Source organism: Achromobacter sp. FW305-C-13 (assembly GCF_058783475.1).
In genome coordinates, this window is record NZ_JBYSYN010000001.1 from 1,994,924 (window position 1) to 2,108,184 (window position 113,261).

At 64.5% G+C, this 113,261-nt stretch carries 113 protein-coding genes (2 of these 113 running past the window's edge); 40 read left to right on the forward strand and 73 right to left on the reverse strand.

The genetic code is table 11. The annotated features are described in order from the left end of the window. A protein-coding gene (gene ygfZ / locus AC3WMU_RS08940) for a CAF17-like 4Fe-4S cluster assembly/insertion protein YgfZ (RefSeq protein WP_492282199.1) crosses the window boundary here: on the forward strand, positions 1–541 show its 3' portion. Its footprint begins 458 nt before the window's first position; the window shows 541 of its 999 coding nt (coding positions 459–999); its start codon lies beyond the left edge, outside the window; the stop codon is at positions 539–541. Between the two features lie 25 nt (positions 542–566). Here the strand turns inward: ygfZ and AC3WMU_RS08945 are convergent, their stop codons facing one another. The 7 genes from AC3WMU_RS08945 to AC3WMU_RS08975 all read right to left on the reverse strand — a co-directional run bounded on the left by AC3WMU_RS08945 (position 567) and on the right by AC3WMU_RS08975 (position 6,063). Next, positions 567–1,256 carry a VIT1/CCC1 transporter family protein gene (locus AC3WMU_RS08945; RefSeq protein ID WP_006223407.1) on the reverse strand — a complete coding sequence of 230 codons (690 nt, stop codon included), beginning with the start codon at positions 1,254–1,256 and terminating at the stop codon, positions 567–569. A gap of 76 nt (positions 1,257–1,332) precedes the next feature. Further along, positions 1,333–1,770, reverse strand: coding sequence for a PaaI family thioesterase (locus AC3WMU_RS08950; protein WP_006223408.1), 438 nt, complete (start codon positions 1,768–1,770; stop codon positions 1,333–1,335). 1 nt (position 1,771) lies between these two features. Further along, complete coding sequence (mmsB, locus tag AC3WMU_RS08955) at positions 1,772–2,662, reverse strand: 3-hydroxyisobutyrate dehydrogenase (RefSeq protein WP_006223409.1); 891 nt, start codon at positions 2,660–2,662, stop codon at positions 1,772–1,774. Positions 2,663–2,765: 103 nt separating this feature from the next. Further along, positions 2,766–3,941 (reverse strand): enoyl-CoA hydratase/isomerase family protein, encoded by a 1,176-nt coding sequence (locus AC3WMU_RS08960; RefSeq protein ID WP_006223410.1) that lies wholly within the window; start codon positions 3,939–3,941, stop codon positions 2,766–2,768. After that, positions 3,938–5,092, reverse strand: a complete 1,155-nt coding sequence (locus AC3WMU_RS08965; protein ID WP_006223411.1) for an acyl-CoA dehydrogenase family protein — start codon at positions 5,090–5,092, stop codon at positions 3,938–3,940. Before AC3WMU_RS08965 ends, AC3WMU_RS08960 begins: the two co-directional genes overlap by 4 nt. A gap of 199 nt (positions 5,093–5,291) precedes the next feature. After that, positions 5,292–5,639: an RnfH family protein gene (locus AC3WMU_RS08970; RefSeq protein ID WP_492282200.1), complete on the reverse strand. Its 348-nt coding sequence runs from the start codon at positions 5,637–5,639 to the stop codon at positions 5,292–5,294. Next, positions 5,629–6,063: a type II toxin-antitoxin system RatA family toxin gene (locus AC3WMU_RS08975; RefSeq protein ID WP_006223413.1), complete on the reverse strand. Its 435-nt coding sequence runs from the start codon at positions 6,061–6,063 to the stop codon at positions 5,629–5,631. The genes AC3WMU_RS08970 and AC3WMU_RS08975 overlap by 11 nt, the downstream gene beginning before the upstream one ends. Before the next feature lie 165 nt (positions 6,064–6,228). On the opposite strand from AC3WMU_RS08975, the gene smpB reads away from it, so the two are divergent. Continuing rightward, a complete protein-coding gene (gene smpB, locus AC3WMU_RS08980) occupies positions 6,229–6,702 on the forward strand; it encodes an SsrA-binding protein SmpB (protein ID WP_006223414.1) in 474 nt (157 codons plus the stop codon). Positions 6,703–6,704: 2 nt separating this feature from the next. On the opposite strand, the gene AC3WMU_RS08985 is transcribed toward smpB, so the two are convergent. The 3 genes from AC3WMU_RS08985 to AC3WMU_RS08995 form a co-directional block, all read right to left on the reverse strand. Further along, the gene (locus tag AC3WMU_RS08985) at positions 6,705–7,892 is read right to left on the reverse strand and encodes a GGDEF domain-containing protein (RefSeq protein WP_035212603.1); all 1,188 of its coding nucleotides are present in this window, start codon (positions 7,890–7,892) and stop codon (positions 6,705–6,707) included. A 25-nt stretch (positions 7,893–7,917) separates the two neighbouring features. Further along, the gene (locus tag AC3WMU_RS08990) at positions 7,918–8,844 is read right to left on the reverse strand and encodes an SPFH domain-containing protein (protein WP_006223416.1); all 927 of its coding nucleotides are present in this window, start codon (positions 8,842–8,844) and stop codon (positions 7,918–7,920) included. Between the two features lie 90 nt (positions 8,845–8,934). Further along, positions 8,935–9,372 (reverse strand): NfeD family protein, encoded by a 438-nt coding sequence (locus tag AC3WMU_RS08995; protein ID WP_424626015.1) that lies wholly within the window; start codon positions 9,370–9,372, stop codon positions 8,935–8,937. Positions 9,373–9,540: 168 nt separating this feature from the next. Between AC3WMU_RS08995 and AC3WMU_RS09000 the strand changes: the two genes are divergently transcribed. Together AC3WMU_RS09000 and AC3WMU_RS09005 are read left to right on the forward strand one after the other, a co-directional pair. Continuing rightward, entirely contained in the window at positions 9,541–10,278 is a 738-nt protein-coding gene (locus tag AC3WMU_RS09000; RefSeq protein WP_088588317.1) for a glutamine amidotransferase, read from the forward strand. A 97-nt stretch (positions 10,279–10,375) separates the two neighbouring features. After that, a complete protein-coding gene (locus AC3WMU_RS09005; RefSeq protein ID WP_454676738.1) occupies positions 10,376–11,221 on the forward strand; it encodes a bifunctional transcriptional activator/DNA repair enzyme AdaA in 846 nt (281 codons plus the stop codon). A gap of 37 nt (positions 11,222–11,258) precedes the next feature. Here AC3WMU_RS09005 and AC3WMU_RS09010 read toward each other — a convergent pair whose 3' ends face one another. After that, positions 11,259–12,146 (reverse strand): LysR family transcriptional regulator, encoded by an 888-nt coding sequence (locus AC3WMU_RS09010; protein ID WP_424626016.1) that lies wholly within the window; start codon positions 12,144–12,146, stop codon positions 11,259–11,261. A 314-nt stretch (positions 12,147–12,460) separates the two neighbouring features. Between AC3WMU_RS09010 and AC3WMU_RS09015 the strand changes: the two genes are divergently transcribed. Continuing rightward, positions 12,461–13,039 (forward strand): class I SAM-dependent methyltransferase, encoded by a 579-nt coding sequence (locus AC3WMU_RS09015; protein ID WP_454676737.1) that lies wholly within the window; start codon positions 12,461–12,463, stop codon positions 13,037–13,039. Positions 13,040–13,114: 75 nt separating this feature from the next. Here the strand turns inward: AC3WMU_RS09015 and ppsA are convergent, their stop codons facing one another. Beyond that, positions 13,115–15,481 (reverse strand): phosphoenolpyruvate synthase, encoded by a 2,367-nt coding sequence (gene ppsA, locus AC3WMU_RS09020; protein WP_280028539.1) that lies wholly within the window; start codon positions 15,479–15,481, stop codon positions 13,115–13,117. A gap of 180 nt (positions 15,482–15,661) precedes the next feature. Here ppsA and ppsR point away from each other — a divergent pair, with 180 nt between their 5' ends. Further along, a complete protein-coding gene (ppsR, locus tag AC3WMU_RS09025; protein ID WP_006223423.1) occupies positions 15,662–16,489 on the forward strand; it encodes a posphoenolpyruvate synthetase regulatory kinase/phosphorylase PpsR in 828 nt (275 codons plus the stop codon). A gap of 70 nt (positions 16,490–16,559) precedes the next feature. Here ppsR and AC3WMU_RS09030 read toward each other — a convergent pair whose 3' ends face one another. The 17 genes from AC3WMU_RS09030 to rpsB all read right to left on the reverse strand — a co-directional run bounded on the left by AC3WMU_RS09030 (position 16,560) and on the right by rpsB (position 32,714). Further along, positions 16,560–16,952, reverse strand: coding sequence for a hypothetical protein (locus tag AC3WMU_RS09030; protein ID WP_492282201.1), 393 nt, complete (start codon positions 16,950–16,952; stop codon positions 16,560–16,562). Further along, entirely contained in the window at positions 16,949–17,734 is a 786-nt protein-coding gene (locus AC3WMU_RS09035) for a TrmH family RNA methyltransferase (RefSeq protein ID WP_492282202.1), read from the reverse strand. Before AC3WMU_RS09035 ends, AC3WMU_RS09030 begins: the two co-directional genes overlap by 4 nt. Further along, positions 17,731–18,339 carry a ribonuclease HII gene (rnhB, locus tag AC3WMU_RS09040; RefSeq protein WP_006223426.1) on the reverse strand — a complete coding sequence of 203 codons (609 nt, stop codon included), beginning with the start codon at positions 18,337–18,339 and terminating at the stop codon, positions 17,731–17,733. Before rnhB ends, AC3WMU_RS09035 begins: the two co-directional genes overlap by 4 nt. After that, entirely contained in the window at positions 18,326–19,522 is a 1,197-nt protein-coding gene (gene lpxB, locus AC3WMU_RS09045; protein WP_088588324.1) for a lipid-A-disaccharide synthase, read from the reverse strand. The genes rnhB and lpxB overlap by 14 nt, the downstream gene beginning before the upstream one ends. Next, positions 19,519–20,313, reverse strand: a complete 795-nt coding sequence (lpxA, locus tag AC3WMU_RS09050; protein ID WP_006223428.1) for an acyl-ACP--UDP-N-acetylglucosamine O-acyltransferase — start codon at positions 20,311–20,313, stop codon at positions 19,519–19,521. The genes lpxB and lpxA overlap by 4 nt, the downstream gene beginning before the upstream one ends. Then, entirely contained in the window at positions 20,314–20,769 is a 456-nt protein-coding gene (gene fabZ / locus AC3WMU_RS09055) for a 3-hydroxyacyl-ACP dehydratase FabZ (protein ID WP_006223429.1), read from the reverse strand. Between the two features lie 67 nt (positions 20,770–20,836). Next, positions 20,837–21,934 (reverse strand): UDP-3-O-(3-hydroxymyristoyl)glucosamine N-acyltransferase, encoded by a 1,098-nt coding sequence (gene lpxD / locus AC3WMU_RS09060; RefSeq protein ID WP_492282203.1) that lies wholly within the window; start codon positions 21,932–21,934, stop codon positions 20,837–20,839. A 17-nt stretch (positions 21,935–21,951) separates the two neighbouring features. Beyond that, entirely contained in the window at positions 21,952–22,512 is a 561-nt protein-coding gene (locus AC3WMU_RS09065) for an OmpH/Skp family outer membrane protein (protein ID WP_006223431.1), read from the reverse strand. A 109-nt stretch (positions 22,513–22,621) separates the two neighbouring features. Continuing rightward, positions 22,622–24,955 carry an outer membrane protein assembly factor BamA gene (gene bamA / locus AC3WMU_RS09070; protein WP_006223433.1) on the reverse strand — a complete coding sequence of 778 codons (2,334 nt, stop codon included), beginning with the start codon at positions 24,953–24,955 and terminating at the stop codon, positions 22,622–22,624. A 53-nt stretch (positions 24,956–25,008) separates the two neighbouring features. Then, the gene (rseP, locus tag AC3WMU_RS09075) at positions 25,009–26,340 is read right to left on the reverse strand and encodes an RIP metalloprotease RseP (RefSeq protein WP_454676736.1); all 1,332 of its coding nucleotides are present in this window, start codon (positions 26,338–26,340) and stop codon (positions 25,009–25,011) included. 44 nt (positions 26,341–26,384) lie between these two features. Continuing rightward, positions 26,385–27,584 carry a 1-deoxy-D-xylulose-5-phosphate reductoisomerase gene (locus AC3WMU_RS09080; RefSeq protein ID WP_280028545.1) on the reverse strand — a complete coding sequence of 400 codons (1,200 nt, stop codon included), beginning with the start codon at positions 27,582–27,584 and terminating at the stop codon, positions 26,385–26,387. Then, a complete protein-coding gene (locus AC3WMU_RS09085) occupies positions 27,581–28,438 on the reverse strand; it encodes a phosphatidate cytidylyltransferase (RefSeq protein ID WP_006223437.1) in 858 nt (285 codons plus the stop codon). Before AC3WMU_RS09085 ends, AC3WMU_RS09080 begins: the two co-directional genes overlap by 4 nt. A 52-nt stretch (positions 28,439–28,490) precedes the next feature. Beyond that, positions 28,491–29,255 carry a polyprenyl diphosphate synthase gene (gene uppS, locus AC3WMU_RS09090; protein ID WP_006223438.1) on the reverse strand — a complete coding sequence of 255 codons (765 nt, stop codon included), beginning with the start codon at positions 29,253–29,255 and terminating at the stop codon, positions 28,491–28,493. 178 nt (positions 29,256–29,433) lie between these two features. Beyond that, positions 29,434–29,994, reverse strand: a complete 561-nt coding sequence (gene frr, locus AC3WMU_RS09095) for a ribosome recycling factor (RefSeq protein WP_006223439.1) — start codon at positions 29,992–29,994, stop codon at positions 29,434–29,436. A gap of 15 nt (positions 29,995–30,009) precedes the next feature. Beyond that, entirely contained in the window at positions 30,010–30,726 is a 717-nt protein-coding gene (gene pyrH / locus AC3WMU_RS09100) for a UMP kinase (protein WP_006223440.1), read from the reverse strand. A 180-nt stretch (positions 30,727–30,906) separates the two neighbouring features. After that, positions 30,907–31,785 carry a translation elongation factor Ts gene (tsf, locus tag AC3WMU_RS09105; protein ID WP_006223441.1) on the reverse strand — a complete coding sequence of 293 codons (879 nt, stop codon included), beginning with the start codon at positions 31,783–31,785 and terminating at the stop codon, positions 30,907–30,909. A 179-nt stretch (positions 31,786–31,964) separates the two neighbouring features. After that, positions 31,965–32,714: a 30S ribosomal protein S2 gene (rpsB, locus tag AC3WMU_RS09110; protein WP_006223442.1), complete on the reverse strand. Its 750-nt coding sequence runs from the start codon at positions 32,712–32,714 to the stop codon at positions 31,965–31,967. Between the two features lie 816 nt (positions 32,715–33,530). Here rpsB and map point away from each other — a divergent pair. The 5 genes from map (at position 33,531) to AC3WMU_RS09135 (ending at position 38,846) form a co-directional block, all read left to right on the forward strand. Continuing rightward, positions 33,531–34,352 carry a type I methionyl aminopeptidase gene (map, locus tag AC3WMU_RS09115; protein WP_492282204.1) on the forward strand — a complete coding sequence of 274 codons (822 nt, stop codon included), beginning with the start codon at positions 33,531–33,533 and terminating at the stop codon, positions 34,350–34,352. A gap of 19 nt (positions 34,353–34,371) precedes the next feature. After that, positions 34,372–36,978, forward strand: coding sequence for a [protein-PII] uridylyltransferase (locus tag AC3WMU_RS09120; protein ID WP_006223444.1), 2,607 nt, complete (start codon positions 34,372–34,374; stop codon positions 36,976–36,978). A gap of 74 nt (positions 36,979–37,052) precedes the next feature. Then, on the forward strand, positions 37,053–37,766 hold the full coding sequence (locus AC3WMU_RS09125) for a MarC family protein (RefSeq protein WP_006223445.1): 714 nt from the start codon (positions 37,053–37,055) through the stop codon (positions 37,764–37,766). A 57-nt stretch (positions 37,767–37,823) separates the two neighbouring features. Then, positions 37,824–38,309 (forward strand): disulfide bond formation protein B, encoded by a 486-nt coding sequence (locus AC3WMU_RS09130; RefSeq protein ID WP_454676732.1) that lies wholly within the window; start codon positions 37,824–37,826, stop codon positions 38,307–38,309. A gap of 24 nt (positions 38,310–38,333) precedes the next feature. Further along, positions 38,334–38,846: a M48 metallopeptidase family protein gene (locus AC3WMU_RS09135; protein WP_492282205.1), complete on the forward strand. Its 513-nt coding sequence runs from the start codon at positions 38,334–38,336 to the stop codon at positions 38,844–38,846. A 64-nt stretch (positions 38,847–38,910) separates the two neighbouring features. On the opposite strand, the gene purF is transcribed toward AC3WMU_RS09135, so the two are convergent. From purF to folC, 4 genes are all read right to left on the reverse strand, one after another. Continuing rightward, positions 38,911–40,431: an amidophosphoribosyltransferase gene (purF, locus tag AC3WMU_RS09140; RefSeq protein ID WP_006223448.1), complete on the reverse strand. Its 1,521-nt coding sequence runs from the start codon at positions 40,429–40,431 to the stop codon at positions 38,911–38,913. A gap of 30 nt (positions 40,432–40,461) precedes the next feature. Further along, on the reverse strand, positions 40,462–40,950 hold the full coding sequence (locus AC3WMU_RS09145) for a CvpA family protein (protein WP_492282206.1): 489 nt from the start codon (positions 40,948–40,950) through the stop codon (positions 40,462–40,464). Continuing rightward, a complete protein-coding gene (locus AC3WMU_RS09150) occupies positions 40,950–41,768 on the reverse strand; it encodes an SPOR domain-containing protein (protein WP_006223450.1) in 819 nt (272 codons plus the stop codon). Before AC3WMU_RS09150 ends, AC3WMU_RS09145 begins: the two co-directional genes overlap by 1 nt. A gap of 63 nt (positions 41,769–41,831) precedes the next feature. After that, the gene (gene folC, locus AC3WMU_RS09155; RefSeq protein WP_424626023.1) at positions 41,832–43,142 is read right to left on the reverse strand and encodes a bifunctional tetrahydrofolate synthase/dihydrofolate synthase; all 1,311 of its coding nucleotides are present in this window, start codon (positions 43,140–43,142) and stop codon (positions 41,832–41,834) included. Between the two features lie 164 nt (positions 43,143–43,306). Between folC and AC3WMU_RS09160 the strand changes: the two genes are divergently transcribed. From AC3WMU_RS09160 to AC3WMU_RS09175, 4 genes are all read left to right on the forward strand, one after another. Continuing rightward, complete coding sequence (locus AC3WMU_RS09160) at positions 43,307–43,723, forward strand: cupin domain-containing protein (protein ID WP_035212692.1); 417 nt, start codon at positions 43,307–43,309, stop codon at positions 43,721–43,723. A 63-nt stretch (positions 43,724–43,786) separates the two neighbouring features. Continuing rightward, entirely contained in the window at positions 43,787–44,758 is a 972-nt protein-coding gene (locus AC3WMU_RS09165) for a Bug family tripartite tricarboxylate transporter substrate binding protein (protein WP_424626024.1), read from the forward strand. After that, positions 44,755–45,990, forward strand: a complete 1,236-nt coding sequence (locus AC3WMU_RS09170) for a CaiB/BaiF CoA transferase family protein (RefSeq protein ID WP_006223454.1) — start codon at positions 44,755–44,757, stop codon at positions 45,988–45,990. The genes AC3WMU_RS09165 and AC3WMU_RS09170 overlap by 4 nt, the downstream gene beginning before the upstream one ends. Beyond that, the gene (locus AC3WMU_RS09175) at positions 45,990–47,156 is read left to right on the forward strand and encodes an acyl-CoA dehydrogenase family protein (protein ID WP_006223455.1); all 1,167 of its coding nucleotides are present in this window, start codon (positions 45,990–45,992) and stop codon (positions 47,154–47,156) included. The genes AC3WMU_RS09170 and AC3WMU_RS09175 overlap by 1 nt, the downstream gene beginning before the upstream one ends. Positions 47,157–47,192: 36 nt before the next feature. Here AC3WMU_RS09175 and AC3WMU_RS09180 read toward each other — a convergent pair whose 3' ends face one another. Further along, positions 47,193–47,930 (reverse strand): IclR family transcriptional regulator, encoded by a 738-nt coding sequence (locus tag AC3WMU_RS09180; RefSeq protein ID WP_492282207.1) that lies wholly within the window; start codon positions 47,928–47,930, stop codon positions 47,193–47,195. A 142-nt stretch (positions 47,931–48,072) separates the two neighbouring features. Here AC3WMU_RS09180 and AC3WMU_RS09185 point away from each other — a divergent pair, with 142 nt between their 5' ends. The 7 genes from AC3WMU_RS09185 (at position 48,073) to AC3WMU_RS09215 (ending at position 53,276) form a co-directional block, all read left to right on the forward strand. Then, positions 48,073–48,450 (forward strand): flagellar protein FlaG, encoded by a 378-nt coding sequence (locus tag AC3WMU_RS09185; protein WP_035212609.1) that lies wholly within the window; start codon positions 48,073–48,075, stop codon positions 48,448–48,450. 144 nt (positions 48,451–48,594) lie between these two features. Continuing rightward, a complete protein-coding gene (fliD, locus tag AC3WMU_RS09190) occupies positions 48,595–49,971 on the forward strand; it encodes a flagellar filament capping protein FliD (RefSeq protein ID WP_315131114.1) in 1,377 nt (458 codons plus the stop codon). Between the two features lie 18 nt (positions 49,972–49,989). Beyond that, on the forward strand, positions 49,990–50,418 hold the full coding sequence (gene fliS / locus AC3WMU_RS09195) for a flagellar export chaperone FliS (RefSeq protein ID WP_315131117.1): 429 nt from the start codon (positions 49,990–49,992) through the stop codon (positions 50,416–50,418). 49 nt (positions 50,419–50,467) lie between these two features. Next, positions 50,468–50,821, forward strand: a complete 354-nt coding sequence (locus AC3WMU_RS09200; protein WP_315131119.1) for a flagellar protein FliT — start codon at positions 50,468–50,470, stop codon at positions 50,819–50,821. Further along, the gene (gene fliK / locus AC3WMU_RS09205) at positions 50,818–52,131 is read left to right on the forward strand and encodes a flagellar hook-length control protein FliK (protein WP_006223461.1); all 1,314 of its coding nucleotides are present in this window, start codon (positions 50,818–50,820) and stop codon (positions 52,129–52,131) included. Before AC3WMU_RS09200 ends, fliK begins: the two co-directional genes overlap by 4 nt. Then, the gene (locus AC3WMU_RS09210) at positions 52,131–52,448 is read left to right on the forward strand and encodes an EscU/YscU/HrcU family type III secretion system export apparatus switch protein (protein ID WP_492282208.1); all 318 of its coding nucleotides are present in this window, start codon (positions 52,131–52,133) and stop codon (positions 52,446–52,448) included. The genes fliK and AC3WMU_RS09210 overlap by 1 nt, the downstream gene beginning before the upstream one ends. 27 nt (positions 52,449–52,475) lie before the next feature. Then, positions 52,476–53,276 carry a flagellar brake protein gene (locus AC3WMU_RS09215; RefSeq protein WP_006223463.1) on the forward strand — a complete coding sequence of 267 codons (801 nt, stop codon included), beginning with the start codon at positions 52,476–52,478 and terminating at the stop codon, positions 53,274–53,276. A 48-nt stretch (positions 53,277–53,324) separates the two neighbouring features. On the opposite strand, the gene fliE is transcribed toward AC3WMU_RS09215, so the two are convergent. Further along, positions 53,325–53,657 carry a flagellar hook-basal body complex protein FliE gene (gene fliE / locus AC3WMU_RS09220; protein ID WP_006223464.1) on the reverse strand — a complete coding sequence of 111 codons (333 nt, stop codon included), beginning with the start codon at positions 53,655–53,657 and terminating at the stop codon, positions 53,325–53,327. A gap of 331 nt (positions 53,658–53,988) precedes the next feature. Here fliE and fliF point away from each other — a divergent pair, with 331 nt between their 5' ends. From fliF to fliR, 13 genes are all read left to right on the forward strand, one after another. Then, complete coding sequence (fliF, locus tag AC3WMU_RS09225; protein WP_006223465.1) at positions 53,989–55,653, forward strand: flagellar basal-body MS-ring/collar protein FliF; 1,665 nt, start codon at positions 53,989–53,991, stop codon at positions 55,651–55,653. Then, positions 55,643–56,653 (forward strand): flagellar motor switch protein FliG, encoded by a 1,011-nt coding sequence (gene fliG, locus AC3WMU_RS09230; RefSeq protein ID WP_035212612.1) that lies wholly within the window; start codon positions 55,643–55,645, stop codon positions 56,651–56,653. The genes fliF and fliG overlap by 11 nt, the downstream gene beginning before the upstream one ends. Next, a complete protein-coding gene (gene fliH / locus AC3WMU_RS09235; RefSeq protein ID WP_006223467.1) occupies positions 56,646–57,389 on the forward strand; it encodes a flagellar assembly protein FliH in 744 nt (247 codons plus the stop codon). The genes fliG and fliH overlap by 8 nt, the downstream gene beginning before the upstream one ends. A 44-nt stretch (positions 57,390–57,433) precedes the next feature. Continuing rightward, complete coding sequence (gene fliI / locus AC3WMU_RS09240; RefSeq protein ID WP_035212694.1) at positions 57,434–58,900, forward strand: flagellar protein export ATPase FliI; 1,467 nt, start codon at positions 57,434–57,436, stop codon at positions 58,898–58,900. Then, positions 58,893–59,342 carry a flagellar export protein FliJ gene (gene fliJ / locus AC3WMU_RS09245; RefSeq protein ID WP_006223469.1) on the forward strand — a complete coding sequence of 150 codons (450 nt, stop codon included), beginning with the start codon at positions 58,893–58,895 and terminating at the stop codon, positions 59,340–59,342. Before fliI ends, fliJ begins: the two co-directional genes overlap by 8 nt. Before the next feature lie 24 nt (positions 59,343–59,366). Beyond that, a complete protein-coding gene (locus AC3WMU_RS09250) occupies positions 59,367–60,743 on the forward strand; it encodes a flagellar hook-length control protein FliK (protein ID WP_280028558.1) in 1,377 nt (458 codons plus the stop codon). Between the two features lie 170 nt (positions 60,744–60,913). Then, complete coding sequence (gene fliL, locus AC3WMU_RS09255) at positions 60,914–61,534, forward strand: flagellar basal body-associated protein FliL (protein WP_006224613.1); 621 nt, start codon at positions 60,914–60,916, stop codon at positions 61,532–61,534. Between the two features lie 2 nt (positions 61,535–61,536). Next, positions 61,537–62,544: a flagellar motor switch protein FliM gene (gene fliM, locus AC3WMU_RS09260; protein WP_006224612.1), complete on the forward strand. Its 1,008-nt coding sequence runs from the start codon at positions 61,537–61,539 to the stop codon at positions 62,542–62,544. Next, positions 62,537–63,091: a flagellar motor switch protein FliN gene (fliN, locus tag AC3WMU_RS09265; protein WP_006224611.1), complete on the forward strand. Its 555-nt coding sequence runs from the start codon at positions 62,537–62,539 to the stop codon at positions 63,089–63,091. The genes fliM and fliN overlap by 8 nt, the downstream gene beginning before the upstream one ends. A 13-nt stretch (positions 63,092–63,104) precedes the next feature. Continuing rightward, positions 63,105–63,428, forward strand: a complete 324-nt coding sequence (gene fliO / locus AC3WMU_RS09270) for a flagellar biosynthetic protein FliO (RefSeq protein ID WP_006224610.1) — start codon at positions 63,105–63,107, stop codon at positions 63,426–63,428. A 28-nt stretch (positions 63,429–63,456) separates the two neighbouring features. Further along, positions 63,457–64,248, forward strand: coding sequence for a flagellar type III secretion system pore protein FliP (fliP, locus tag AC3WMU_RS09275; protein WP_006224609.1), 792 nt, complete (start codon positions 63,457–63,459; stop codon positions 64,246–64,248). Between the two features lie 19 nt (positions 64,249–64,267). Then, positions 64,268–64,537 (forward strand): flagellar biosynthesis protein FliQ, encoded by a 270-nt coding sequence (gene fliQ / locus AC3WMU_RS09280; protein WP_006219058.1) that lies wholly within the window; start codon positions 64,268–64,270, stop codon positions 64,535–64,537. A gap of 35 nt (positions 64,538–64,572) precedes the next feature. Beyond that, entirely contained in the window at positions 64,573–65,361 is a 789-nt protein-coding gene (fliR, locus tag AC3WMU_RS09285; RefSeq protein WP_006224608.1) for a flagellar biosynthetic protein FliR, read from the forward strand. 92 nt (positions 65,362–65,453) lie between these two features. Here fliR and AC3WMU_RS09290 read toward each other — a convergent pair whose 3' ends face one another. The 16 genes from AC3WMU_RS09290 to flgB form a co-directional block, all read right to left on the reverse strand. Then, positions 65,454–67,049, reverse strand: coding sequence for a methyl-accepting chemotaxis protein (locus AC3WMU_RS09290; RefSeq protein ID WP_006224607.1), 1,596 nt, complete (start codon positions 67,047–67,049; stop codon positions 65,454–65,456). Positions 67,050–67,372: 323 nt separating this feature from the next. Next, positions 67,373–69,103, reverse strand: a complete 1,731-nt coding sequence (locus AC3WMU_RS09295) for a methyl-accepting chemotaxis protein (RefSeq protein ID WP_143219546.1) — start codon at positions 69,101–69,103, stop codon at positions 67,373–67,375. Positions 69,104–69,244: 141 nt separating this feature from the next. After that, complete coding sequence (locus tag AC3WMU_RS09300; RefSeq protein WP_006224605.1) at positions 69,245–69,715, reverse strand: hypothetical protein; 471 nt, start codon at positions 69,713–69,715, stop codon at positions 69,245–69,247. A 29-nt stretch (positions 69,716–69,744) separates the two neighbouring features. Further along, entirely contained in the window at positions 69,745–71,616 is a 1,872-nt protein-coding gene (locus tag AC3WMU_RS09305; RefSeq protein WP_424626026.1) for a methyl-accepting chemotaxis protein, read from the reverse strand. Between the two features lie 108 nt (positions 71,617–71,724). After that, positions 71,725–73,677 carry a methyl-accepting chemotaxis protein gene (locus AC3WMU_RS09310; RefSeq protein WP_492282209.1) on the reverse strand — a complete coding sequence of 651 codons (1,953 nt, stop codon included), beginning with the start codon at positions 73,675–73,677 and terminating at the stop codon, positions 71,725–71,727. A gap of 141 nt (positions 73,678–73,818) precedes the next feature. Further along, a complete protein-coding gene (gene flgL, locus AC3WMU_RS09315) occupies positions 73,819–75,063 on the reverse strand; it encodes a flagellar hook-associated protein FlgL (RefSeq protein ID WP_424626028.1) in 1,245 nt (414 codons plus the stop codon). Between the two features lie 47 nt (positions 75,064–75,110). Then, on the reverse strand, positions 75,111–76,784 hold the full coding sequence (gene flgK / locus AC3WMU_RS09320) for a flagellar hook-associated protein FlgK (protein ID WP_424626029.1): 1,674 nt from the start codon (positions 76,782–76,784) through the stop codon (positions 75,111–75,113). Between the two features lie 73 nt (positions 76,785–76,857). Continuing rightward, a complete protein-coding gene (gene flgJ / locus AC3WMU_RS09325) occupies positions 76,858–77,835 on the reverse strand; it encodes a flagellar assembly peptidoglycan hydrolase FlgJ (RefSeq protein ID WP_280028573.1) in 978 nt (325 codons plus the stop codon). A 2-nt stretch (positions 77,836–77,837) separates the two neighbouring features. Beyond that, positions 77,838–78,974, reverse strand: a complete 1,137-nt coding sequence (locus tag AC3WMU_RS09330) for a flagellar basal body P-ring protein FlgI (protein WP_035213053.1) — start codon at positions 78,972–78,974, stop codon at positions 77,838–77,840. 2 nt (positions 78,975–78,976) lie between these two features. After that, positions 78,977–79,666 carry a flagellar basal body L-ring protein FlgH gene (locus AC3WMU_RS09335; RefSeq protein ID WP_006224598.1) on the reverse strand — a complete coding sequence of 230 codons (690 nt, stop codon included), beginning with the start codon at positions 79,664–79,666 and terminating at the stop codon, positions 78,977–78,979. Beyond that, a complete protein-coding gene (gene flgG, locus AC3WMU_RS09340; protein WP_006224597.1) occupies positions 79,666–80,451 on the reverse strand; it encodes a flagellar basal-body rod protein FlgG in 786 nt (261 codons plus the stop codon). Before flgG ends, AC3WMU_RS09335 begins: the two co-directional genes overlap by 1 nt. A 64-nt stretch (positions 80,452–80,515) precedes the next feature. Continuing rightward, positions 80,516–81,277 (reverse strand): flagellar basal body rod protein FlgF, encoded by a 762-nt coding sequence (locus AC3WMU_RS09345; RefSeq protein WP_006224596.1) that lies wholly within the window; start codon positions 81,275–81,277, stop codon positions 80,516–80,518. A 38-nt stretch (positions 81,278–81,315) separates the two neighbouring features. Beyond that, positions 81,316–82,785: a flagellar hook-basal body complex protein gene (locus AC3WMU_RS09350; protein WP_424626030.1), complete on the reverse strand. Its 1,470-nt coding sequence runs from the start codon at positions 82,783–82,785 to the stop codon at positions 81,316–81,318. A gap of 71 nt (positions 82,786–82,856) precedes the next feature. After that, positions 82,857–83,555 carry a flagellar hook capping FlgD N-terminal domain-containing protein gene (locus AC3WMU_RS09355; RefSeq protein ID WP_006224594.1) on the reverse strand — a complete coding sequence of 233 codons (699 nt, stop codon included), beginning with the start codon at positions 83,553–83,555 and terminating at the stop codon, positions 82,857–82,859. Between the two features lie 20 nt (positions 83,556–83,575). After that, positions 83,576–83,995, reverse strand: coding sequence for a flagellar basal body rod protein FlgC (gene flgC / locus AC3WMU_RS09360; protein ID WP_006224593.1), 420 nt, complete (start codon positions 83,993–83,995; stop codon positions 83,576–83,578). A gap of 22 nt (positions 83,996–84,017) precedes the next feature. Further along, entirely contained in the window at positions 84,018–84,425 is a 408-nt protein-coding gene (gene flgB, locus AC3WMU_RS09365; protein WP_006224592.1) for a flagellar basal body rod protein FlgB, read from the reverse strand. Positions 84,426–84,602: 177 nt separating this feature from the next. Between flgB and flgA the strand changes: the two genes are divergently transcribed. From flgA to AC3WMU_RS09380, 3 genes are all read left to right on the forward strand, one after another. Further along, complete coding sequence (gene flgA, locus AC3WMU_RS09370; protein ID WP_424626031.1) at positions 84,603–85,319, forward strand: flagellar basal body P-ring formation chaperone FlgA; 717 nt, start codon at positions 84,603–84,605, stop codon at positions 85,317–85,319. Positions 85,320–85,446: 127 nt separating this feature from the next. Next, positions 85,447–85,740 carry a flagellar biosynthesis anti-sigma factor FlgM gene (gene flgM, locus AC3WMU_RS09375; protein WP_006224590.1) on the forward strand — a complete coding sequence of 98 codons (294 nt, stop codon included), beginning with the start codon at positions 85,447–85,449 and terminating at the stop codon, positions 85,738–85,740. Positions 85,741–85,778: 38 nt separating this feature from the next. Next, positions 85,779–86,255: a flagella synthesis protein FlgN gene (locus AC3WMU_RS09380; protein WP_006224589.1), complete on the forward strand. Its 477-nt coding sequence runs from the start codon at positions 85,779–85,781 to the stop codon at positions 86,253–86,255. Positions 86,256–86,339: 84 nt separating this feature from the next. Here AC3WMU_RS09380 and flhF read toward each other — a convergent pair whose 3' ends face one another. The 16 genes from flhF to flhD all read right to left on the reverse strand — a co-directional run bounded on the left by flhF (position 86,340) and on the right by flhD (position 105,196). Continuing rightward, positions 86,340–89,108 (reverse strand): flagellar biosynthesis GTPase FlhF, encoded by a 2,769-nt coding sequence (gene flhF / locus AC3WMU_RS09385; RefSeq protein ID WP_492282210.1) that lies wholly within the window; start codon positions 89,106–89,108, stop codon positions 86,340–86,342. Continuing rightward, positions 89,105–91,225, reverse strand: coding sequence for a flagellar biosynthesis protein FlhA (gene flhA / locus AC3WMU_RS09390; RefSeq protein ID WP_006224587.1), 2,121 nt, complete (start codon positions 91,223–91,225; stop codon positions 89,105–89,107). Before flhA ends, flhF begins: the two co-directional genes overlap by 4 nt. Positions 91,226–91,228: 3 nt before the next feature. After that, positions 91,229–92,383 (reverse strand): flagellar biosynthesis protein FlhB, encoded by a 1,155-nt coding sequence (flhB, locus tag AC3WMU_RS09395; protein WP_006224586.1) that lies wholly within the window; start codon positions 92,381–92,383, stop codon positions 91,229–91,231. Positions 92,384–92,568: 185 nt separating this feature from the next. After that, positions 92,569–94,116 carry a methyl-accepting chemotaxis protein gene (locus AC3WMU_RS09400; protein WP_492282211.1) on the reverse strand — a complete coding sequence of 516 codons (1,548 nt, stop codon included), beginning with the start codon at positions 94,114–94,116 and terminating at the stop codon, positions 92,569–92,571. Positions 94,117–94,336: 220 nt separating this feature from the next. Further along, entirely contained in the window at positions 94,337–94,972 is a 636-nt protein-coding gene (cheZ, locus tag AC3WMU_RS09405) for a protein phosphatase CheZ (protein WP_315134895.1), read from the reverse strand. 8 nt (positions 94,973–94,980) lie between these two features. After that, positions 94,981–95,370 (reverse strand): chemotaxis response regulator CheY, encoded by a 390-nt coding sequence (gene cheY / locus AC3WMU_RS09410; RefSeq protein ID WP_006224583.1) that lies wholly within the window; start codon positions 95,368–95,370, stop codon positions 94,981–94,983. A 50-nt stretch (positions 95,371–95,420) separates the two neighbouring features. After that, positions 95,421–96,479 carry a protein-glutamate methylesterase/protein-glutamine glutaminase gene (locus AC3WMU_RS09415; protein ID WP_006224582.1) on the reverse strand — a complete coding sequence of 353 codons (1,059 nt, stop codon included), beginning with the start codon at positions 96,477–96,479 and terminating at the stop codon, positions 95,421–95,423. 20 nt (positions 96,480–96,499) lie between these two features. Beyond that, positions 96,500–97,354: a CheR family methyltransferase gene (locus AC3WMU_RS09420; RefSeq protein WP_035213051.1), complete on the reverse strand. Its 855-nt coding sequence runs from the start codon at positions 97,352–97,354 to the stop codon at positions 96,500–96,502. Positions 97,355–97,362: 8 nt separating this feature from the next. Beyond that, the gene (locus tag AC3WMU_RS09425; RefSeq protein ID WP_006224580.1) at positions 97,363–99,066 is read right to left on the reverse strand and encodes a methyl-accepting chemotaxis protein; all 1,704 of its coding nucleotides are present in this window, start codon (positions 99,064–99,066) and stop codon (positions 97,363–97,365) included. Positions 99,067–99,159: 93 nt separating this feature from the next. Next, entirely contained in the window at positions 99,160–99,660 is a 501-nt protein-coding gene (gene cheW / locus AC3WMU_RS09430; RefSeq protein WP_006224579.1) for a chemotaxis protein CheW, read from the reverse strand. 17 nt (positions 99,661–99,677) lie between these two features. Then, positions 99,678–101,804, reverse strand: a complete 2,127-nt coding sequence (gene cheA, locus AC3WMU_RS09435) for a chemotaxis protein CheA (RefSeq protein WP_492282212.1) — start codon at positions 101,802–101,804, stop codon at positions 99,678–99,680. A gap of 30 nt (positions 101,805–101,834) precedes the next feature. Continuing rightward, a complete protein-coding gene (locus AC3WMU_RS09440; protein ID WP_006227419.1) occupies positions 101,835–102,215 on the reverse strand; it encodes a response regulator in 381 nt (126 codons plus the stop codon). A gap of 2 nt (positions 102,216–102,217) precedes the next feature. Beyond that, positions 102,218–103,207, reverse strand: coding sequence for a flagellar motor protein MotB (motB, locus tag AC3WMU_RS09445; protein ID WP_006227418.1), 990 nt, complete (start codon positions 103,205–103,207; stop codon positions 102,218–102,220). An 11-nt stretch (positions 103,208–103,218) separates the two neighbouring features. Then, the gene (gene motA, locus AC3WMU_RS09450) at positions 103,219–104,094 is read right to left on the reverse strand and encodes a flagellar motor stator protein MotA (RefSeq protein WP_006227417.1); all 876 of its coding nucleotides are present in this window, start codon (positions 104,092–104,094) and stop codon (positions 103,219–103,221) included. 163 nt (positions 104,095–104,257) lie between these two features. Further along, the gene (flhC, locus tag AC3WMU_RS09455) at positions 104,258–104,839 is read right to left on the reverse strand and encodes a flagellar transcriptional regulator FlhC (protein ID WP_315846867.1); all 582 of its coding nucleotides are present in this window, start codon (positions 104,837–104,839) and stop codon (positions 104,258–104,260) included. 33 nt (positions 104,840–104,872) lie between these two features. After that, a complete protein-coding gene (gene flhD / locus AC3WMU_RS09460) occupies positions 104,873–105,196 on the reverse strand; it encodes a flagellar transcriptional regulator FlhD (protein ID WP_006219025.1) in 324 nt (107 codons plus the stop codon). Between the two features lie 428 nt (positions 105,197–105,624). On the opposite strand from flhD, the gene AC3WMU_RS09465 reads away from it, so the two are divergent. After that, entirely contained in the window at positions 105,625–106,380 is a 756-nt protein-coding gene (locus AC3WMU_RS09465; protein ID WP_006227415.1) for an RNA polymerase sigma factor FliA, read from the forward strand. Between the two features lie 310 nt (positions 106,381–106,690). Next, positions 106,691–107,821 carry a FliC/FljB family flagellin gene (locus tag AC3WMU_RS09470; protein ID WP_424626036.1) on the forward strand — a complete coding sequence of 377 codons (1,131 nt, stop codon included), beginning with the start codon at positions 106,691–106,693 and terminating at the stop codon, positions 107,819–107,821. A 247-nt stretch (positions 107,822–108,068) separates the two neighbouring features. Here AC3WMU_RS09470 and AC3WMU_RS09475 read toward each other — a convergent pair whose 3' ends face one another. The 6 genes in view from AC3WMU_RS09475 to rfbG are tightly spaced (at most 50 nt apart) and all read right to left on the reverse strand, a layout consistent with a single transcriptional unit that may run on beyond the window. Continuing rightward, on the reverse strand, positions 108,069–109,613 hold the full coding sequence (locus AC3WMU_RS09475; protein WP_492282213.1) for an alpha/beta fold hydrolase: 1,545 nt from the start codon (positions 109,611–109,613) through the stop codon (positions 108,069–108,071). Positions 109,614–109,634: 21 nt separating this feature from the next. Next, the gene (locus AC3WMU_RS09480) at positions 109,635–110,135 is read right to left on the reverse strand and encodes an acyltransferase (RefSeq protein ID WP_424626038.1); all 501 of its coding nucleotides are present in this window, start codon (positions 110,133–110,135) and stop codon (positions 109,635–109,637) included. Further along, the gene (locus AC3WMU_RS09485) at positions 110,132–111,040 is read right to left on the reverse strand and encodes an NAD-dependent epimerase/dehydratase family protein (protein WP_492282214.1); all 909 of its coding nucleotides are present in this window, start codon (positions 111,038–111,040) and stop codon (positions 110,132–110,134) included. The genes AC3WMU_RS09480 and AC3WMU_RS09485 overlap by 4 nt, the downstream gene beginning before the upstream one ends. Then, positions 111,037–111,606 carry a dTDP-4-dehydrorhamnose 3,5-epimerase family protein gene (locus tag AC3WMU_RS09490; protein ID WP_492282215.1) on the reverse strand — a complete coding sequence of 190 codons (570 nt, stop codon included), beginning with the start codon at positions 111,604–111,606 and terminating at the stop codon, positions 111,037–111,039. Before AC3WMU_RS09490 ends, AC3WMU_RS09485 begins: the two co-directional genes overlap by 4 nt. A gap of 1 nt (position 111,607) precedes the next feature. Further along, complete coding sequence (gene rfbH, locus AC3WMU_RS09495) at positions 111,608–112,924, reverse strand: lipopolysaccharide biosynthesis protein RfbH (protein WP_315134932.1); 1,317 nt, start codon at positions 112,922–112,924, stop codon at positions 111,608–111,610. A gap of 50 nt (positions 112,925–112,974) precedes the next feature. Continuing rightward, positions 112,975–113,261, reverse strand: partial view of a CDP-glucose 4,6-dehydratase gene (gene rfbG, locus AC3WMU_RS09500; protein WP_424626041.1) — the final stretch only. 775 nt of this gene lie beyond the right edge of the window; 287 of the gene's 1,062 nt are visible here — the last part of the coding sequence; the start codon falls outside the window, past its right edge; the stop codon is at positions 112,975–112,977.

Consider the following 113,261-nt stretch of genomic DNA (forward strand, 5'->3'; position numbering starts at 1 on the left):
CTGGATCGCCGCGCCCTCGGCCGACGGCCGCTTGCGCTGGTGGTGGATCGCGTCCGACGAACAATTGAACGAGGCCGCCCCGCTGGCTGCCGTGCTGGGTCTGGCACCCGCCTCGCAATGGCAGGTGGCGGACCTGGCCGCCGGCATCCCCTGGATCGCCACGGCCACGCAGGACGTGTTCATCCCGCAGACCGTCAACCTGGAACTGATCCAGGGCGTCAGCTTCACCAAGGGCTGTTATCCGGGCCAGGAAGTCGTGGCGCGCAGCCACTACCGCGGCACCGTCAAGCGCCGCATGGCTTACGGCACCATTGCTGACGTCAGCCTGCAAGGCGCGGCATTGGCGGGCGTGGACGTGTTCGACGCCACCCAGCCCGGCGAGCCGATCGGTCGCGTCGTGGATGCCGCCAGCGAAGCCGGCGTCGCCTCCGTGCTGTTCGAAACGACGCTTGCCGCCCTGCCCGAAGGTGACCTGCGGCTGGGCGCGGCGGATGGCCCCCGCATCGCCGCGGCGCCGCTACCCTACTCGATCACGCCCTGAGGCCTTCCGCTGCCCGGCGCTGGCCTTACACGGCCACGCCAAACAGCGCCCCGACGGCGGCCGTTGCCGCCATCGCCAATGCCCCCAGCACCGTCACGCGCAGCGCCGCCGGCCCCTTGGGCGCGCCCCCGGCGCCTGCCGCCAGGGCACCAAGCGCCGCCAGGCACACCACCGACGCGCCGATCACCCAGACGATCAATTGCGGCAACGGCGCCGTCACGGCTACCGCCAACGGCAACGCCGCCCCCCCCGCGAACGACGCCGCGGAAGCGACCGCCGCCTGTACCGGACGCGCCCGGTTATGCAAAGAGATACCCAATTCGTCACGCGCATGCGCGTCCAGCGCGTCGTGGCTGGTCAATTGGCGAGCGACTTGCATCGCCAGCTCGCGCGACAGGCCGCGCGCCACATAGATGTCGATCAGTTCGGCCAGTTCTTCCTCCGAATTACGCTTCAGCGACCGCTGCTCCATGCGCAGGTCAGCCGCCTCGGTGTCGGCCTGTGAACGGACGGAGACGTATTCACCCGCTGCCATGGACAGCGCACCCGCAACAAGCCCCGCCAATCCGGACGTCAAGATGGCGCCGTGCGTGGCCTGCGCCGCCGCGACGCCCGTGATCAGGCTGGCCGTCGAGACGATGCCGTCGTTGGCGCCAAGCACGGCGGCGCGCAGCCAGTTGCTGCGGAAGATCCGATGATGTTCTTTTGAAGGCATTACGCGGCACCCATGCGGTGCGTGACAAATGCGGCGCGCGCCCGGCCGGCAAGGCTGGGCGCGCGCCGCGCCGGGTTCACCGCGGCGTCACGCGTACCGCGGTAAGCAAGCCTATCACGCACATCGTGGCCTGCTCGCCGTCGTACGCATGCACTTCGACCTGGCAGATCGACAGGCGCTTGCCCGGCTTCACCACCCGCCCGCTGGCGACAAAGCGGTCGCCCTTGGCAGGCGCCAGGAAGTTCATCTTGAACTCCGAGGTCAGGACGTCCTCGCCGGGCCCGAACAGCGTGAAGGCCGCGTAGCCGCCCGCGCTGTCGGCAATCGTCGTGGAGATCCCCGCATGCAGAAAGCCGTTCTGCTGGCACAAGTCGGCGCGGTAGGGCAGCAGGATGTCCACCCTGCCCGGCTCCACCACGTCCAGCCCGGCGCCCAGCAGCCGCATGATGCTCTGTTGCTCGAAGCTGGCCCTGACCCGTGCGGCCGGGTCGGACGGAGACTGATGGCCGGTCATGTCAGTCCTGCTCGCGCTTGACCAGATTCACGATGCTGGAGAAGTCCAGCTTGCCCGAGCCGCCCGAACTGTGCAGCGAATACAGGTTGCGCGCCAGTTCACCCAACGGGATGGACGCGCGCGCCGACAGCGCCGCCTCGGCCGCCAGGCCCAGGTCCTTCAGCATCAAGTCCACACCGAAGCCGCCCGCGTAGCCCTTGGAGGCCGGCGCATGGTCCATGACGCCCGGCCAGGGGTTGTAGAGCTCGGTGGCCCAGTTGCGGCCTGAACTCTTGGCGATGATGTCGGAGAGCACTTTCGGGTCCAGCCCGTTGGCCACACCCAGCGCCAGCGCTTCCGACGTGCCCGCCATCAGGATGCCCAACAGCATGTTGTTGCAGATCTTGGCCACCTGACCGGCGCCCGCCGGACCCGCGTGGAAGATGTTCTTGCCCATCTTCTCCAGCACGGGGCGCGCACGCTCCAGGGCGGCCTCCTGCCCCCCCACGATGAAGGTCAGAGTGCCCGCGGCCGCGCCGCCCGTGCCGCCCGACACCGGGGCGTCGATCATGGTGATGCCACGCACCTCGGCCGCCTGCGCCACCTTGCGCGCCGAATCCGGCGCGATGGTGCTGCACTCGATGACCAGCGCACTGGAAGAAATCTTGCCCAGCAGGTCTTCGCCCAGGTACAGGCCTTCGACGTGCTTGCTGGCCGGCAGCATCGAAATCACCACCTCGGCGCCCTTGACGGCTTCGGACGCGGACGCGGCGGCGCGCGCGCCGGCGTCGGTCAGCAGCTTGACGGCGGCCGGCACCAGGTCGAACACCGTCAGGCTGTGGCCAGCCTTGACCAGATTCAATGCCATGGGCGCGCCCATGTTGCCCAAACCGATAAACGCGATACTGCTCATGATGTCTTGTCTCCTGTTGCTATTGCTGTAGGTATGGATTCATCGTGACCTGCATGACGGAAATCTTGGGGTGGCCGGCCCGCCACGCGAACCGGCCGGCGCGTCAACGCCCTTCCTGGCCCAGGTCGGCCAGGGGATGCGGCTCGCCGGCGGGCCACGGTTCTTCGAAGAACTTCTGCACCCAGGCATCCGTCGCCACGTCCAGGACGGCGGGATTCCAGTGCGGCTTCTTGTCCTTGTCGACCAGCAAGGCGCGGATGCCTTCGGCGAAATCGCCGTGCGCCGTACAGGCCAGCGCCGCGATGTACTCGGCGCGGAAGACGTCGTCCAGCGAGCGCAGGCGTGTGCGTTGCTGCAATGCGAATGCCAGGCGCACCGAACCCGGCGAGCCCGCCAGCATCGTCGTCGCCGCACGCGCCAGCCACGGATCCGCGTGGTCCTTCAACAGGGCCAGCTCTTCATAGATCTCGTCCAGCCGGTTGCCATTGCACAGGTTGTTGATCAGGAATGAGTGCTGGCGCAGATGCCCCGGGTCCAGCGGGGTCTGCGGTTCCAGCGCGGTCAGCGCGCGGCGCAGCAGGCCGTCGTTCATGGACCGCGGTGCCAGCGACGATTCCGGCGCCCCCGCGGCCTGTCCGGCCCAGGGCTGCTCTTCCAGCGACGCCAGCAGCTTCGGCCAATCCGCATGGTTCAAGCGGAAATCCGCCAGACCGGCGAAAAAGGCGTCGGCGGTGTTCATATGCGCGCCCGTCAGGGCGAGGAACAAGCCGATGCGGCCCGGCATGCGGTTCAGCAGCCAGCTGCCGCCCACGTCCGGAAACAGGCCGATGGATACTTCCGGCATCGCCAGGCGCGAGGTCTCGCTGACCACCCGGTGGCTGGCGCCCATCATCAGGCCGATGCCGCCGCCCATGACGATCCCATGCCCCCAGCACAGCACCGGCTTCGGATACGTATGGATGCGGTAGTCCAGCCGGTATTCGTGCTCGAAGAAGCGGCGCGCATACGCGTTGCTCCAACCGCTCTTGCCCTTGTTTTCGCCCATGCTGCGGTACAGGCCGTGCAGGTCGCCGCCAGCGCAGAACGCTTTCTCGCCCGCGCCTTGCAGAACCACCAGGGCCACGCCCGGATCGCGGGCCCATTCGTCCAGGCGCGCCGCCAGCAAGTCCACCATTTCCAGCGACAGGCCGTTCAGGGTCTGCGGCGCGTTCAGCGTCGCAATCCCGAACCGCATGCCGTTCGCAGCACTTCTTTCTTCGAACAACACCGGTGCATTCATCTTATGTCGGCTCCTTTTTCCAACAATTGGCGGGCAATGATCACGCGCATGATCTCGTTGGTGCCCTCCAGAATCTGATGAACGCGAGTATCGCGCACCAGACGCTCCAAGGGATAGTCCCGCAAGTATCCGTAGCCGCCATGAATCTGTTGCGCGTCCAGGCAAATCTGGAAGCCCATGTCCGTCGCGAAGCGCTTGGCCATGGCGCAGTAGGTCGCCGCGTCCGGCGCGCCCGCGTCCAGCTTGCAGGCGGCCAGGCGCACCATCTGGCGCGCGGCGACCAGGTGCGTAGCCATGTCGGCCAGCTTGAACTGCAGCGCCTGGAACTCGGCCAGCCGGCGATTGAACTGCCGGCGCTCGTCCATATAGCGGCGGGCGGCGTCCAGCGCGCCCTGCGCCGCGCCCACCGAGCACGTGCCGATGTTGATGCGGCCGCCGTCCAGGCCCTTCATGGCGATCTTGAAACCCTCGCCCTCCTGGCCCAGCAGATTGCCGGCCGGCACGCGGACGTTTTCGAACGTGATGGGGCGCGTGGACTGGCTGTTCCAGCCCATCTTCTCTTCCTTGCGGCCGTAGCTGATGCCCGGCGTATCGGCGGGCACCGCGAACGCGCTGATGCCGCCTGCCCCCTCGCCACCGGTGCGCGCCATCACGACCAACAGGTCGGTATCGCCGCCGCCCGAGATGAAGGCCTTGGCGCCGTTCAACACATAGTGGTCGCCGTCGCGCTGGGCGCGGGTGGACAGGGAAGCCGCGTCGGAACCGGCGCCCGGCTCGGTCAGGCAGTACGACGCCAGCTTCTGGCCGCTGGCCAGCAACGGGCCCCAGGCCTCGCGTAACGCGGACTGTCCCCATTTGCCGACCATCCAGGTGGCCATGTTATGGATAGTCAGGAAAGCGGTCGTCGAGGGGTCCACCGCCGCCATTTCCTCGAACACCAGCGTGGCGTCCAGGCGCGGCAGGCCCAGGCCGCCGATCTCTTCACTGGCATAGATGGCGCAGAAGCCCATCTCGCCCGCCCGGGCGAAGGCCTCGCGCGGGAAGATGCCTTCGGCGTCCCAGCGCGCGGCGTGGGGCGCCAGTTCGCCCTCGGCGTAGTCGCGGGCGGCCTGCGCGAACGCGCGCTGCTCGTCGGTCAGTTCCAAGTCCACAGCCTGTCTCCTGTTGTAATCGGTATTGTCTGTTGGCGTTGCTGCCGTCTCGTGAACGTCAGCGTGTCGATTTTGACATGACGTTAACGTAAACGTAAGTGTGAAACCGCCTTTATGTTACGCCGGATGCCGCGGCACGATTTGTCCTATTGATGACAATGTCGGCAGGGCCCCGGGAGCCTGCGCCGCGGCGAACGGCCTACAGCAGCCCGGCCGGACGCACGCGGCCGTTCCTGGCCGTCTTGGACCGGCGGTGTTCCGCGCGGCGGCGACGCGATTCCTTGGGGTCGAAGCTCAGCCCCCGGTAGATCTCCACGCGGTCGCCGTCGGCCAATCGCGCCTGTGGCTCGGTGGCCCGACCGTATATGCCCACGCCGCGCGCCCACGGCTGCACCACCGGGAAAGCCTCGGCAAATCCGCTGGCGGCCAAGGCATCGGCCACCGTCGCGCCCTCAGGCAACTGAACCTCGCGCAGCCAGACATGGCCCGGCAAGGCATAGCAGACGCTGATGCTCAACAGCGCCGCGCTACAGGGTTCATTCCCCATACTTGGCCTGCGCCCGCTTGGTGAAGGAATCAATGAAACTGGTGGCGATGCGGTTGAACACGGGGCCCACCACCATTTCCAGCGCACGGTTGGAGAACGCGTACTCCATGGTGAACAGCACCTTGCAGGCGTCTTCCGCCAGCGGCTGGAATTCCCAATGCCCGACCAGGCTGGAGAATGGGCCGTCGACCAGTTCCAGATCGATCCGGTCGGGATAGACGTGGGTATTGCGCGTGGTGAAGCGCTGCTTCATCCCCGCGAAACTGATCAGGATAGAGGCCTGCATGCCGTGTTCGTCGCGGGTCTGCACCTCGGCGCCGCCACACCACGGCATGAACTCGGGGTACTTTTCCACGTCGGCGACCAGATCGAACATCTGGGCGGCGCTGTAAGGCACCAGGACGGATCGTTGTACTTTGTGCATCGACTATCGCAAATGGCTAGAATGGCAAGATTTTACCGGCACCGCATGACCTGGGCCTAATAACGGGAAAAGCAAGCGCGCGGCACGCCGGACGGCATGTCCACCCTGCCCCGCCCGTCAGCCTCCCCGAAAAGACCCACAAAGCCCCCAGGCAAAAAAGGCGTTATGAGCATTATCGACAATCGCAAAGCCACGCACGACTATTTCATCGAAGACCGCTACGAAGCCGGCCTTGTCCTGCAAGGCTGGGAAGTCAAGGCGATCCGCGATGGCCGCGTGCAGCTCAAGGAAAGCTACGTCATCGTACGCGATGGTGAACTGTACCTGCTGGGCATGCACGTCAGCCCGTTGCCGACGGCGTCCACCCATATCCACCCCGATGCCATGCGCACGCGCAAGCTGCTGCTCAAGGCCGAGGAAATCAGCAAACTCATCGGCAAGGTCGAGCAGCGCGGCTATACACTGGTGCCGCTGAACCTGCACTACAAGAATGGGCGCATCAAGCTGGACTTCGCGCTGGGCCGCGGCAAAAAGCTGTTCGACAAGCGCGACACCGCGCGCGAAAAGGACTGGCAGCGCGAGAAAGAACGCATCATGAAGCACGACACGCGCGCCCCGCGTAAAGACAAGGACGACTGACTTCAGGCGGCGGCCGGCAAGGCAGGATGCTCGGGCTGCCCGCCCGGCCCCACGATGCGGTTGCGTCCGCTCGACTTGGCCGCATAGAGCTTGCGGTCCGCCCGTTCGAAGAACACCTGCAGGTTCTCGCCGGGCATCCATTCGGCCACCCCCGCGCTGAACGTGTATGAAATGGTGCTGCCCCCGTGCGAGCACGGCGTGCGCCGCACGGAATCCAGCAGCCGGGCCGCCACTTCCATGACCGCATCGCTGCGCATGTCGGGAAACAGCACACCGAACTCTTCCCCGCCCACGCGGCCGACGTGATCGCCCGTGCGGAGCGTCGCCCCTGCCAGCAGACCGAAATGACGCAGGACCGCATCGCCCGCCGCGTGGCCATGCGTGTCGTTGATCCCCTTGAAATGATCGATGTCCAGCAGCAGCAAGGTCAACGGCCGGCGCGTGCGCAACGCCTGCGCGCAATAACGCTCCGCCTGCATCCACCAGGCCTTGCGCGACATCAGCCCCGTCAGGAAATCCGTGTTGGCTTCATGCTCGCGGTCCGCCAGCATGCGGTCGTGGATGATCATGATGGTGCCCAGCGTCAAGCAAGGCATCACCAGCACGCCCAGCGTCAGATACGCGATGTTCCAGACACTGGGTTCCATCAAGGCTTGCGGGGGCACCAGGTCCAGGATGTGGGCGCCTGCCCGAATGGCGCAGACTGCGGCGGACACCACCGCCACCGCCCACACGAAGCGGTAGCTGTAGCGCGAGCGGTGCGCCGGCATGTTGCGCTGGACGGTGACGGCCACGGCCAGCAGGAATCCCATCTGCAGCAGCGACATCGCGATGATGCGCGGCCCCACCCGCCAATCCACATAGGTGTAGATCAGCAGCACCATGAGCGTTGCAAGGCATCCAAGCATCATCAGATGCCGCGGCACGCCCAACCCCATCAAGCGACGCACGCCCGAATAATAGGAATACAGCGCCAGCGCGATGGCCGAGTTGGGCACCACGATCGACAGCCACCAAGGCGCCGACGTGTTCTGCAGGCCGAACGTAAAAAACGCCAACAGCGTAAGCAAGTTGGCGCGTATGGCTTCTTTGATCCCCGCCATGCCGCTGCGGGCCAGAGACCCCAGCACACACAAGGAAAGCACTCCCGCCAGCGCTGCTATCAAAAGCAAATTAACGGGAGCGATCATGGCTGGAGCGCCGCAGGGCGCTGTATCAGGTGTTGCGCGTGGACTTCACAATGGTCATGGCGGAAGCGATCATCCCGCCCACGTCCGACATGTTGGCCGGCAGGATCAGCGTATTGCCTTCCTTGGCCACGTTGCCGAACGCTTCGACGTAGCGCTCAGCCACCTTCAGGTTGACGGCTTCCATGCCGCCCGGCTGGCGCACGGCATCGGCGACCTGCGTGATGGCCTTGGCGGTGGCTTCCGCAATCGCCAGCACCGCGGCGGCCTCGCCCTGCGCCTGGTTGATCTGGGCCTGCTTTTCGCCTTCCGAGCGCGCGATGGCGGCTTCGCGCTCGCCGGTAGCGATGTTGATCTGTTCCTGGCGGCGGCCTTCGGATGCCGCGATCAGCGCGCGCTTTTCACGTTCGGCGGTGATCTGCGCCTGCATGGAACGCAGGATCTCGTTGGGCGGCGTCAAATCCTTGATCTCGTAGCGCAGCACCTTCACGCCCCAGTTCAACGCGGCCTCGTCCAGCGACGACACGATGTTGCTATTGATGGAATCGCGCTCTTCGAAGGTGCGGTCCAATTCCATCTTGCCGATGACCGAACGCAAGGTGGTCTGCGCCAGCTGCGTGATCGCCGAAATGTAGTTCGACGAGCCATAGGACGCGCGCATCGGGTCCGTCACCTGGAAATACAGGACGCCGTCGACCTGCAATTGCGTGTTGTCGCGCGTGATGCAGACCTGGCTGGGCACGTCCAGCGGGATTTCCTTGAGCGAGTGCTTGTACGACACGCGTTCGATGAACGGGATGACGAAGCCCGCGCCGGGCGACAGGACGCGGTCGAATTTGCCCAGGCGCTCGACCACCCAGGCGTGCTGCTGGGGCACGATGGCGATCGACTTGATGACGATCAGGATCGCCAGCGCGACGACGACGAGCAGGACGATAGTTGAAGTATCGATCATGATGTAAAGCCTCTCCTGGAGTAAGTGCGAGGGCGCCGCTGCCTGCCGGCAACGGCGCCTGCTGCGGGCTGCGCGTGGCGCAAGCCGGTTCTACTGTGCCGAACCCGGCGTGCCCCGCGGGGTCAGCACCAGAGTCGAACCACGCAGTTCGGTAATGATGTGTTCGCCGGCGCGCGGCGCTTGGCCTCGGGCAAGCTCGGCTTGCCAGTGGGCGCCGCGGTACCAGACGCGTGCCGTGCCTTGTTCAGACCAGGCTTCCACGGTGACCGTCTGCCCGATGTCCAGATTGACGTCGGCGTTGCGGGCCGAATTGACCTCGCGCTTTTTCAGGACACGCGTCTTGCGCAGCAGCAACAGGCCCAGCAGCAGCACAACGCCGCAAGCCACCAGCTGCCACTCCAGGCCCGCGGTCAGCCAGGCGGCGACGCCCCCGGCCGCCAATCCCAAGGCAACCAGCAGCAAATAGAAGGTCCCCGTCGCCAGTTCCCCGATAAGGGCCAGCGCGGCCAGTCCCAGCCAGATCCACATAGTCTTAAGGTCGCCTGAAAGGATGAGTCGTGAGCGGATTGTACGTATTTCCGGGACGCAGCGGGGCGGATGCCGGGCTCACGAATGTTTGCACTGGATTATGATGCGCATTGATGCCCTGATCCCATCCGGATCGCCGGCGTCCGCCCTCTTCATGCACAAGCTTCCATGACCGCTGCAATATCTTCTGCCCTACCCGTCCTGATCCTGCACACTGGCGATCCGGACGACACGCTTAAAAGCCAGTTCGGCGGCTATGCCGAACAATTGGCGAAAGCCGCTGGCCTGGCCGCCGACGCCATCGAAGTCGTGGCCGTGCATGAGGGCCAGCGTCCGCAAGCCCCGGCCCGCTACCGTGCCGCGCTGATCACCGGATCGCCCGCCATGGTCACCGACAAGGAGCCCTGGAGCGAGGAAACCGCTGCCTGGCTGCGCGAGGCCGCCGCCGCCGACCTGCCGATGTTCGGCGTGTGCTACGGCCACCAGTTGCTGGCGCACGCGCTGGGCGGCAAGGTGGGTTACAACCCCGCCGGGCGCGAAGTGGGCACGCAGACGGTCGAATTGTTGCCCCCGGCTTCGGGCGACAAGCTGCTGGCCGGCCTGCCGGCCACCTTTCCCGCGCAGATGCTGCACGCCCAGACCGTCTTGCAGCCGCCTCCCGGCTCGGCCGTGCTGGCGCGTTCCGACCTGGACGAGCACCAGATGATCCGCATCGGCCGCAACGTGTTTTCTACCCAGTTCCACCCGGAATTCGGCCCGGACTTCGTGCGCGCCCACCTGGAGCGCTACGGCCGCCGCTATGCCGCCGAAAACCTGGACATTCCCGACCTGTCGGCCAACGTCCGTGCGACGCCCGTGGCGGGTGGATTGCTGCGCCGGTTCCTGGATGTATACGCGCCTGCCTGAGCTCTGCCCGCGCGCAACATCCGGAGTGTGGCGTCCGCGCGTCTTTGAGACCATGGGGTCACCGCGCATCTGATCGTGCGCACGACAGGAGTTCCGAATGAGCCCAACCGCCGCCCCCTTGAGCAAACAGCACGCCGCCGCCGTCGAGCGCGCCTGCCGCGCCCTGGAGGCCGAGCAGCCGCCCGACCTGTCCACGTTGGCCGAGCAGGCAGGCATGAGCCGCTTTCATTTCCACCGCGTCTTCAAGGCCGCTACGGGCATCACGCCCAAGGCTTACGCCAATGCGTTGCGCGCCAGCCGCGCACGCCAGCAACTCAAGCAAAGCGCCAGCGTCACCGACGCCATGTATGACGCCGGCTTCAATTCCAGCGGCCGGTTCTACGAAGCCGCGCCGGCCATTCTGGGCATGACGCCCACGGCATTCCGCAAGGACGGCGAAGGCGTGGAGATCCGCTTCGCCGTGGCCCAATGTTCGCTCGGTGCGCTGCTGGTGGCGGCCAGCAGCACCGGCATCTGCGAAATCGCCCTGGACGCCGACCCCGAGCAACTGGTGCACAACCTGCAAGACCGCTTCAAGGCCGCGCGGCTGATCGGCGCGGATACGGAGTTCGAAGCGTGGGTGGCTGCCGTGGTGGGCTTTGTGGAAGACCCGTCCCGCGGCCTGGACCTGCCGCTGGACGTGCGCGGCACCGCGTTTCAGCGCCGCGTCTGGGAGGCCCTGCGGGACATTCCGGCCGGCACGACCGCCACCTATACCGACATCGCCGAACGCATCGGCTCGCCGCGCGCCGTGCGCGCCGTGGCCCGCGCCTGCGCCACCAACAACATCGCGCTTGCCATCCCCTGCCATCGCGTGGTGCGCACCGACGGCTCGCTGGCCGGCTACCGCTGGGGCATCGATCGCAAACGCGCCCTGCTGGCCCGGGAAGCCCTGGCGGCATAGCGATAGTTATCGAATTGCCAAACCAGGGTCGCGATAATCAGATCGCGAATTCCGCCAGCACAGCCAGTACCGCGGCCATCGCATCGCCAGGCGTGGGTAAACGTCGGTATGCCACGGCCATCGGACGCATGAGCGCCGGAGATAACGGGCGCACGTTTACACCGGGTGCCTGCCGCATTTCCTCCACCTCTTCCAACGGCAAGATCACGGCACTTTGATTCGCCGTGGCCAAATGCGTCAACGCCCCCGGATGGCTAAGCGTAAAAAAGGGGCGTGGATTGAAACCGGCCTGACCAAACCATGCCGCAATCAGGCCGTGCATCTGCGTCCCGGGTGCAAAGGAGGCCCATCGCCGGGTCGAGAGCCAATCTGGCGTCACCAGGTCCGGAGCGTCCCAGATCGACGGAACCAGCGCCACCACGGGATCGTTGCGCCAAGGCAATTGCACAATCCCGACAGCGGCGGACTGGGGACTGGCAACGATAGCGATGTCCAGTGTGCTCGCTTGCAGCCGCAACATCGCCTCGGCTGACCCCAGCGCTTCAAGCTTCAGCTCGACCCCTGGGTTGCGCCGTCCCAGGGCATCCAGCATCAACGGCAGCAATCGCCCCCCTACCCCGGCCGACACACCGATTTTCACCACGCCGTCCCCGCCCGCCGCACGGCATCGCACCAGATCGATCAGATCGTCGCTGGCAGCCAGCAGGCGGCGCCCCTCTTGCACCAACGCCAAGCCCGCGGACGTCAGCTCCGCCTGTCTGCGCCCACGCACAAAGAGCGCCGCCTGCATGCGCGACTCCAACTCCTTGACGTGCAAGCTGATGGTGGGCGGCGCCAGATGCAACGCCTGCGCGGCGGCCCCGAACGTGCCCAAGTCGGCGATGGCGATCAGGGTCTGGACGTGATCAAGATTCAAGTTACGCATCAGCATTTCTGACTAGTCAGATCATAAACTTCAACTTTACGGATGCTAGCTCATGACAGAACATCTTGTCATGGACAACGCCCCGCTTTTCGTCCGGCGAGTAGCCGCCCCAGATACCGCGCCTGGCTTGACGCCCCGGCACCCGCCTGTCGCCCGCACTCCCCGGCGGCTGCCGACGTGGGCGTCCGCAACGCTGGCCGCACTAAGGCGGGCCGAGAACTGCATCACAGAACGCTTCAGGGTGCCTCCCAACGGCGCCTGATGCCGACCAGCGCCGTCGCACCCTTCCTCCCATTTTCGTAGGTGACCCCCGCATGTTTCCAGACCCTTGGCTTGATCGTTGGTTACCCCTGATCCTTGAGCGCGCCGGCAATGCTCCGGTGCTCGAAGTGGGCTGCGGCCATGGCGACGATACGGTGACGTTGGCCCGAGCAGGGCTTGCAGTCACTGCGTTTGACCTCTCCCCAGCAAATGTTGCCATCGCCGCCGCTCGCGCACCGACGGCTCGAATCGAACAGCGCGACGTGCGCGCACCTTTACCTGAGACCCCCACACCGTTCGGCGCAGTGATCGCGAGCCTGTCACTGCATTACTTCCCTTGGTCCGAAACGACAGACATCGTCGACAGAATCCGCGAATGCCTTCGGCCGGCAGGCCTGCTGCTTTGCCGTCTCAACGCCACCGACGATCATCACTTCGGTGCGGGCAGCGGTACACAGATCGACGAGAACTTCTATGTCGTCAATAACCAACCCAAGCGATTCTTTGACAAGCAAGCGATTGAACGCCTGTTCGCCCAGGGTTGGCTCCAGCTATCACTAGAGCCCCGGACCACGCGTAAGTACTTCAAGCAAAAGGCCCTGTGGGAGGTCGTTCTCGAAAAGGCCGGATAGCGCCAGGCCGAAAATCGAAACACAAAAAAAAACCGCGCCGTTCTCCGGCGCGGTTTTTTTGCTGGCGGCAGCCTATTACTGCTTGGCCAGGCGCTGCCAGGTATCGACAACGGTGTCGGGGTTGAGCGACATCGACAGGATGCCCTCGTCCTTCAGCCATTGCGCGAAGTCCGGGTGGTCGCTGGGGCCTTGGCCGCAGATACCCACGTACTTGTTGGCGGCCAGGCAAGCCTTGATCGCGCGGCGCAGCATGAACTTCACGGCTTCATCGCGTTCGTCGAAGTCGGCAGCCAGCAGTTCCATGCCCGAGTCGCGGTCCAGACCCAGCGTCAGTTGCGTCATGTCGTTGGAACCGATCGAGAAGCCGTCGAAGAATTGCAGGAATTCATCGGCCAGGATGGCGTTGGACGGCACTTCGCACATCATGATCAGCTTCAGGCCATTTTCGCCGCGTGCCAAGCCGTGCTTGGCCAGCAGGTTGACGACCTTTTCCGCCTGGCCCACGGTACGCACGAACGGCACCATGATCTCGACGTTGGTCAGACCCATGTCGTCGCGCACCTTCTTCAGCGCTTCGCATTCCATGCGGAAGCACTCGGCGAAGTCTTCGGCGATGTAGCGCGACGCGCCGCGGAAGCCCAGCATGGGGTTCTCTTCCTCGGGCTCGTAGCGCGAACCGCCGACCAGCTTGCGGTACTCGTTGGACTTGAAGTCCGACATGCGCACGATCACCGGCTTCGGGTAGAAAGCGGCGGCAATCGTCGCCACGCCTTCGGCCATCTTCTCGACGAAGAAGGCGCGCGGGCTGGCATGGCCGCGGGCCGCCGATTCCACGGCCTTCTTCAGTTCGCCGTCCACGTTCGGGTAGTCCAGGACTGCCTTCGGGTGGATGCCGATGTTGTTGTTGATGATGAATTCCAGACGGGCCAGGCCCACGCCGCTGTTCGGGATCTGCGCGAAGTCGAACGCCAGTTGCGGGTTGCCCACGTTCATCATGATCTTCAGATCGATGGCGGGCATATCGCCGCGGCGGACTTCTTCCACTTCGGTTTCGATCAGGCCGTCATAGATGCGGCCTTCGTCGCCTTCCGCGCAAGATACGGTCACGGCCTGGCCTTCCTTCAACAGGTCGGTGGCGTTGCCGCAGCCGACAACCGCCGGAATGCCCAGTTCGCGCGCGATGATCGCCGCGTGGCAGGTACGGCCGCCGCGGTTCGTGACGATGGCCGAGGCGCGCTTCATCACGGGTTCCCAGTTGGGATCCGTCATGTCGGTGACCAGCACGTCGCCCGGCTGGACCTTGTCCATGTCGGAGATGTCGCCCACGACGCGGACCGGGCCGGCACCGATCTTCTGGCCGATTGCGCGGCCGGTGATCAGGACCTGGCCGGTGGCCTTCAGGCGGTAGCGCTGCTGCACGTCGTTGGCGCCCTGCTGCGACTTCACCGTTTCCGGACGCGCTTGCAGGATGTAGATCTTGCCGTCGACGCCGTCGCGGCCCCACTCGATGTCCATCGGGCGCTTGTAGTGCTTTTCGATGATGACGGCGTAGCGGGCCAGTTCATTGACCTCGTCGTCGGTCAGCGAGTAGCGGTTGCGCTCGGACACCGGCACGTCGACGGTGCGCACGGCACGGCCTTCGGGGCGCTCGGGATCGAATTCCATCTTGATCAGCTTGGAACCGATGCGGCGGCCGACGATCGGGTAGTGGCCCTGAGCCAGCGTCGGCTTGAAGACGTAGAACTCGTCGGGGTTGACCGCGCCTTGCACTACGGTTTCGCCCAGGCCGTAGGACGACGTGATGAACACGACATCTTCAAAGCCCGATTCGGTGTCGATGGTGAACATGACGCCGGCGCTGCCCTTGTCGGAACGCACCATGCGCTGGATGCCGGCCGACAAGGCGACGTCGGCGTGGGCATAGCCCTTGTGCACGCGATAGGAGATGGCGCGGTCGTTGTACAACGACGCGAACACGTGGCGGATCTTGTCCAGCACGTCATCGATGCCGACGACGTTCAGATAGGTTTCCTGCTGGCCGGCGAACGAGGCGTCGGGCAGGTCTTCGGCCGTGGCGGACGAGCGCACGGCGAAAGAGCCCTTGCCGTCAGCGTCGAGCTTGGCGAAGGCTTCACGGATCTGGGCTTCGAATTCGGGCGAGAACGGGGCCTCGACCAGCCATTGACGGATTTCCGCGCCGGCGTTGGCCAGTTCGCGGACGTCTTCGGGGTTCAGCGTGGTCAGGCGTTCAGCGATGCGCTTGTCCAGGCCCGAGGCCTTCAGGAAGTCGCGGAAGGCGTCAGCGGTCGTGGCAAAGCCGCCCGGTACGCGGACACCCGCGCCAGACAGCTGGCTGATCATTTCGCCTAGTGATGCGTTCTTGCCTCCTACCGAGTCCACGTCCGTCATGCGGAGCTGCTCGAACAAAACAACGTACGACATTGAAGTCACCTTTTACAATGGAATGAAAGCGAGTTTGGTCAATGCATGAAGAGGCGTGGAAAACCGCCCTTCCACACGCTGACCAAACTGGCCTTGGACCGCCCTTGGGGTGACTTATAGGGGCCTGATTGTACTCGGTGGAGTACCCTCGGCTATCTGACTGGTTGGAATTTTTTACACATGACATCTACCCCGATCGTACGCACGGTATACATCGTTTCCGACAGTACCGGCATCACCGCTGAGACCTTCAGCCAGTCGGTGCTTTCCCAGTTCGAAGAGGTCGATTTCAAGCCGATCCGCCTGCCTTTCGTCGACACCCTGGAGAAAGCCGCCGAGGTCGCCATGCGCATCGACCGCAGCGCCCTGGAAGCCGGTGTTCCTCCCATTGTGTTCAGCACCCTGGTCAACCCCGAGATCCTGGCCCGTGTTCGCCAGGCGAACGGGATTTTCATGGATCTGTTCGGCACCTTCGTCAGCCATATCGAGCAAGCACTGGGCCTGAAGTCCAGTCACTCCATCGGCCGCTCGCACATGCAGGCCAATTCGGAGAAATACCGCAACCGGATCGACGCCATCAACTTCAGCCTGGCGCACGACGACGGACAGTTCGTGAACCAGCTGGATCAGGCCGACGTCATCCTGGTCGGCGTATCCCGCTGCGGCAAGACGCCGACGAGCCTGTACCTGGCCATGCAATACGCGATCAAGGCGGCCAACTTCCCGCTGACCCCCGACGATTTCGAGCGCGGCACCCTGCCCTCGACCATCGCGCCGCACCGCGCCAAGCTGTTTGGCCTGTCCATCCAACCCGAGCGCCTGGCCGAAGTCCGCAACGAACGCCGCCCCAACAGCCGCTACGCTCAGCTGGAGCAATGCCGTTACGAGGTCGCGGAAGCCGAGCGCATGATGCGCCGCGAAGGGATTTCCTGGCTGTCCAGCACCACCAAGTCGATCGAAGAAATCGCGACGACGGTATTGCAGGAAGTGGGCCTGGACCGCGGCTGACGTCCCGCCCACATCCAAACGCTGCACATGAAAAAAGGGCCGCATAAGAAGCGGCCCTTTTTGTATTTGATCATTGGCGCTGCGAGAATGGCAGCACGACCGGCTTGCCAAGCGGCACGAACATGCTGCCGCTGGGCAAATAGAAGCCCAACAGCTTGCCCGAAGACGCCACGAGATAGGCGTCCGACCCGCCGCGTTTGCCGACCCGCAGCGGTTCGCCCAGGGGCCGATAGACGTCGCCCTGCACCAAGGCCCCGACTCGCCGCCACCGAGAGCCCTCGGGCAACGTGTAGGCCTCGCCGTCCGGCACATGCGCCACGACGTCGCGCGACAATTGCGACACGCTCGACGCCTCGCTCGCCACGACCGGCACGAATACGGCGCTCACGGGCGAAGTCGAGGCGCACGCGCCCAGCAACGCCGCCAGGCAAGCAGCCGGAATTAGTGAACCAAACGCTTTCATGCACGTTCTCCCAACACTTGCCGCCGTTGCTCGAACAGGCAGATGGCGGCCGCCGCGCCGACGTTCAAGGACTCCACCGCCACGGCGTCGTGGGGAATCCAGACTTTCAGTTCCGCCACGGCCAGCAACGCCGGCGCGACGCCTTGCCCTTCATGGCCGAACACCCATGCGCATTGCGCGGGCAAGCGCCCGGCATACAGGTTCTGGGCGCCGTCGAGCGCGGTAGCCACCAACGGCACCCGCAGCCGCGGCAGCAAGCCGGCAAGATCGACGTGCTCGTGGATTGCCAGGGAAAAATGCGCGCCTTGGCCGCTACGCACCACCTTGGGCGACCAGGCGGCCGCGGTACCGGTCGCCAGGAACACCCGCTTGACGCCGGCTGCCGCGCAGGTGCGCAACAGCGTGCCGACGTTGCCAGGATCCTGGATACGATCGAACAGCACGCAGTTTTCTTCCACCGCCACCGGCAGCTCCAGCGCCGGTGGCGTTACCAGGAATGCGACGCCCTGCCCGCTTTCCACGCTGGCCACCGATTGCATCAACCGGGCGTCCAGTGCCAGGCAACGGGAATCGGGGACGGCCGCCGCCAGCGCGGCGATATCGGGTTGAGACAGGCGGTCAACATCGAAGACGGCCTGATCGGGCGCGCCATGATGCTGCAGCCACGCCTGGCACAGGTGCACCCCGTCCAGCAGCACGGGCGCGCCGCGCTTGCCCGCGGTGCCCGCCAACTTGGCCAGCGCCTTGACCGCGGGATTGTCGCGGGAACTGATGTGCTTCATGAGACCAGGCCGAAAGCCTTGATGGGAGCGAAACTGCGGCGATGCTCGGCGCAGGGGCCATGCTCGCGCAGCAGTTGCAGATGCAGCGCCGTGCCGTATCCCTTGTGCTGGTCGAACGCGTATTGCGGATACAGCGCGTGCAGGCGCATCAGGTCCGCATCGCGCGCAGTCTTGGCCAGAATGGATGCAGCGGAGATCGCGGGCACCAGGGCGTCGCCCTTGATGACGGTCTGCACCGTGCAGGCCAGCTTGGGCGCCTGGTTGCCGTCTACCAGCGCCAGTTGCGCCGGCATGGACAGGCCCTGGACAGCCCGTTGCATCGCCAGCATGGTGGCGCGCAGGATATTCAGAGAATCGATCTCGCCGACGCTGGCACTGGCGACACACCAGGCCAACGCGCGCTCCTGGATCTGCAATGCCAGCGCTTCGCGCCGGGCGGCTTTCAGCACTTTCGAGTCCGCCAACCCCTCGATCGGCCGATCCGGGTCCAGAATGACTGCGGCCGCATAGACGGCGCCGGCCAACGGACCGCGGCCCGCCTCGTCGACGCCGGCCGTCAGCATCGCCGGCTGTTCGGGGGCCGCAAACAGGTCAGGCTGCTCCACCGGCCACCTCCAGGATCGCCTGCGCGGCCAGGGCTGGCGTGTCGCGCAGCAATTCCTGGTGCATGGCAGTAAAGCGGGCCTCGACGCGCGCAATCAGCGCATCGTCGGTCAGCGACGCCCACGTGGCCTCGGCCAGCTTTTCGGGCGTGGCGTCGTCCTGCAGCAGCTCGGGCACCGCAAAATCGCGCAACAGCACGTTCGGCAGCCCCACCCAAGGCAGGTACGGCCGTTGCTGCCCGGATTTCCACGACATGATCCGGCGCATCCAGGGCGACAGCACGTACGAAATCACCATCGGCCGCTTGTAGAGCGCCGTCTCCAGCGTGGCAGTGCCGCTGGCGACGAGCACCGCGTTGGCGGCTTCCATGACCGACCACGCCACCGGCGCCTTGCGGTCGCCGCCCGCGCCATGCAGATCGTCCGCGGTAATGCAGCGCAGGCCGGGCACCGGGTGCTCGGCCAGGATGGCCTGGAATTCCGCGCGCCGCTGGTCATTGACCATGGGCACGACGCATTGCAGGGCCGGATCCTTTTTCAGCAGGCGTTGCGCGGCCTGCAGGAAACGCGGCGCCAACAGCCGGATCTCAGACGAGCGGCTGCCGGGCAGAATCGCCAGCACCCGGGCGTCCTGATCGATGCCCAGCCGCGCGCGCGCCGCAGCGCGGTCCGGCTCCATGGGGATGGCGCCGGCCAGCGGATGGCCCACATACGTGACCGGAATGCCTTCCTTGCGGTAGATCTCTTCCTCGAACGGGAACAGCACCAGCATGTGCGACACCGATTCGCGGATCTTGTGGATGCGTTCGTAGCGCCAGGCCCAGATGGAGGGTCCGACGAAATGCACCGTAGGGGTACCGGCCAGGCGCAGTTGATGCTCCAGCCGGAGGTTGAAATCGGGCGCGTCAATACCGACAAATACGGCGGGCGGTTCAGCCAGCCAGCGGCGCTTGACGTCGCGATAGGTGCCCAGCAGGCTGGGCAGCCGCTTCAAAGCATCCACGTAGCCGAACACCGTCAGGGCATGCATGGGGTGCCAGGCATCGAATTCGCGGGCTTGCATTTGCGGCCCGCCGATGCCTTCGCAGTGGACGCCGGGATCGCGCGCTTGCAGACCGGCAATGATACGACCGGCCAGCAAGTCGCCCGAAGGCTCGCCGGCCACCATGCCGATCCGCGTGCTCATGGACGAATGATGCCGCGCGATGCGACGTCAAGGAACTCGAGCAGCGTTTGCAGATGCTCGGCCGCCTCGGGGATCTCTTGCTGGCGCTTGCGCAATTCAGCGCGCGCTGCATCCAGCGGCAAACCGCGGCGGAAAATGATCTTGTAGGCTTCGCGCAGGGCCGAAATCATCACCGGGGTAAAGCCCCGGCGCTTCAGGCCTTCGACGTTGATCCCCACCGGACGGCAGGGGTTGCCGGCCGCCAGCACGAAAGGCGGCGAATCCTGCATCAGCGAACTATTGCCGCCCGTCATGGTGTGCGCGCCAATCCGCGAGAACTGGTGCACGCCAGTCAAGCCGCCGATGATGGCCCAGTCGCCCACGTGTACGTGGCCGCCCAGCTGCACCGAATTGGCCAGGATCGTGTGGCTGCCGATATGGCAGTCATGCGCGACGTGCACATAGGCCATGATCCAGTTGTCATTGCCCAGCGTCGTCTCGCCGCCATCCTGCACGGTACCGGTATTCAGTGTGACGAACTCACGTACCGTGTTGCCGTCGCCGATCGTCAGGCGCGTCTTTTCGCCCGCATACTTCTTGTCCTGCGGCATGCCGCCGATGGAGCAGTAGCGGTAAAAGCGGTTGTTGCGCCCGATGGTCGTGACACCGTCGACCATGCAGTACGGGCCGATCTCGGTGCCCGCGCCGATGGTCACATCAGGCCCCACCACTGCGAACGGTCCGATCACGGCAGTCGGGTCGATTTTTGCCGCCGGGTCAACGACAGCGGTAGGATGGATATGTCCTGCCATTTACTCTTCCAGGCTGCGAATCGCGCACATCAGCTTGGCGGACGCCACTTCCTGTCCGTCGACTGTCGCGCGCGCGGCGTATTTACAGATGCTGCGGCTCAGGCGTTCGGCTTCGACTTCGATGCGCAGTTGGTCACCCGGCACCACGGGGCGGCGGAAACGCGCGCCGTCGATGCCGACCAGGTAGTACGCCGTCTTGGAGCCTTCGCACTTCAGGCCGCCGTTCTCGTCCGTGAACGAAAACAAAGCCGAGGCTTGCGCCATGGCTTCCACGATGAGCACGCCCGGCATCACCGGATGGTGAGGAAAGTGACCGTTAAAAAACGGTTCGTTGATCGAGACATTCTTGATGGCGACAATGGATTTGCCAGGCACCATTTCAACGACGCGATCAATCAGCAGCATCGGATAACGATGCGGCAGCCTCTCCATGATCCCCTTGATGTCGAGTTCCATTTTTCTATGCTTTCCTGCGAAATGAAATAATTTTGGCGCGTGCACGCCAGGGCGGCAACCGCGCGCCCTAGTCTTTTTCCAGCGTCCGCACGCGGCGGCGCAGTTGCGCCAACTGTTGTATCACGGCTGCGTTGCGCTGCCATTCGCCATGTTCCGCATACGGGAACACCCCGGTATAGCGGCCAGGCTTCGAAATGCTGGACGTCACCGCAGTGCCACCCGATATGTGGACGTCGTCAGTCAAAACCAGGTGGCCCGACAGCATCGCCGCGCCGCCGATGGTGCAGCGTTCGCCGATGGTGGTCGAACCCGCGATCCCGACGCACGCCGCCACAGCGGTATGCGCGCCGATGCGCACGTTGTGCGCCACCATGATCTGGTTGTCCAGCTTGACGCCGTCCGCCACCAAGGTGTCGTCCAGCGCGCCGCGGTCGATCGTGGTGTTGGCCCCGATTTCAACGTCGGCGCCGACCGTCACTCCGCCCAGCTGGGGAATCTTGCCCCAGGCGCCCTTGCCCAGCGAGGGGTCCGGCGCGAAGCCGAATCCGTCCGCGCCCAGCACGGCGCCACTGTGGATGATCGCCCGCGCGCCCACCTTCACGCCTTCGTACAGCGTGACGTGCGCATGCAGCCGGCTTCCCGGCCCGACAGACGATCCGGCGCCGATGACGCAACCCGGCCCCAATACCGTATCGCGGCCGATGCGCGCACCGGATTCCACGACACAATTGGGGCCGATACGCACGCCTTCCTCGATCACCGCGTCGGGCGCGACGACTGCCGATGGGTGCGTGGCGGCAGGCTCCGCAGGCCGCCGGGCGGCATCGAACCACTGCGCCACACGCGCGTAAAGCAGATAGGGATGTTTGCAGACGACCAGCGCGAACGGCGGCCGGGCAGCCCCTTCGGCTTCCAGGGCCTCGGCGACCTCGGCGGAGACGATGACCGCCCCTGCCTTCGTCGAGCCGAGCTGGCTCTGGTAGCGGGGGTTCGCCAGGAAAGCGATTTCCTGACTGCCTGCCGAAGACAGGGTCCCGATGCCGCAGACCCGCAAGGGGTCCGCGCCGGGGGCCGTGCTGATACGCCAGTCCATGCCCTGGGTATTGGCAGCGCTCAACAGTGCTTCAAGCGTCGGCGCGCGGGCAAGATCCAGTAAAACCGGCATAACTCGACGGGTACTGCTTACTTGCCCAGGCTCTGAATCACCTTGTCGGTGATGTCGATGCGCGGGTTGACCGTCACGGCGTCCTGGATGATCAGGTCGTAGCTTTCTTGCTCGGCGATGCGCTTGATGGCCTCGTTGGCCTTCGTCACGATGCCCGAGAATTCTTCATTGCGGCGGCGATTGAAGTCTTCCTGGAATTCGCGGCGCTTGCGCTGCAGGTCGGTATCCAGGTTCGACAGTTCACGCTGACGCTTGACGCGGTCCGACTCCGACAGGACAGGTGCGTCCTTGTCGAACTTTTCGGCTTGCGAACGCAGGCTGTTGTTCAGGCGCTGGAGTTCGTCGTCGCGCTTCTTGAATTCAGCTTCGATCTTGCTTTGCGCCGTCTTCGCCGGGCCCGACTCACGCAGGATCCGCTCGGTATTGACGAAGCCGATCTTGGTGTTTTGAGCTTGTGCGGGAATCGCAGCAGCCGAACCGAGAATGAGCGCACCCACCAGGGCAATGGAGCCGCCCAGCTTGCCACGGCGCTTGGCACCCGGCGTCTTCGATGATTTAAGTGCGAAATCAGACATCATGAAAATCTCACCTTCCAGTAAGGCAAAGCCAAAGTATGTATTGTGCCACTAAACAGCAAGGGAGCCGGGCCGGTAGGCCCCTCCCTTGTTTTCAAGCGTAACGGCGCGCTTAGAAACCTGTCCCGATCTGGAACTGGAAGCTTTGCTTGTCGTCACCCGCCTTGGAATTGAGCGGACGAGCGTAGGACAGCTGCAGCGGACCCATCGGCGACTGCCACGACAAGCCCACGCCGGCCGAGAAGCGCCAGCCGCAAGGATCTTCGACCTCGGTATTGTTACGTCCGCGGGTGCAGCTCAAACCGCTGCCCGCCGCCACCTGACCCGCGTCGCTGAAGATAAACCAGCGCAGCGTGCGGTCCTTCGAGGCGCCCGGGAACGGCAGGTACAACTGCGCGTTGGCAATCACGCGGCGCGTACCGCCCAGATAATCGCCCGTGAGCGTATCGCGCGGACCCAGCGACGAACCTTCGTAGCCGCGAACGGTGCCGATACCGCCGGCATACACGTTCTTGATGATCGGGTAGTTCTTGCTGCCGTAGCTGCGGCCCCAATCCACCATGCCGTTAAGCGCCAGGGTGTAGGAACCGCCCAGCGGCACAAAGTACTGTTGCTGGCCGGTCAGCATGGTGTATTGCAGGTCGACCGTGGACACGTCCGCCTTCAGGCGCGTATACGAACCCTTGGTCGGCGCCAGCGCGCTGTCACGCGTGTCGTTGGACCACCCCGTGCTGAAGATCACCGAGTTCGTCGAATCACCGTACTGGCCGACGAAGTCCTTGTAGGCCTGCGGCGAATTCGTGAACAGGTCGATCTGGTTGTGTTCGAAGTTCGCGCCCAGGAAGATACGGTCGTATTCCGAAATCGGAATGCCGAAGTTCATGCCCAGGCCGATCGCCTTGACGCGGTAATCACCGTCGTTGTTGTTCCAGGGTTCGGTCACGCGGTAATACGCGGACGTCGTGCGGCTGATGCCGTCCTTGGTCCAGTACGGATCGGTGTGCGACAGCACGATCGCGCGGTTCGTCTTGCTGGTGTTCAACTGCAGCGTCAGGTTGGTGCCGCTGCCGAAGACGTTGTCTTCGCTGATACCGGCCGACAGAATCGCCTTTTCGGACGAGCCGTAGCCCACGCCCAGGTTGATCATGCCGGTGGGCTTTTCCTTCACGTCGACGTTGACGTCGACCTGGTCGGGCGAGCCCGGGACCGGATCGGTCTTGACGTTGACGTCGCTGAAGTAGCCCAGGCGATCGACGCGGTCGCGCGAGGTCTTGATGTCCTTGGCGTCGTACCAGGCCGCTTCCTGCTGGCGCATTTCACGGCGCACGACTTCATCGCGCGTACGGGTGTTGCCGCCGATCTGGATCCGGCGCACATAAACGCGGCGGCTCGGGTCGACGTAGAACGTCAGATCGGCTTCGTGCTTGGCACGGTCCAGCTGCGGGTTCGGGTTGACGTTGGCGAACGCGTAACCCAGCTCGCCCAGGTAGTCGGTGATGGCCTTGGCCGAATCGTTGGCCTTGGCAGCCGAGAACGTTTCATTCGGCTTGGTCTGCACCAGCGCGTTGATTTCCTTGTCCAGGCCCAGCAGATTGCCGGCCAGTTTCACGCTGCGGACCTTGTAGGGTTCGCCTTCGTGAACGGTGATCGTGATGTTGATGTCCTTGCGGTCCGGCGAGATCGTGACCTGCGGCGGCTCGACCGAGAATTCCAGGTAGCCTTGGTCCAGGTAGAACGAGCGCAGGCGTTCCAGATCGCCCTCGAGCTTTTCGCGCGAGTACTTGTCTGTGTCGGTGTACCAGGTCAGCCAGCCCGGCGTCGTCAGCTTGAACTCGTCCAGCAGATCGCTTTCCGAGAAGGCTTTATTGCCGACGAAGCGGATTTGCTGAATGCGCGCCACGGAGCCTTCGAACACGTCGAAGCTCACGCCCACGCGATTACGCGGCAGCGGGGTCACGGTGGAGGTCACTTCGACGCCGTACTTGCCCTTGGACAGGTACTGCTGCTTCAGTTCGTATTCCGCACGTTCAAGCATCGAGCGGTCGAAAATGCGGCCCTCGGCGAATCCCACCTGGCCCAGCGAGGTGGTGATGGCCTTGGAATCGAATTCGCGCATGCCGTTGAAGTTGACGGAGGCGATCGTCGGGCGTTCCTGCACGACCACAACGACCACGTTGTTGTCCGTCTGGATCTGCACGTCGGTGAAGAAACCCGTGCCGTACAGGCGGCGGATCGCTTCGGTCGCTTCTTCTTCCGTGAACTTCTCGCCGACCTTGACGGGCAGATAGCCGAACACCGTGCCGGCGTCAGTCCGTTGAATACCCTCTACGCGGATATCCCGCACGACAAAAGGGTCGAAGGCTTGGGCCATGGCCGGCAGCAGCAATGCGGCGATCAGACCCGGCAGTACACCCTTTTTGTGATGAAACATCCGGCGAAAAGACATCCTTGAGTATCCTCGGTCGTGCAAATGGCGGGGGATTTTATGCTAAATCGCGTTTAAGTGAACAAACGCGTGAAATCGTTGAACAGCGCAAGCCCCATAAGGCCTGCCAATAAACCTATGCCGGCGCGCTGTCCGATATCGATCCACCTCGCTGGCGGCGGGCTACCCCGCACAATTTCGACGAGATAGTACAGCAGATGGCCACCATCCAGCATAGGAATGGGGAGCAAATTTAGTACGCCCAGACTGATACTGATCAACGCGATATAGGCGATATACGCAACAATGCCGATTCTGGCGGTCTGGCCGGCGTAATCCGCGATCGTGACGGGGCCGCTGACGTTGCGCCATGACACGTCGCCCGTCACCATGCGGCCCATCATGCGCAACGAGAACCAGGCGGTGTCCCACGTGCGGACGGCACCGCGCCACACGCTTTCGAAAATGCCGTAGCGCACGGTGACCATCGGAATATCGCCACCGAGCTGCACCCCCAGGCGGCCGATTTCCTGGCCGTTGACCAATTCAGGGCGCGGGGTGACGTTGAGCGAGATATTGGCGCCGTCGCGCACCAGGGTCAGCGACAGCGTCTTGCCGGCGCTTTCCTGGATCTGCTTGACCAATGCGCCGGTGTCCGGCGTGGGCTGGCCGTTGACCGCGATGACGAGGTCGCCCTGGCGCAGGCCTGCCGCCTGCCCTTCCCCACCGTCGTTGACGGCGCGCACGGCAGGCTTGGGCTGGGCCAGACGGATGCCGGCCGCAGCCAACGGATCGCCGCCGGCCGGGTCCATTGCGTTGGCGGGTAGATTCAGTTCACGCTGCTGGACGGCGCCAGCCGGCGTCGTGACCTCGATCTGGGCGCGGCCGCCCGTGGCCATGACATCCATCAGGCGCCAGCGGGCATCCGACCAGGAGCTGACTTCCTGGCCGTCGATTGCCAGGATGCGGTCGCCGGGCAGCAGGCCGGCCCGGGCAGCCGGCGTGTCCACCGCGGGTTGAGCGATGATGGCTTGCGGTTCATCCGTGCCGGCCATGTTCAGGCCGGCATACAGGAAGACCGCAAGGATCAGGTTGAAAATGGGACCCGCGGCGACGATGGCGATACGCTTGCCGACGGACTTGTTGTTGAAGGCGCTGGCCACCTCGGCGGCCGAGGCGCCCGGAGGGGGATCGTCCTGCATCTTGACGTAGCCGCCCAGCGGCAAGGCGGAAACCGCCCACTCCGTGCCGTGGCGATCCGTGCGGCGCAAGATGACCTTGCCGAAGCCCACCGAAAAACGCAGCACTTTCACCCCGCACAGGCGGGCTACCCAGTAATGTCCCAGCTCATGGAAGATGATCAGGGAGCCAAGCGCAACCGCAAAGGCCAGCAGGGTGAAAAGCATCGGGATCGGGATCTAGAAAATCTGAAAGCAAGCGCGGCCGGCCATCAGGCCAGCCCCAGGTTACCTGCGAAGCGGCGCGCGTCGGAATCCAGCGCAAGCACATCGTCAAGACTATTGAGCGTAACAGATGCCTGCCGCGCCTGCCACTCCAGGGAGGCCTCGATCACTCGGGGAATCCAGGTATAGGCAAGCCGTCCGCCCAAAAACGCCTCGACGGCGACCTCGTTGGCGGCATTGAGCGCAACGCAGGCCGCCTGCCCCGCCCGCAATGCGGCGAACGACAGCGCCAGGCACGGGAAGCGGGCCAGATCGGGTTTTTCGAAGTCCAGGCGGCCCAGTCGGGTCAGGTCCAACGGCCCCACGCCGCTATCGAGCCGCTCGGGAAATCCCAGCCCGTAGGCAATGGGCGTGCGCATGTCGGGCTGGCCCATTTGAGCCAGGATGGATCCGTCGCTGTACTCCACCATCGAATGCACGACGCTTTGGGGATGCACTACGACCTCGATGCGGTCGGCCGGCATGGCAAAGAGCCAATGCGCCTCGATCACTTCCAGGCCCTTGTTCAGCATGGTGGCCGAATCGACCGAAATCTTGCGTCCCATGCTCCAGTTGGGATGGGCACACGCCTGGTCCGGGGTCACCTCGTGCAGGTCTTCCAGGTCATGATTCCGGAAGGGGCCGCCCGAGGCCGTGAGCAGCAGTCTCCGAACGCCGGGAGCCGGCGCGTCGGGCGCACCTGCCCGCCCGCCATGCGGCATGCACTGGAAGATGGCGTTATGTTCGCTGTCGATAGGCAGCAATTCTGCGCCGTTGTCGCGTATTGCCTGCATGAAGAGCGAGCCAGCGGCGACCAGCGCCTCTTTGTTGGCCAACAGCACACGCTTACCCGTGCGGGCGGCGGCCAGCGCCGCTGGCAGGCCGGCAGCACCGACGATGGCAGCCATGACCGAATCGCATTGCGGGTCGGCGGCAGTGTCGGCAAGCGCTTGGGCGCCCACGCGAATTTCAGGCATAGCCTGGGATCCAGCCCAAGCAGCCACAAACCGCTTGCGGGCAGCTTCGTCGGGCACCACCACGACGGCGGCGCGGCTGGCCTCAGCCTGCTCTGCCAGGCGTTCCATGCGGCTGTACGCGGACAGCGCGTAAACCGCCAGCCGTTCGGGATGGCGGGCAATCACATCCAGCGTGCTCTCACCGATCGAACCAGTCGACCCCAGCACGACGACGCGTTGAAAAGCCGTCAAAACAACACTCCAGACAAAAGTAGCGCGAACGGCGCGACGGGAAGAATCGCGTCGATACGGTCATAGACCCCGCCATGGCCGGGCAGCAGCGTACTGGAATCCTTGCGGCCGGCCCGGCGCTTGAGCAGCGACTCGAACAGGTCCCCCACAATGGACAGCACGCCAAGGAGCGCGGCGATCGGCAAGGCTAGCCAGAAGCTCCAGCGCTCGACCAAGGCAGCGCCGAACGAACCCGACCACAAGCTGGACAGACCAATCCAGACCACGGCGCCCAGCACACCCGCGATGGCGCCTTCGATGGTCTTGCCCGGACTGACTCGCGGAGCCAGTTTACGCTTGCCGAAGGCGCGACCGGCAAAATAGGCAGCGATGTCCGCAACCCAGACCAGGGCCAGGAGCGATACGACGAAGCCCGCACCGCGCGCCATGAACATCTGCGCCAGCACCGCCCACGCCGCAAATGCCGCCGGCACCGAAAACACCGACCAGCCGAGGCTGGCGGGCGCCGCGTCCGAGCGCCCGCGGACCACCGCGGTCACGCCGCCGAACAGCCACACGGCGGCCACGGCGGGCACCACGTAGTACAGCACCCAGGCAGGATCACTCACACCGGTTCCGTCGCCGGTCAGCCAGGCGGAAGTCAGCGCCAGCATGCCGGCAAACAGCAGCACGGCGACGCCGACAGAGATCAGGGGGGACGGGGGTTGCGGCAACGTCAGGCGCAGCCACTCCCAATTGGCGCACGCGGCAGCCAGGGCGAGCAAGGCGACGAACCACCAGGGATTGGCGCTGATCATCGCGGCGGCCAGAATGGCCAACAGAATGACGGCGGTAACGATACGCTGGCCCAACATATGACGGTCTCCTCGTGTGCTGCTTTGGAAAGACGCGCTGGTCGCCGTCTGCTTATTGCGCGCCGTTTTCGCTGACTTGCGCGCTGGTGCGGCCAAAGCGCCGTTCGCGGGTGCGATACCAGTCAAAAGCCGCCTGCAGCTCCGCGGCGCCGAAATCCGGCCAATAGCGATCCGTGAAGTAGAACTCCGCGTAGGCCATCTGCCAGATCAGGAAATTGGAAATACGCTGCTCACCGCCGGTGCGGATGAACAGGTCGGGCTCGGGCGCCCAGGACATGGACAGGTGCTTGGCCAAGCGCTCTTCGTCCACCAGCTCGGGGCGGGTGGCAAGCGCCGGCTCGGCCGCCAGCATGGCGCGGGTGGCCTGCAGGATGTCCCAGCGGCCACCGTAGTTGGCAGCCACCGTCAGGTGCAGACGGTCATTGTGAGCCGTGCGGGCCTGGGCCGCGACGATGAGCTCCCGCAAGCGAGGCTCGAACGCGCTCAGGTCGCCGATCACATGCAGGCGCACGCCCTGCTCTTCGAGCTTGCCGATCTCCCGCTCCAGCGCCTGCACGAACAGGCGCATCAGCAGCGACACTTCTTCGGCGGGCCGGCGCCAGTTCTCGGAACTGAACGCGAACAAGGTCAGGTAGCGCACGCCGGCGCGGCCGCAGGCCTCGACGACGCGGCGCACCGCCTGCACGCCCTTGGCGTGTCCGGCCGTGCGGGGAAGCAACCGACGCGTCGCCCACCGGCCATTGCCATCCATGATGATGGCGACATGCTCGGGGATGTCGCGAGTATCGGGAACCGCCTGGGTCGAACTGGTTGCCATGGATCGGAAAATGCGCGGTAGACCGGCGAAATCAAAAATGCGGGAGAAAAACCTGCGCCGTCGTTCCATCGCTGCTGCATAACGGTGCTGCGGGGCAATGGAAAGGACGGCGCATAGGCAAGAAATCCTGACGCCGGAGCCAAACGGTCAAGCTGCTTGGCTCCAGGGCGATCCAGAATTATACGGTCATGATTTCCGCTTCTTTCTGGACGACCATCTTGTCGATGTCGGCCACGGCGCGATCGGTCAGCTTTTGGACATCGTCCTGCGAACGACGCTCGTCGTCCTCGGAGATTTCCTTGTCCTTGACCAGTTTCTTCAATGCTTCGTTTGCTTCGCGGCGCAGGTTGCGCACGGCGATCTTGGCATCTTCGCCTTCGCTGCGCACGACCTTGGTCAGGTCGCGGCGGCGCTCTTCCGTCAGGGCCGGCATCGGCACGCGGATGGTGTCGCCCATCGAGATCGGGTTCAGGCCCAGATCCGATTCGCGGATGGCCTTTTCGATCGGGCCAGACATTTGCTTTTCGTAGGGCTGCACGCTCAGGGTGCGGGCGTCCACGAGGTTCACGTTGGCGACCTGCCCGACCGGAACCGGCGAACCGTAATACTCGACCTGCACGTGATCCAGGATGCCGGTATGGGCGCGGCCCGTACGGATCTTGCCCAAGTTGATCTTGAGGGTATCAAGCGACTTGGACATCCTGTCTTCGGCGGATTTGCGAATTTCTGCGGCGCTCATGGAATTTCCTTTTCTTTAAACGTGTACCAACGTGCCTTCGTCTTCGCCGCTGACGACTCGCTTGAGCGCGCCGGACTTATTGATCGAAAACACTTTGATCGGCAGTTTCTGGTCACGGCACAGCGCGAACGCGGTGGCGTCCATGACTTCCAGACGGCGAACGATCGCTTCATCGAAGCTGATGCGCGCATAACGCGTAGCGGTGGGATCCTTGTTGGGATCCGCGCTATAGATGCCGTCCACTTTGGTGGCCTTCAACACGATCTCAGCGCCGATTTCAGCACCGCGCAGGGCGGCGGCCGTATCGGTGGTGAAGAAGGGGTTGCCGGTACCCGCGGCGAAGATGACTACCTTGCCCTCTTCGAGGTAACGCAAGGCCTTCGGGCGGATGTAGGGCTCAACGACCTGATCGATGTTCAGGGCGGATTGTACGCGGGTGTCGATACCCTTGTGCTTGAGCGCGTCTTGCAGCGCCAGCGCGTTCATGATGGTGGCCATCATGCCCATGTAGTCGGCGGTGGCGCGGTCCATGCCCTGCGCACCCGGGGCGACGCCACGGAAAATATTACCTCCGCCGATGACGATGGCCAGTTCGACGCCCGTGGCGGCGACCTCAGCGATCTCATCGGTCATGCGGACGATGGTGGCGCGATTGATGCCAAATGCATCATCGCCCATCAGCGCCTCGCCGGAAAGTTTGAGAAGAACCCGTTTGTATGCTCTGCTGCTCATAGGTGATATCCCGAAGAACAATCCGACGAAAGTGTAAGACAAGAATGGGGGAGACCCCCAACACCGCACCCGCTACTCGGGTTTGCTGCCCCTCGGCGACCTGCGCTTTGGGACGGCCTGCGGCGAAAAAGGCCGGACTAGAATTTAATCTAGTGCCGGCCTTTAAGCACTACCCCGAGGTCAGGCTGCGCCGGCGGCGGCTGCGGCAACCTCAGCGGCGAAGTCGCTGGTCTTCTTCTCGATACCTTCGCCGACAACGAACAGCACGAACTTGCTGATCGAAGCGCCCTTTTCCTTCAGGTGCTGCTCGACCGTGTGCTTGTCGCTCTTGACGAACGGCTGCGACAACAGGGTCACTTCCTTCAGGAACTTGGCAACCGAACCTTCAACCATCTTGGCGACGATTTCGGCGGGCTTGCCCGACTCGGCGGCCTTCTGTTCGGCCACCGAGCGCTCGGCGGCGATGTCGGCCGGGTTCACGCCGTCGGCGTTCAGGGCCTTGGGCTTGGTGGCGGCGATGTGCATCGCCAGGTCCTTGCCCACTTCTTCGGCGCCGGTGTATTCCACCAGCACACCGATCTTGCCGCCGTGCACGTAGCTGGCCAGCGAGTTCGGGGTCTGGATGCGCTCGAAGCGGCGGATCGAGATGTTCTCGCCGATCTTGCCGATCAGGGCGGTGCGGGTCGTTTCAACCGTGCTGTCGCCAAACGGCAGTGCCGACAGAGCGGCCACGTCGGCCGGGTTCTGCGTGGCGACCAATTCAGCCAGCTTGTTCACGAAGCCAACGAAGTCGTCGTTCTTGGCGACGAAGTCGGTTTCGCAGTTGATTTCGATCACGGCGCCTTGCTTGGCGTCGGCGGAGATGAACAGACCGATCAGGCCCTCGGCGGTGACGCGGGCAGCAGCCTTGCTGGCCTTGTTGCCCAGCTTGACGCGCAGGATTTCCTCGGCGCGAACCAGGTCGCCTTCGGCTTCCGTCAGGGCCTTCTTGCACTCCATCATGGGCGCGTCGGTCTTCTCGCGCAGTTCCTTGACCAGGGCAGCGGTAATTTCAGCCATGTTTGCTCCAATTTTGCTAAGACACGCCCCGGCTCGCCGGGGCAGTGATTTGATTCGATGGGACGCCCGCGATTACGGGTTCGGAAGATGGGAGCCCACCTTCGCAGTGCCGGCGAGGCGGGAGCGGACCTTGTTCAGAGCCGCTCCCAGACACTAACCGCCGGACATGACAGCAGGCTTTAGGCCTGGTTGTCCTGCACTTCGACGAACTCTTCCTGACCTTCACCCTGCTCTTCGACCAGACCGTTCAGGTTCTGTTCGCGGCCTTCCAGCACGGCGTCGGCGATGCCCTTGGCGTACAGCGCGATGGCCTTGGCCGAGTCATCGTTGCCGGGGATGACGTAGTCGATGCCGTCGGGCGAGTGGTTGGTGTCAACCACGGCGACCACGGGGATGCCCAGGGTCTTGGCTTCAGCGATGGCGATCTTGTGGTAGCCGACGTCGATGACGAACATGGCATCGGGCAAGCCGTTCATGTCCTTGATGCCGCCGATCGACTTGTTCAGCTTGTCCAGTTCGCGTTGGAACAGCAGACCTTCCTTCTTGATCATGCGCTCAGCGCCGCCGTCGGCGACGATGACTTCCATGTCCTTCAGGCGCTTGACCGAGGTCTTGACCGTCTTGAAGTTGGTCAGCATGCCGCCGAGCCAGCGGGCGTCGACGTAGGGCATGCCGCAACGGGCAGCTTCGGAAGCAACCAGGTCGCGTGCAGCGCGCTTGGTGCCGACGAACAGGATGTTGCCGCCGCGAGCAGCCAGCTGCTTCACGAACTTGGTGGCTTCCTGGTACTTATCAACCGTCTTTTCCAGGTTGATGATGTGAATCTTGTTACGGTGACCGAAGATGTACTGAGCCATCTTGGGGTTCCAGTAACGGGTTTGGTGACCAAAGTGGACACCCGCTTCCAGCATTTCGCGCATCAAAGACATGTAATTCTCCAAGGGTTGATTTCTTGCGCCGCACCTGCATCAGCATCTGGCTGACACCCTGGGTGGTGTTGCGCGCGATTTCCCGCAACACGCGGGATGGACAAAATTTTAACCGGGCCGACCGATCACTGCCGCAATAAACAAACTACGCTGCCGCGATAAACCCAGACGGCCGTCACGACGAGAGCCTTGCACCGCACACCTGCCTGGCGCTGACCCGGACACTCCAGGAGATTCCTGGAAGTTTCCGGCGGTTTCCCGCTCAGCGCACCCCGGACTTGTTTTGTTGGCAGCGAAATCCAGCTCTTCGCGCATCAGCTCAACGCCAACCCGCGCATCAGACCATCGGGGCATTTCTTAAAAAAACCCGAAGGTTTTCAAGAACTTAATCCGACGTCCATACCGAACCTGCATCGCCGCTCTAAAACGTGGCCAGGTTTGCAAGTACGCCGTGCCCCGGCTTCGATACAGCCCTTTTACCCGCCTGTCCCATGACCGACGCCGCCCCACCCAACCCTTTCAGAACCTGACAACTTGCCCGATTTCGCTCCACAACCTTCGCTTGCGGTGAAACTTCAGGGCTTGTTGCCGATCACACGTCAGGATCGTTTGGGCCAACTGCGGCCTTGAGAAAGCGGCTTCAAAAGCCTAACCTTCCGCCGGGATCGACTCTTGCCGTTACCCGATTTACAACTATCGGCAGTGACTGGCATTGCTACCCCGCCACAGCCGAGCTTCCCCCAAAATTTTAGGGAAGCCTATAATTCTACTATTCTTTCAAGCAGACATTCAAGCGAGAGATCGTCAAGTTACTTCATGGGCACAATTACCAACCCGGCCGACCTGGCCAAGATGCGCGCCGCCTGCCAGGACGCCGCCAAAGTCCTCGATTTCATCACCCCCTACGTGAAGCCGGGTGTAACAACCGGGGAGCTGGACCGTCTTTGCCTGGAATACCTGACTGACGTCCTGAAAGTGAAGTCCGCCACCGTGGGCTACGCCCCGCCCGGCTACCCCCCCTTCACGGGCGCCATCTGTACGTCCGTGAATCACCAGGTCTGCCACGGCATTCCCGGCGACAAGGTGCTGAAGAACGGCGATTCGCTGAACATCGACGTCACCATCATCAAGGACGGCTGGTTTGGCGACACGAGCCGCATGTACGCCGTGGGCGAGCAATCCATCCTGTCGCGCCGCCTGACCGACATCACTTTTGAGTGCATGTGGAAAGGCATCCAGCAGGTGAAAAACGGGGCCACATTGGGCGATGTGGGTAACGCGATTCAGAAGCACGCCGAATCGAACGGTTTTTCCGTGGTGCGCGAGTTCTGCGGGCACGGCATCGGCCAGCGTTTCCATGAAGATCCCCAAGTGTTGCATTACGGCAAACCCGGCACGGGAGTGAAATTGGTGACGGGCATGCTGTTCACCATTGAACCCATGATCAACGCCGGCCGCCGCGAGATCCGCCAGTTGTCCGACGGCTGGACGGTTGTCACCCGCGATCACAGCCTGTCGGCGCAATGGGAGCATGCTGTCTGCGTGACTGACACCGGTTACGAAGTCCTGACCCTGTCGCCCGGCATGCCGCCCCCGCCTGCTTTCATTACCGAGCCCATCGTCATTCCCGCCGTCTGAGGCCCTGCCGCCCGCCGCCATGACTGCCGAAATCCTGAGTTCCCTGCGTGAACGCATCCAGCAATCCCGGCGGGCCGCGGTGGCCCAGTTCCGGGAACACGAACGGCCGGACACTTTGTTGTCCGAGCTGCGCCGCATCGTGGATGCCGCCCTGCGCGACCTGGTCAAGCATTGCCCGCTGCCAGCGGGCGCCACGCTGGCGGCCGTGGGCGGCTATGGCCGCGGCGAACTCTTTCCGCATTCCGACGTCGACCTGCTCATCCTGCTGCCGCACGTCCCGACACGTGAAGACGAATCCGCCATCGAACGACTGGTGGCGTCGTTGTGGGACCTGGGCCTGGAGCCCGGCCACAGCGTGCGGACCATCGAAGACTGCGAACGCGAGGCCGACGCCGACATCACGGTGGAAACCGCACTGCTGGAATCGCGCTGGCTGGCCGGCAGCCGCTCTCTGATGAAGAAGTTCGACGCCGCGACCAAATCCCGGCTGGACCCGCGCGCCTTTTTCCGCGCCAAGCGCGTGGAGATGCAGCAACGGCACGCCCGCTATCACGACACGCCCTATGCGTTGGAGCCGAACTGCAAAGAGTCGCCGGGGGGCTTGCGCGACCTGCAGGTCATCCTGTGGATGGCGCGCGCGGCGGGCTTCGGCGACAGCTGGCGGTCGGTGGCCCAGGCGGGCCTGCTGACCTCGTCAGAGGCACGCGACCTGCGCAAGGCCGAACAGGCTTTCAAGCGCCTGCGCATCGAACTGCACCTGCTGTCGAACCGCCGCGAAGACCGCGTGCTGTTCGACCTGCAGCCAGCGCTGGCCGAGGTCTATGGCATTCATGCCACCGCCACGCGGCGCGGCAGCGAATTGCTGATGCAGCGCTACTACTGGGCGGCGCGCCTGGTCACGCAGTTGAACGGCATCCTGGTACAGAACATCGAAGAACGCCTGTTCCCGCGCCCCGACAGCGATGCGCGCGACATCGACGATGATTTTCGCAATCTGCGCGACCGCCTGGACATCATTCGGGACGACGGTTTCGAACGCAATCCCACACTGCTGCTGCGCGCCTTCCTGGTGATGCAGCAGCACCCTGAGCTCACAGGCATGTCGGCCCGCACGCTGCGGGCCATCTGGCATTCGCGCCACCGCATCGACGCGCAGTTCCGCCGCAACCCGGTCAACCGCAAGCTGTTCCTGCAGATCCTGCAGCAGCCGCGCGGCATCGTGCACGAATTGCGGCGCATGACCATGCTGAACATCCTGCCGCGCTACCTACCGGTGTTCCGCCGCATCGTGGGCCAGATGCAGCACGACCTGTTCCATGCCTATACGGTGGACCAGCACACTCTGGCGGTCGTGCGCAACCTGCGCCGCTTCACGATGCCCGAGCACGCTCAGGAATATCCCCTGGCCAGTCAGTTGATCGCGGGCCTGGACCGGCACTGGGTGCTGTATGTGGCGGCGCTGTTCCATGACATCGCCAAGGGCCGCGGCGGCGATCACTCCGAGCTTGGCGCTCGCGAAGTGCGCAAGTTTGCGCAAGACCATGGCATGGATCCCGAGGACGCCAAGCTGGCGGAGTTCCTGGTGCGCCAGCATCTGCTGATGTCGGCCGTCGCGCAAAAGCGCGACCTGTCGGACCCGGCCGTGGTGCAGGAATTTGCCGCCACCGTCAAAGACGAACGCCATCTGACGGCGCTTTACCTGCTGACGGTAGCCGACATCCGCGGCACCAGCCCCAAAGTCTGGAACGCCTGGAAGGGCAAGCTGCTGGAAGACCTGTACAAGCTGACGCTGGCAGCCCTGGGCGGCGCCCATGCCGACGCCCATACCGTGCTGACGGAACGCAAGGAAGAAGCCGCCCGCCTGACCCGGCTGGTCGGCTTGCGCGACGATGCCCGCGAGGCCTTCTGGAACCAGCTGGACGTGGCCTATTTCCTGCGTCACGACGCCTCGGACATCGCCTGGCACACGCGCCACCTGTATCACCAGGTCGCGCCCGCGCAGGCAGTCGTCAAGGCCCGCCCGACCGAGCAAGGGGAAGGCCTGCAGATCATGGTCTATACCCGCGACGCGCCCGATCTGTTCGTGGCTATTTGCGGCTATTTCGACGCCAAGAGCCTATCCATTCAGGACGCGCGGATCCACACCACGCGGCACGGCTGGGCGTTGGACAGCTTCATCGTACTGCTGCCGGAAGGCGCCAGCGACCTGCGCGCGCAAGCCACGCTGGTCGAGCATGAATTGGCGGAACGCCTGAAAGACCCGCACGCGGCCGCCCAGACGCAGCCCAGCCGCGGCGGCTATTTCGGCCGCAGCCGGCAATCCCGGGTATCCCGGGTGTTTCCCGTCATGCCGCAAGCCGAATTGCAGCCCGACGAGCGCAGCACCTCGTGGCGCCTGTCAGTCACCGCGACTGACCGCCCCGGCCTGCTGCACGCGCTGGCGCGCGTGTTTGCCCAGCACGAGGTCAACCTGCTGATGGCCAAGATCATGACCTTGGGCGACCGCGTGGAGGACGTGTTCATTGTGGACGGCTCGGCGCTGGCGCGCCCCCGCAGCCAGATGCAGTTCGAACGCGACGTCCTGGACGCGCTGGCCGGCGAAGAGGCGCAGCAGCGCGTCGCCTGATCGCGCCGCAAGGCATCGCCAGACCACCCCGGACCGCATACAATCCGGGTTTTCGGCCAGGCGACGCCCGCTCCATGCAGCTCAATGACTATTTGCGCGTTTTCGGTGGCAGCTTTTTCTTCGCGCTGGCCACGCTCCTGCCCTTTTTGAACCCGCCGGCCATCGCGCCGATCTTCCTGTCGCTGACGGAAGGCGCCTCATCCTCCACGCGGATGGTGCTGGCCAAGCGGGTGGCGATCAACGTTTGCCTGATGCTGATCGTGGCCATGGTGGCCGGCAACGTGCTGCTGAGCTTCTTTGGCATTTCGCTATCCATCGTGCGCGTCGGCGGCGGGATGCTGGTGATTGCCAGCGCCTGGCGACTGGTGAACTCCCCTGACGCCGATACCGAACGCGTGGCGCGCATGGCCGAATCCTTTACCCCGGAAATGGCCAAGGCCCGCGCCTTCTATCCGCTGACCTTCCCCATCAGTTGCGGCCCCGGCTCGATCGCCGCGGCCATCACCGTGGGCGTTTCGCTGCGCGACCAGAACCACGTGCTAAGCCTGGTACGGCTGGGTGGCTCGATTCCGGGCATCATCGCCGTGTCGCTGACGCTCTATATCTGCCTGCGCTTTGCCGCCCAGATGCTGCACCGCCTGGGCGACAACGGCACCGCCGTGTTCATGCGGCTGTCCGCATTCATCATGCTGTGCCTGGGCGTACAGATCTTCTGGGAAGGCGCGCGCGACCTGATGCTTGGCGTGCTGACGCAAGTCATGCAACCAATTCCGATTCCCAAGGCCTAAGCCCTGAGCCTGGCTGGACATGGATCCCGCCCCGACCAACCCGAATCCGCAACAACAATGACTACTCGTTCTGAACGCCTGCTTCGCCTGATCGCCTTATTCTGCTTCGGCGCGGTGGGCGTGGCCCTCGTCTCCCAGCACGTCTTCGACATGCCGCCCTGCGCCTGGTGCGTCATGCAGCGCCTGATTTACCTGGTGATCGGCGTAATCGCCCTGATCGGCGGCTTCGGCGGCGGGCGGGCGTTGACGCGCATCGCCGCGGCGCTGGCGGCCTTGCTGTCCGTTGGTGGCGTGGCCGCGGCCTGGTATCAATACAGCGTCGCCGCCAACATGCTGTCCTGCGACCAGACCTTTGCCGACCGCTTCATGACCGGCATCGGCCTGGAAGGCGCGATTCCCTGGCTGTTCGGCATCTTCGCCACCTGCATGGACGCCAAGGTGCCGGTGCTGGGTATCGAGTACGCCCTGTGGAGCCTGGCGCTGTTCGTGATCCTGTTCTTCACGGCGCTGCCTGTCGTCTTCGGGCGCAGCCGCTCCCAGTAAGCGGCGCGCCTCGCGCAGATCATTTTGAAATACCTGACCGGCTACCCGGAAACCCTGCTGCTCCAGGCCCAGAAACTGCTAGACCAAGGCAAACTGGGCGCCGCACTGCTGTCGCGCTACCCGGATGGTCCCCATGCCATACGCACCGACCGCGCGCTGTATGAGTACGTGACGGACTTGAAGAACACCTATATGCGCAATGGCGACCTGATCAACAAGGTTGCCTACGACAGCAAGATCCACGTGATCCAGCATGCGCTGGGGCAGCACACGTACATTTCGCGGGTGCAAGGCGGCAAGCTGCGCGCCAAGCACGAGATCCGCGTGGCGACGCTGTTCAAGACGGTGCCTACCGAGTTCCTGAAGATGATCACGGTGCATGAGCTGGCGCACCTGAAAGAGAAGGACCACAACAAGGCCTTCTACAACATGTGCCTGCGGATGGAACCGCACTACCACCAATACGAATTCGACCTGCGCCTGTATCTGACGCATCTGGAGGCGACGCGGGAAACCCTCTGGGAGGCGAAGGGGTAAACGGCCTGGCGAAAAAAATGCCGTCCCTAGGGACGGCATTTTCAATCAGCCTGACAGTAACGGATCAGGCGTCGTTAGCGGCGTAACCCATATTGAACTGCAGGCCGCTGGCGCCTTCGTCCTGGCCCGGCTCCGCGCGCGACTGGCCCAGGCGGGCCAGGTATTCGGCGGTAATGTCGCCGGTGACATATTCACCGTCGAAGCACGAGGCTTCGAAACGCGACATCTTGGGGTTCAGGTCACGCACCGATTGCTGCATGTCTGCCAAGTCCTGGTAGATCAGCGAGTCGGCGCCGATGGCGCGGGCGATTTCCTCGTCGGAGCGGCCGGTGGCGATCAGTTCCGACTGCGTGGGCATGTCGATGCCGTACACGTTGGGGAAGCGGACCGGAGGCGCAGCCGAGGCGAAATACACCTTGTTGGCGCCGGCGGCGCGCGCCATGTCGACGATTTCGCGGCTGGTCGTGCCGCGGACGATGGAATCATCGACCAGCAGCACGTTCTTGCCCTTGAATTCCATGCCGATGGCATTGAGCTTCTGGCGCACGGACTTACGGCGCACGGCCTGGCCCGGCATGATGAACGTACGGCCCACGTAGCGGTTCTTGATGAGCCCTTCGCGGTAGTCCAGGTTCAGGCGGGCAGCCAATTGCATGGCGGCAGGACGCGATGAATCCGGGATCGGCATGACGACGTCGATATCGCCCAGGCGCATGTTGCGCGCAACCTTGTCGGCCAGGTATTCGCCCATGCGCAGGCGGGCGTCGTAGACCGACACGCCATCGATCAGCGAATCCGGACGCGCAAAGTACACGTATTCGAAAATGCAAGGCACCAGTTGCGGATTGTCAGCGCACTGGCGGCTGACGAAGCGGCCGTCCAGGTCGATGAACACGGCTTCGCCCGGATCGACATCGCGCACGAAGACGAAACCGCTGCCTTCCAGCGCCACGGATTCCGACGCCACCATCCATTCGGTGCCTTCGTCGGTTTCCATGCGGCCGATACACAACGGACGGATGCCGTTGGGGTCGCGGAAGGCCAGCAGGCCGTAGCCGGAAATCTGCGCCACGACGGCGTAGGCGCCACGCACGCGCTTGTGCACGGCCGACACCGCGCGGAAGATGGCGTCGTCATCAAGCGACACGCCATTGGCCGATGATTGCAGCTCGTGCGCCAGCACGTTCAGCAGCACTTCGGAATCCGAGTTGGTGTTGATGTGTCGGCGATCGACCCGATAGAGCGATTCGCGCAGTTCGCGCCAGTTGGTCAGGTTGCCGTTGTGGGCGAACATGATGCCGAACGGGGCGTTGACGTAGAACGGCTGGGCCTCTTCCTCGCTGGCGCTGGAGCCCGCGGTGGGATAGCGGACCTGGCCGACGCCAGACGTACCCGGCAGCGAGCGCATGTTGCGCGTACGGAAGACGTCGCGCACCAGGCCGTGAGCCTTGTACATATTGAATTGGTTGCCTTGCGACGTCGCGATGCCCGCGGCGTCCTGCCCGCGATGCTGCAACAACAGCAAGCTGTCATAGAGCAGCTGGTTGACCGGCCCGCGCCCGATGACCCCTACGATTCCACACATGGTGAGATTTCCTGGTTGATTTGAAGCTAATCAATACGGCAGCCATGTCGCCAAAGACGGCGGCAGCCACGTTTTGATATGTTTGATGGCCTCGATGGCCGAATGCGAAAACATGGCGTCCTTCCACCACGGCTCATGGGGCAGCGGCGTGTACCCGGCGGCGGCGACCAGCGCCAGGACGATCACCAGACCACGGGCCAGCCCGAACATGCCGCCCAGGCCGTGATCGGCGGGGCTGAGTCCGGTACTGCGGATCAAGGCGGAGAGCGTCATGTTGACCAAACCCACACCGAGCAGCACAAGGATGAACACCACGGCGTATGAGACTCCCATGCGCAGCAGCGTCGTTTCAATATAGGGCTCCAGCCACGTGTAGACCGTAGGGCCCCACCATATCGCGGCCACGAAGGCCAGCAGATAGGCGACCAGCGACAGCACCTCTTTGAGCAGGCCGCGCACCAGGCCCAGCACACCCGAGACCGCCAGGATGGCCAGCACGACGAAGTCGAAGCCGGTCACTATTGCGCGGCGATGAAACCATTGTCATAGCCCAAGGTGCGCAAACGCGCCTGGGCCGCCTGCGCCGCCTCGCGCGAAGGGAACGGCCCCACGCGCAGACGGTACTGCTGTTTGCCTCCGATGGAGGCTTGTTCCACAAATGCGTTGGTGACGCCCGCCTGATGCAGCTTGGTGCGGCGCGACTGGGCGTCTTCCGATGTCGTGTAGGCCGCGATCTGCAGGACGAAGTTGCCTTTGGCGGCGGCGGGCTTGGGCGCCGGGGCGGCGGCAGCCGGCGCGGAACGGCCTTCCAGCAGAGCCAGGGCGCGTGCGCCGTCGTCCGAACGCGTGTCGGGCTTGGGCGCCGTGGCCGGCTTCGGTTCCGGCTTGGGTTCAGGCTTCGGCTTGACTTCGGGCTTGGGCGGCGTAGCCGGCGGCGGCGTCACTTGCGCGGCCGGCGGGGTCGTCGGCGCAACGGCCACGGGCGGCACCGACGTGACGGGCGGCGGCGTCGGGACAGCGGCAGGATCCGTGGGGGCCGCACCCGGGGTGCCAGACTCCGGCGTGGCAGGCGCGGTGGCCTGCGGCTCGCTTACCTGCGGCTGGAACGGCGTATTGCGTTCCGGCACGCGGATGGGAATGTTGTCGGCAACCGGCACGGGCTGCGAATCAAGCACCATGGGAAGAATGATGACAGCCGCCAGCACCAGGGCGACGGCGCCTGCCAACCTGCGCCGCGCGCGGCCGCGCAGCTCCGCAGCCTGCACCTCGCTAGGCACTGCCGCCCGTTTGGAGGACTGCGCCTGATCGGCAGGATCTTTGCGTTTGAAAAAACCCATGGAAGAGAATTCCTTGCGGCGCCTTGCGGCAATATGGCGGCGGGCCGCCAAGACCCGATTTGCCTATGCCTTGCGACCCAGAGCCTGCAAAACCGAGGCCACGGTGAGAAACGACCCGAACACCACGATTCTATCATTCTCGCCCGCCCGTTCGCGCGCCGCAGCGTAGGCCTGCGCGGGATCCGCATAGGCCGCGATGCTGGGACTTTCGGCCCCGGCGGGCGACGGCGGTAGCGCCGCGGCTACCTGCTCGGCCAGCGCCTGGCCGGCGGTTCCGCGCGGCCCGGGCAGGCCGGCGCAATACCAGTGGTCGATACGGGTGCCCAACTTGGCCACCACGCCCGCCAAGTCCTTGTCGTTCAGCATGCCGAAGACCGCGTGGGTATACGGATGGAACCCCATGTTGTCCAGGTTCTGCGCCAACACGGCCGCAGCATGCGGATTGTGCGCCACGTCCAGGATCACCGAAGGCTGGCCCGGCAGGATCTGGAAACGGCCCGGCAGCGAGGCCTGCAGCAGGCCCAGCCGCACGGCCTGCTGTTGCACCGGGAGGCGGTCTCGCACGGATTCCAGCGCGGCCAGCGCGGCCGAGGCGTTCAGCAATTGATTGGCGCCGCGCAGGGCCGGATAGGCCAGCGCGCTGCGGCGCTGTTCACGGCCGCCGTACGCCCACTGCTGGCGATCGCCGGAATAGTTGTAATCGCGCCCGAACAGCCAGAGGTCGGCGCCGATCTGCTCGACGTGGTCCAGGAGCGATTGCGGCGGCACGGGGTCGCTGCAGATGGCGGGGCGGCCGGCGCGGTAGATATGGGCCTTTTCGAAGCCGATTTTTTCACGGGTGTCACCCAGCCAGTCGGTATGGTCGAGGTCGACGCTGGTGACGATGGAGCAATCGGCGTCCACGATGTTGACGGCGTCCAGGCGGCCACCCAGGCCCACTTCCAGCACGACGGCGTCCAGGCGCGATTGCGAGAACAGGCGCAGGATGGCCAGCGTGGTGAATTCGAAGTACGTCAGCGAGACCTCGCCGCGGGCGGCTTCCACGGCCTGGAACTGCTCGATCAGGGCAGCGTCGGAAGCGATCTGGCCATTGACGCGGGCACGTTCGTTGAAGTCGATCAGGTGCGGGGAGGTATACAGCCCGACCTTGTAGCCGGCCGCCAGCAAGATGGCTTCCAGCATGGCACAGGTGGAACCCTTGCCGTTGGTCCCGCCAACGACGAATTTCACGCCGGACAATTCCAGCCCCATGCGCGCAGCCACTTCGCGGACGCGGTCCAGGCCCATGTCGATCGCAGTGGCGTGGATGGACTCCAGGTACTGCAGCCAATTGGACAGGGTGGCGGAGGCGTCAGGCGGACGAACAGGGGACATGGCGGGGTCGCGAAGTGAGATCAGCCTTGGATTTTAGCAGTCCGCGCACGGTGTTTTCCCTAATCCCCTAGGGCGCGGCACGGTATCTCGGGCGAAAAAGCGCTTGCCGATGTTTTTTTCATACGTGAAAATAAATTTATGTATGAGAATTTAAATGGATGACCATGACGCAACCGAAAACCCCCAACTGGCTGGTCCGCGAGGCCGACGTTCCGGGCTACCACCCCGCCAACCACACCGGCACGCTCAATCGCCGGCTGATCAGCCCCGAGACGGTCGGTGCTCGCGGCGTGGAAGTTCTGCTAGGTGTCATCGACAAGGGCAAAGGCGCCCTGCCCCATGCCCACCCCGGCATCGAACAGGTCTGTTATCTGATTTCGGGCACGGCACGCGCCCAGGTGCAGGACGAATGGGCCGACATGGGCCCGGGGGACTGCTGCTATTTCCCGCCCGACATCCCGCACGTCTTCACCGTGACCAGCGACGAACCCGCCCGCCTGCTGGTGATCTACACGCCGCCTTATGAAGAATCCCCCGATCGCGTGATCCGCGATTTCCCGGCATCACCCCCTGCCGCCTGACGGCGCAGCGACAGGCAGCGGACAAAGAGCCGCGCTTGACCCCACAAAAACTGGAGACAAACCATGCGAAACCTGAGCCTGCTGGGCGCCGCGCTGATTGGCGCAGCGGCCGTGATGGCGGCCCCCGCCACCCGCGCCGCCGACTATCCCAACAAACCCATCACCCTGATCGTGCCTTTCCCGGCCGGTTCGGGCACCGACGCCGTCGGCCGGATATTCGGATCCGAACTGTCGGCCATCCTGGGCCAGCAGATCGTCGTCGAGAACAAACCCGGCGCCAACGCCACCATCGCAGCCAGCTACGTGGCGCGCGCCAAGCCTGACGGCTACACCCTTTTCGTCACCACCAACACGTCGCACTCGGCCGCCCCCTGGCTGATGAAGAACGTGCCCTACGATCCGGTCAAGGACTTCACCCCCATCGCGCGCGGCGGCAACCTGCCTTTCATCCTGGTCGCGAATCCGAAGCGCCCCTGGAAGAATGTCGCCGACCTGGTGGCGGACGCCAAGAAGAACCCGGGACGCATCACCTATGCCAGCGGCAACAGCACCGGCATCGTCGCTGGCGCCACGCTGGCCGACCGCGCCAAGATCGACATCCTGCACGTGCCTTACAAGGGCACGCCTCAAGGCCTGACCGATGTGGTCGGCGGGCAGGTGGACTTCATGTTCACCGACCTGGCTTCCGGCCTGCCCTTCGTGCAATCGGGCCAGTTGCGCGCGCTGGCCGTGTCCACCGCCGAACGCAGCGCCATCGTGCCGGACCTGCCGTCCATGGCTGAGTCCGGCGTGAAGGACTTCGACCTGAATTCCTGGAACGGCTACTTCGGCCCGGCCGGACTGCCGCCTGACGTCGTGGCCAAACTGAACGCCGCCATCAACCAGGTCGTGGCCAAACCGGAAGTGAAGAAGCGCCTGGCCGGCCTGGGCTTCGACGCCTTCTCCAGCACGCCCGAGGCGTTTGCGCAGTTCGTCAGCGAACAACGCGACCTGTGGGGCAAGCTGATCCGCGACGCGGGAATCGAACAGCAATGACGCAGCGCATCCCCTCTGAGACGACATCCGGCGCCGGCCCGCTGACCGGCGTGCGCATCCTGGACCTGAGTTCGGTCGTGATGGGCCCCTACGCCACGCAGATCCTGGCCGACCTGGGCGCCGACGTGATCAAGGTGGAACCGCCCTCGGGCGACAACATGCGGGCCGTCGGCCCCATGCGCAACCCCGGCATGGGCCACCTGTACCTGCACCTGAACCGCAACAAGCGGTCCATCGTGCTGGACCTGAAGACGCCCGAGGGCCTGGACGCCTGCCTGAAACTGGCCGAAAGCTGCGACGCCCTGCTCTACAACATCCGGCCGCAGGCGATGGCCCGCCTGGGCTTGTCGTATGAAGCGGTGGCCGCGCGCAACCCGCGCATCGTCTACCTGGGCGCCTACGGTTTCGGCGAGGCCGGCCCGTACGCCGGACGGCCCGCCTACGACGACCTGATCCAGGGCCAGACCGGCATCGCCGCGCTGTCGGCCCAGCAAAGCGGCGACGTGCCGCGTTATGCCCCGCTGACGCTGGCGGACCGTGCCGTGGGCCTGCACGTGGGCATTGCCCTGGTGTCGGCGGTGCTGCACGCCAGGACGACGGGACGCGGCCAACAGGTCGAGATCCCCATGTTCGAAGGCATGGCGCACCTGGTGCTGGGCGACCATCTGGGCGGCGCCACCTTCGAGCCGCCGCTGGGCCCGACCGGCTACGCGCGCCTGCTGGCGCCACATCGCCGGCCTTACGCCACAGCCGACGGCTACATCTGCCTGCTGATCTACAACGATAAGCACTGGCGCAACTTCTTCGGTCTGATCGGCCGGCCGGAGCTTGAGCAAGATCCTCGTTTCTGCACGCATGGGGCGCGGGCCGCGCATATCAGCGAGGTCTACGCCTTTGTGGCGGAGGTGATCAGCACGCGCCCGAGCCAGGCATGGCTGGACGATCTGGCGCGCGCGGACATCCCCGCGTCCCAGTTGTACACGGTGGACGGGCTGCTGCAGGACGAGCATCTGGCGGCCACCGGGTTCATCCGCGAAATGGACCACCCCTCCGAAGGCCGGATACGCACGACCGCTCCGCTAGGCCAATACCAGGGCACGCCCACGGCCCTGCGCCGGCACGCCCCCAGGCTGGGCGAACACAGCCGCGAAGTGCTGGAGCAAGCCGGCTATGACGCCGCCCGGATCGACGCCCTGGTCGACCGCGGCATTACCCAAGATGGAAATAACTGATGGACTTTGCCTTCACCCCCGATCAATTGGCGCTGCGTGACGCCGTTGCGCGCATTTGCGACCGTTACCCCGATGAATACTGGCTGGAACGCGACCGCGAAGGCGGCTTTCCCGAGCCGCTGCACGCCGACCTGGCGCGCGACGGCTGGCTGGGCATCGCCATGCCGCAGGAATACGGCGGCGCCGGACTGGGCATGACCGAAGCCGCACTGATGATGCAGACCATCGCGGCCTCTGGCGCGGGGTTTACCGGTGCGTCCGCCGTCCATATGAATATCTTCGGCCTGAACCCGGTCGTCGTGTTCGGCAGCGACGAGCAGCGTGCGCGATGGCTGGAGCCGCTGATCGCCGGCCGCGAGAAGGCCTGCTTCGCCGTGACCGAGCCGGACGCCGGGCTGGACACCACCAAGCTGTCCACGCGGGCCGTCCGCCAGGGCGACGAGTATGTGGTGCATGGCCGCAAGATCTGGATCTCGACGGCGCAGGTCGCCAACAAGATGCTGCTGCTGGCGCGCACCACGCCGCTGTCCGAGGTGGACAAGCCCACTCAGGGGCTGTCGCTGTTCTATACCGATCTGGACCGTGAGAAGATCGAAGTGCGGGAGATTGAGAAAATGGGCCGCAAGGCCGTGGACTCGAACATGCTGTTCATCGACGGTTTGCGCATTCCGGTGGCCGACCGCATCGGCGAGGAAGGCCGTGGCTTTGAATACATCCTGCATGGCCTGAACCCGGAACGCATCCTGATCGCCGCCGAAGCGGTGGGCATCGGCCGCGCCGCGCTGGACCGGGCGGTGAAGTACGCCGGCGAGCGCACCGTGTTCGGCCGCCCCATCGGACAGAACCAGGGCATCCAGCACCCGCTTGCCCAGGCCTGGATGCAGTTGGAGGCGGCCGACCTGATGGTATTCAAGGCCGCCAGCCTGTACGACGCGGGCCAGCCTTGCGGGCCCTACGCCAACACCGCCAAGTACCTGGCGGCCGAGGCCGGCTACAACGCTTGCCAGACCGCCGTGATGACGCTGGGCGGCATGGGCTACGCCAAGGAATACCACGTGGAGCGCTTGCTGCGCGAGAGCTTCATCCCGCGGATTGCACCGGTCAGCCCGCAGCTGATCATGTGCTTCATCGCGGAAAAGGTGCTGGGGCTGCCAAAGTCGTACTGACGCCGTCTGTGCCGCGCCGCCTGGCGCGGCGGCGCCTCAGGCCTGCTGTTCCAGCCCGGTGCAGGCCGCCCGCAGGATCCGCGCATAGGCTTCCTGCTGCGGCTCGATCCGGTAGATCGGGCCGCCCACCGAGATCGCATAGTGCTCGCCCGACAGGGTGACCGGCCAGGCGATCGCGCCCACGTCCGCGATGGATTCTCCGCTGTTCATGAACCAGCCCCGCTGACGCGACCGCTGGATATCGTCCTGCAGCGCTTGCGGGGTGACAAGCGTGCGCTCGTTATAGCGGGTCATTGCCATGCCCGCCAGCATCATCTCGCGCGCGGGTTCGTCCATCAGCGACATCAACGCCTTGCCCAACGAGTTGGCATGAACGTCTTTGAACTCACCCGCAACGGGCGCATATCGGATGGTATGTGGGGAATCCAGCACATCCAGGTAGACCACGCGTCCGTCCTTCGTCAGCTTGGCAAACACCACGGTCTCGCGCGTGGCGTCCCTTAATTCGACGAGGCTGGGGTAGACCCGGTCCAGAACGGGGTCGGCCCGGGCAATGCGCTGGGCCATCGCCAATAGGCGGCCCGTGGGGTAGTAGCCCTGGCGCCGCCCGGTTTCGTACAGGTAGCCCAGGCCGGTCAGGGTGCGGATCAGCGCCAGGCAACTGGAAACCGGAACGTCCAGCAGCCGGGCCAGCTCCGACAAGGGCAGCGCGCGTTTTTCGCGGGCAAAGGTTTCGATGATTTCGATAACTCGCAGCGCCGTCTTGACACTCATTGCCCGATCCGAACTATTTAGCACGTGAAACATCTGCCTCGCCGAGGGCTAAAGTTCCCTGCGGGCATGCCGTTATGGTAGCTGAGAATTCCCTGAAAACAGCGCGTTCCTCCGAGACGCCCACATCGCCGCTGGAGTGATCATGGCCGTAACCCCCTTAGCACCCGCTACGTACGCACCTGCTGCGATGACGCAGGCGCACGTCGTGGCCGAACCGGCCGTGAGCGTCACGCCCGCCGCCGCAACGACCAATAGCGGCGCTTCCGACAGCGCCACGTCGGACCAATCAGACTCGCAGAAGCTGCCCTTGGACAAGGCGCTGGACGAAATCAACGATCAGATGAAGGCCTGGTCCACGCAACTTCAGTTTGAGATCGATCCCAACGTACATCAGGTCGTCGTGTCGGTGGTGGATGCGGAAACCGGTGACGTACTTCGCACCATCCCCAGCGAAACGGTGCTGAAAATCGCCAAAATGATCGTGAACATGCAAGGCAATGGCATCAAAACCACAGCTTGATACGCCCCTTAAAACGGCGTTTATCGCTTATTTTGGCGCCAATCTGTGAGAGAAGCACCGAATTAGGCCCGCCTTATGCCCTTACCCGGCCAATCGCCGGCACCGTATTTTTGACAGAATCGCTTCGCAAGAAAGGAATTTCACATGGCTTCCATCACTAACCTCGGCTCGACCACCGGTTTGCCCCTGGAAAAGATCCTGACGGATCTTCAGGCCGCCGAGGACAAAAAGCTGAGTCTGTTCACCAATCGCCAAGCCAGTTACGAGGCTCGCGTGAGTGCGTACGGCCAAGTGCAGAGCGCCGTGGAGGCCTTGCAGAAGGCTGCCGCCGCCCTCGGCAAATCGTCGACGCTGGATGCCGTGAAACCCAATGTGGTCGGCGACGGCCTGACCGCGACCATCGGTGAAGATGGTGCGACGGTGGGCGAATATGCTATCAACGTGAAGAAGCTGGCGACCGCCCAGACCCTGCAATCGGGTGTCGTGGCCGACCGGACCGCCACCAACGGCGCGACCGGTTCGTTCGAAATCGAATTGACCGATGGCACCAAGCGCACGATCGACGTGTCGGGCGATACGTCGCTGAACGGTATCGCGAAGGCCATCAACGCAGATGACAAGGCGGGTGTGCGCGCCACCATCATCACCGACGGCGATGGCGCAAGCTATCTGATGCTGAGCGCCAAGGACACCGGCGAACAGGCTTCGGTGAAGACCATCACGGTGACCGGCAGCCAGTCGCTCCAGGACATCCTGAGCTACAACAACAGCCCGACCGACAAGCTGGTGCAACAGACCGCCGCCACGGATGCGGAAGTCGAAATCAACGGCATTACCGTCAAGAGCAGCAGCAACAACATTTCGACGGCGATCGACGGCGTCACACTGAATCTGACGGCCAAGACCGAACCCGGCAAGACCGTCACCCTGAAGCTGCAAAGCGATACGTCGGTGGCCAGCAAGGCAGTGCAGGATTTCGTTGCCGCCTACAACTCGCTGCAATCGACGATCACGAAGTACACCGCCTTTGACGTTACCGCACAGACGAACCAGGCCTTGACGGGCGACGGCACGGCGCGCGGCATCCAGTCGGCGATGTCGAACGCCCTGCAAGTGGTCACCCAGGAAGGCAGCATGCGTTCGCTGGGCGATCTGGGCATTACGACCGACCCCAAGACCGGCGTGTTGAAGCTGGATCAGACCAAACTCGACAAGGCGTTGACTTCCAACCCGGCCGACGTCAAACGCATCATGACCTCGGCCGACGGCCTTGCCGCCAAGTTCGACAATGCCTCCAAGGCGATTCTTGGCAGCAACGGTTCGATCCAGATCCGCAAGGACGGCCTGAACGAGTCGATCAAGGACGTGAAGGACCAACTGGCGCGTGCCACCGCTTCCAGCGTCGCCTCCATGGCCGCCATGCGCGCCCAGTTCGTTGCGCTGGACAAGTTCGTGTCGCAGCAGACGGTGACCGCCAACTACCTGACCCAACAGTTCGCGGCATTAGCCAAATCCAAGTAATTTATAGAAGATGCATTAATGACTTACGCCGCTCGCCGTCCCACTGGCTCGCATTCTGTCCGCTCCTACGCCGATATCGGCCTGGAAACGCAGATCTTGGGCGCCAGCCCGGAACGGCTGATTTCCCTGCTGTACCTTGGCGCCCGCGCAGCGATCGGGCAGGCCCGCATTCACATGCAGGAAGCCAGGGTGACGGAGCGCGGCGCGGCCATTTCCAAGGCGATCAAGATCGTCGACGAGGGCCTGAAGACCGGACTGAACATGGAGGCAGGCGGCGAGATCGCTGAGAATCTCGCCCGCCTCTACGATTACATCGTCCGTACGCTTTTGATGGCGAATCTCAAGGCAGACCCCGAGCAGCTTGAAATTGCCGACCGCCTGTTGGCGGATCTGGCCGAGGCTTGGCAGACTTCCATCGACCGCCCTGTCGGCGGCACGCAGCCTTGATGGCACGGCGCAAACGAACCCAGCCCGCCAGCAAACGCCCGAGATTTCCATGACGTCCCTTACCCAGCCCACCACTCCCATCCTGGAACGCTACCAGGAAATCGCCTTCATCACGGGCGAAATGCTTGCAGCCGCCCAAGCCGGCGACTGGGATGCCGCGATGGTCCATGGGCAACAATATTGCGAGCAGGTCGAGCGCCTGCGCATGACTGAACGCACGGTTCCGCTGGATGACGCCGCGCGCGCCATGAAATATGACTTGCTTGTGCGCATCCTGGAGAACGACGCGCTGACGCGCGACCTCGCGCTGCCGCAACTGGCCCGACTGGGCGAACTGCTGGGACGCATGAAGCGCCAGCAGACGCTGCTGTCGGCCTACGGTAACCAGGCGCCTGAAGAATGAGCGTAGGTCCCGCCGCACTCGGCAACGTCCTGGTGCAGCGGTTGGACGCCGTGCTTGGCACGACGATGTCCGCCGCTACCGCCAATCAGGTCTCCGGCGCACGGCCGGACGCGGTCAGCCAGCCCGGAGGCTTGGATAAGCCTGGCTCGTCGGATGGCTCCACCCGCGATTCCCGGCAAGGCATACAGACTGGCGGCGCCCGAGGCGACCGCCAGAATACTGTTGTCGACGCCAAGACCGCCGCCGCCCTGGCGCTGGCTGCCCGTGGACTCGTCACCAGCAGCGACACTACTGCGTCGGCCCCGACCACGCTGGGCACAACCGCCCGGACGATTCTTGCCTTGCTGGCCCAGTATCCCGAGGCCGCGCCTGCCGTGCAGGGGCGCGCCCCGCTTTGGAACGCCAACGGCGCGCCGGGCCAAACCGCTGGTCAAACCCCGTCCGGACAGCAGGCCGCAGCGACTGCGGGCCAACCCACGCCTGCCGCGACGCCGGCGCCGGCCCAGCCTGCGGCCGCAGCCAGCCTCGCCACCGCCGCGGATACCGCCGCAGCTACCAAGCTTGCGCGACCCGCCGGCCCGGCGGACGCCAACGCCGCCCGCGGCGCCGATGCCGCTGCTCACGCCTCGCAGGCGGCAAGCGGCCCGTCCGCCCGTTTGCTGGGCCAGGCATTGCGCCAGGCCCTGCAAACCAGCGGCCTGTTCTACGAATCGCATCTGACGAACATGGTCTTCGGGCGACTCAGCCCGTCGTCGCTGCAGAACGAGCCCCAGGCCAAACTGAGCAAAGACGACATCCCGCAGAACACCATGACGACACGCGCCCGGCCGGAGGCCCCTGCCTCGGGACGCGCAGGCGGCGGCGCGGATGCGCCCTCCGGCGCCGGATCGTCCTCCACCTCGGCACCGGGTGCGCCGATCACCGGCATCCACCAGGACCTGACGGTGCTGGTGCGTCAGCAGCTGGACGTGCTGGCCAACCAGTCGCTGACCTGGCAAGGCGAAGCCTGGCCGGGCACCCCGATGGAATGGGAAGTAGAACGCGACCCTTACGGCGGCGATCCCGATTCGGCCACGCCCACCTGGGCTACGCGCCTGAAGCTGGATCTGCCCCGGCTTGGCCTGGTGGACGCCCGGCTGAACCTGGCCGGCGACCAGATCGTCCTGCAACTGGTTGCGCCCCTGGCGGCCGCCGAGATCAATGACTCGTCCGACCAACTGCGATCGCGTCTCCTCGCCGCAGGCCTGACCCTGAGCAACCTGGCGGTCAGCGTGACGGAACCCCGCGCCATCGACCCGAACGACCTCTGATGAGCACCACCTCCTACGCCGAGGACAACGGCCGCAACGCCAATCGCAACGCGGCAGTCGCCATTTCGTATGACGACAAGGACGGCGCTCCGCGCGTCGTCGCCAAGGGCTACGGCCAGTTGGCCGACACCATCGTCCGTGCCGCCGAAGAAAACGGCTTGTACGTGCACGAGTCCCGCGAACTCGTCGGGTTGCTCATGCAGGTGGACCTGGACGCACATATTCCCCCCCAACTGTACGTAGCAGTGGCAGAATTGCTGGCCTGGCTCTATCGCCTGGAATCGCGCGAGCTTCCCGAAGCCGCGCCACCCGCCTGACCTCACTCTCTAAGGACCACCATCGTGTTGGATGCCAGCGACCCGGAATTCCTGCTGACCCGGCCGGAAGACATGCGCTCAGCCTTGTTTGAACTGACGCACCCCGACAGCCACATCCTCGTGCGCGATGCCGCCGACCGCGAGATGGCCGTGCTTGTCCTGGGCGCGGACAAGCACACCCGCCAGTTCTTCTGGCGGCCCCGCGACTACGCGGGCGCCGACTTCGAGCAGTCCGACAGCATGGGCCTATTGAGCGGCACCACTTTCCATTTTCACGCCACTGCTTACGGCGGCGTGCAAATCAGGTTCCGCGTGCAGCGGCCAGAGGTGATTCAATTCGACGACGGCAGCGCGGCGTTGGTGTCGCCCTTTCCCGATCGGCTCGCCCGCATCCAGCGGCGCAAGATGTTTCGCGCATCGCTGGCCGGCAGCGCCAACTTGTGCCAGGCCAGCTGGCAACCGGCGCCCAAAGAAAAGCCCTACAGCTTCACAGTGCGCGACCTGTCGGTCGATGGCGTGGGCCTGCGGGTCGGACTGGCAGTGCCAGTGCTGCCCGAGCGCGGCACGGTGATGGAAGCCGTGCACCTGGACTTCGGTGAATTGGGCAAGCTCAGCGCCGATCTGGAAGTGCGCAACGTCTACCCGATTTCGGGCCAGCCGATGATCCAGCCGGGAACACCAGAAGACGAGGCGCCCAGGCACGTGTCGCTGACCGGCGAACCGCCGATGAGCCACGTGGGCGCCGTATTCCTGAATCTGGATGCGCGCCAGGAGAACTGGCTGCAGAAAGTGGTGTGGCGCCTTGAGAAAGGCGCGCAGCGCGACTGATACGCCCGAGGGGGCAGCAAGGAAAGCCCCCCGTTTCTTTCCTTGGCCTTAAACGGCCATAGAGGAAATTTCCTTGTAGGCGGCAACCAGCTTGTTGCGCACCTGCACAGCCGTCTGAAAGCCGATACTGGCTTTCTGCATATCGATGATCACATCATTGAGCGAAATGTCGGGCGCGCCCATTTCGAAGGCCTTCGCCTGGGCGGACGATGCGTTCTGCGCCGCGGTCACGCGGCGGATCGAGCGCTGCAGCTCGGCAGCGAAGCCGTCGGGCTGGCCGACCATTTCACCGGCGGCGAGATTGCCGGTTTCCGCCTTGCTCACGACGGAGCGCATCTGCTGGAGCATGCTTTCGATGCCGGACAAGCCTGATACAGCCATTACCTGATTCCTTGCTGGTGGGGCATGACGCCAATGTTGTGCAGAGCGTAACGCCGATCGCGCGCGCCCATAGCCGATAAAAACCGCCAAAAACCCCGACATTTCCTCGAATGCCGCCAGCTAGGCGCACACCCATGGCCGCGGCTTTCGCCTTGCCGTCGACATAGAGGATAAGTAACGCCAAAAACCGGCTGTTTTCATCGATTGGGATTGTCGTACCAACGGCAATAATCCAGGCTCTCCCCAGACCAGAAGCACGTTGCATGTGTAATCTGCCCTACCCAGACATGAAGTCCTTTTCCCTGCTCCGCGTAGCCAGCGGGAGCCATCGATGAATCAGCAGGCCACTCTGAGTTCGTCGCTGCTGGCGAAGTTCCCCGCCCTGGAAAAGATACGCGCGCTGCCCAAGCCTATCCTGCTTGGCGCGGCGGCCGCCGTCGTTGCGCTGGTCGTTGCTGCCGTGATGTGGGGCAGCGAACCCAAGTACAAGGTCCTGTTCTCGAACCTGGACGACCGCGATGGCGGTGCCATTGTGACGGCGCTCGGCACAATGAACGTGCCCTACCGTTACAACGAGACCGGCACTGCCTTGCTGGTTCCGGCCGACCGCGTCTACGACGCCCGGTTGCAACTGGCTTCACAAGGGCTTCCGCGTGGCGGCTCGGTCGGTTTCGAGCTGATGGACAACGCCCGCTTCGGCGCCAGCCAGTTCGCTGAGCAGATCAACTACCAGCGCGGCCTGGAAGGCGAGCTGGCTCGTTCGATCGAAGCGATGCACACCGTGCAGCACGCCCGCGTACACCTGGCCATGCCGCGCCAATCGCTGTTCGTGCGCGAACGCCAGGCGCCCACGGCGTCGGTGCTGCTGAACGTCTACCCGGGCCGCAGCCTGAGCGACGCCCAGGTATCGGCGATCTCGTGGCTGGTGGCCTCCAGCGTGCCCGAACTGACCGCTGAGAATGTATCGATCGTCGACCAGAACGGGCGCCTGCTGTCCGCGCCGCTGGGCGAAGGCCGCGGCATGGACGCTGACCAGATGCGCTTTGTGCGCGAAATGGAACAGCGCACGGTCGAACGCATCCTGACCATCCTGAATCCGCTGGTCGGCCCGGGCAACGTCCACGCCCAGGCCAGCGCCGACGTCGACTTCGCCCGCCGCGAAGAGACCTCCGAAGTCTATCGCCCGAACCAGGAACCGGGCCAGTCCGCCATCCGCAGCCAGCAGACCAGCGATTCCACCCAGCGCGGCGTGAACCCCGCCCAGGGCGTGCCCGGCGCGCTGTCGAACCAGGCCCCGGCCAACGCACAGGCCCCGATCGCCAACCCGCCCGCGCCGCAACCGCCCCGCCCGGGCCAGCCGCAACAGCCGGCCAATGCGCAGCAACAGCAGACGGGCACGCAGACGGCCACGACAAACCTGAACGAGCGCCGCGACGCCACTACCAACTATGAAGTGGACCGCACCATCAGCCACATCAAGCAGCCGGTGGGCAATCTGAAGCGCCTGTCAGTCGCCGTGGTGGTGAACTACATCCGCGACAAGGACGGCGAGCCCCAAGCCCTGCCGCCCGAAGAACTGAACAAGCTGACCAACCTGGTCCGCGAAGCCATGGGCTATTCCGAAACGCGCGGCGACTCCCTGAACCTGGTGAACAGCCAGTTCAACGATGGCCCGCCGCCGGTGCCGATGTGGCGCGACCCGGAAATGATCGCCCTGTTCAAGACCATCCTGGCTTGGCTGGTGGGTCTGGTGGTTGCTCTCTGGCTGTACCGCAAGGTTCGCCGCTCGGTCACCGAGTACCTGTATCCGCCGGTTGATCCGGAAATGGCTGAGGCCGAGCGCGTCGAAGCAGCCCGCGAGGCCCAGGACGTGGCCCGCTCGAAGGAAGTCAGCCGTTACGAAGACAACCTGGAACGCGCCCGCACGATGGCCAATAAGGATCCGCGCGCCGTCGCGATGGTTCTGCGCACCTGGATGAGCAAAGATGAAAAATGATTCCACCCCGATGGACGGCATGACGCGCAGCGCCGTCTTGATGATGTCGCTGGGCGAGGACGCGGCAGCCGAGGTCTTCAAATACCTCAGCGCCCGTGAAGTGCAGCAGGTCGGCGCCGCGATGGCCAGCCTGAAGCAGGTCACGCGCAATGACGTGGCTGTCGTGCTGGAAGAATTCCGCCAGGAAGCCGATCAGTTCATGGCCGTCACGCTGGGCTCGGACGACTACATCCGCAGCGTCCTGACCAAGGCGCTGGGCAGCGACCGCGCAGCCGGCCTGATCGAAGACATCCTGGAAGCCGGCGACGGCGGCAGCGGCATCGACGCGCTGAACTGGCTGGACCCCAACACCGTGGCCGAGCTGATCGGCGACGAACACCCGCAGATCATCGCGACCATCCTGGTCCACCTGGAGCGCGACCGCGCCGCCGGCGTGCTGGCCTTGCTGACCGATCGCCTGCGCAACGACGTCATGCTGCGCATCGCCACCTTCGGCGGCGTGCAGCCTGCGGCCTTGTCGGAACTGACCGAAGTGCTGAATTCCGTGCTGGCTGGCCAGGGCGCCAAGCGCAGCAAGATGGGCGGCGTGCGCACAGCGGCCGAGATCCTGAACATGATGAATTCCTCGGACGAGGAAACCGTCGTGGCCAGCCTGCGCGAACGCGACAACGACCTGGCACAGAAGATCATCGACGAGATGTTCGTCTTCGACAACCTGCTGGATGTCGAGGACCGGGCTATCCAGCTCATCCTGAAGGAAATCGACAACGACACGCTCATGGTCGCGCTCAAGGGTGCGCCGGAAGAGCTGCGCGCCAAGTTCCTGCGCAACATGTCCAGCCGCGCGGCCGAAATGCTGCGCGAGGACCTGGAAGCCCAGGGTCCGATCCGCATGTCGAAGGTCGAAGCCGAGCAGAAGAAGATCCTGCAGATCGCCCGCCGCCTGGCCGAAAGCGGCCAGATCGTCCTGGGCAATTCTGGAGACGACGCGTATGTCTGAAGCGGACAACGGCGCGACGACGCTCATCTCGCGCAGCGCCGCCTGGCGGCGCTGGCAGATGCTGTCGTTCGACGAGCCGGCGGCCGTCGAAGTCGAGCCGGAGCCCGAACCCGATCCGGGTCCGGATCCCGCCGTGGTGATGGCGCAGCTGCGCGCCCAGGCGATGGCCGAAGGGCGCGAGGAAGGTTACACGCACGGCCACGCGGCCGGCGTGGAAGCGGGCCAGCAAACGGGACACGATGCGGGGTTCGCCGCGGGACGCGAAGCCGGTTTCGCAGAAGGCCTGGCCCAGGCGCGCGAGCAAGGCGCGGCCGAAGCGCAGCGCCTGCACACGCTGGTCGAAGCCTGCGCCGCATCGCTGGGTTCGCTGGAAGAAAAAATGGGCCAAAGCTTGTTGACGCTTGCCCTGGACATCGCGCAGCAGGTCGTGCGCACGACGCTGGCCGAACAGCCTGAAACGGTTGCCGCCGCCGTGCGCGACGTGCTGCACATCAACCCGTCAGCCGGCGGCCAGATGCGCTTGTGGGCCAACCCCGACGACATCGAGCTGATCCGCCTGCACCTGGCGGACGAACTGAAAGAAGGCCATTGGCGCGTGCTGGCCGATGAATCCATCGCGCGCGGCGGTTGCCGCGCCGAAACGCCCTTCGGCGACATCGACGCCACGCTGCAGACGCGCTGGCGCCGGGTAGCGGCCTCGCTGGGCCGCAATGTCTCCTGGGAGGAGCCGGCGTGAACAGCCATCCGGCTCCGGCACAGCCCGGCCAGACGGCCGCGCCGCTGTCGTCCGCGCCCGCCGTTGCAGCACCTGCCGTCCCGGTCATCGACCGCTGGAAGACGCAGCTGGAGATCGGCTCGATCCGCGCCGCGTCGACCGACCCGTGGCTGGTCAGCGGCAAGATCACCCGCGCGACCGGCTTGGTGCTGCATGCCACCGGCCTGCGCCTGCCCGTCGGCGCGGCCGCCCGCATTGAAATCGCGCGTGGCCATGACCATTGGGCCGACGCCGAAGTCGTGGGTTTCGACGGCCACACGTTGTACCTGATGCCGCAGGCCGACATTTCCGGCCTGCCGCCCGGCGCGCGCGTCGTGCCCGGCGAACCGCCCGTGCAACGGCAGATCCCGCTGCCGCGCAAGGCAGAATTGAACGGCAACGCCAAGCCTCAGCTTGGCCGCCACCTGCCGGTGGGCAACGCCCTGCTGGGCCGCGTGCTGGACGGTGCGGGCCGCCCGCTGGACGGGCTGGGCCCGCTGACGGGCGCTGAACTGGCGCCACTGTCCGCCCTGCCCATCAACCCCTTGTCCCGTGCACCGATCGACACCGTGCTGGACACGGGCGTGCGCGCCATCAACGGGCTGCTGACCGTCGGGCGCGGCCAGCGCATGGGTCTCTTCGCCGGTTCCGGCGTGGGGAAATCCGTGTTGCTGGGCATGATGGCGCGCTACACCAAGGCCGACGTGATCGTCGTGGGCCTGATTGGCGAACGGGGCCGCGAAGTCAAGGAATTCATCGAGCACAACCTGGGCCCCGAAGGCCTGGCGCGCTCGGTCGTAGTGGCGGCGCCCGCCGACGTATCGGCCCTGCTGCGCCTGCAAGGCGCGGCCTACGCCACGCGCCTGGCCGAACACTTCCGCGACCAGGGCCTGGATGTGCTGCTCATCATGGACTCGCTGACCCGCTACGCCATGGCGCAACGGGAAATTGCGCTGGCCATCGGCGAACCGCCCGCCACCAAAGGCTACCCGCCGTCGGTGTTCGCCAAGCTGCCCATGCTGGTCGAACGCGCCGGAATGGGCGCGCCCGGCCCGTCGGGCAAGGCCGGATCCATCACCGCGTTCTACACCGTGCTGGCCGAAGGCGACGACCAGCAGGATCCGATCGCCGACTCGGCGCGCGCGATCCTGGACGGCCACGTGGTGCTGTCGCGCCATCTGGCTGAAGCCGGCCACTACCCCGCCATCGACATCGAGGCGTCGATTTCCCGTGCGATGACCTCGCTGATCACGCCGCAGCAGTTCGCCGTCGTGCGCCGGTTCAAGCAGAACCTGTCGCGCTACCAGCGCAACCGCGACCTGATCGCCGTCGGCGCCTACGCCGCCGGCAACGATCCGCAGCTGGACGAAGCCATCGCCCGCTACCCCCGTCTGGAGGCGTTCTTGCAGCAGGACATCGGCGAGAACGTCGGCTACGACGACGCCGTCAACCAGTTGCGCGCCAGTTTCGAGTTAAGGGACACCTATGCCTAGCCAATTGCCCTTGGACATGCTGATCAACCTGGCCAAGGAAAGCACGGACGAAGCCGCGCGCCTGTTGGGCCGGCTCAGCGCCGAGCGCACCAATGCCGAGCGCCAGTTGGGCATGCTGAACGATTACCGCCAGGATTACCTGGAGCGCCTGCAGCAGGCGATGACGACGGGAATGTCGGCCAGCGACTGCCATAACTACCAGCGCTTCATCGGCACCCTGGATGACGCGATCAGCCAGCAGCAGACCGTGCTGCGCCAGGCAGACGAGAACCTGGCCAAAGGCCGCCAGTACTGGCAGCAGGAAAAACGCAAGCTCAATTCCTACGATGCCCTGGCGCAGCGCGAAATGCGCGCGCAGGCCGTCGTGGAATCCCGCCGCGAACAGCGCGCCAACGATGAATACTCCGCCCGCCTGGTCCAGCGCCAGGCCGGCCTGCATTAAGCAATACCTCACAGGAAGCCCAAGATGACCGCTCCCCTGCCCTTGCCCACGATCGCACCCGTCGCGCAGACGTCGATCGCCGACGCGCTTGGCGCCAACAAGTCCGCGTCCGCGAACAAGAAAGGCCCGAGCTTTTCCGACGTACTGGCCCAGCAGCGTCCGAAGCCGTCCGCCGATTCGCGCCCCGCGAACAACGGCGCCAAGACGCCCGGCAAGAACACCACCGCCAACGACCCGGCCAGCAAGGCTGAAAACGCCGCTGCCGGCGCGATCGACGATGCGGTGAAGACCGCCGCCGCCGCGGAAGCCGGCGCAATGGCGGTTGCCGCCACCCAACAACCGGCCGCGCCGGTCTTGCCGCAGCAAGCGCTTGAAATCGCCGCCCAGGCGGCTGAACAAGTGCAGCTTGCCCGCGGCAACGCCGAAGCCGCCGCCGCGGCGCTGGGTTCCGGCGCGGCCGTGCTCAACGCCACGCTGAATGCCGCCAACGTCAACGCCGGCGCCGCCGCCGCGCCTGGCACGCCGGTCGCCGCAACGGCCCAACAGGCCGAAGCTGCCGCCGCGCTTGCCGCGCGCGATGCCCAGGCCGCCCTGCCGGTGGTGACCGCCGCCGTCAAGCCGGGCAGCGCCGTGGCCCCGGCTGTGGAAGCCGCGCCCGCCAACGCGAAGCCTGCGGCGAAGACCGAGTCGATTCGTCTTGCCACCGACCTTACGCTGCCGCGCGTACCGCGCGATGCCCGCGCCGAGACCGAACACACAACAACGCTGCCGGCACGCACCGAAGAAGAACTGACCGCGGCGTTGACCAGCACGGCGCAGCAATTCCAGGCCCCGCAACACGGCGCTTCGGCCCAGGATCATCTGGCCCAGGCCTTGGCCGCCGCGACCCAGCGCCAAGCCGCGCCCGTGGTGAATCAAGCCGCTGTTGCCGCACCGGCCGTGCCCGTCGTGATGCAGATCGCCACCCCCGTGGGCGGCACGCATTGGGGTACCGAACTGGGCCAGCAAGTCGTGATGATGAGCACCAACGCGCGCCAAGGCATGCAAACGGCAGAACTGCGCTTGGATCCGCCCGACCTGGGCCCCTTGCGCGTCAGCCTGAACCTGGCCGATGGCGTGGCTAGCGCCTCGTTCGTGTCGGCTCACGCGTCAGTGCGCCAGGCGATCGAAACCGCTATCCCGCAATTGCAGCAAGCGCTGGCGCAAGCCGGTATTTCATTGGGCCAGACCAGCGTCGGCGAACAGGCCGCGCAGCAGGAATTCGCGCAACAACAGGGCGGCAATGGCTCGCAACGTCAGAACGGCGGCGGATCGGTGGTTGCCGATGCGGCGGCCGGCAACGCCGCGCCCGTCGTGCCCTCGCCGCGCAATGCCAACGCCCTGGTCGACACCTTCGCGTAGCAAACAGGCGGCCCGCGGCCAGCAATGGATGCGGGCAGTGCAGCAATAGCTTGAGATACGCGGCTTTCGCCCTGTTTTTCGCCTCCAAGCCGAGGCGGGAATTGGGGCAGAATGCTTTCATCCACTAAGTATCCGTTTTCACCAGCGGCCCAATACGCATCGAAACCGAGATGGCGACTTCCAAAACCTTATCCGCGCCGTCGGGCGCGAAGACCTCCGGCGGCATCGGCCGCATCCTTCGCCCGATCCTGGCCATACTGGTCCTGCTCCTCGTCGCCGCCGCCAGCGCCGGCGCAACCTGGTTCATCACCCAACGCATGCAGCAGCCGCAAGCCGGCGCCGCGGTGCAGTTGGGCGTGGGCCAGGTCCCGGGCGGCCAGCCTGGCCAACCCGGTCAGCCGGGCCAGCCCGGCCAAGGCCCGCAGGCAGCGCCGACGACCTTCGTCGCCCCGCCTGCCGCTCCTGTCGCCGTGCCTGCGCCGATCTTCGTGCCGATCGAAGCATTCACCGTCACGTTGCAGAACGCCGACACCGAACGCATCATGCACGTGGGCCTGACCCTGCGCGTCAGCGACGAACAGACCCGCACCCGGCTTGAAAAGTACATGCCTGAAGTGCGCAGCCGCATCCTGATGGTGCTGTCCTCGCAATCGCCCACCGGCGTGCAGACGCAGCAAGGCAAGACGGATATGGCCACCGCGATCAAGCAGGCGGTCAACCGCCCCTTCTCGCCCCTGCCGGACGGCCAGTATGTCACCGACGTACTGTTCACGGCGTTCGTGGTGCAATAAGCATGGCCTACGAGGCATTCCTTTCACAGGACGAAGTCGATGCGCTGCTTGCCGGCGTCACCGGCGAGAGCGACAGCAAGACCGAGGCGGCCAGTACCAACGATGGCGCGCGCGCCTATGACCTGAGCTCGCCCGAACGCGTCGTGCGCCGCCGCATGCAGACGCTGGAGTTGATCAACGAACGTTTCGCGCGCCATATGCGCAACGTGCTGTTGAACTTCATGCGCCGCAGCGCGGACATCACGGTCGGTTCGATCAAGATCCAGAAGTACGCCGATTTCGAACGCAACCTGCCCGTGCCGAGCAATCTGAACATGATTCAGATGAAGCCCCTGCGCGGCACGGCGCTCTTTACTTACGACCCGAACCTGGTGTTCCTGGTCATCGACAGCCTGTTCGGCGGCGATGGCCGCTACCACACGCGCGTCGAAGGCCGGGATTTCACCACGACCGAACAGCGCATCATCCGGCGCCTGCTCAACCTGACCCTGGAAAGCTACGGCAAGTCCTGGGATCCCGTCTATCCGATCGAATTCGAGTACGTGCGCTCGGAGATGCACACCAAGTTCGCCAGCATCACCGGCAACAATGAAGTGGTGGTCGTCACCTCGTTCCATATCGAATTCGGCGCGACCGGCGGCGACCTGAACATCTGCTTGCCCTACTCCATGATCGAGCCGGTGCGCGATCTGCTGACGCGGCCGCTGCAGGAGACCACGCTGGAAGAAGTGGACCAGCGCTGGTCGCAGCAGTTGTCGCGCCAGGTTCGCAGCGCCGACATCGACGTGGTCGCAGAGTTCGCGCGCATCCCCTCGTCGATCCGCGAGCTGATGAGCCTGAAAGTGGGTGACGTCCTTCCCGTGGACGTGCCCGAAACCATCATTGCCAATGTGGATGGCGTGCCGCTGATGGAATGCGGCTACGGCGTCTTCAACGGCCAGTACGCGCTGCGCGTACAGAACATGTTTACCTACGATACCGATTCACACGAGGCCCCCGACCATGACTGACAAGAACGAGCCTGGCACCGGCTCGTCCCCGGCCGACGACTGGGCCGACGCGCTCGCCGAACAATCCCGCGCCAATCCGCCCACCCAGGCCGACGGCCTGAAGCCGCAGGACGACTGGGCAGCCGCGATGGCTGAACAATCCGCCGCCACGCCGGCAGCCCCTGCACAGGCCGCGCCCGCCGCGCCTGCTGCGCCGGCACCGGCGCCGGCAAAACCTGCCGCGCAATCCGCCGCGCAGTCGGTGTTCAAGCCCCTGGCAGGCGCCACCGCCGGCGCCGGCACCGATATCGATCTGATCATGGACGTGCCCGTCCAGTTGACGGTCGAACTGGGACGCACCCGACTGACCATCAAGAACCTGCTCCAGCTGGGCCAGGGCTCGGTCGTCGAACTGGACGGCCTGGCCGGCGAGCCGATGGACATCTTCGTCAACGGCTACCTGATCGCCCAGGGCGAAGTCGTCGTCGTCGAAGACAAGTACGGTATCCGCCTGACCGACATCATCACCCCGTCCGAGCGGATCAACCGCTTGAACAACCGTCGTTGACGGCACCGGCGCCATGACCGAATCCTCTCTGCTGCGCGTCATCATCGGCCTTGTGCTGGTGGTGGCCGCCATCCTGGTTTCGGCATGGCTCGCCAAGCGCGCAGGATTGACCCAGCGCGGCGGCGGCAACCTGCTCAAGCAGGTCGCCAGCCTGCCGGTTGGTGCGCGCCAAAGCATCGTCGTCGTCGAGATCGACAACACCTGGCTGGTGGTGGGCGTCAGCCCTAACCAGATCAGCACCCTGCATACCCTGCCCGCCGGCCAGTTGCCGGAGGGTTCGCCCTTGCCCGCCGCAGCATTCGCGGCCAAGCTGGGCCAGGCGCTCAAGCGCCGCTAGCGCCACCTGCGCGATCCAAGCGATACCCATGAGTTTGCTCACCCGCACGACCTCCACCCGCGCCCGCCAGAACGCGCTGCCGTTGCTGGCGGCCGCCGCCGTGCTGGGCCTGGCCTTCTTTCCCGCCGGCGTCGTCGCCCAGGCCACGCTGCCGGCGCTGACCACCACTCCCGGCCCCAACGGCTCCGAGACGTACTCGCTCAGCATGCAGACGCTGCTGCTGATGACCTCGCTGTCGTTCCTGCCGGCCGCGCTGCTGATGATGACCGGCTTCACCCGCATCATCATCGTGCTGGGCCTGTTGCGCAGCGCAATGGGCACGGCGATGTCGCCGCCCAACCACGTGCTGATCGGGCTGGCGCTGTTCCTGACCTTCTATACGATGTCGCCGGTGTTCGACAAGATCTACGCCGACGCCTACAAGCCGCTGTCCGAGGGCTCGATCCAGTTCGAGACCGCCGTCGAACGGGCCGCGGGGCCGCTGCGCACCTTCATGCTGCACCAGACTCGCGAGAACGACCTGTCGCTGTTCGCCAACCTGGCCAAGCAGCCGGCACTGGAAGACCCCTCGCAAGTGCCGCTGCGCATTCTGGTGCCGGCGTTCATCACCAGCGAACTGAAGACTGCTTTTCAGATCGGTTTCACCATCTTCATCCCGTTCCTGATCATCGATCTGGTGGTCGCCAGCGTGCTGATGGCGCTGGGCATGATGATGGTGCCGCCCGTCACCGTGGCGCTGCCGTTCAAGCTGATGCTGTTCGTGCTGGCCGACGGCTGGAACCTGCTCATGGGCTCGCTCGCCCAGAGCTTCTACCAATAACGCCCGGAGCAGAATCGCCATGACAGCCGAAACCGTCATGACCATGGCCTACCAGGCGATGAAGATCGTCCTGGCAATGGCCGGCCCGCTGCTGCTGGTCGTGCTGGTGGTGGGTCTCGTCATCAGCATTTTCCAGGCCGCCACGCAGATCAACGAAATGACGCTGTCGTTCATTCCGAAGCTGCTGGCGATGTGCGGCGTGCTGGTGCTGCTGGGCCCGTGGCTGATCGGCGTGATGGTCGACTACATCCGGCAATTGATCGGCCAGATCCCCATGCTGGTGTCCTGAGCGGCCCGCGCCGCCAGACGCCAGACGCTTCCCTCATGATCGCCTTCACGCTCGAACAGCTCAACGGCTGGATCGGCCAGTTCCTCTGGCCGTTCGTGCGCATCCTGGCGCTGGTGGGCACGGCCCCCCTGTTCTCCGAATCCATCATCCCCGTCAAGGTCAAGGTCGGTCTGGCCTTTGTGCTGGCCGTCGCCGTCAGCCCGGCGCTGGACCCCATGCCGCCGATCGCGCCCGGGTCGTTCGCCGGCCTGTGGATGGTGATGCAGCAGGTGCTGATCGGCATCGCCATGGGCTTCACGATGCGCCTGGTGTTCGCCGCCGTGCAGACGGCGGGGGAATTCGTCGGCCTGCAAATGGGTTTGTCGTTCGCGTCATTCTTCGACCCCAGCTCCGGCGCCAACACCGCCGTACTTTCGCGCCTGTTCAACATCATCGCGATGCTGACCTTCCTGGCGTTGGACGGCCATCTCCTCGTCCTGGCGGCCTTGGTGCGGTCTTTCGACACACTACCCGTGGCCATGATCCAGCTGCATCAGAACGGCTGGGGAGTGGTCGTGGAATGGGGCAAGACCGTGTTCGTCTCCGGCCTGTTGCTGGCCCTGCCGCTGATCTGCGCGCTGCTGACCATCAACCTGGCGATGGGCATCCTGAACCGCGCGGCGCAGCAGTTGTCCGTGTTTTCGGTGGGTTTTCCGGTCACCCTCATCGTCGGCGTCACCGTGCTGACCGTGGTGCTGCCGCATGCTGGTCCCTTTTTGGAATCGCTGTTCGAATCCGGGCTGGGCGCCATGAGCCGGGTGGTCGACGCATTGGCGGGCCGATAGCCCCCTGCTTGGCCAGCTCGAAATCAGCACCATGCAAAACGGCCGCTTTTCAGCGGCCGCTTCGTTTGCAGGATGTTGATCGACCAGGCAGGTCAGGGCTGGCCGGTCAACCGGAATACGCGGATCGTTTCGCGCAGCGCGCCGGACTGGTTGCCCAACTGGACCACCGCGCCGCCCAATTCCTGCACCAACGCCGTGTTCTGCACCGTCATCACGTCCATCTGCGATACGGCGGAGTCCACCTGCTCGATGCCGCTGGATTGCTCCTGCGAAGCCTGCGAGATCTCGCCGATGATGTCCGTGACGCGATGCACGGCGGCCACGATTTCTTCCATCGTGGCACCGGCCTGCTCGGCCTGGGCCGACCCTTCCGACACGCGATCGACCGAATCTTCGATCAATCCCTTGATTTCCTTGGCGGCCTGCGCGCTCTTTTGTGCCAGGCTGCGCACCTCGCCGGCGACGACCGCGAAGCCCTTGCCGGACTCGCCCGCACGCGCGGCTTCCACCGCAGCGTTCAATGCCAGGATGTTGGTCTGGAACGCGATGCCTTCGATGATGCTGACGATGTCCGCGATCTTGCGCGAACTGTCAGAAATGCCGTGCATGGTGTTGACCACCTGGCCCACCGCCACGCCGCCGCGACGCGCGACGTCCATGCTGCTGGCGGCCAATTGATTGGCCTGGCGGGCGTTGTCGGCGTTCTGACGCACCGTCGAGGTCAGTTGTTCCATGCTGGCAGCCGTCTGCTGCAGCGAGGCCGCCTGCCCTTCCGTACGACCCGCCAGTTCCTGGTTGCCGCGGGCGATATGCACGGCCGCGTGCGTGGTGCCCTCGATGCCCCGGTAGACGTCCTGTGCAATGCCGATCAGGCTCTTGCGCATGACTTCCAGCGAAAACTTCAGGCTGCCCACTTCATCGTCAGAATCCGCCACGATCTGCGTGGTCAGGTTGCCGGCGGCGACCTGGCGCGCCATGTTGGCGGCATCCACCATCGGATCCAGCAGAGACCGCGACAGGCTCCAGCCCATGCCGAAAATGGCGATCACGCCCAGTGCAATGACGCCGCAGCCGAGGCTGGCGCCCAGGGTATCCAGCGTGGCCCAGTTAGCATGCAGCCCGTAGGCGCCCGCGCCCGCGACGATGCCGCCAGACAGCAGCGCATGGCGCAGCATGCGGCTACGCACGCTGCGCTTGAAGGGAAACGCCACGAGATCCAGTCCACGCCGCCAGCCCGCGCGCACGGGGCGGCCGCGGTGGATGCGCACGCCGCGCGCCGTGCCTTCGCGGATGCGGGCGTACAGCTCCTCGGCCATCTCCACCTGCTCGTCCGACGGACGCACGCGCACAGACGAATACGCGACGACTTCGCCGTTTTCGACAATCGGCGTGGCGTTGGCCAGCACCCAGTAGTAGCCCCCATCCTTGCGCCGGTTCTTGACGAGCCCCAGCCACGATTCGCCCGATTCCAGCGTATCCCACAGATCCGCATAGGCTTCGGACGGCATGTCGGGGTGGCGCACGATGTTGTGCGGCTTGCCGATCAGTTCTTCGCGGGTGAAGCCGCTGACTTCGACGAACGCCGGGTTCGCGTAGACGATGCGGCCCTTGGTATCGGTGCGCGAGATCAGGTACTGATCTTCACGCAGCTTGGTTTCCACGTCATGGACGGGTAGGTTCACGCGCACAGCTAGTCTCCGGTTACTTCATAAGAGCAGCGAATGAATGGCAGCGAGCAACCGGACCTGACGCCCCGCATCGACCTGTACCCGCCCGGCTTGTCGGGCAGGATCCGCTGCCGTCAAACACTGTTCACCGCCCATTTCAGGCGTTATTTTTGTTTACGGTCAAATTTTCGAAAACTTAACGTGCGTAGGAATCGCACGCCGCATCCCATTGCCGTTGCGCAACAAGAAACACGGCCGCGCTCAGGCGCGGCCGTGGTCATGTCCGCGGTAGCTGCCCATCCTGCCGCGCCCATCGCGCGGCCGGTCCGGGCACCACCGACACGTCAGCCTTGCGTCAACGTCGGCGCGGCATAGCCGCCCAGTTGATGCGCGGGCACTTCAATCACTTCACCGGCATTGATCTTGAACACCGCGACGGCTTCGGCCAGGCGGTGAGCCTGATCTTGCAGCGAACCTGCGGCGGCGGCCGCCTCTTCCACCAGCGCCGCGTTCTGCTGCGTCACCTCGTCCATCTGCGACACGGCGCGGTTGACCTGGTCGATGCCGCTGGACTGCTCTTCGGACGCCGCCGAGATCTCGCCCATGATGTCCGTCACGCGCTTCACTGACGCCACGATCTCTTGCATCGTCGCGCCCGCGCGTTCCACCTGCTGCGAGCCCGCGCCCACCTTGGTGACGGAGTCTTCAATCAGGCCCTTGATTTCCTTGGCCGCCTGGGCGCTACGCTGCGCCAACGAGCGCACTTCGCCCGCCACCACCGCAAAGCCCTTGCCCTGCTCACCCGCACGCGCCGCTTCCACAGCCGCATTCAAAGCCAGGATGTTGGTCTGGAATGCAATGCCGTCGATGACGGAGACGATTTCGGAGATCTTGCGCGAGCTGGCGGAAATGCCCTGCATCGTGCTGACCACTTCGGATACCGCGGAACCCCCGCGCTCGGCCACGTCCGAGGCGCTTGCCGCCAGCTGATTCGCCTGGCGTGCGTTGTCGGCGTTCTGCTTCACCGTGGAGGCCAGTTCCTCCATCGAAGCTGCGGTCTCTTCAAGGGATGCAGCCTGCTCTTCCGTCCGACTGGACAGGTCCGTGTTGCCTGCGGCGATTTCTCGCGAGCCCACCGTGATCTCATCCACGCCGCGACGCACCGTCGCTACCGTGCGGGTCAGGCTTTCCTGCATGCGCTTGACCGCCGCCATCAGTTGGCCGATTTCGTTGTGCGAACGGACTTCGACGCGGCTGGTCAGGTCGCCAGCGGCAATCTTGTCGAAATGCTGGCCGGCTTCCACCAGCGGGCGCACGACCAGGCGGCCAAACAGGATGCGGCAGAACACCATCAGCACCAGCGCCAGGCCGACTGCGATGCCCACGGCCACCATGGCGCGGTTGAAGTTCGCCTCGGCCTGGTCGATCGTGGCCTGTTGCTGGTCGCCGATGTACTTGCCGAAATCGTTCAGCGCCTCGATGAAGGCGGCGCTGCGCGGCGTGCCGTATTCGTTGTTCACCATGTAGAACGTCGAATAGTCTTCGCTGCGCAGGGCCTCCACCATGGTGTCCACGCCGTCGTCGATGTACGAGCGATAGCGGCGGACCAGGTTCATGGACAACTGGCGGCCCGTGTCGTCCTGCAGCATGTTCTTCTGGAAGTCCGCGAAGCGGGCGCGCACGCCCGTCAGCAGGTCGGTCGCGCCCTTCAGGGCGGCAGCCGCGTCGCGGGCGGAGTTCTCGCCGCTGCCCCAGCCGGATTCCTGAAGGTGGCGCGCCGCCACCATCAGGCTCACGCGGGCGCGCAGCATGTCGCTGTTGATCACTTCAACCTGCTTGGCGCGTTCGGTCAGTGCGTTGACTTCGCGGATGGATTCGTAGTTGTGCTGCAGGAAAAACGCAGCCAGGCCGCCTACCGCCGCGATCAAGATCGCGAAGAACGCCATGACCCATAGCAGCATCGTACCGACGCGGGCATCGCGCAACCGGAGCTTGCGCTTCACCTTAGGTGCGCGCGCGGCCTTTTTCTTGCCGCCTTTGCCGGCCTTCGCGCCGGATTCGAGACTCGCTTCCATATTTTTTCCCCATCCCTCAGGAACTGCTCTGACCAAATGAAAAACCACCCTGCCGACACGCCCTGTTACATGGGGTGTACATTCAGGGCGACGGTCATTGCGGCTTGCGCCGCAATGCTCTCTGCCGAACTACAACAAGACTTATTTGTTCGCAGGCGCCAACCCGGCCGGTTCGCCCGGACCGGGTATGTAGATGGTTTGCACCTCGGGCTCGGCCATAGGCGCCGGCGGCCAGGCCTGATTCAACTCAGGCGCGGGTGCAGGCCCCAACAACTTCTGGCGTTCCCAAGGTTCCAGCAGAATATTGGTGCTGTCGACCAGCCGCATCAAACGGCCATCCGGGCCGAACTGCAGCAGGGCTTCCTTGCGGCTGTACAGGCCGTCGGCGACAAACGTGATCTTGAAGGACCAGAGGGCCAGAAGCGTGCCGTCGGTCTGCTTGTATAACTTGTCCGGCGGCGCGGTCAGCGCCCGCGAGGCCTCTTCCAGCGTGGTCTGGCCCGGCGTCAGGGTCGACAACTTGCCCGGGTCGAAGTTATGACCCGTCGCCGCGCAGCCGGCCAGCAGAACCGCGATGGCGGCAGTCGCCAGAAGTTGTATATAGCCTCGCATACCCTACCCATTCACCGGCAATTCCGGTATCAGAAAGATTCCCAATCGTCGTCGGACGGCGCCTGGCGGCGGCTTGCCGCCGGCGCCGGCTTGGCGTCGTTGGCGGCCGTTGCCGCGCGCGGTGCGGGACGGCGCAGCGGGCGCGCCGCCGTGGCACCTTCGGCAGCTGCCGCCGGCTTGGTGCGCGCTGCATGCGTCAGGCGTGCGGCAGGCGCCGGTTTGGCGGCGGGGGCTTCGACGGCGGGCGCTTCGGGCGTTGAAGCAGCGGGCGCCGACACGCGTGCGGCGACACGCGGAGCAGACCGCTGCTGCGCCAGTTGGCGGGCCGGCACTTCAATCACTTCACCGGCGTTGATCTTGAACACGGCAACAGCCTGGGCCAGACGCTCGGCCTGTTCCTGCAAAGAGCCTGCGGCAGCAGCTGCCTCTTCCACCAGTGCCGCGTTCTGCTGCGTCACCTCGTCCATCTGCGACACAGCGCGGTTGACCTGGTCGATGCCGCTGGACTGCTCGTCGGACGCCGCCGAGATCTCGCCCATGATGTCGGTCACGCGCTTGACCGAAGCCACGATCTCTTGCATCGTCGCACCGGCGCGTTCCACTTGCTGCGAACCTGCGCCCACCTTCGTGACGGAGTCTTCGATCAGGCCCTTGATTTCCTTGGCCGCCTGGGCGCTGCGCTGCGCCAGCGAGCGCACTTCGCCCGCCACCACCGCAAAGCCCTTGCCCTGCTCGCCCGCACGTGCAGCTTCCACTGCGGCGTTCAAAGCCAGGATGTTGGTCTGGAACGCGATGCCGTCGATGACGGAGACGATTTCGGATATCTTGCGCGAGCTGGCGGAAATGCCCTGCATCGTGCTGACCACTTCCGACACCGCCGAACCTCCGCGCTCGGCCACGTCAGACGCGCTGGCCGCCAATTGGTTCGCCTGACGTGCGTTGTCCGCGTTCTGCTTCACGGTGGAGGCCAGCTGCTCCATCGAGGCGGCAGTTTCTTCAAGCGACGCGGCTTGCTGTTCGGTACGGCTGGACAGGTCCGTGTTGCCCGCGGAAATTTCGCGCGAGCCCACGTTGATCTCGTCCACGCCGCGGCGCACCGTCGAAACCGTACGCGTCAGGCTTTCCTGCATTCGCTTGACGGCCGCCATCAACTGGCCGATCTCGTTGGACGAATTAACGTCCACGCGCACCGTCAGATCGCCGCCGGCGATCTTGTCGAAGCTGTCGCTGACCGTGCGCAACGGCCGCAGGATCACGCGGTTCATGAACAGGAACGCGCCCAGCGACACCACCAGGATCAGCGCGGCCAACGCAAGATACACAAAGGCCATTGTCGACGTCTGGCTGCGCGCGGCCTGGACCTGCTGTTCGCTGAAGGCGTTGATGTCGTTGGCGAATTCGGTCAATTGCTTGGAAAACGCGCCGCTGGCCGCGCCCGCCTTGGTGTTCTTCAAGGCCAGATACGCGGCCGAATCACCCTTGTCCAATGCGCCCATCATGGACTGCAGCGCTTCGGAGAAGGTATTGAACGACGTCAGCAAGTCGCCCTCGGCGGCCTTGCCAAGCGCGGTCACCTTGGGAATCGCCTTGAAGCTTTCCATCTTCTTCTTCGCGTCGGCGATGAGTTGCTGCACGGTGCGGGAGTTTTCAGCCGCGCCGTTCGCATCGCCCGCTGCACGTTGCGCCGCGGTGATGTCTGCACGAATGGTCGCGCGCAGCATCTGCGTATAAGCGTCCTTGATCAGGTTGCTTTGCTGGACGCTCAGGGAGTCCAGGGCGTTGATCGTGTCGGCGCTGGAACGCATGCTGTTCCAGCCCATGGCAATGGCAACCAGTGCGGCCAGGGCAACTGCCAACTGAGCGAGCATCAAGCCCGTGCGCACCTTCAGATTGCTGAACATTTTCCGATAGTTCCGGTAGTCGTCCCGGCGGCGCGCTGTGGCCGCCGGACCGTAAAGGGGGGTATTGCGTATGCTGCTGCCTGTTCAATGCACTGAGCGGTCATCCCGTCAGAAGGACTCCCAATCATCGTCCGCGGGCGGGGGCCTGCGGCTGGCGGCGGACGCCGCTGGCGCGGCATCCGTAGCGCTATCGGCGCGAGTGGCCGGGCGGCGCAAGGGACGCGCCACCGTTGCGGCCGACGCCGCGGGTTTGGGACGCGCCACCTGTGTCTTGCGAGGCGCGGGCTTGGGAGCCTGCACTTCGCCCGCTTCGGCTTCGGTTTCGGCCTGCGGGGCTTGAGGCGCTTGCGAAGCAGTTTGTGCAGCGTTCTGCGCGGGCGCCGCGGCCGGTTTGGCCAAGCGGGCTGCAGGTGCCGCCGGTCGGGACGTCGGAGCCTGCGCGCGCGGTGCCGGCATACGCGGAGCATCCGACTGTTGTGCCAACCGATGGGCCGGCACTTCAATCACTTCGCCCGCGTTGATCTTGAATACCGCAACCGCTTCGGCCAGACGCTGGGCTTGTTCCTGCAGGGAGCCTGCGGCAGCGGCCGCTTCTTCCACCAGGGCCGCGTTCTGCTGCGTCACTTCGTCCATCTGCGACACGGCGCGGTTGACCTGGTCGATACCGCTGGATTGCTCTTCGGACGCCGCCGAGATCTCGCCCATGATGTCGGTCACGCGCTTGACCGAGGACACGATCTCTTGCATCGTCGCGCCTGCGCGTTCCACCTGTTGCGAACCCGCGCCCACCTTGGTGACCGAGTCTTCGATAAGGCCCTTGATTTCCTTGGCCGCCTGGGCGCTGCGCTGCGCCAGCGAGCGCACTTCGCCCGCCACTACCGCAAAACCCTTTCCTTGTTCGCCCGCACGCGCGGCTTCCACCGCCGCGTTCAGGGCCAGGATGTTGGTCTGGAACGCAATGCCGTCGATGACGGACACGATTTCGGAGATCTTGCGCGAGCTGGCGGATATGCCCTGCATCGTGTTGACCACTTCAGCCACCGCCGAACCGCCGCGCTCGGCCACGTCCGAGGCGCTTGCCGCCAGCTGGTTCGCCTGGCGCGCGTTGTCCGCATTCTGCTTCACTGTGGAAGCCAATTGCTCCATCGAGGCGGCCGTCTCTTCAAGCGACGCTGCCTGCTGTTCGGTACGGCTGGACAGGTCCGTGTTGCCTGCGGAAATCTCGCGCGAGCCCACGTTGATCTCGTCCACACCGCGGCGCACCATCGCCACCGTGCGCGTCAGGCTTTCCTGCATGCGTTTGATGGCGCCGAACAATTGTCCGATCTCGTTGGTGCTGCGCACTTCGATCCGGCCGGTGAAGTCACCGCCCGCGATCTTGTCGAAATGGTCTCCCGCCTGATGCAGCGGACGCAGGACGGTGCGGTTGATGAACACCCAGCAACCCAGGGCCAGGATCAGCGCGATCGCCAGCAACGCGATCGTCACAGTGCGCGAGATGTTGTGGTCGACTTCAGCCTGAACCACCAGTTCGTCGGTACGCTTGTCCAGGAACTCCAAGACTGCATTCACGGCTTCGCGGAAGGCCGTGTTAGCGGCGCTGCCGGCATCATTCAGATCCAGGTAGTCCTGCACTGCCATCTTGGACAGTGCTGCGGCTTGGCGTTTGTAAACGTCATCGAACTGCTTGTAGGCCGCTTCAAGCTTGGCCACCAGCGCCTCGGAACCGTCCATGCGCGGCGCCTTGCGGAACTCATCAAGCCACTTGGCGCCTTCCTGCATGAGGACGTCGGCGCGCCTGGTCTGGTCATTGGCTTGTTCGGTTTTGCCTTGCTGCATGTCCATCAGCGAGGTCGCCAACAGCAACCGGCCACGCAGCAAGGCGGCGTTGGCGCGGTTGAGCTGCGTACCCTGATTGGAATAGGCGTCGTTGACCTGCTCCAGCTTATTGTTGCTGGAATTCAACCCCATCCAGGCCACGCCATTGGATATGAACATGGCGCCCGTGAAGAGCAACAGCACCAGAACGATACAGGTGCGAACTTTCAAATTGACAAGCATGAAATATCCGAGCGTTAAGCAACGTGAAACGACACTACCTACCCTGCACGCAACCACGGACGCCCCGGCCTTTGGCCAGAAGCGTCCGTAAGGGCGCAAATCTCCGCACGCGATCCGTGCGCTTTTTGGGGTCCCGCCGCGTTACTTGCGGCTGAACAGGCTGGACCCCTGAATGGTCATGAATGCCGCCGAGGCGGCTTGCAGCGCCACTTGGCGCAACGCAAGCTGGCTGGCGCCGGCGTAGTAGTCCAGGTCTTCCAGGTCGGACAGGGACTTGGCGTAGGTCAGGCCCTTCTTCGTACCGGTGGCATCCAGCGCTTCCAGCTCGTTCATGCGGGCGCCCACCGAAGCGGTCACGGTCAGCACGTTGTCGTAGCTGTTCGACAATTTCTTGTTGGCGGTGGCCAGCGCGTTGGTCACGCGGGCTGTCGCGACCGGGTCGCCGGTGCTCGGGGCGTCAAGCGCCGCGATCAGGTCGTCCAACGTCGAGAACACGTCCATGTCGGTGGACTGCACGTTTTCGACCTTGATGACGTCGTTGGCCTTCGGCTCGCCCGTGACGGTCACCGACACGCCGCCGAAGTCGATCGTGGTGCCCGGCGCATAGCCGGTCGCCGGCAAAGACGGATCCGGCACGGTGACCGGGTTGCCGCCATTGGCGTCGGTAGTCGTCACGCGGAAACCGATGACGCCGGCGGCGTCAGCCTCGAATGTCACCGAAAAGTTCTTGTCAAGGTTGCCGCTGCCCGGGGTCACCGAGACGGCGCTGAATTGCGCCGTGCCCGTGTTCGAGGCCGGCGTCGAGGCGACGTACGCCTGCGAACCGGGATTCGCGCGGCCAAAGATGTCAATACCCAAGTCGCTGGTCGACAATTGGCGGCTTTGGTCGACTTGAATCGTGCGTTCGCCGACCGATCCGCTGTACGAGATTTTGCCCGTGCCGTCCTTGGTATAGGGCATCACGCTACCGTCATTGCCCGAGAACAGGTACAAGCCGCTACCGTCGGTCGTGTTGGCCAGACCCAGCAGGGCCTCGCGTGTGCTCTTCAGATTCATCGACAGGGTCTGGCGATCGCTGTCGGACAACACGCCACCGGCCTGCACCACGCGGGTGCGCGCATCCTGCAGCGTGTTCTTGATGGAATCCAGCGTATTGTTTTCCTGGCCAAGGTTCGTGTTGGCCGTCTGGCGGTTCGACGCGTACGTCGAATTGATGCTTTGCGTCTGCGCCACACCAATCGACAGCGCGGCCGACAAGGGATCATCTGCCGGCGTCAGGAACTTCTTGCCGCTGCCGACTTGCTCGACCAGGCGGTTCATGTCCGATTCCTGAGAGAGCACGCCGCTCAGGCCGTTCGTATACATCATCGTGGTGCTCAGGCGCATGGTGCAACTCCGAAATTCTTTCTAGTCATCACAGTTCAACGGTCTGATCAGCCACGCAGGCCCAACAGCGTGTCAAAAACGGTGCTCGCCACATCGATGATGCGGGCGCTGGCCTGGTATTGCTCCTGGTACAGCGACAAGCTCACGTATTCTTCGTTCAGGTTGACGCCCGACACCGATTGCTGCGCGGCGGCGGTCTGCTTGATCAGGTTGGCCTGCGCGGTGGCGGCGGACTTGGCCTGCGCCGTCTGCACGCCCACCGTATTGACCACCTGTCCGAACATGTCAGTGGTGCTCATCGTGCCGTGGCCCAGTACCTTGGCGGTCTGCAACTGCGCCAGCTTCAGCGCATTCTTGCCGTTGGCGTCGCCGCCTTCGGTGTCGGCTGCGGCAATGCGTTCCGGATCCTGGATGAGCACGTTGATGTCGCGGGCAGCATCGCGCGTGGGCGACAACGACCATTTATCGCCCGCCTGGGGCGGCGCGTTGATCGTCAACGTGACGCCCATCTCGTTTTCCATGTTCAACGTCGCGTTGGGCGGCGTGCCGGTAGCCGGGCCGTTATAGACCTGGCTGCCTTCCGGCATACGCAGAACCTGGTAGTTCGTGCCATCAAACGAAATTTCGTAGTCTTTCGCGTTGATGTTGTTCAGATTCGTGAACTGGCCCGAAATCTGCGCGTTGCTCTTGTTCAGCGTGTTCGGCACGCCTTGCGGCGACGAAATGCTGAAGAAGTCCGTGCCCGGGTTGCCGTTCTGATCCAGACCTTGCCGGTGCTGTTCATTGAAGGACATCGCCAGACCAACCGCCATCTGGCCCAACTGGGCCTGCATGACGTCCAGCGAAGACGAACGGAACTGCAACAGGCCACCCAGCTTGCCGCCGGTGACTTCGTTGTCGGACAGTTCAACCGACACCGTCTTGCCCGAACCCGCCGGCAACGTGTAGGCCAGGACCGTACGGCCGGCATCTTTGGTCGACGGGACGGCTTGCAGCGGATAGATCGTGGTGCCGGACAGCAGCGCCTGGCCGCCCTTTGCCAACGAGATATTGATCTTGTCGCCTTGCTCGTACGTGGTGATACCCACGAGCTGGTTCAATTCGGCCACGGCCAGGTCACGCTGGTCCAGCAGGTCGTTGGGGGGGCCGTTGCCGGCCTTGCCCGTCGCCAGCGAAATTTGCGTATTCAGGTCATCAATACGGGTCAGGTAGCTATTGACCTGCTCGACCGTAGCGGTGATCTGCGTGTTCAGGCCTTCACGCTGATTCTGCATTTCCGTGTAGGCGGAACGGATCTGAGTGGCCAGACTGTTCGCCTTGCCCAGCAAATCCTGGCGTGCAGCCGGATCGGCGGGCTTGCTGGCCACCGCGTTCATGCTGGAGAAGAAGTTGGTCAGGCCTGGGGCAATGCCCACGGTGCGGTCGGCAAACAGATTGTTGATCTGCGACACCTGATCCAGCTGGGCCTGCATTTGCGCACCGCTGCCCTGCGCGCCGACCAGCTGCTTGTACAAGAAGCTGTCGTAGCTGCGCACGACGGTGTCGACCTGGACGCCGCGGCCGATGTATCCGTTGCTGGTGGCTTGCGCGCCCGCGGTGGACGTCATGACGCGCTGACGGTTGTAGCCGACCGTGGTGGCATTGTTGATGTTGTGGCTGGTGGTGGCCAAACCCGCTTGTGCGGCGTTCAGCCCGCCCAATGCCGTTTTATACAAATTCATGCTGACAATGCCCCGTATGTAACCGCAGCTGTTATCTCTGGATACTCCATTAACGGCAGGAGATCGTCCAAATTTAGAGTCCTTCCAACATCTGGCGAGAATTTTCCACCTGGGTGGCCGCCCCTCGGAGCTGGCCCATGATGCCGATCAGTTTCTGCGCATAGCGCGGGTCGGTCGCATAGCCCGCATCCTGGATCTTGCGCGCCGCGTCGACCTCGTTGCGTGCCTGGGTGACGGCCTCGTACCGCGGGCTGTTGCCGATCAGGCGGGCGTAGTCCGCGAACGATTCCTCGTACGACGCATAAGCGCGGAAGGGTTGCGTCACCTTTTTCGCGACGCCATCTTCGTATTCCGTGGTCAGCACATTGACGACCTTGCCCTTCCAGCTGGCGCCCGCCTTGATGCCGAACAGGTTGTAGCTGGTGCTGCCGTCGGCGTGCTTGATCTCGCGTTGACCCCAGCCCGATTCAAGGGCCGCCTGGCCCATGATCAGGCGCGCGGGCACGCCGCTTTGCTGCGACGCCAGATTGGCCGCGCGCGACATCTTCGACACGAAGTCCACGACGTGTTCCGGCGCGCCTTCAGCGGCGGCCAGCGCGCGGTCGCTGGCGCGGTTGTTGCGCATCACATTCAGCAACGCGGACACTTCCCGCGAACCGCCAGTACGGAAATCCAGGTCGGCGCCCTGCCCGATCGCGCGCACCGCGTCATCGGACACGTCGGCCGGCTTGCCCTGCTGCATCTGCGCCAGGATGGATTGGGACAGCCCGATGCCGGGAGTCGCCAGGTGCAGCGCCAACTGCTCGTCGGCCATGGATTGCAGCATCTGCGTCTGTTGCGAGTCGAACAGCCCTTCCTTGGGCGTCGCCTCGCGCATGCGCTTGACCATCATCTGCAGAAACAGGGCCTCGAACTGCTTGGCGACCTGCTTCTGCTGCTCGGTGCCTTCGGGGTCTTTCTTGACGTCCCGCTTCAGGTCCGACAGGCGACCCATGTCGAAGACCGAATCTTGCCGGGCGGCGCCTCGGGACGCGTCGTTTGCGACAGCCATCGTCAGATGATTTCCAGTTCAGCGCGCAAGGCGCCAGCGGTCTTCATGGCCTGAAGGATGGCCAGCAGATCCTGCGGCGTCGCGCCCAGGGCGTTCAGGCCCTTGACCACGTCAGCCAGATTGGCGCTGGTGCTCACGCGCTGCAGCGAGCCGTTGTCCTGGCGCACTTCGATCTGGGTGTTGGGCACCACCACCGTCTGGCCTTCCGTGAAAGGCGTGTCGGGCTGCGACACCTGGTTCTGGCGATTGATGATGACCGACAGGTTGCCGTGCGCCACGGCCGCCTCTTCGATCATGACCGTGCGGTTCATGACGACCGAGCCGGTGCGCGCATTGATGATGACCTTGGCCACGGTCGGCGCGCGCGCCACCTGCAGGTCTTCGACCAGCGACAGGAAGCGGGCCTGAGAAGCCTGCTCCATCGGCGTGCGCACCTGCACCACGCGCCCGTCCAGCGCGGTCGCCGTGCCCTGGCCGAACTTCTTGTTCAGTGCCGTCGCCACGTTCTGCGCCGTGCCGAAGTCGGTATTGTTCAGTTCCACATGGATGTAGCCGTCGCGCGAGAACGTGGTGGGCACGCCGCGCTCGACAATGGCGCCCGCGCTGATGCGGCCGCCGTTCAACTGGTTGATCTGCACGCTGGAACCGCCCGCGGAAGCGCCGGCCCCGCCCACCAGGATGTTGCCCTGGGCGATGGCGTAGACCTGGCTGTCCGCGCCCTTCATGGGCGTCATCAGCAAGGTGCCGCCGCGCAGGCTCTTGGCGTTGCCCATCGAAGACACCACCACGTCCAGCGTCTGGCCGGGCCGGGCGAACGCGGGCAAGGTAGTCGTGACCATGACCGCCGCCACGTTCTTCAACTGCATGTTGCTGCCGGCGGGCACGGTAATGCCCAATTGCGACAGCATGTTGGTCAGGCTTTGCTGCGTGAACGGAGTCTGCCGCACCTGGTCGCCGCTGCCGTCCAAGCCCACGACGAGACCATAGCCGATCAGCTGGTTGCCCCGCACGCCCTGGATCGTGGCCAGGTCCTTGAGCCGCTCGGCCTGTGCCACGCCGGCGCCAGCGACCAGTCCGACCGCCACGCAGACGCGGGCGAACAGGGACAGCAAGGCGGATATCGGAGTCGGTTGTGTCATGGTCAGAACGGCGAAGCGATCAGGAAGAAGCGTTGCAGCCAGCCCATGGTCTGGACTTCGTCCATGACGCCCTTGCTGCGGTACTCGATACGGGCGTCGGCCACCTGGGTGGACGACACGGTGTTCGTGCCGGTGATGGAACGCGGATCCACCACGCCTGCGAAGCGGACGTATTCGCTGCCGCGGTTGATGGCGATCTGCTTTTCGCCCGCCACTTGCAGGTTGCCGTTGGACATCACGCCCACCACCGTCGTGGTGATGGTGCCAGTGAAGGCGTTGTTGGCCGTGCTGTCGCCCTTGCCCTGCGACACGTTGCCGCCCTTGGCGTCGGTATTCAGGTTTGCACCCGCCCAACTGTCCATGAAGGACGGCGCGGCAGCGATGCCCAGCGAGGTCGATCCCGACCGGTTGGTATTGGTCGCCACGTTCTTGGAGGCATTCGTCCGCTCGTTCAGCACGATGGTGACGATGTCGCCCACGTTGCGCGGCCGGCGATCCTCGAACAACGGATAGTTGCCGTACGTGGTCGGCTGATAGATGGAGCCCGTGGGCTGCGCCATGGGCATCGGCGGCGGCGGCGGTGCGGCCGTCGTCGGCCCGGTCACGATGGGCTCGGGCGGAATCATGGCGCAACCGGCCGCCAGCATAGCCAGCGCCGCAGCGAATACCAGACGCAGGACAGACATGGGCATCACAGTTGGGACAGGCGGGCCAGCATCTCGTCAGAGGTCTTGACGGCCTTGCTGTTCATTTCATAGGCGCGTTGCGTGGTGATCATGTTGACCAGTTCTTCGGCAACGTTCACGTTGGACGTTTCGACGTAGTTCTGCATGATCGAACCTGCGCCGTCCACGCCAGGCTGCAGCAGGTTGGCCGGACCCGACGCGTCGGTTTCCAGGTACAGGTTCTCGCCGATGCTTTGCAGGCCGGTGGGGTTGATGAACGTGGCGATCTGCAATTGGCCGATCTGCACGTTCACGCCGGCGGCGCCGGGCTGCGTCACCGAAACGATGCCGTCCTTGCCGATAGAGATCGACAGCGCGTTGTCCGGCACGTTCATCGGCGGCTGGATCACGTAACCGCTGACGGTCGTCAGCTGGCCGTTCTGGTCGCGCTGCAGCGCGCCGTCACGGGTGTAGCCCTGGGTACCGTCAGGCAGTTCGACTTGCAGGAAGCCGCGGCCGTTGATGGCGATATCCATTTCGCCACCGGTGTTGTTCAGGTTGCCTTCCGTATGGATGCGTTCGGTAGCAGCCACGCGTGCGCCCGTACCCAATTGCAGGCCCGACGGCAGTTGCGTGGCGTCGCCCACCTGGGCGCCGGGCTGGCGCAGCGTCTGGTACATCAGGTCCTGGAACACGGCGCGGCCGCGCTTGAACCCGTTGGTGGAGACGTTGGCCAAGTTGTTGGAAATCACGTCCATGGAGGTCTGTTGACCTTCCAGGCCCGTTTTGGCAATCCACAACGAACGCATCATGATGAAGTACTCCTGGTGCCGCGGCTTGGCCGCGCGCGAAAATTGTTTAAATCAGCCCGCGGGATCAGCCGACGGACAGAATCCCGTTGGCGCGTTCCGCGTTGCGGTCCGACTGCTGGATCACCTGCATCTGCTGCTCGAAGCGACGCGCGTTTTCGATCATGCCCACCATCACCTTCATGGGATTGGTGTTGCTGCCTTCCAGCACGCCGGACAACACGCGCAGGCCAGGGTCGGCGGGCGCGGGCGGCGCCGGCTGGCCGTTGACCGGCGCCAGGCGGAAGACGCCGTCATCGCCATGCACCAACTGCGCGTTGTTCGGGTTCGCCAGCTTGATGCGGCCCAGGTTCAGGATGTTGTTGGGACCGTCGCCGGCGCCAATGGCCGTGATGGTGCCGTCGGAAGTGATCGTCAGCGCAGCCTGGTCCGGCACGTCGATGGGGCCGCCCTGATCGGACAGCACCGGCTGGCCCAGCGAGGTCTGCAGCAGGCCGTTGATGCCGACCTGCAGGCTGCCGCCCCGGGTATAGGCTTCGCCCTGCGGGGTCTGCACCGCGATCCAGCCGTTTTCGCTGGCCAGCGCCACATCCAGGTCGCGGCCCGTGGTCTGCATGGTGCCCATCTGGAAGCTGTTACCGGGCGTGGACGCCACCGTCGAAACGCGCGTAGGCAGACTCACCCCGTCCGTCATCGGAACCGACCGGTACAGCGCGATCTGCTCGCGAAAGCCCGTCGTGTTCACGTTGGCCATGTTGTTGGCGAGCGCCGCCTGATGCTCAGTGATACGCGCTGCGCCATTCATGGCGGTGTAGATGATTCTGTCCATTGCCTATTCCGTCGGTGTCGTCGCGAGCCTGTCAGGCTTTACTTCAGGTTCATCAGGACTTGCATGATTTCGTCCTGGGTCTTGATGGTTTGCGAGTTGGCCTGATAGGTGCGCTGGGCGATGATCATGTTGACCAGCTCTTTGCTCATGTCGACGTTGGACGCTTCCGTCGCCTGGCCCACGACCTTGGACAGGCCGTTGGTGCCCGGCTGGCCCAGGATCGGTTGGCCGGACGCCGCGGTTTCAGTCCAGGCGTTGTTGCCCACCGGCTGCAACCCTTGCAGGTTGGAGAAGTCGGCCAGCACGATCGTGCCGACGACTTGCGTCTCGCCGTTGGTGTAGCGGGCCACCAGGCTGCCGTCGCCGCTGATGTTGATGCCGCTGAATTCACCGGACGTGTAACCGTTGGGCTTGGCCACCAGCTTGTAGTCGCTGCCGTACTGCGTGGTGCCGGTGTAGTTCATGGCGATGCTGATCGGATCGGCCGGCGTGGTGGTGCCACCCGGCGCCGCAAAGCTCAGCGTCACGACCGGGGCACTGGTCAGCGCGCCGGCCTTGTTGAACGTGAACTGCTGGGGGTTGCCCCATACGCCGCCCGCCTGAGTCGTGGGCGCCATGGCCTGACCGTCCATCGTGTAGTACACGTCATAGACGCTGTTGCCCGCCGCATCGGCCGGACGCTTGACGAAGTACTGCATCACCTGGTGCGAGTTGCCCAGGGAGTCGAACACCGTCATGGGCGACGCGTTCGTGTAGCTGCTGGAAATCGTGGGATCGAACGGACGGCCGATTTCGGTCACTGCCGCGGTGTAGTTCACGTAACCGGGAATCTGGGTGATATCGCCGGCGGTGATCGCGCCCGTCCCATCGATGGTGACGGTATTCGGTGCCGTGCCGTAGGTGCCGGCGGCCGGCGCGCCTGCGGCCCAGACCAGGTCGCCCGTCGCGTTGCGGGTGAACGTATAAGCCGTGCCACCCAACGTGACGGTGCCGTCCTGTGCAGGCTTGGTCACCGTATCCGTCAGGTACACCACTTTAGCGTTGGCATCCAGGTTGGCCACGGTCGTGCCAGTGCTGGTGGCCTGCGGGGCCACGTTGGCGGTCGGTAATTGCAGTTCGGTCGGATTAGCACCGATCGCGCCGGCGGGGTAACCCGTCATGCGGTAGCCCTGCGCGTTCACGATGAAATTGTTCTTGTCGACCAGGAATTCGCCGTTGCGGGTGTACATCACCGCACCGCTCTGGTCCGTCACGCGGAACATGCCTTTCGCGCCGTCGATCGCAATGTCGTAATCGCCGCCGCCGCCCTGCACCGTACCCACAGTGAAGCGCTGCGTGATCGCCGACACCTTGACACCCAGACCCACGCGCGAGCTGGCGTAGACGTCGGCGAACGACGCGGTCGACGACTTGAAGCCGACGGTGCCGGTGTTGGCGATGTTGTTGCCGATCACGTCCAGGTTCTGCGATGCGGCGTTCAAGCCGCTCAATCCTTGTCCGAAGCCCATGTTTTCTCTCGCTAATCTTTATCTAGTGAAGCCGTCGCGCATGCGCCGGCGCCGATTCAAATCCGCCCGGTTCAGGCGCCGATTACCTTACGCACGTCCAGCATGCTGGTCTGGCCATCCAGGCCCAGATCCAGACGCAAGCCGTTGGTGGAATACGCCACGCTCTTGACCTGGCCGTAGCTCAGCACTTCCGCATTCACCTTCTTGCCATCGCCGTCGGTCGCCAGCACGGACACGGTGTACGCGCCCGCATCCAGCGCCACGCCGCTGTCGTTCTTGCCATCCCAGTTCAGCGTGTAGACGCCGGTCTTCTGTTCGCCCATTTCGATGGTGCGCACGACCGCCCCGTTCGAGTCCGAAATGCGGACCTGCACCTTCTGCGCATCGCCTTGCAGATCCAGGCCATAAGGGGTAACCACGCGTTCGGCGGCGTTGTCGCCATCCACGCCGACCTTGACCTTGGTGCCGGGGATCAGCACGCCCTTGCCGATCATCGCCACGGCGTTCATCGACTGCGACACGTCGATCTGGCCGCTGATGGCCAGCATGGTGTTCTTCAGGTTGTTGATGCCTTCCACCGTGGAGATCTGCGCCAGCTGCGAGGTCAGCTCCGCGTTCTGCATGGGGTTCAGCGGATCCTGGTTCTGCAGCTGGGTCACCAGCAGCTTCAGGAACTGGTCCTGCAAGCCCTGCGCCGTGCTGGAGCCGTTGGCGCCGCTTTGCGCGAGGCCCAGGCCGGTGGTGCTGGTGTTCTGGTCAACGGTGGTCATGGATTCACTCTGTCAGGAAATTAGGATTGGCCGATGGTCAGCGTCTTCTGCATCAACGCCTTGGCGGTGTTGAGGACCTCGACGTTCGCCTGGTAGGACCGCGATGCCGCGATCATGTTGACCGTTTCGGCCACCGGGTCGACGTTGGGCATGCTGATGTAGCCCTGGGCGTCGGCCAGCGGATGCTTGGGGTCATAGACCTGCTTGAGGGGCGACGGATCCTGGATGACGCCGGCCACCCGGACGCCGCCGATCTCCTGCCCCAGCGCCTGGCCAGCAGCCGGGTTGACCTGGAACACGACCTGGCGGGCGCGATACGGCTGGCCGTCCGGACCCACGACGCTGTCGGCGTTGGCCATGTTGCTGGCCGACACGTTCATGCGCTGCGATTGCGCGCTGAGCGCCGAACCGGCGATATCGAAAATGCTCAACAAGGACATTGCCTGTCGCTCCCTTTATGAATCAATCCTGAATAGCCGTCTGCATGGTCCGGATGCGACCGGAGATCATCTGCATCGTGCTTTGGTAATGCAACGTGTTGTCGGCAAACTGCACGCGCTCGATGTCCATGTCTACCGTGTTGCCGTCCATGCTGGGCTGGTAGGGCAGGCGGTACAGCAGCTCGGTCGGCCCCTGGGACACGGCTTTGGCCGGGATGTGGCGGGCCGAGGTCAGCGCCAGCGACGTATCCGGCAGGCGCATGGTGCCTTCCATCGCGGTCTGCATCGCGGCCTTGAAGTCAAAGTCGCGAGCTTTGTAGTTGGGCGTGTCGGCATTGGCGATGTTCGACGACAGCACTTCCTGACGCTGCGCGCGCAGTCCCAAGGCCTGCTGGTAGAACCGGAAATCTTCGTTAAGCCTGTCTAGCATCGTGGCGCCTTCGTGCGTTGCAATACGGATAGAGCAAGGGACTTCGGACGCACCGTTATCCCATTGGATGACGGCATCATAGGGGCCGGCGGCAAAACACAATCAGCCAAATAACCCGCCATTTCTCATCCAATTCCCGTATTGCCGAACGGCCCGGACTCCTACAATTCATCCATCATGAAAATCTCCGCACGACATCTCTGCGCGCGCGCCGGCTGCCTGATCGCCCTGGCCCTGGCCACCTCCGGGACGGCCCTGGCGCAGGACGCCGCCAGCCAGGCGCCGGAGGCGATTGCCGTCGCGGCGCAAAGTTATCTGCTGGACCAATTGGCCGGACTGCCAGGGCAACCCGCCGTCTCCATCGACCCGCCGCGCGCCGAGCGCCTGGCGCCCTGCGACGCCATGTCCCCATTTATGCCGTCGGGTATGAAGCTGCGGTCGCGCATGACCGTCGGCGTGCGCTGCAATGCGCCCAAGCCCTGGACGACTTACGTGCAGGCGACCGTGAGCGTCCCCGGCTACTACTACGTCGCATCGCGGATGATCTCGGCCGGCCAGGCACTGACGCCGGACGATCTTTCCCCCCGGGACGGCGATCTGGTGTCGCTCCCGCCCGGCGCCATCACCGATCCCCAGACCGTCATCGGCATGACGGCCGCCTTCCGAATCAATGCCGGGCAACCGGTCCGCGGATCGTCGCTGCGCAACGCCCAATCCGTCGTCCGCGGCTCAAACGTCCGGATCAACGCGCGCGGCAACGGTTTCGTGGTCAGCAGCGAAGGCCTGGCGCTGGACAACGCCGCGCCCGGCGCGATGGTGCAGGTACGCACGGCCAGCGGCCAAGTGGTCAGCGGGGTGGTCAAGAATGCGGGGCTGGTTGAAATACAACTGTAGGTAATGTTACAAATCGCGCTGCGCCAGGCGACGGCCTGCCCTAAAGTTCGTTCCGGCCCTGCCGTTACAGAGACATAAGTAGGCGGATCCGTCGCAAACCGACCCAGGACGCCCTGCGGAGAAAACCTTGAAAATCAATTCGACCACCAACCGGCCCATTTCTGCCGACGCCGTTGCCCAACGCCCGGATTCCGCGGTTGCGCAGGCGTACGGCGCCAGCAATGGCAGCGGCTCCAGCAGCTCGCAAGTGGCGCTGAGCTCGGCGTCGCGCAAGATGTTGGCCCTGCAAGACGGCTCGAACGACATCAACGTCGAGCGCGTGGCCGCCATTCGCGCCGCGATTGCTTCAGGCCAGTTGAAGATCGACACCGGCAAGATTGCCGACAGCCTGATCGCCAGCGCGCGCGATCTGCTGAAGTAATTCCCCGTTCACCGCCCTACCGCCTTCGAAGCACGATCATGAACCCCGTCGATTCCCTCCAGTCCTGCATGCGGCAGGAAGATGCCCTGATCTCCGAGTTCTCGACCATTCTGGAAGAAGAGACCGAAGTGCTGGTGGGCCCGGGGAACGTCGGCGCGCTGCAGGCCATCACCGAACGCAAGGGGCGCATTGCTCAACAACTGGTCGACCTGAGCGACACCCGGAACGGCCTGCTGTCCGAAATCGGCCTGCCCGTCGGGCATGCCGGCACCGAACAAGCCGCCGTGCTGCACCCGCAGCTGTCCGAGATCTGGCAAGCGCTGCTGACCAAGTCGGCCTCGGCCAACGAAATCAATATGCGCAATGGTGCGCTGATCGACGTACACCTGCGCTATACCCAGCAGTCGCTGGACGCGCTGCGCAACATCAACGGCGTGGGCGTCGCCACCACGTACGACGCTCAGGGCCGTGGAGCGCGCGGTGCCCCAGGCCGCAAGCCCATCGTGGCGGGCTGAGCGCCCCTACGTCTTTACCGCTTCAGCAATAGACAAAGGCGGCGCAATGCGCCGCCTTTCGTTTGGTGCCCATCCGCCGCGGGACTAGGCGCCGCCGGTCATTTCCAGCATCGCGAACATCTTCAGGATCGCCACCGGCAACATCCGGCCGGACAGCTTGCGCTCCGAACCCACAATGCCCGACAACGGCCCCCGCACCACATCGGCGGACGGCGAGTGCGCCATCTGCCAGCAGGCCGTGCCCAACTGGCCCGCCATCAAGGACTGCCGCGCCAAGGTATGCGCACCATCCACCGCCGGCAACGCCTGCCAGGCATTGGCCATATAGCGGAACCCGGCGCGGGCCTCATCCTGCAGCACCAGCCAGCGTGCCACGGTGGCCGCATCGGCCTGGGACGCCGGTAAGTTCGTCAAGCCAAACAGCTGCACGGCGATCTCGCCGCTTTCGGTATCGATCAGCCGCGCGCACACCAGGCGCATCGCCGCCCCGTCGCTGCTCTTGCCCGGCAAGACGATTTCCGTACCGGACGCCCATAGCGCGAGCGGCACGCGCTTGCCGGCTTTTTCGGTCAGCAGACCCGGCATGTCGCCCGGCTGCCCCACCGGCAGATAACCTACGCTCTTGCCGACCGCATTCAGATTGGTCGGGCATTCGTCCTGGACCACCCGCATGCCACCCGGGCAGCGCGCCACCCACGATGCGCCCTGCCCGGTCAAGGACTGCCACAGGCCGGACGTGCCCGCCTCCAGCAGATGCACCAGCGGCAGGCGCGGCAACTGCTCGCCCAGCCAACGCACGCGAGCCTCCAAGGCCAGGGCCGCATCCGGCTGACTCGGCGCGGCAGGCGCGAACGACGTCAACATGCCGTGCGCCAACGCCAGTTGCTGCGCGGGCGCGGCCAGGGCAGCGCCGCGGTCGCTCATCAGCAACGCGCCCAGCAGCGTTCCCCCAGGCAAGCCTTCGCCCTTCATGGTGGTTTTGCCATGCACGGCCAGCAGGTGGCGGTGGCAGGTGGCCGAGAATTCGCGCCGCACCATCGCCAACGGTTCATCGCCCAGCGCGGCCAGGCTTGCGCCCGCTCCGTCGCCGACGTACTCGCGCCACGACGCTCGCGCCTGCGCGCACGCCGGATCGCTGTCCAGCATGGCGATCGTATCGTCAAGGTTCTGTGCGGCCGCGATAGACGCCGACCCGCCCTGCGGACGCAGGATCGCGGACGCCAGCAACTGGCGGCGACGCGCCGGGTCCACCGCATCGGCCTCGCGAGCTGCGGGCGCCAACGACGCCAGGTCTGCTTCACTGGGCGTGTACAGTGCGCGGGCACGCTCGACCATCGCGAAGGCGCGATCGATCAGCACGTCGGCGCGCGCAAGCTCCATGTGCTCGGGCACTTTCTGCCCGACCGACATATAGTGGATCGGCAGCCGGTGGCGGATCGCCGTGTCCAGCGCGGCACCCAACCGTGTAGCCTCATCCAGCTTGGTGATGATGCAGCCGGCCACGTCCTCGCCCACCCCGTTGCGGTAGGCGTGCGCCACTTCGTCCAGGGTGTCGCCCTGGCTGGCGGCGTTCAGCACCAGCAGGCGGCGAACCGGCTTGCCGGCGTTGCACAGCATGGCGGCCTGCTCGGCCACCAGTCTGTCGCGCTGACTGATGCCTGTGGTATCGATCAGCACAATCTTGCGGTTACCCAGTTCGGCCAGGATGCGCCGCAACTCGGCAGCATCGCGCACCGAGTGGGCCGGCACGCCCATCAGGCGGCCATAGATCTGCAATTGTTCCAGCGCGCCGATCCGGAACAAGTCCGTGGTCAGCATCGCGACCTGATCGCGACCTTCCCGGGCAACGCAGCGGGCGGCCAGTTTGGCCAGCGTCGTCGTCTTGCCCACGCCGGTCGGCCCCACCAGCGCGTAGACGCCGCCGGCCAGGAATTCGTCTTCGGATGCGACGACCGGCAGGTGCGTCACCAGTTCATTGCGCGCCCACGACTGGGCGGCGTCGGCCGTCATGCCCTGCGGTAGCCGGTCCACCAGCGCCCGCACCAGCTTCGTGCTGAACCCCGCATCCAGGAGGCTGCGGAACAGCGCGGCGGCGGCGGGTTCGCGGCCCGAACCCGGCCGGCCGCCCCACAGCAAGCCGTCCATGCGGGTTTCCAGTGCACCGCGCAACGCGCTGATGGCATCTTGCAAACCCGCGGCGGTGTCTGCCGGCAGCGCGGCGGCAGGCATGGCCGGCGGCTGGCGCAACGGCGCATCCGGCGTCTGAGCCATGGAAGGCGTGGCGACGACAGGCGAAGGCATGGACGCGGCTGCGGCAGCCGTAGGCACAGCGGCAGGCACTGGCACGGACACAGCAGCAGGCGCCGGGGTAGCGGACGCCATCGGGCGGGCCGGCGGCAATGCGGGCAACTCCACCCGCGTCGCAGCCGCTGCCGGTTGTGTGGGCGCAGGTTGCAGCGCCGTCGGATACGGCACGGCCGGGGCGGAGGTAGCGCCAGCGACGTCTTCAGGGCCCGTGTCCTCGTCCGGCAATGCCGACGACGCAAAGGCAGACTGGTAGGCAGCGATCGACCGGGACGGCGCGGCATAGCCCGTCTGCGGCATGGCGGCAGGCGCGACGGGAGCAGCGGGAGCTGCATACGACCGCTCGGCGGGCGCCGGGGAATACGGGGCGGAGTCCCGTTGCGGCGTCTCGGAGGCCGCATCGTCAAACGCGCCCTCGACGGTGGCCAGCACTTCCACACCGCCGTCCACGCTGCGGTTCGACACGATCAGCGCATCCGGCCCCAGCACCTGGCGCACCTGGCGCATCACTTCACGGCTGTTGACGCCAAAAAAGCGGCTTATCTTCATGGCCCATTGCTCCCGCCGATCAGCGCGGTCACGCGGACCATGCGCTCATCGGGTATTTCAGTATTCGACAACACGCCAAGCTGCGGCAGGTGGTGGCGCAAGAAGCGCGACAGCGGCGCGCGCAGCACCGGCGACACCAGCAGCACCGGCGCATTGCCCTGCGATTCCTGGCGCTCGACCGCTGCCTGCGTTTCGCGCAACAAGGTATCTGCCAGGCCGGGTTCCAATCCGCCGGTGCTGGTCATGGCCTGCGACAACACGCGCTCCAGCTTCACATCCAGGCCGATGACCCGCAGCTCGCCCTCGCCGGGGAACCATTGCTGCGTGATCGCGCGGCCCAGCGAACGGCGGGTCAGCATGATCAATTCGTTGATATCGGGCTGGCCGCCTGAGCCGGCCGCCTGCGCCGCCAGGCGCGGCCCGTGTTCGGACAGCGTATCGATAATGGTCCGCATGTCGCGGATCGGCACTTCTTCGGACAGCAGGCCCTGCAGCACCTTCTGCAGCGCGGTTAGCGACAGCGTCTTGGGCACCAGATCCTCGACCAGCTTGGGCGCGTCGCGGCCGATACGGTCCAGCAGTTGCTGCACTTCCTGGCGGCCCAGCAGATTCGAGCCGTGGCGGTGCATCAAGTGGTTCAAGTGCGTCGCCACCACCGTGCCGGCATCCACCACGGTATAGCCCGCCACCTGGGCCTGGTCGCGCAGGCCGCCGTCGATCCACAGCGCCGGCAGGCCGAACGCGGGGTCGGTCGTGGGTGTGCCCTTGATCTGGACGGTGACGCCGCCCGGGTCGATGGCCAGCCACTGGCCCGGCATCGCAACGCCATGCCCCACTTCCACGCCCGACAGCAGGATGCGGTAGTCGTTGGGCTTGAGTTCCAGGTTGTCGCGGATGTGCACGACCGGCGGCAGGAAGCCGACGTCCTGCGCGAACTTCTTGCGCAGGCTGCGGATCCGGTGCAGCAATTCGCCATTCTGGGCGTGGTCCACCAGCGGAATCAGCCGATAGCCCACTTCCAGGCCCAGCTGGTCGACCATGGACACGTCATCCCAACTCGCCTCGGCGGCCGCGGCCTGGGCCTGCGTGACCGCTTGCGGCGGAATCTGCTCGGCGGCCTGCGCCGCCTTCTGCCGGCGCTTGTGCAGCATCCAGCCGCCCCAGCCCAGCGCGCCGGCCAAGGACAGGAAGGCAATGTGCGGCATGTTGGGGATCAGGCCCATGATGCCGATGATGCCGGCCGTCAGGAACAGCACGGCGGGGTTCGAGAACAGCTGGCTGATGATCTGCTGGCCGATGTCCTGGTCGGTCGACACGCGGGACACGACCACGCCAGCGGCGGTCGAGATCACCAGCGCCGGGATCTGCGCGACCAAGCCGTCACCGATGGTCAGCAGCGTGTAGACACGGGCCGAATCGCTCATCGACATGTCGTGCTGCGCCACGCCCACGATCAGGCCGCCGATGATGTTGATCGCCATGATCAGCAGGCCGGCGATGGCGTCGCCGCGCACGAACTTGCTGGCGCCGTCCATCGAGCCGAAGAAGTCCGATTCCTGCGAGACCTCGGCGCGACGGCGGCGGGCCTCGTCTTCGCCGATCAGGCCCGCATTCAGGTCGGCGTCGATCGCCATCTGTTTGCCGGGCATGGCGTCCAGGGTGAAGCGCGCGCCCACTTCGGCGATACGGCCGGCACCCTTGGTGATGACGATGAAGTTGATGATGGTCAGGATCACGAACACGATGATCCCGACGGCGAAGTTGCCGCCCACGAGGAAGTGGCCGAACGCCTCGATCACCTTGCCCGCCGCGTCCGGGCCGGTATGGCCGTTGAGCAGCACGACGCGGGTTGACGCCACGTTCAGCGACAGGCGCAGCAGGGTCGCGAACAGCAGGACGGCCGGGAACGCGGCGAAGTCCAGCGGCTTGCGCGTGAACATGGCCACCAGCAGGATCATCACGGACAACGCGATGTTGAAGGTGAACAGCAAGTCCAGCAGGAACGTGGGCAGGGGCAGCACCATCATGCCCAGCACCATCACGATCAGGATCGGACCCGCCAGAAGCCGCGCATGGCCGGCCCCGCTACTCTTCAACATGGTGAGCAAAGCGCTCATTCCTTAAACTCCTTGTGCTGCGGTGTTTGCCTGCGGGTCCAGTGCGGCGGGCACGGCCAGTCGGGTCGGAGCGGTCGGTTCGACCCCCCATCCCGAGCGCCACGAACGCAGCTGGAAGACCCACGCCAGCACTTCCGCCACCGCGGTATATAGCTCGCCCGGGATTTCTTGCCCCAGTTCGACGTGTTGATGCAATGCGCGCGCCAGCGGCGGCGCCTCCAATGTGGGAACGCGGTGCTCGGCGGCCAGTTCGCGGATCTTGGCCGCGATCAGCCCCGTGCCCTTGGCGATCACGCGCGGCGCGCCGCTCTTTTCCTCGTCGTACTTCAGCGCCACGGCGTAATGCGTCGGGTTGGTCACCACGACGTCCGCCTTCGGCACCTCCGACATCATCCGGCGTCGCGCTGCCTGGCGCTGCTGCTGGCGGATGCGCGCCTTCACATGGGGGTCGCCTTCGCTTTCCTTGTGTTCCTGGCGCACGTCTTCCTTGGACATGCGCAGCTTTTTCAGGTGGCTCCAGATCTGCCACGGCACGTCCAGCATCACGATGATCAGCAGGGACGCCACGATGAAGGCGCAGCACAGCGCCACCAGCGACAGCGCCTTGATCAGGGCGGCCGACGGCGCCACGTGCATCAGGCTGAGCATATCGTCGTGATAGCGCCAGATCACCCAGACGGCCACGCCGCCCACCAGCAGGGCCTTGGCCAGCGCCTTGATCAATTCCACCACGGTCTGCGACGAGAACATCCGCTTCAGGCCGGAAAAAAGGCTGAGCTTCGAGAAATTCGCCTGCAGCGGCTTGCCCGAAATGACGATGCCCCCTAGCAGTACGCTGGACAGGACCGCCACTACCACCAGCACGCCGAACACCGGCAAGGTCGCCAGCAACGCGTGGCCGAAACCGCTGACGGCCAGTTCCACCATCACGCCGGGGTCGGTCACGATGCGCTGGTCGAACGCCAGGCCGTTGCGCAACACGCCGCTCAGGCCCTGATAGAGCGTACCGCCGCCCATCCAGATCACCGCGACACCGGCGGCCAGCATCATGAACGTGCCCAATTCCCGGGAACGCGCAATCTGCCCCTCCTCGCGCGCCTTTTCCAGGCGCCTGGGAGAGGCGGCTTCGGATTTTTCGAGGTCGCTTTCTTCGGCCATGCTCTGCGGTGTCGTTGCGGCTCGCGGATTTTCGGATTACGAGCTGCCCGCCGAGATTCTAGGAGGCCCCGGGGTTTGGCGATCACCCAAGAAACGGGGGGAAAGCGGCGCTATTCCCGGATGCGTCACGGCTCCGGCCGCCCGTCCATGCCCGGATGCACGGCGGCCCGCGCCCGCGTGCCCGGTCAGTGCCCCGCCGAAACGGCCTCGCGCAGTGGCGTCGCACCTTCCAGCGCGGCCTGGAAGCGCACGTAGTCCAGACCAATACGCACGGCGCCCCAGTGTTCCGCCCCTAAATAAAGGGGAACTGAAATGTCGTTGACGATTTCGCCAGTGTCCCGCGAGTAGGTCTGAAACAGCATCGACCCCGTATTGGCGGCCAGCCGAGCGCCGACGGGGTCGTCGAAAATCCGCTTGTGGCGCACCCGGCCGATATCGATCGCCGCGTCGCCCGTAGGTGCATGCGAGAACCGACTGTTGTGCGCCGGCGCGTAACCCCGGCCATCCACCAGGATCGTGTAGATGCCGCCGGGCACCGCTTCCAGCACGCTGTCCAGCAATCGGGTCAGGGGGCCGTCGATCGCCCGGTCGTACAAGGTGTGGTAGCGCGCCGGCTCACTGCCGGGGATGCGTTGGTAATGCCGGTCGAACACGTCCACCCCTCGGCGGCGCGCGTCTTCCAGCAGATGAACGGCCGCAGCCCGGAAGTCGTCCACGGCCTCGGACAGGCGGTCGAACGCGGTATTGCCGGTGCGCATGTCGGCCAAGACTTCCTGCACGCTTTCGGTCTGACGGCGGATGCGGTCGATCTCACCCGACATGTGGCCCACGCGCTCCAGCACGTCGGCGCTCAACGCCGCGATGCGTCCGACTTCCTGGCTCATGCCGTGATTGGTGGCGTCGACCTCGCCGATCGCCTGCACCACCTCCCCCACTTGGCGGTTCATGCTGTCGAAATCGCGCACGAAACGTTCGAAGTCGGCGCACGTGCGGTCCAGGACCACGCCGGAGGCGTCCACGTCGTCGCGCAACGTGCCCGTCTGCCGCTGGGTGGTATCCACCAGGTCCAGCATCTCTGCCGTGTGCCGGCCGATATCGCTGGTAGCGGCGTTCACGCGTTCGGCCAGCCGGCCGACCTCGCTTGCCACCACCGCGAAACCGCGGCCGGCGTCCCCTGCCCTGGCCGCCTCCACGCCCGCGTTCAACGCCAGCAACTGCGTCTGCAAGGCTATGTCCTTGATCAGCTTGCTGATGTCGCCCACCGAACGCGCGCGCCCGGTCAGTTGCCCCACCACTTCAGTGAACGCGGCCATCTCGCGCGTCATGCGATCCACGCGGGCCTTCACGTCGGACAGCTCTGCCAGGGCCTGCTCGGCCGCGTGCAGGTTGCGGCCCGAAACCTGGGCAATCTCGCGGGCATGGCTGGAGGTGGACGTGGACAACGCGGCGATCTGCGCACCGCTGTCAGCCAGCGCGCCGGCCGCCCGCGCCTGTTCCTGCGCCAACAGCGAGCAGCGTCCCGCCTGGAACTGCGTACGGGCCGCGTTCAGTGCGATTTCAATGCTGGATTGCCGCACGGTCATGATCCGCCGGCGGATCTGCCCCAGAAAGCGGTGCAGCGGAAAAACGGCGGGACTGATCGGCAGCGTGCGATCCGACAGCATGGCGTCGCCGCGGTTAAGCCGGCGCAACAACCCCCACATGCCGCCCAAGCGGAATACGGATCTGGCCAAGATGGACCTCCTTGTGCTGGCCCGGATCGCCTTCTATGGGCATCCGTTGCCTGGCGCGCTTTGCGCGCGCCGTGTCTCTTGCTGCAAGGCCCCGTTTTTTCTTATGGCGGGAAGTCTATCGATCAGGCGGTGTTTGCGCCCTTAGGGAATACGTTCATGCACGCGGACTGCGGGCGCCGCGCACCGCCGCCGTCAAGGCCAGGCGGTGCGGCGGAAAACGTCAGAAACCCAGGCTGGCCAGCAGGTCGTCGACCTGGTCCTGGCTGGTGACGACGTCCGTCTTGCCCTGCGGGCTGATCTGCGGCCCGTTGAGCAGGCTGTTGGCTTCGTCGCGGCGCTCTTGCGGCACGTTGTCCAGCAGCACTTGCAGCAGTTCGCGTTCAATCGCGCCCACCACGTCCATCATGCGCATGATGACCTGGCCCGTCAGGTCCTGGAAATCCTGCGCCATGATGATTTCCATCAGTTTGGACTGGGTTTGCTGCGTCTGCTTGGGCACATCCGCCAGGAACGCGCGCGTGTCCTTCACCAGTTCGCGCGCTTCCGGCAGTTCCAGCGGCTGGTCATACCATTGCTGCCAGCGGGAATCCAGCGCCTGCGCCGAACGCGACATATTGTCCTGGATGGGACCGGCCTGCTCGGTCGCGTTCAAGACGCGATTGGCCGCCTGCTCGGTCATCTGCGCCACATAGCGCAGGCGATCGCGAGCGTCGGGAATCGCATTGGCCGCGTCCTTGATCGCCTGATCCAGGCCCAGTTCGCGCATGCTGTCGCGCAACATGCGCGTCAGCGAGGCAATACGGTGGATCAGGTCAGGATTCTCCGCTGCGGGTTCAACGTTTTGCGTTGTGCTCATTGCACACCTCAGCCGGCAATTTTCTCGAAGATCTTGGTGAGCTTTTCTTCCAGCGTCGCCGCGGTGAAAGGCTTGACCACGTAACCGTTGGCGCCGGCCTGAGCCGCCGCCACGATGTTTTCCTTCTTGGCTTCGGCCGTCACCATCAGCACCGGCAGCGAAGCCAGCGCAGCGTCGGCACGGATCTGCTTGAGCATTTCCAGGCCGTCGAGGTTGGGCATGTTCCAGTCGGACACGACGAACTGGAAGCCGCCGTTACGCAGCTTTTCCAACCCGATCGCACCGTCTTCGGCCTCATCCACGTTCTCGAAACCCAGCTCTTTGAGCAGGTTGCGGATGATCCGCCGCATCGTGGGGAAGTCATCCACCACCAGAATCTTCAGGCCCTTGTCTACCATCTTTCACTCCAGAAAAAATTTGCTTGAGACCGATCGTGGATTCATCCGCGTCAAACGCGGTGTCCACGGTCGCCCAGGCGAGTCAGAATGCGTTCGCTGATTGCCGACAGCGCTACCACTTCGTCCGCAGCGCCAATGGCGATGGCCTCCCGTGGCATGCCAAACACCACGCAGCTGGCTTCATCTTGCGCGATCGTATGGGCGCCCGCACGGTGCATCGCCAGCATGCCGGCGGCGCCGTCCTTGCCCATGCCGGTCAAGATGACGCCGATGGCGTTCTTGCCGGCGGCAATGGCGGCGGAATTGAACAACACGTCCACGGAAGGACGGTGGCGGTTGACGGGTTCGCTGGCTTCCAGCTCGATCACATAGTTGGCGCCGCTGCGGCCCAGCCGCATGTGCGTATCGCCGCCCGGCGCCAGGTAGACGTGGCCGGGCAACACCCGGTCGCCGTGAACCGCTTCGCGCACCGTCACGGCGCACAGCGCGTCCAGGCGCTGCGCGAACGATCGCGTGAAGCCGGCGGGCATGTGCTGCGTGATCAGGATGGCCGGGCTGTCCGGCGGCAGGGGTTGCAGGACTTCACGGATGGCTTCGGTGCCGCCCGTGGAGGCGCCTACGATCACCAGCTTTTCCGAGCTTGCCAGCGGCCGGCGCAGCATCGGCGCGGGCGCGGCTTGCGGCGCATGCGGCGTCGGCGTGCGCAGCTTGGCTCGCGATGCCGCCCGGATCTTGTCTGCGATGATTTCGGTGTATTCCAGCAAACCGTCGCGGATGCCCAGCTTCGGCTTGGTCACAAAGTCGATGGCGCCCAGTTCCAGCGCGCGCAGCGTGATTTCGCCGCCGCGCTCCGTCAGCGACGACACCATCACCACCGGCATCGGCCGCAGGCGCATCAACTTTTCCAGAAAATCCAGCCCGTCCATGCGCGGCATTTCGACGTCCAGCGTCAGCACGTCGGGGTTATGGCGCTTGATCAGCTCGCGCGCCACCAGCGGATCCGGCGCGGTCGCGACCACTTCCATATCCGGCTGGCTGTTGATGATCTCCGTCATCAGCCCGCGCACCAGCGCGGAGTCGTCCACACACAAAACGCTTATTTTTTTCATTGTTTGCTGCCTTGGCCCGATCAGGCCTTACTCGCACATTCGTAGACCGTCTGCCCGCGCAGACGAAAATCCCGGCTGATGTAGGTGAAGTTCTCGGAGTGCCCGGCAAACAGCAGGCCACCCGGCTTGAGCAGCGGCACGAAACGCTCCAGTATCTTCGCCTGCGTCGGCTTGTCGAAATAGATCATGACGTTGCGGCAGAAGATCACATCGAACTTTTCGCTGATTGCCCAGGACGGCGCCAGCAAGTTCAACGTTTCGTAGCGCACCATGTCGGCGATCTCGGGACGCACCCGGACCTGGCCTGCGTTGGCGCCACGGCCTTTGAGGAAGAACCTCCGCAGGCGCTCGTCTTCCATCTTCGCCACCCGCTCGGCCGGGTACACCGCCGCTCGCGCCCGGTTCAACACGTTCGTGTCGATGTCGGTGGCCAGCACCGTGCACGCGCTGGCGCGCGGCCCCATCGCCTCGACCAGCGTCATGGCGATGGAATACGGCTCTTCCCCCGTGGAGGCGGCGCAGCACCATACCGACACCGGGCCGCCGCGCTTCTGCGCAAAGTCGGCCAGGATGGGAAAGTGGTGCGACTCGCGGAAGAATGCCGTCAGATTAGTCGTAAGCGCATTGACGAAGTCTTCCCACTCGGCCGCGTCGGGCTCGTTTTCCAGCTGGTCCAGATAACTGCCGAAATCCTGCCGGCCCAGGGCGCGCAAGCGCCGCGCCAGCCGGCTGTAGACCATTTCGCGCTTATGCGCGCCCAGCGAAATGCCGGCGCGCGCATGAATCATCTTGCGCACGCGGGAAAAGTCCGCGTCGCGGAAATCGAATTGGCGGTCCACCGGGATGGACGGCGCCGAAGTTGCTGCGGTTGCCACTACGCTCCTCAGTGCCCGAGCGCAAACGCGTCGGGCGCTTGCAAGCGAGAGTCGTCATCGGACGAGCGCGCCGAAGACAGGCGATGCGCCGGCACTTCGATGACTTCGCCCGCATTGATCTTGAATACCGCAACCGCTTCCGCCAGCCGTTGGGCTTGTTCCTGCAGCGAACCTGCGGCAGCAGCCGCTTCTTCCACCAAGGCCGCGTTCTGCTGCGTCACCTCGTCCATCTGCGACACGGCGCGGTTGACCTGGTCGATGCCGCTGGACTGCTCTTCGGACGCCGCCGAGATCTCGCCCATGATGTCCGTCACGCGCTTCACTGACGCCACGATCTCTTGCATCGTCGCGCCCGCGCGTTCCACCTGCTGCGAGCCCGCGCCCACCTTGGTGACGGAGTCTTCAATCAGGCCCTTGATTTCCTTGGCCGCCTGGGCGCTACGCTGCGCCAACGAGCGTACTTCGCCCGCCACCACCGCGAAACCCTTGCCCTGCTCGCCCGCGCGTGCGGCTTCCACCGCCGCGTTCAGGGCCAGAATGTTGGTCTGGAACGCGATGCCGTCGATGACAGAAACGATTTCCGAGATCTTGCGCGAACTGGCCGAAATACCGTGCATGGTGTTCACCACTTCCGACACCGCGGCGCCGCCGCGCTCGGCCACGTCCGACGCGCTTGCCGCCAGCTGGTTTGCCTGGCGCGCATTGTCGGCGTTCTGCTTCACGGTCGAGGCCAGTTGTTCCATCGAGGCCGCGGTTTCCTCAAGGGACGCCGCCTGTTGCTCGGTGCGGCTGGACAGGTCAGTATTGCCGGCCGCGATTTCATGCGAGCCCACATTGATCTCGTCCACACCGCGACGCACCGTCGAGACCGTACGCGTCAGGCTTTCCTGCATGCGCTTGAGCGCCGCGAACAGTTGGCCAATCTCGTTGGTGTTGCGCACGTCCACGCGGGCGGTCAGGTCGCCGCCTGCGATGCGGTCAAAATGATGGCCGGCTTCCTTCAGCGGCTGCAGCACGCGGCGGCGCAAGAACACATAGGTCGCAAACACCAGCAGCGCGGCGATGACGCCGCCCGCACTGACGGCGATCAGCACGAATTGATACCGCACCTGCGCCACTTCATGCGCGTCCAGCATCTTGCTGGCACGCCAGAAATCGAACCCTTCAACCGCACGGGCGAAGCGGCCTTCCAGCGCGTCCTGCACCGTCTGCACCTGCTTCTGGTAGGCCGGCATGTCGGCCTTTTCCAGGGCGGCGACCAGCGGCGTCAGGCCTTGCTGCACCAGCGCGCCATACGAGGCCTCGATTTCCTTGAGCGAGTCGGCAGCCTCGACAGGTTGCGGCAGCGTCTTGTAATACTCAAATTCCGCCTGGCCTTTGTTCATGGCCGCTTTGGCGCGCTCCAGCAGGCCGGTGGCCTCCGAAGACAGGCCCTGCGTCAGCAAGGTGGCCTGGCCGACGTTGCTGACGATATCCGCATAGTTGGCCGTCGCCGCACGGGCGAGACCATTCATGGAGTCCTTGTAGCTGGAGACCACGCGGCCCACCGCGTCGTCCAGTTCCTGCGATTGCTTGATTTCGGCCAGGGTCCCATTGCTGATGCGCAGGGACAGCACGCCAAGCGCCGCCCCGATCACCAACATGAATGAGAAAAACGCCAGCACCCACAACAGGCTGCTGCGTATCGTCATGTTCGCGAAAAACTTGCGCATCACAAGAACCATCCCTTGACTGCAATCGTTAAAGGAAAGCGCCACATCGGATTCAATATGGCGCCTCTACCCCGCATTCCGGCCGAATTCCGATCAGGAAGCGGCCTTCTCCACCAGCGCCATTTCATCGCTGGTCATCATTTTTTCGATATCCACCAGGATCAGCATGCGCTCATCCACCGTCCCCAGACCGGTCAGGTATTCGGTGGACAGCGTGGCGCCGAATTCCGGTGCCGGACGGATCTGGCCGGCGTTGAGCATCAGCACGTCGGACACGCCGTCGACCACGATGCCGACCACGCGGCGGTCCAGGTTCAGGATGATCACAACGGTCTGCTCGTTGTATTCGACCCGGTTCAGGTTGAACTTGATGCGCAGGTCGACGATCGGAACGATGATGCCGCGCAGGTTCGTCACGCCCTTGATGAACGAAGGGACGTTGGCGATGCGGGTCACCGTATCGGCGTCGTAGCCGCGGATTTCCTGCACTTTCAGGATGTCGATGCCGTACTCTTCATCGCCCAGCGTGAAGACCAGGAATTCGCTGCCGACATCTTCGTTGCGCGCGGATTGCGCTTGCGGTTTGGCTGCCATGATTTTTCAGTGCTCCATCAATTCAGAATGGCTTCGGGCTGCGACCAACGTTCACGGTTGGCGCGCGCAAGCGCAAATACGTCGACAATCAGCGCCACGCTGCCATCGCCCAGGATGGTGGCGGCGGAGATGCCGGGGACCTTGCGGTAATTCGACTCAAGGTTCTTGACTACGACCTGGTGCTGTCCAATCAGGTGATCGACCAGCAGCGCGAAACGGCGGTCTTCGGCCTGCATGATGACGGCGATGGCCTGCGTGGGATCCGTCTGGGCGTCGTTGACGGAGAACACGCGGTGCATCTCGACCAGCGGCAGGTATTCGCCGCGGACATGCATCACGCGTTCGTTGCCCGCCACCGAATAGATCTGGTCGTTGGTCGGTTGCAACGATTCCGTCACGTGGTTCAGCGGAAGGATGAAGGTTTCTTCGCCCACGCGCACCGACATGCCGTCCAGGATGGCCAGCGTCAGCGGCAGTACGATGCGGGTCGTGGTGCCGTTGCCCGGCTCGCAAGACAGCTGCACGTGGCCGCCCATGTCCTGGATGTTCCGGCGCACGACGTCCATGCCGACGCCGCGGCCGGAGATGTCCGTGACCTTTTCGGCCGTGGAGAAGCCCGGCGCGAAGATCAGTTGCCAGATTTCGTCATCCGGCGAGTTCTCGTTGACCGCCAGGCCTTGGGCCATGGCCTTCTTCAGGATCTTGTCCCGGTTCAGGCCGCCGCCGTCATCGCTGACTTCGATGACGATGTTGCCGCCGTTATGCTGGGCGGACAACACCAGTTGACCCACCGGATCCTTGCCGGCGGCGATACGCTTTTCGGGCGTCTCGATGCCGTGGTCCAGGCTGTTGCGCACCAAGTGCGTCAGCGGGTCGATGATGCGTTCGATCAGGCTCTTGTCCAGCTCGGTCGCGCGGCCGTAGGTCTGCAGTTCGATCTGCTTGCCCATCTTGCTGGCGATGTCGCGCACCAGGCGGGGAAAGCGGCTGAACACGTAGTCCATCGGCATCATGCGGATCGACATCACCGCTTCCTGCAGGTCGCGGGCGTTGCGTTCCAGCTGTTCCATGCCGTTGAGCAGGCGGTCGTGCAGCACCGGATCCAGCGTGGAGGCAGTCTGCGCCAGCATGGCTTGCGTGATGACCAGTTCGCCCACCAGGTTGATAACCTGGTCGACTTTTTCCACACCCACGCGGATCGACGTGGATTCCTTGTCGGCATGCGCCGGAGCCGCCGGACGGGACGCGCGCGCTGCGGCCTGAGTGATCGCTTCGGCGGCAGCCGCCGATTCCGCCACCACCGGCGCCGCAGGCGCAGGTGCCGCCACCGGGGCGGGCGCAGCCGCGACCGCAGCGACGGCTGCGGGTTCCGCCACCGCCGGCGCCGCTTGGGCTGCCGGGGCCGCTTCGCGACTGATGTTCAATTGATCGCCGTCGACGATGAAGCAGCACACGGCTTCGATGTCGTCCGGCGTGCAGGTGCTGTCCACCCACACGGTCAAGACGCCGTCGGCGCGTTCGCTGGCCTTGACCGTGCCCAGGTTGCCCATTTCTTCCAGCAGGGACGCGGCGTCCTTGTCGGACACTTTGGTGATCCGTACCTTCAGCGGCAGATCGCCGGCGTCGGCGGCGGGTTGCGCGGCCGCGGGGGCCGGTGCCGGCACAGGCGCCGGTGCCGCCACAACCGGTGCCGGTGCAGGCGCCGCCGCCGCAGCGGGGGCAGCCCCGGCCGCGGCAGGATCCTTATGCTCCAGCGCCAGCTGCCTCAACACGGCGCAGATACGCTCAAACACGGCTTCATCGGGCTCTTCGGAGGCCCGGTAGGCATCCAGTTGGCTTTTGAGCACGTCTTTCGTTTCCAAGAAGATATCAATCATGTCCGTACGCAGCGCCATTTCGCCGCGACGGATTGCGTCCAGAAGGTTTTCCAGCAGGTGGGTGGTGCCCGCAAGCTGCGTGAAACAGCCGAATGTCGCCGCACCGCCCTTGATCGAGTGGGCCGCGCGGAAGATGGCGTTGAGCTGCTCGATGTCGGGCGCGCCCACATCCAGTTCCAGCAGCAACTGCTCCATCTGCGCGAGCAGCTCGTCCGCCTCGTCGAAAAAGGTCTCGTAAAACTGACTGAGGTCCAAACCAGAACTCATGACCCGTACGCCTTCATAAATGAACCTGCTTTACGCGCCGGCCTGCTCATCGAGCAGCTCGGTCGCCAATTCCACCAGCACATCGGGGTCGACCGGCTTGGACAGCCAGCCACAAACGCCCAGATCCCGAGCGGCCATCTTGCTACCCACGTCATCTTCGGTGGTGAGCACCAGCACAGGCACGTCCAGGTACTGGTCCTGCTCGCGCAGGCCCTGGATCAGTTGCAACCCGCCCATGACCGGCATATTCCAGTCGCTGACGACCAGGTCCACCGGGTGGTTCTTCGCCACTTCCAGCGCTTCCTGGCCATTGCCGGCCGTCAATACCTTCCATCCCGCGCCCGTCAGCGTCGCCTGCACGATCATCCGCATCGTCGCTGAATCGTCCGCCACCAGAATCGTTGCCGCCATTGCTATCGAACCCCTTCGGCGGGCGGCGCATTCGCCGCTTCACCTTGCTTGGTTGCCGTCGCAGCCTGGGCGGCGGCTTGCACCGCCTCCACGGCCGTTCCCACCTCGCGGGCATCTTTCGCGCTGACGTCCGCCGCGGCGGCGTTCTCGTTTTCGATGCGCTTCTGGGTGTTCATATTGAGCACCACGAGGCTGATACGTCTATTAACGGCCGCGTAAGGATCATCTTTAACCAGACTCATGCTGGAAGACAGCCCCTGGATGCGCATGACCTTGCTTTCGTTCATGCCACCGGCCACCAGCTCCTGGCGGGACGCGTTGGCACGGTCGGCGGAAAGCTCCCAATTACTGTAGGCACGCTCACCGCGCGCATACTGCGAGGCGTCGGTGTGACCCGAAATGCTGACCTTGTTCGGCAGCTCGTTCAGTACCGGCCCCAATTCCCGCAGGATGTCGCGCATATAAGGCTGCACTTCCGCGCGGCCGGTCGCGAACATCGGACGGTTCTGGTTGTCAATGATCTGGATGCGCAGGCCTTCCGTCGTCAGGTCGATCAGCAGCTGCGGCCTGAAGCTCTTCAAGACGGGGCTGGTATCGATGACGTTCTCAAGCCGCTTCTTCAGGTTTTCCAGGCGGTGCTGTTCGCGGCGTTCCGCGTCGCCCATGGGCTGCGCTTCCACGCGGTTGCCCTGGGCGCGGCGCACATCGCCCTCGCTGCGCAGGGGATCTTGCCCTCCCCCCGGCACCGCGCTGGTTTCGGCCGAATTGTTGGGCCCGCCCATGATCGCCACGCGCAACGGCATACGGAAATACTCCGCAATGCCCTTGAGTTCTTCGCGCGGCACGATGCTGATCAGCCACATCACCAGGAAAAACGCCATCATCGCCGTGATGAAGTCGGCGTAAGCGATCTTCCAGCTGCCCCCGTGGTGCCCGCCGCCCTTGACCTTCTTGCGGCGGATCACCACACGGTGGTTGTTTACCGTGCTCATGGCCCGCTCCGTCAGGCCTTGCCGGTCGCGGTCGACTTGGTTTGCCGGACGTGCTCTTCCAGCTCACCGAAGGTCGGACGCACGGACGAGAACAGCACCTTGCGGCCGAACTCCACCGCCAACTGGGGCGGGTAGCCGTTCATGCTGGCCAGCAGCGTGGTCTTGATGCATTCCAGCACTTTCATCGCTTCGTCCGTACGGCGCTCAACCCGCGAGGCCAGCGGCCCCACGAAGCCATAGGCCAGCAAAATGCCCAGGAACGTGCCGACCATGGCCTTGGAGATCAGGTCGCCCAGGATCGCCGGCGGCTGGTCCACGGCGGCCAGCGCCTTGATCACGCCCAGCACTGCGGCCACGATGCCGAATGCGGGCAGGCCATCTGCCATCTGGTGCAACGCATGCGCCGGGACTTCGCGCTCATGGCGGTAGGTCTCGATTTCCTCGTCCATGAGCGTTTCGATTTCAAACGAGCTCATGTTGCCGCTGATCATGATGCGCAGGTAGTCCGTAATGAACTCCATGAGCTTCGCGTCTTTGGCGATGCGGGGATATTCGCTGAAGATCGGGCTGGAGGCCGGATCTTCGATATGCGATTCGATGGCCATGAGGCCTTCGCGACGCGCTTTATTCAGCAATACATACAGGAGCGCCATCAGCTCCATGTAGACGTCCTTGCCGTAGCGCGAACTCTTAAGCGCGTCAGGCAGCGCCTTCTTGACCAGCATCAGCGATTTTTTGCTGTTGCCCGCCAGGAACGCCCCCATAGCCGAACCAAAGATCAGCGTCAGCTCGAAGGGCTGGTAAAGCGCGCCCAAATGGCCGCCCAGCGCTATGAAGCTACCGACGACCGACACGATCACCACGAGAAAACCGATAACAATCAACACATCAGGCCCCTGCCAACGAAGTCTAAAACTGGCGTCAATGATCCCCTGTTCCCCCCGACCCAAAAAGGCGGGTTACGGGGAGTTTTCCAGGGCTTTTGATGTATTTGGCCGTCGCAGGCCCGGGCGCGGGCGGTGCAGACGCGCCCAACCCGGGTGCGGGCAGTCAAGGCCGTGCGGCGTCGACGGCGGGCGCCGGACGGCTGCCGGCGCGTGCCTTGGCCGCCGCGCGCGTCTTGCCGGCACGAGGTGGCGGCCGGCAGATCGCACACACGAAATCCGATTGCGGATCGTGGGCGTGGGCAATGAAATGGCCGCCGCACTGGCGGCAAGCGGACAGTTGCAACATGCCGCTATCAAAGAATCGCACCAGCATCCAGGCGCGCGTAAAGCTCAGGACAGGCTCGGCATTTTCTGCGGCATCCAGCCCCGCGTTCTCCAGATAGAGGCGGTACGCATCGATGGTGGCGCGTATGCCCTTGCTGCTGGTGCGCGAGTTCAGGAACGAATACACGTTGTAGAACAGCGACGAATGAATATTCGGCAGCCAGGTCATGAACCAATCGACCGAAAAAGGCAGCATGCCCTTGGGTGGCGAGCAGCCGCGGATTTCGCGATACAAGCGTGCCAGACGGTCGTGACTGAGGCTGGTTTCAGCCTCCAGCACCTGAAGCCGCGCACCCAGTGTGATCATGGAGCTGGCTAGCAGGATGTCGTCCGCTTCCTGAGAAACGCTTTTCGAGGCCATTGCGCGAGAGTCCGATTGGGTTTCGAACGGCCGTCAGGCCAGTTCTTCTACAGGTTGCTTGGCCAGCAGGATGGTTGCATGCGCTTGTTGCAGCGCACCACCCAAAACGTCATGGGTCAGCGCGGACAACAGGCTGTAATCGTCAAAACGGAATCGGCAGAGGAGCGAGCTGGAGCTAGCCAGTTTCACCAGTTGAGCCGGCGACAGACGCATCAGGATGTCGGCAACTTCGTTGCTGAACCCCAGACGGAACATCGATGCGGCATAGTCATCACGCAACATACGTTGCGCAAGTAACAGATATGACAGATTCACTTCGCGAATATCTGCCAGCAATGAATTTTCGACTTGTTGCACGCCCTACTCCCTATCCCTATCCCACCCACGGGGCTCGATAACTAAAAGCGCCGGCAATTTGGATTGCCTGGCGGCTTGCTGCATCCTGTTTTAATGCGAAATGTATCATTTGTTCGCAATTTAAGTAAAATTTACCACAGGTGATGTCATTTTCTATGACTTATATGACAAATCTTTGTTGATATTGCGCAACTTACGAAAATAGATACACCTTGACATAGTTGTTCGACACGAATTTACGTCAATTTGGCAAATAAGCATTCAAAACATTGCGTACTTCGAGGAATGAAATGTTGTGCAGTCCCGACAATGACACCTTGCCGATCACTTAATTTGTAGCTTTAGCGCAGCCGCGCGTTTGTCGACAATGTCGCAAATTGACAACGTCAGACAATGCGTCACGATGGACACCGCCTGACATTCCCGCAATGCCCCACGCAGATGACAGCTTGGTCGAATATGCCCCGCTAGTGCGGAAGCTGGCCCTGCAATTGCTCGCCCGGCTACCCGCCAGCGTTGAGCTCGACGACTTGATACAGGCCGGCATGATCGGCCTGCTTGACGCCGTAAGGCGCTATCAGGAAACGGCAGACGCCCAATTCGAGACCTACGCCACGACCCGCATTCGTGGCGCGATGCTGGACGAACTCCGCGGCCAGGACTGGCTTCCGCGCAGCGTCCGCGCCAAGGCGCGCAAGATCGAACAAGCTATCCAGCAACTGGAACAGCGCTTGATGCGCGCGCCCAGCGAGGCGGAAATCGCCCATCAGCTGGAAATGCCGATCGGCGAATACCAGACGCTGCTGCACGACGCCCAGGGCGTGCAGATCGTGCACTACGAAGATTTCACCGTGGAGCCCGATTCGGCCTCCGGCCAATCAGACTGGACCGCCACGCTCAACCACGGCTCGGCCGGCGGCAATCCTCTGGACGCATTGCTTGCGGGCGATTTCCGCCAGGCGCTGATCCACGCCATCGACTCCCTGCCCGACCGAGAAAAATTGTTGCTGTCGCTCTGTTACGAGCAAGGGCTCAACCTGAAAGAAATCGGCGCGATCATGAATGTCACCGAAGCGCGGGTGTGCCAGTTGCGTTCGCAGGCCACGGCCCGCATTCGCGCGAAGCTGAAAGACCAGGCCTGGCAGGAACTGCCCCAGGAAGGACAGATCGCGCAGATCATCTAGGCGGCATCGGCGACTCTCTCTATATAGAGACCGCCAGCCAACGCGAAAGCAGCAAACAAGAACGGGCGCCACGCGGCGCCCGTTTCTATTTCCCCCTTCCCAGGCCGCAGCGAGATCCGCCAACAACGGTCTCGGCGGATACAACAATAAATACGACTTTCGCGAAATAGGGCTAAAGAATGATTTAGGACTGCCGTAATCCTTGCAACGGAGAGATTCCTAGACAAGAAGTCGACGAACTTTCCCGTTAACACCAGTGGGCGGCCTTGCTGCCCAGTTTGAAGAAGCCTTTCTCTCTTGGGAGCCTCACATGGCAGTCATCAATACCAATTACCTGTCGCTGGTTGCGCAGAACAACCTGAACAAGTCGCAATCGACCCTGGGCAGCGCCATCGAGCGCCTGTCGTCGGGCCTGCGCATCAACAGCGCCAAGGACGACGCCGCTGGCCAAGCCATCGCCAACCGCTTCACCGCCAACGTTAACGGCCTGACGCAAGCTGCCCGTAACGCCAACGACGGTATCTCGATCGCTCAAACGACCGAAGGCGCGTTGAACGAAGTCAACAACAACCTGCAACGTATCCGTCAACTGTCGGTTCAAGCCACCAACGGCACGAACTCGCAGACCGACCTGGATTCGATCCAAGCTGAAATCAGCCAGCGCCTGGGTGAAATCACCCGCGTGTCGGAACAGACCCAGTTCAACGGCGTCAAGGTTCTGGCCAAGGACAACACGCTGACGATCCAAGTCGGCGCCAACGACAACGAAACGATCACCATCAATCTGGAAAAGATCGATGCCAAGTCGCTGGGTCTGGACAAGCTGAGCCTGAACGGCCCGCAAGGCACCGTGGCTACCGCCGCCAACTCGGACGTCGAATCGTTCCTGAGCGTGTCGACCGGCAGCGTCACCGCCGGCGCTTCGGCCGCCGTCACGATCACCAACGGCAAGGACCTGGGCTCGACCGCTCCGACGTCCGGTTCGCTGGTCAAGGACAGCAAGGGCAACCTGTTCGTCGAAGTCACGGCAACCGCCGGCGCGACGAAGCCGGGCGTTACCACCGGCCAAAAGATGTATGTGTCGGTCAAGGCTTCGGACCTGTCCGTCTCCGGTGGCACCGTGACCGTCAACAGCAAGGACGCTTCGGCTTCGACGTTCGCTGCCACGACGAACCCGCTGGCCGGCATCGACAAGGCCTTGTCGCAAGTCGACAGCCTGCGTAGCGACCTGGGCGCGATCCAGAACCGCTTCGAATCGACTGTTGCCAACCTGAACAACACGATCAACAACCTGTCCGCCGCTCGTTCGCGCATCGAAGATGCCGACTACGCCACGGAAGTGTCGAACATGACCAAGGCTCAGATCCTGCAACAGGCTGGCACCTCGGTTCTGGCACAAGCCAACCAAGTTCCGCAAACGGTTCTGTCGCTGCTGCGTTAATTCCAGCGGACAGTCCCTCGGTCGGGGTCTGGGGTCGCAGTTCGACGCCAGACCCGCTCCGAAACAGGAAAGCCAGCCTTCGGGCTGGTTTTTTTTATGGGCAGTCACGCCACAATCACTACGCCTTGCGTGCTCAGGATTGAAACGACAACACCAATGGCGCGCACATGAAAAAGGGGCGGATATTCATCCGCCCCTGCTTGCATCCTGCTTTGCGCTCATTCTATCGTCGAGCGCAGCCCTCGACTTACGCGGTCAGGCCCGTGGACCGAACTACCGCCGCCACGGCCGCCGGGTTGTCGTTGATCAGGTCATGGCCACCCGCGATGCGTTCCACGCGCAACCCCAGGGCCGCCAGACGCACCAGGTCTTCCTCATCCAGGCAGCACGGCACCGGCGGCATATCGCGGGGCGGCTGCATCGGCACATTACCGGTCAGCACGGTCACCGGCTGCGCGATACCCTGCAGCAACGGCCAATAGTCGCGCTCCACCGCGGCCGTAGGCGTCACCCCGTAGATTTCCAGCGCAAAGCTGCGCAGATAGCGGTCGTCGGGGCGACTCGCGAGGGCGCCGCGCAAGAACGCCTGGTTGTGCCAGAGCTTCGCGGCCGAGAACGGCGTGTCCAGCAGCACCACCTGTTTGCACAGCGGCGTACGGCGTGCGATTTCCAGCGCGACGCTGCCACCAAACGATACGCCCAATATGCCGAATCCCGCGGGCGCGGCCATCAACAGCGCCGGCAACAGCTCATCCGTGAATCCATTTACCGACATGTCCTGCGGCGCGGTACTGGCGCCGCAACCGGGCAAGTCCACAAATAGCAGGTTCGCATCGGGCAGGTGGGGTTCGAAGGCCTGCACGGTGGCGATGCTGCCCAGCGAGCCATGCAGCACCACCCATGTGGGGCGCCCTTCCCGCCAGCCAGCGGCGCGGCGTACCCGAACCAGCCCCGATTGCCCCGGCACCATCTCGAACGGCGCGCCAACCGGCGCCCGCAAACGCGCAAGCCATTCATCGTGGCCGCGTTCCAGTGCATCCAACGCCTCGGGCGTGCCGCGCATGATGTCGCGTGCATGGCGTTCGATCAAATCCTTCGGCCAATCCCACCAACGCGCGCGCATCAGGCGGGCAGACACGGCCTCGTCGAAACGACGCCGGCGGAACTGCGCGGGATTGCCCGTCCAGATTTCATAGTTGCCCACATCGCGCGACACCACGGACCCTGCGCCGATCACCGCGCCCGTGCCGATGGTGACCCCCGACATGATTTTCGCGCCGGCTCCGATCCACACGTCGTGACCGATCGTCACGCCGCCGCGAGTCGTGGAGTAGTCCGTGATGTCCTGCGTGGACGCGAACAAGGTACCAAAATGCGGCGCCGAGAACGGATAGATCGTGTAGGTGTCCTGACGGTGGTACGACCCCAGGATGATCTCGACCCCATGCCCGATGGTGCAGAAATTGCCGACGGTGAGCCTGGCTGGTTCGTGGGGCTGATTGTGGGGAAAAACCGAGGGCACCCCGTACGAATAATCACCGATGCTGTAAACATCGGGGTCGGCCAGGGCCAACGCCGTGAACACCAGGTTGCGCACGCCGTGCTGCATCGCCAGGTTCAGATGTTTGACGCCCTGATGGTCGGGACGAATCGTCGCGATCTGCCTGCAGATATGGGCCGCGTCCGCTTGGCGGTTTTCCTGCCATGCCCGCGCGGCCACGCCGAACGCGTCATCCACGCTCATCGTCTGGCCGCTCGCGGGTTTAGGCGCGCTTTTCTTATTCGATTTCACCGGTCCTACTCCGATAGATATTCAATACGCATCCGGGGTGCGATGACGAATCACCGCCGCCGGGTTGCCGGCGATGACGGCATACGCCGGCCACTCGCCGCGCAAGACCGTGCCGGCCGCGACCACGCATCCACGCCGCAATATGCAGCCGTCCAGCAGCACGCAATTGGCGCCGATCCAGCAATCTTCTTCGATCAGGATCCCGCCCTTGCTAGGCATGAAGCGCTGCTCGATGATGGTGAGGTCGCTACGGCGGTACTCGTGGTTCGTGGGCGCCAAGGTCGTGTTGGCGGCGATCAAGGTGCCGCGACCAATGCTCACGCCATGGCCCGAATAGATCACCACGCCGGAATTCAGATAGACCTGGTCGCCGATGTGCACGTCGCCATCGCCACCCGCAAATTTGATCTTCACGAAACTATCGATCGTCGCGTGGTCGCCCACTGTGACGTGATTGCCGCGCACCGATCGTTCGATGTCAGCCAAGGGGGAAATCTTGGCCAGGACAGATAGACGGTTCATGCTTGAGACTTCCTCAGATACGCCAGCGTTCCAAAGAGAAACGCGGCCATCGCCGCGTGGGCGTCCCCGCCCTCTGCGGCGTCGTGGCGGGACGTGAACTGGTAATCAGGCGCCGGGGTTTCCACCGCCGAGCCGAATACGACCGGCACCTGGCGACCCAACGACTCGCTGGCGCAAGACGCGGCCAGATTCGCCAGGTCCCGAATCCGCCAGTCGGCGCCGGCCACGTGAAGCACGCCCGCACCAGGCTGGGTCAAGCGGCCTGCCAGCGTGTGCGCGAAATGCTGGGCGCTCAGGTAGTTGCGCACCGCCGTGCCCTGCCCATGCAGCACGATTCGTCCATGTGCCACCGCCTGGCGGCAGAAGTCGAAAGGCGCCAGCGTCCAGCGGTCAAAGCCTGCCCACTGCGCGGGCAGACCAAATAGATTGGCCGGCCGCAAGATATCCACCGACAGGCCGTGTGTCTGCGCCGCCAGCGTATACAGCTGCTCCGCCTGCCAATGCGTCAGCCCGTAGTCATTGCCCGGCGTCACCGCCGAGGCCTCCCCCAGAATTCCTTCGGGCCGGCCAAACACATGAAACGTCGACACGTAGGCATGCCGCGCAATGCCCGCCCGCCCGCAGGCGTCCAGCAGCGCGCGCGTGCCCGCGACATTGACCACGTAGGCCAAGGCCGGATTCGCGCGGCAGGCGACTTCGTGCATCGCCGCCGCATGCACGCAGGCATGCAGGCCGTGCGGCAGCGTCAAGGCCGCCACGCCGGCAGGGTCGGACAAATCCAGCGTGATGTCATGGGTGGGCGCGCGGCCTGCAGTCAGGACCTCCATGCCCTGCGCGCGCAAACCCTCGGCAATCACGCCGCCCGCGTATCCGCTGGCTCCGGTGACAAGCACGCGCACCGTCATTGCGGCTCCGTAAACGTGAAAGGCGTCGTGAAATCGTTCAACGCCGGCAACGCCGCATCGCGCGGCGACATCAGCGGATCGCCGATGCCGGCTTCCCCCTCCCACCAGTCGATGCCCGCACTGGCGGGGTGCACCCCCGCATCCCGCTCGGGATCATGCACCGAGGTCGTGTAGTACAGCAGCGCGGTATGGTCGCGATGCGCGGCGAATCCATGGGCCACTCCGCGCGGCACATACACGGCTTGCGGGGTATCGCCATCCAGCGTCAATGACAACGATTGCATGAACGTGGGCGACCCGCGCCGAAGGTCCAAGAGGCCATCCCGGGCGCGGCCGGTCAAGCAGGTCACCAGTTTGGCGTGGTCCGACGGCGGCACTTGAAAGTGCATGCCGCGCAGCACACCGCGGTGCGACACGGACACATAGGATTCGGCGTAGGCCGTCTCCAGCCCCAATCCCGCCAGCGTCGGCGCATGCAACAGCTTGCGGAACTCGCCGCGCGTATCCGGAAAGCGCGGCAGGGTCAGCAGATAGCAGCCCGGAATATCCAAGGCTTGGGCAAGCATGTCAGATCCCGACGCCGAAGAAGAGCTCGATCCGGCTGGCGGCGTAGTCCAGCATTTCCGGCGTCAGTGCCGGCTGCACGCCAATCCAGAACGTGTTTTGCATGATGATCTCAGTGTTGGTCAGCTCACCCGAGACGCGGTAATGCTGGCCCACCATCGAAGGCTGACGCGTCAGGTTGCCGGCAAACAGCAAGCGCGTGCCGATCTTGTCCTGGTCCAGATACGTCAACAGGTCCACGCGCCGCACCTGAGCTTCGGGGCGAAGCGTAATCGGGAATCCGAACCAGGACGGGTCGGAGCCCGGCGTGGCTTCCGGCAAGATCAGGAATTCCTCGCAGGAGGCCAGCCGTTCCTTCAGGAAGCGGAAATTGGCCTTGCGCTGCGCCACGAATTCTTCGACCCGGTCCATCTGCGCCAGTCCGCAAGCGGCCTGCATATCGGTGATTTTCAGGTTGTACCCGATGTGCGAATACGTGTACTTGTGGTCATAGCCTTCCGGCAGGCTGCCCAGCTTTTGACAGAAGCGCTTGCCGCAGGTGTTGTCCTTGCCCGGTCCGCAATAGCAATCACGCCCCCAATCGCGGAACGACTCGGCGATCAGCTTCAAGTGCGGATCGTTCGTAAAGACCGCCCCACCCTCGCCCATGGTGATGTGGTGCGCGGGATAGAAGCTAAGCGTGCCGATGTCGCCAAACGTGCCGACCATGCGGCCGTTGTAGGTGGAACCCAACGCGTCGCAACAATCTTCGATCAGCCACAGCCCGTACTTCTTGCACAAGGCCGTGACCACGTCCAGGTTGTACGGGTTGCCCAGCGTGTGCGCCAGCATGATCGCTTTGGTGCGCGGGGTGATCGCGGCTTCCAGCAGACTGGCGTTCACGTTATAGGTGCCCAGTTCCACGTCGACGAACACCGGCACCGCGCCAAATTGCAGGATCGGATTGACCGTGGTGGGAAACCCGGCGGCCACGCCAATCACTTCGTCGCCGCGGCGGATCGCGCGTTCGCCCAGCTTGGGCGAGGTCAACGTCGAAAACGCCACCAGATTGGCCGACGATCCGGAATTGACGGTGATCAGGTGCTTGACGCCAAGATATTGGGCGAGGCGCTGCTCGAATGCCTCATTGAACCGGCCCGTGGTCAGCCAGCCGTCCAACGACGCCTCGACCATGGCCTTCAATTCGGCCGCCCCGATCAGCTTGCCCGACGGCGGCACCACGGTCTTACCGGGCGCGAACGCCGCACGCTCACGTTCCTGGGCGTCGTGGTACTGGTCGACCAACTGGGCGATCTGCGCCCGGATTTCATTAGGATTCATGCTCTTTCTCTACAATCAGTGTTGCTTGCCGTGGACGGCGCACATCCGGTTCACAGGGGGCCGTAGGCATCGATTTGCGCCTCGCACAAAGCGCGCGCGTGCTGGTTTTCATGATGGGCCCGGTACCAGCCCATGGTTTCGGCGACAGACCGTTCCAGGCTCCAGCGCGATTGCACGCCCAGTACCGAGCGGGTGCGCGACGTATCCAGCGCCAGCAAACCCGCCTCGTGCGGACCGCTTCCGACTTTGCCGTACGCGGCCTCGCCCCGGCCATAGGCCGCGCGCGCTAATTCAATCACGTCCCGCACCGTCGCCGCCTCGTGCGCTGGCGGCCCGA

Bases quoted from the DNA above. Each gene is read 5' to 3' on its own strand.
- AC3WMU_RS08945 (WP_006223407.1), bottom strand. From the start codon at position 1,256: ATGCCTTCAAAAGAACATCATCGGATCTTCCGCAGCAACTGGCTGCGC.
- AC3WMU_RS08950 (WP_006223408.1), bottom strand. From the start codon at position 1,770: ATGACCGGCCATCAGTCTCCGTCCGACCCGGCCGCACGGGTCAGGGCC.
- mmsB (WP_006223409.1), bottom strand. From the start codon at position 2,662: ATGAGCAGTATCGCGTTTATCGGTTTGGGCAACATGGGCGCGCCCATG.
- AC3WMU_RS08960 (WP_006223410.1), bottom strand. From the start codon at position 3,941: ATGAATGCACCGGTGTTGTTCGAAGAAAGAAGTGCTGCGAACGGCATG.
- AC3WMU_RS08970 (WP_492282200.1), bottom strand. From the start codon at position 5,639: ATGGGGAATGAACCCTGTAGCGCGGCGCTGTTGAGCATCAGCGTCTGC.
- AC3WMU_RS08975 (WP_006223413.1), bottom strand. From the start codon at position 6,063: ATGCACAAAGTACAACGATCCGTCCTGGTGCCTTACAGCGCCGCCCAG.
- smpB (WP_006223414.1), top strand. From the start codon at position 6,229: ATGAGCATTATCGACAATCGCAAAGCCACGCACGACTATTTCATCGAA.
- AC3WMU_RS08985 (WP_035212603.1), bottom strand. From the start codon at position 7,892: ATGATCGCTCCCGTTAATTTGCTTTTGATAGCAGCGCTGGCGGGAGTG.
- AC3WMU_RS08990 (WP_006223416.1), bottom strand. From the start codon at position 8,844: ATGATCGATACTTCAACTATCGTCCTGCTCGTCGTCGTCGCGCTGGCG.
- AC3WMU_RS08995 (WP_424626015.1), bottom strand. From the start codon at position 9,372: ATGTGGATCTGGCTGGGACTGGCCGCGCTGGCCCTTATCGGGGAACTG.
- AC3WMU_RS09000 (WP_088588317.1), top strand. From the start codon at position 9,541: ATGACCGCTGCAATATCTTCTGCCCTACCCGTCCTGATCCTGCACACT.
- AC3WMU_RS09005 (WP_454676738.1), top strand. From the start codon at position 10,376: ATGAGCCCAACCGCCGCCCCCTTGAGCAAACAGCACGCCGCCGCCGTC.
- AC3WMU_RS09010 (WP_424626016.1), bottom strand. From the start codon at position 12,146: ATGCGTAACTTGAATCTTGATCACGTCCAGACCCTGATCGCCATCGCC.
- AC3WMU_RS09015 (WP_454676737.1), top strand. From the start codon at position 12,461: ATGTTTCCAGACCCTTGGCTTGATCGTTGGTTACCCCTGATCCTTGAG.
- ppsA (WP_280028539.1), bottom strand. From the start codon at position 15,481: ATGTCGTACGTTGTTTTGTTCGAGCAGCTCCGCATGACGGACGTGGAC.
- ppsR (WP_006223423.1), top strand. From the start codon at position 15,662: ATGACATCTACCCCGATCGTACGCACGGTATACATCGTTTCCGACAGT.
- AC3WMU_RS09030 (WP_492282201.1), bottom strand. From the start codon at position 16,952: ATGAAAGCGTTTGGTTCACTAATTCCGGCTGCTTGCCTGGCGGCGTTG.
- AC3WMU_RS09035 (WP_492282202.1), bottom strand. From the start codon at position 17,734: ATGAAGCACATCAGTTCCCGCGACAATCCCGCGGTCAAGGCGCTGGCC.
- lpxB (WP_088588324.1), bottom strand. From the start codon at position 19,522: ATGAGCACGCGGATCGGCATGGTGGCCGGCGAGCCTTCGGGCGACTTG.
- lpxA (WP_006223428.1), bottom strand. From the start codon at position 20,313: ATGGCAGGACATATCCATCCTACCGCTGTCGTTGACCCGGCGGCAAAA.
- fabZ (WP_006223429.1), bottom strand. From the start codon at position 20,769: ATGGAACTCGACATCAAGGGGATCATGGAGAGGCTGCCGCATCGTTAT.
- lpxD (WP_492282203.1), bottom strand. From the start codon at position 21,934: ATGCCGGTTTTACTGGATCTTGCCCGCGCGCCGACGCTTGAAGCACTG.
- AC3WMU_RS09065 (WP_006223431.1), bottom strand. From the start codon at position 22,512: ATGATGTCTGATTTCGCACTTAAATCATCGAAGACGCCGGGTGCCAAG.
- bamA (WP_006223433.1), bottom strand. From the start codon at position 24,955: ATGTCTTTTCGCCGGATGTTTCATCACAAAAAGGGTGTACTGCCGGGT.
- rseP (WP_454676736.1), bottom strand. From the start codon at position 26,340: ATGCTTTTCACCCTGCTGGCCTTTGCGGTTGCGCTTGGCTCCCTGATC.
- AC3WMU_RS09085 (WP_006223437.1), bottom strand. From the start codon at position 28,438: ATGTTGGGCCAGCGTATCGTTACCGCCGTCATTCTGTTGGCCATTCTG.
- uppS (WP_006223438.1), bottom strand. From the start codon at position 29,255: ATGGCAACCAGTTCGACCCAGGCGGTTCCCGATACTCGCGACATCCCC.
- frr (WP_006223439.1), bottom strand. From the start codon at position 29,994: ATGAGCGCCGCAGAAATTCGCAAATCCGCCGAAGACAGGATGTCCAAG.
- pyrH (WP_006223440.1), bottom strand. From the start codon at position 30,726: ATGAGCAGCAGAGCATACAAACGGGTTCTTCTCAAACTTTCCGGCGAG.
- tsf (WP_006223441.1), bottom strand. From the start codon at position 31,785: ATGGCTGAAATTACCGCTGCCCTGGTCAAGGAACTGCGCGAGAAGACC.
- rpsB (WP_006223442.1), bottom strand. From the start codon at position 32,714: ATGTCTTTGATGCGCGAAATGCTGGAAGCGGGTGTCCACTTTGGTCAC.
- map (WP_492282204.1), top strand. From the start codon at position 33,531: ATGGGCACAATTACCAACCCGGCCGACCTGGCCAAGATGCGCGCCGCC.
- AC3WMU_RS09120 (WP_006223444.1), top strand. From the start codon at position 34,372: ATGACTGCCGAAATCCTGAGTTCCCTGCGTGAACGCATCCAGCAATCC.
- AC3WMU_RS09125 (WP_006223445.1), top strand. From the start codon at position 37,053: ATGCAGCTCAATGACTATTTGCGCGTTTTCGGTGGCAGCTTTTTCTTC.
- AC3WMU_RS09130 (WP_454676732.1), top strand. From the start codon at position 37,824: ATGACTACTCGTTCTGAACGCCTGCTTCGCCTGATCGCCTTATTCTGC.
- purF (WP_006223448.1), bottom strand. From the start codon at position 40,431: ATGTGTGGAATCGTAGGGGTCATCGGGCGCGGGCCGGTCAACCAGCTG.
- AC3WMU_RS09150 (WP_006223450.1), bottom strand. From the start codon at position 41,768: ATGGGTTTTTTCAAACGCAAAGATCCTGCCGATCAGGCGCAGTCCTCC.
- folC (WP_424626023.1), bottom strand. From the start codon at position 43,142: ATGTCCCCTGTTCGTCCGCCTGACGCCTCCGCCACCCTGTCCAATTGG.
- AC3WMU_RS09160 (WP_035212692.1), top strand. From the start codon at position 43,307: ATGACGCAACCGAAAACCCCCAACTGGCTGGTCCGCGAGGCCGACGTT.
- AC3WMU_RS09165 (WP_424626024.1), top strand. From the start codon at position 43,787: ATGCGAAACCTGAGCCTGCTGGGCGCCGCGCTGATTGGCGCAGCGGCC.
- AC3WMU_RS09170 (WP_006223454.1), top strand. From the start codon at position 44,755: ATGACGCAGCGCATCCCCTCTGAGACGACATCCGGCGCCGGCCCGCTG.
- AC3WMU_RS09175 (WP_006223455.1), top strand. From the start codon at position 45,990: ATGGACTTTGCCTTCACCCCCGATCAATTGGCGCTGCGTGACGCCGTT.
- AC3WMU_RS09180 (WP_492282207.1), bottom strand. From the start codon at position 47,930: ATGAGTGTCAAGACGGCGCTGCGAGTTATCGAAATCATCGAAACCTTT.
- AC3WMU_RS09185 (WP_035212609.1), top strand. From the start codon at position 48,073: ATGGCCGTAACCCCCTTAGCACCCGCTACGTACGCACCTGCTGCGATG.
- fliD (WP_315131114.1), top strand. From the start codon at position 48,595: ATGGCTTCCATCACTAACCTCGGCTCGACCACCGGTTTGCCCCTGGAA.
- fliS (WP_315131117.1), top strand. From the start codon at position 49,990: ATGACTTACGCCGCTCGCCGTCCCACTGGCTCGCATTCTGTCCGCTCC.
- AC3WMU_RS09200 (WP_315131119.1), top strand. From the start codon at position 50,468: ATGACGTCCCTTACCCAGCCCACCACTCCCATCCTGGAACGCTACCAG.
- fliK (WP_006223461.1), top strand. From the start codon at position 50,818: ATGAGCGTAGGTCCCGCCGCACTCGGCAACGTCCTGGTGCAGCGGTTG.
- AC3WMU_RS09210 (WP_492282208.1), top strand. From the start codon at position 52,131: ATGAGCACCACCTCCTACGCCGAGGACAACGGCCGCAACGCCAATCGC.
- fliE (WP_006223464.1), bottom strand. From the start codon at position 53,657: ATGGCTGTATCAGGCTTGTCCGGCATCGAAAGCATGCTCCAGCAGATG.
- fliF (WP_006223465.1), top strand. From the start codon at position 53,989: ATGAATCAGCAGGCCACTCTGAGTTCGTCGCTGCTGGCGAAGTTCCCC.
- fliG (WP_035212612.1), top strand. From the start codon at position 55,643: ATGAAAAATGATTCCACCCCGATGGACGGCATGACGCGCAGCGCCGTC.
- fliH (WP_006223467.1), top strand. From the start codon at position 56,646: ATGTCTGAAGCGGACAACGGCGCGACGACGCTCATCTCGCGCAGCGCC.
- fliJ (WP_006223469.1), top strand. From the start codon at position 58,893: ATGCCTAGCCAATTGCCCTTGGACATGCTGATCAACCTGGCCAAGGAA.
- AC3WMU_RS09250 (WP_280028558.1), top strand. From the start codon at position 59,367: ATGACCGCTCCCCTGCCCTTGCCCACGATCGCACCCGTCGCGCAGACG.
- fliL (WP_006224613.1), top strand. From the start codon at position 60,914: ATGGCGACTTCCAAAACCTTATCCGCGCCGTCGGGCGCGAAGACCTCC.
- fliM (WP_006224612.1), top strand. From the start codon at position 61,537: ATGGCCTACGAGGCATTCCTTTCACAGGACGAAGTCGATGCGCTGCTT.
- fliN (WP_006224611.1), top strand. From the start codon at position 62,537: ATGACTGACAAGAACGAGCCTGGCACCGGCTCGTCCCCGGCCGACGAC.
- fliO (WP_006224610.1), top strand. From the start codon at position 63,105: ATGACCGAATCCTCTCTGCTGCGCGTCATCATCGGCCTTGTGCTGGTG.
- fliP (WP_006224609.1), top strand. From the start codon at position 63,457: ATGAGTTTGCTCACCCGCACGACCTCCACCCGCGCCCGCCAGAACGCG.
- fliQ (WP_006219058.1), top strand. From the start codon at position 64,268: ATGACAGCCGAAACCGTCATGACCATGGCCTACCAGGCGATGAAGATC.
- fliR (WP_006224608.1), top strand. From the start codon at position 64,573: ATGATCGCCTTCACGCTCGAACAGCTCAACGGCTGGATCGGCCAGTTC.
- AC3WMU_RS09295 (WP_143219546.1), bottom strand. From the start codon at position 69,103: ATGGAAGCGAGTCTCGAATCCGGCGCGAAGGCCGGCAAAGGCGGCAAG.
- AC3WMU_RS09300 (WP_006224605.1), bottom strand. From the start codon at position 69,715: ATGCGAGGCTATATACAACTTCTGGCGACTGCCGCCATCGCGGTTCTG.
- AC3WMU_RS09305 (WP_424626026.1), bottom strand. From the start codon at position 71,616: ATGTTCAGCAATCTGAAGGTGCGCACGGGCTTGATGCTCGCTCAGTTG.
- AC3WMU_RS09310 (WP_492282209.1), bottom strand. From the start codon at position 73,677: ATGCTTGTCAATTTGAAAGTTCGCACCTGTATCGTTCTGGTGCTGTTG.
- flgL (WP_424626028.1), bottom strand. From the start codon at position 75,063: ATGCGCCTGAGCACCACGATGATGTATACGAACGGCCTGAGCGGCGTG.
- flgK (WP_424626029.1), bottom strand. From the start codon at position 76,784: ATGAATTTGTATAAAACGGCATTGGGCGGGCTGAACGCCGCACAAGCG.
- flgJ (WP_280028573.1), bottom strand. From the start codon at position 77,835: ATGGCTGTCGCAAACGACGCGTCCCGAGGCGCCGCCCGGCAAGATTCG.
- AC3WMU_RS09330 (WP_035213053.1), bottom strand. From the start codon at position 78,974: ATGACACAACCGACTCCGATATCCGCCTTGCTGTCCCTGTTCGCCCGC.
- AC3WMU_RS09335 (WP_006224598.1), bottom strand. From the start codon at position 79,666: ATGCCCATGTCTGTCCTGCGTCTGGTATTCGCTGCGGCGCTGGCTATG.
- flgG (WP_006224597.1), bottom strand. From the start codon at position 80,451: ATGATGCGTTCGTTGTGGATTGCCAAAACGGGCCTGGAAGGTCAACAG.
- AC3WMU_RS09345 (WP_006224596.1), bottom strand. From the start codon at position 81,277: ATGGACAGAATCATCTACACCGCCATGAATGGCGCAGCGCGTATCACT.
- AC3WMU_RS09350 (WP_424626030.1), bottom strand. From the start codon at position 82,785: ATGGGCTTCGGACAAGGATTGAGCGGCTTGAACGCCGCATCGCAGAAC.
- AC3WMU_RS09355 (WP_006224594.1), bottom strand. From the start codon at position 83,555: ATGACCACCGTTGACCAGAACACCAGCACCACCGGCCTGGGCCTCGCG.
- flgC (WP_006224593.1), bottom strand. From the start codon at position 83,995: ATGTCCTTGTTGAGCATTTTCGATATCGCCGGTTCGGCGCTCAGCGCG.
- flgB (WP_006224592.1), bottom strand. From the start codon at position 84,425: ATGCTAGACAGGCTTAACGAAGATTTCCGGTTCTACCAGCAGGCCTTG.
- flgA (WP_424626031.1), top strand. From the start codon at position 84,603: ATGAAAATCTCCGCACGACATCTCTGCGCGCGCGCCGGCTGCCTGATC.
- AC3WMU_RS09380 (WP_006224589.1), top strand. From the start codon at position 85,779: ATGAACCCCGTCGATTCCCTCCAGTCCTGCATGCGGCAGGAAGATGCC.
- flhF (WP_492282210.1), bottom strand. From the start codon at position 89,108: ATGAAGATAAGCCGCTTTTTTGGCGTCAACAGCCGTGAAGTGATGCGC.
- flhA (WP_006224587.1), bottom strand. From the start codon at position 91,225: ATGAGCGCTTTGCTCACCATGTTGAAGAGTAGCGGGGCCGGCCATGCG.
- flhB (WP_006224586.1), bottom strand. From the start codon at position 92,383: ATGGCCGAAGAAAGCGACCTCGAAAAATCCGAAGCCGCCTCTCCCAGG.
- cheZ (WP_315134895.1), bottom strand. From the start codon at position 94,972: ATGAGCACAACGCAAAACGTTGAACCCGCAGCGGAGAATCCTGACCTG.
- cheY (WP_006224583.1), bottom strand. From the start codon at position 95,370: ATGGTAGACAAGGGCCTGAAGATTCTGGTGGTGGATGACTTCCCCACG.
- AC3WMU_RS09415 (WP_006224582.1), bottom strand. From the start codon at position 96,479: ATGAAAAAAATAAGCGTTTTGTGTGTGGACGACTCCGCGCTGGTGCGC.
- AC3WMU_RS09425 (WP_006224580.1), bottom strand. From the start codon at position 99,066: ATGCGCAAGTTTTTCGCGAACATGACGATACGCAGCAGCCTGTTGTGG.
- cheW (WP_006224579.1), bottom strand. From the start codon at position 99,660: ATGGCAGCCAAACCGCAAGCGCAATCCGCGCGCAACGAAGATGTCGGC.
- cheA (WP_492282212.1), bottom strand. From the start codon at position 101,804: ATGAGTTCTGGTTTGGACCTCAGTCAGTTTTACGAGACCTTTTTCGAC.
- AC3WMU_RS09440 (WP_006227419.1), bottom strand. From the start codon at position 102,215: ATGGCGGCAACGATTCTGGTGGCGGACGATTCAGCGACGATGCGGATG.
- motB (WP_006227418.1), bottom strand. From the start codon at position 103,207: ATGAGCACGGTAAACAACCACCGTGTGGTGATCCGCCGCAAGAAGGTC.
- flhC (WP_315846867.1), bottom strand. From the start codon at position 104,839: ATGGCCTCGAAAAGCGTTTCTCAGGAAGCGGACGACATCCTGCTAGCC.
- AC3WMU_RS09465 (WP_006227415.1), top strand. From the start codon at position 105,625: ATGCCCCACGCAGATGACAGCTTGGTCGAATATGCCCCGCTAGTGCGG.
- AC3WMU_RS09470 (WP_424626036.1), top strand. From the start codon at position 106,691: ATGGCAGTCATCAATACCAATTACCTGTCGCTGGTTGCGCAGAACAAC.
- AC3WMU_RS09480 (WP_424626038.1), bottom strand. From the start codon at position 110,135: ATGAACCGTCTATCTGTCCTGGCCAAGATTTCCCCCTTGGCTGACATC.
- AC3WMU_RS09485 (WP_492282214.1), bottom strand. From the start codon at position 111,040: ATGACGGTGCGCGTGCTTGTCACCGGAGCCAGCGGATACGCGGGCGGC.
- AC3WMU_RS09490 (WP_492282215.1), bottom strand. From the start codon at position 111,606: ATGCTTGCCCAAGCCTTGGATATTCCGGGCTGCTATCTGCTGACCCTG.
- rfbH (WP_315134932.1), bottom strand. From the start codon at position 112,924: ATGAATCCTAATGAAATCCGGGCGCAGATCGCCCAGTTGGTCGACCAG.